Raw genomic sequence first — 108,346 nt, 5'->3', positions numbered from 1 at the left:
GATCCATATTCTGGATGCGTCGCTCAACCCGGTGCCCGTCGGAGTGGTCGGGCACCTGTATATCGCCGGCATCGGCCTGGCGCGCGGCTATATCAACCGGCCCGAGCTGACGGCGCGGACCTTTATCCCCAATCCGTTCAGTGCGACGCCGGGTGCGCGGATGTATCTGTCGGGCGATCTGGCGCGGTATCTGCCGGACGGCACGATCGAATACCTGGGCCGCAGCGACCACCAGGTGAAGATTCGCGGCCTGCGTATCGAGCTGGGTGAAATCGAAGCGACGCTGGCGGCACTCGAAGCGGTGCGTGACGCGGTGGTACTGGCGCGGGAGGACAGCGCCGGCAGCCAGCGGCTGGTGGCTTATCTGGTGGCGCATGACGGACAAGTATTGCCCGAAGCCGGGACCATGCGCAGCACGTTGCTGCAGGCGCTGCCGGACTACATGGTGCCCGAGTATTTCGTCGGGTTGGATGCCATGCCCTTGACCACCAACGGCAAGGTCGACCGCAAGGCGCTGCCGGCGCCGGACATGGTGCAGAGCGAAGCGGAGTATGTGGCGCCGCGGACGCCGACCGAACAGGTCATCGCGGAAATCTGGGCCGATTTGCTGCACATCGAAAAAGTCGGCGTACAAGACGAATTCTTTGCGCTGGGCGGCCACTCCTTGTTGGCAGTACAAATGGTCTCGCAGTTACGCAAGCGCGGCGCCATGGATATTGAACTGCGCGACTTGTTTTCCCACCCAACGTTGGGGGCATTGGCTGCCTTCGTCGATTCAAACAAGACGGCGCCCCGGCATCCGAATCTTGTGCCCATTCAAACCGACGGCGATTTGACGCCGCTGTTTCTGATTCACCCTATCGGTGGAGAAGTTCAGTATGCGTTTGACCTGGCCCGACACCTGGATGCCGATCAGCCGGTTTATGCATTGGCGGCCAGTGGCTTCGCGGTTGGCCAGGCGCCGCATACCAGCATCGCCGAGATGGCGGGCGCCTATCTGGATGCGATGCGGCAGGTTCAAGCATCCGGCCCGTACCTGATCGCAGGCTGGTCGCTGGGCGGCATGATCGCGTATGAAATCGCCTATCAATTGCTTGCGGCAGGCGAGGCAGTCGACTTCGTCGGGATGATCGATACCGGTAGCAGCCACTTCTTACAGGCGCAATGGCACGCGGACCATGCCGTCGAATTCGACGAATGCAGGGCGCTGTTGCATTGGATCGTCGATCAGAACCCGGATGTAGCCGATGCTCGGCAGCATCCTGCCTATGGCGAGTTGATGACGCTGGCGGACAGCAAAGACAGTGACGCCATGATTGCCGTGTGCCAACGCGAAGCGCTGCTGCCGGCACAACTCGATACGGCGTTAGTGAAACGAATATTGGCGCTCTATCAGGCCGGCGCCAAAGCGGCCGAAGCATACCGGGCACCTCCCGCAGCGATAGCGGTGACTTTTTTCGCCGCGGACCGTAATGCGGACGAAGACCTGTCGCTGGGTTGGGCTGCTTTGCTAGGGGAGCGCCTTGAAGTGACGAGTATTGGCGGCAGTCATTTTTCGATCGTGAAGCCGCCGCATATTAAAAAATTGGCACGTGAAATTTCAGGCAGGATCAAGCCCGACGCCCCCAGTGTCGAGCTGTTGTTTGCCAGTAAATAGCTGCAATGAAACTGTTCGGGAATGACACACTTAAACTCGGGAAACCATCATGGATTCAAATACGTTAGTCCCTGAATTGGATGTGGAAAGCACGGGCGAACTCAAATATTCGCGCACGATCGCGGATCTGCCCGGCCCTAAAGGCCAGCCGCTTATCGGCAACCTGTTGCAGATGGGGGGGCGTCAATTGCATCTGACGCTTGCGAAATGGATTCGCGAGTTCGGGCCGATTTTTCGCGTCACGGCTTTAGGCAATCCGCTCGTCATCGTTTCGGACCGCACCGCCGTCAATCATTTGCTGCGAGAACGCCCCGATGGTTTCAGGCGAGTGCGAAACCTCAAGACAGTCATGGGCGAGCTGAAGATCGGCGGTGTCTTTACTGCCGAGAGCGAAGATTGGCGCAAGCAGCGCAAGCTCGTCATGGGCGGGCTGAATGTCGAGGTGGTGCGAAACTTTTATCCCACGATGGTCTTCATGACGGAGCGTATGCTCCAGCGCTGGAAGACCGCGGTGGCCGATGGCAAGCCGGTCAATTTGCGCCGTGATCTGAAAGCCTTGGCGCTCGACATTATCGTCGGTATCGCGATGGGGCATGACATCGATGCGGTCAACGATGACAACAACCAGTTGCAGCGCAATATCGACAACCTGTTCCAACGCCTGGGCAGTCGCGCGACGGCACTGATCGATTACTGGCGCTATTTCAAGCTGCCGGTGGATCGTGCGGCCGATAAGTCGGCGACCGAGGTCGAGCAGGCGGTCGAGGAGTTCATCAGGAACACCCGCGAGCGCATGAAGCAACAGGCGCATCTGCAGCAAAAGCCGGCCAATATGCTGGAGGCGATGATTGTTGCGAGCGAAGACCCGGAATCTGACTTCACCGATCAAGAGCTCATCAGCAACGCCATCCTGAGCGTGATCGGCGGCGAAGATACGACGAGCAACTCCATCGCGTGGATGATTAATTTGCTGGCGGAAAATCCCGCCGCCGCCGCTGCGCTGACGGCCGAAGTGGACGCCGTGCTTGGCGATGCTCCGCTTGCGCACGATTGGGAGATGATGAAGCAGTTTCCCTACATTGAAGCCGCCCATAACGAGACCCAGCGACTACGATCCGTCGCACCCTTTATCGGACTCGCCAGCAATGCCGACTGTGTCGTCTCCGAGACTTTTATACCGAAGGATACGGGTATCTTCGTGGCGACCACGGGCGAGGGTCTGGACGAAGCGCAGTTTCCGCAGAATGAGCTATTTCAGCCGGAACGCTGGATCTTCGAACAAAAGCCGCAGCGGGACGACGACCCCACGCGCAAGATTTTTCCGTTCGGCGGCGGCGCACGGCTGTGTCCTGGCCGTTTCCTGGCCCTGACTGAAATCAAAGTGGTGGTGTCGATGATTATGCGTAATTTTGAGTTGGAGCTTGATACCAAGGCGCCGCCGGTCGAGCAAATAATGAACTTCTTCGTGGGCCCTAGTGCCGTACCCGTGCGGCTCAAGCTTCGTGCTTAGCCATGGACAACCTATGGACGGGTCGCACAACGACATGACCATCATCGCCTGTTTGTCCGATGGTGGTCTCAAGATGCTCGTGCCGCAACGATCGAGAGCTGGCAGTGAAGTCGCATTTCAAGGGGCATCGAATTGAATCTGAATAATGTTGGTTTTGATTTTCGAATAGCGAAGAGAATCTTGAGCGTCTCCATTCCATTGATGGGGTCGATGGTCGGTAATTTGCTCATGATGCTCGTCGATCGAATCTGCCTGGCGAGATATTCGAGCGACACGTTGGCCGCTTCCGGCCCGGCCATCTATACCTCGATGGCGATCGTCGGTTTCTTTACCGCGCTGGTCGGGTTTTCAAGGTCGTGCGTGGCGCAAGCGTTCGGGCGATCCGGGCACGGGGAGGCGGCCTATCAGGCTGCTGTCGGGATCTTTGTCGGCATTGTGCTCTCTGTCATCTTGATGCTGATGGCTCCGCTGATCGAGTTGATTCCCTTCATGAGTAATCGCCCCCCGGTCATTACCCATCTGGAATCCCAGTTCTTGTATTGGTCGGCTTATTTCGGCGGCGTCATGACATTGAACATGTCGCTTTCGTCTTACTTCAATGGCATCGGCAATACGCGCATCACCCTGGTTGCCGGGTTGATCGGCCAGGTGGTCGAAATTTTCATGACCATCGGGCTGGTATTCGGCAAGTTCGGTTTGCCCGAACTCGGCATGCGAGGCTCATGCATCAGCACGTTGATCGGCACGCTATCGATCCTGGCCTTTTATTTATTTTATATGCCGGGCGAAGTATGGGTAAGGTTGCGTGGGTTGGTATTCAAACACAGCGGCTTTAATCTGCATGACATGCTGTCGCGCGTTAAAAAGGGCTTCGCCCTGGGCATTTCCGCCGGTATCGACAATCTCGGCAATGCGGCATTTATATGGATTATTGCAGGACTCGGATCGATTGCGCTTGCCGCCAACAACGTCAACTTGACGGTGAACTACATCGGTATCGTCCCCCTTGTCGGTCTGGGCATTGGCTGCAGCGTGTTGTGCGGCAACGCTATCGGTGAGGACGACTATCCGCAGATACCCCGGATTATCTTTGTCACCTTGGCGATCGAGCTGATGTACGTCGTCGTCATCTCGTTTTTTCAAATTGCCACGCCTGAGCTACTGCTGAACCCGTTCGGCCTGCTGGACAAGCCAGTGGAAATTCAGCGGGCGTCCATTGCGACCTCCCGCGTACTGTGGACCTATTCGCTGGCATTTACATTTGCCATGACAGGATCGTCGGTGCTTGAGAGTTTTGGATTGACGAGATTTCTATTCGTCACCCGATTGGTCTTGATGTGGGTACTTAGCATTCCGACGATATACATGATGACATCGGGGCATGTTGGAGACGCCAGTTTCCTTCCAACTTGCTGGGTCATCGGTTCGATATTCGAAGGGATCATCGGCGTATTGTATTTTTGGCGAATCTGGTCTGCGGTAAGGAATCGCCAGAATGGCATCGTGCTGAGGCAGGTCGAGGGTTGAGGAGCTTCGGGTGAAGACCAGGTTCGAGGTATGCGCGTGCATTCGATAGAAAAGATGACGGCAGAAGTAAATATGCGAACGGATGCGAAGCAGCCTGGCCGCTGGTTCAGGTGTTTTGGTGCAAGCCCCAACGCCCGTCGCCGCTTAATCTGCTTTCATCATGCGGGTGGGGGCGCATCCCTGTTTCGGGAGTGGCATAGGCATTGCTCTCCAGATACGGAGGTCTGGGCGGTTGCGATTCCGGGACGGGAAACGCGCATCACCGAGAAACCGGTAGATCAATTGAGTGCGCTGGCGGGCCTGCTGGTGCAGGCTTTGCCGCAGGAGCTGCCCTTTGCGTTCTTTGGCCATAGTCTGGGTGCCGTGGTCAGTTTTGAACTGGCCCGGCAGTTGCACGAACGTCGGCTAGCCGTTCCACAGCACCTTTTTGTATCGGCATGTACCGCGCCACAACTGTGCCGCCGGGACAGATCGCGTGCTCATTTGAGCGACGCCGAGCTGCTGCGGCTACTGCAAGGTTTTGGCGGCACCCCGAAGGAAATTCTTGGGCATCCCGGCTATCTTGAGATGGTGCTGTCGGTACTTCGCGCGGATTTCAATCTCATCGACGAATACATCGTGCCTGAGGGTTGTGACGTTCGTTTTCCGATGACGGCATATGCCGGGTCCAGCGATGCCAATATTCGCCTGGACAAGATTCTGGCCTGGGATCGATGGGCAACACGCGACTTTGTCTGTCACCAGTTTGACGGCGATCATTTCTACCTTAATGAACACCGCGAAGCCCTCATCAAGGATGTACTCAGCAGGTGGGGCAAGAGCGTGGTCTCAAACGCCGCCGATGTTTATGCGTGAATCCACGATGTCCACGCCATGAGTGAACCCGACATTGCGCAGGTGAATTGCCCGGCCTTCAAGCTTTTCACCATCAATGCCACGCTCAGCGCGCTTTGGCAGGATGCCCGTCGGGCTTGCGACAAGGCGCTGGCGCAAGGGCTCGCCTTTGTGGTGATCCTGCGCGAGGCCGGTGCATTGGCCGAAGAGCACCTGCTGACTGATGAAGACCTTCAGCGTGCCCGTCGCTTCCGACGACTCGCGGATCGCTACAACTTTGTCCTGGGCCGCACGATGGTCCACCACCTCGTTCGTCCGCAGGGCGCTGCGGTGCCGTATGCCTTCTCCCTAGGCCGCCATGGCAAACCGTTCCTGCCCGATGGGCCGAGCTTCAATGTATCCCACTCGGATAATTGGGTCGCCTGCGCAATCGGCCGGGGCGAGTTGATCGGTGTCGACGTCGAAACCTTCGAGCACCTGCAGGATTATCGCGAATTGTTGGGCACGATCACCCACGTTGCCGAGCGCCAATGCATCGATCAGGCGCCGCCGGACAGGCAGCTTGCGCTATTCCAGCGCTGCTGGACGCGGAAGGAGGCCGTGCTGAAAGCAACCGGCATGGGGCTGAGCGACGATCTGTGCTCCATCGACGTTCGCTTGACCGAAGATGAGCCTGTGCTTGGCTACCCGGCTTCATTGCGCTTGGTCGACCTGTTGCTGGACGATGAGCGGCCGACCATCTCGCTGGCATTGGATACTTCAGTACCTGGCGTCGTCGTCATGTCTGTGCTATGACGCCGGTGCTGTGCAGCCACCGAGGGGCGGCTTTACCCTTTTATGGACGTCCAAAAAAACACGCACCGAAGTGCGTGTTTTTATGGGCGATACGGCGGTTCAGGAGCGGCCGTAGACGTCCTCGAAGCGGACAATATCGTCCTCGCCGAGGTAGCTGCCGGACTGCACCTCGATGATCTCCAGCGGCACCTTGCCCGGGTTGCGCAACCGATGCACGCTGCCCAGCGGGATATACGTGCTCTGATTTTCGCCAAGCAAAAACACTTTGTCGTCGCAGGTGACTTCGGCGGTGCCGGAAACCACGATCCAGTGCTCCGCGCGATGATGATGCTTCTGCAAACTCAGCGCGGCACCCGGCTTCACCACGATGCGCTTGACCTGGAAGCGATCGGCCGATTCGAGCGAGTCGTAGCTGCCCCAGGGGCGGCGTACCACGCGGTGCAATGAATGTTCGCTGCGGCCGGCGGCCTTCAGTTCATCGACCACGCGTTTGACGTCCTGGGCGGCATCACGATGTGCCACCAAGGTGGCATCAGGCGTGGTCACCACGATCAGATCGTCCACACCGACAGTCGCCAGCAGGTGGCGATCGTGTGAACGGAGCAGAGAGTTTTTTGTATTGACGGCAATCGTGTCGCCTTCACGCAGATTGCCTTGTGCATCACGAACGCCTGCTAACCACAAGGCAGCCCAAGAGCCGATATCGCTCCAATCGCAACTTACCGGAATCACCGCGGCGCGCTGGGTTTTTTCCATGACTGCGTAGTCAATGGAATTATCGGGCACTTTAGCGAAGGCATCCTGATCCAGACGAACGAAATCCAGGTCGGTCGTTGCCGAAGCGTGCGCTACGCGGACGGCCTCTAGCATGGCCGGTGCGTACTCGGCCAACTCTTCGAGGTAACGGGAAGCCTTGAACAGGAACATGCCGGAGTTCCAGTCATAGCTACCGTCGGCAAGGTATGACTTGGCCGTAGCCAGAACGGGTTTCTCGACAAATTGCTCGACTCGATACGCGCCTTCCCCGATGGCCTCGGCACGACGGATGTAGCCAAAGCCCGTCTCGGGGCGATCCGGGCGGATGCCGAAGGTGACCAGCCAGCCTTGCTGTGCCGCGGGCAGGGCGCGTTGCACCGCATCCGTAAAGCTTTCCGTATCACCGATCAAGTGATCGGCAGGAAGAACCAGTAGCAGTGCTTGCGGATCGCGCGCGATCGCCTGCAATGCGCCCAGCGCGATGGCCGGCGCGGTATTGCGCGCCACTGGCTCAAGCACGATGGCCGCGCCTTCGATGCCCGATTCAAGCAGTTGCTCGGCAGCGAGAAAGCGGTGATCTTCGCTGGCCACGACGATGGGTGCGCCCACACCGGGCAGCAGGCGCGTGCGTGCCACGGTTTGTTGGAACAAAGTCCCTTGGCCAGTCAGAGACAGAAACTGCTTGGGCAGATTCTTGCGCGATACCGGCCAGAGCCGTGTGCCGCTGCCGCCGCTGAGAATGAGGGGAATCAACATGGCTGGTTCAGGCTGCCTTGGTGGATAGTTCGTTGATGACTTCGCTCAGGCCTGCGCGCCAGTCGGGCAAGGTGAGGCCGAAGTGCTGCTTGAAGCCAGTGTTGTCCAATACCGAATAAGCGGGGCGCTTTGCGGGGGTTGGAAAATCAGCCGTGCCGATCGCCAGAACCCGAGGCTTTCGCTCAAGCAGACCACGGGTTAAAGCTTCATCGAAGATCGCCGTAGCGAAGCCATGCCAGGTCGTCGCGCCACTGGCGACCAGATGATGTGTGCCCACCATGTTGCGTTGCTGCTCTGCTGGTGCATGCAGCCAGCGATCGAGTGCGGCCAGGCTGGCGCGTACGATCAAGTTCGTGCTGGTGGGGGCGCCATGCTGGTCGGCGACTACACGCAGTTCATCACGCTCTGCGCCTAGGCGAAGCATGGTACGAAGAAAATTCTGCCCGTGAGAGGCATAAACCCAGGCGGTGCGAAAGTTGAGGTAGTTAACGCCGCTGGCTTTCAGCGCCAGCTCACCGGCGAGCTTGCTGCGGCCATAAGCGCCAAGCGGAGCCGTGGCCGCTTCGACGGCATAAGGCTGGGGGTTTTGTCCGTCGAAAACATAGTCGGTCGAATAATGCAGCACCAAGGCATCACGCTTGGCTGCCCATTCGGCGATGGCGCCAATCGCGGTGCCATTGACGAGCGTCGCCAGTGCCTCTTCCTGTTCGGCACGATCGACAGCCGTATAGGCGGCCGCATTGACGATGATGTCCGGCTCGATCCGATCGAGCAGCGCGACCAGATTATCTAGCGCAGTCAAGTCGCCGACCTCGCCATGGCCGCCATCGATGAGGCTGCCATCACGGCTGGCAGGTATCAGCGTGCCGTATTTCGCCAGGCCGCCGTCCTTCAAAAAGGTTCGGCCAAGCTGGCCATTGGCGCCTAACAGCAAGATCTTCAACGCTTAAGCTCCGGCAGGCGATGTGCGCTTACGTCTTTTAGCAGGGGGGCCTTTTCGTCTTTGTCCGAAAGCAGCGGATTGTTCAGCGGCCAGTCGATACCGATATCGGCGTCGTTCCATCGCACTCCGGCATCAGCCTCGCGGTCGTACAGCGCTGTGCATTGGTACGAGAAGGTGGCGAAATCGGAGAGCACGCAGAAGCCGTGAGCAAAGCCTTCGGGAATCCAGAAGTGTCGCTTGTTATCGGCAGTCAGCATCACGCCAGCCCACTGCCCGAAGGTTGGCGAGCCACGGCGGATGTCCACCGCCACGTCGTATACCTCGCCTTCCAGGACGCTGACCAACTTGCCCTGCGGATTTGGCCATTGATAGTGCAGGCCGCGTAGCACCCCCTTGGCTGAGCGCGATACGTTGGACTGGACGAAATCGGCGGTGATGCCGGCTTCGCGGTACTTGGCCTTGTTATAGCTCTCGTAGAAATAGCCACGCGCATCGCCGAATACCTGCGGCTCTATCACTACGGCGCCGGGCAGCGAGGTTTCAATGACTTTCATCGCACGTAACCCTGTTCGGTCAGATTGCGCAGGTATTGGCCATAGCCGGTCTTGGCCAACGGAGCCGCGAGACGTAATAGCTGTTCGGCATCAATCCAGCCACTTAAATAGGCAATCTCTTCGGGGCAGCAAATCTTCAGACCCTGGCGATGCTCAATGGTTTGAATGAAGTTGCCGGCTTCCATCAGCGACTCGTGCGTGCCGGTGTCAAGCCACGCATAGCCGCGCCCGAGTTGCTCCAGATGCAAAGAGTTGTCCTGCAGATAGCAGCGGTTAAGGTCGGTGATTTCCAGCTCGCCGCGAGCGGATGGTGTGAGCGACGCGGCATAGTCGCAAGCGCGCCCGTCGTAGAAGTACAGCCCGGTAACGGCATAGTTGGATTTGGGTTTGGCAGGCTTTTCTTCGAGCCCGATCACTTTGCCGTGAGTGTCGAATTCGGCCACGCCATAACGCTCAGGATCCCGCACCCAATAACCAAACACGGTCGCACCCTGTTCGCGTGCTACGGCACGTTTCATGCGCTCTGTCAGGCCAACGCCGTAGAAAATGTTGTCACCTAGCACAAGGCAACTGGGGTCGGTGCCGACAAAGTCGCGGCCGATTACAAAAGCTTGTGCCAGGCCGTCGGGTGACGGCTGCACGGCGTAGGTAATCTCGATGCCCCATTGCGAGCCGTCGCCAAGCAGGCGTTGAAATAGCGCCTGCTCATGCGGCGTATTGATCATCAATACCTGACGGATACCGGCCAGCATCAAGGTAGCCAGCGGGTAGTACACCATGGGCTTGTCGTACACGGGCAGCAGTTGCTTGCTGATCGCATGAGTGATCGGATAAAGGCGGGTGCCGGAGCCACCGGCGAGGATGATGCCCTTGTGTGCGCTCATGAGCCCAGGCGCTCCATACGGTAGCTGCCATCGAGTACGCGACCGGACCAGGCCTGATTGGCCAGATACCAGTCGATGGTTTGTTCCATGCCGGTTTCGAACGTTTGCGAGGGGCGCCAGCCGAGTTCGTTCTGCAGCTTGTCGGAGTCGATCGCGTAACGGCGGTCGTGGCCGGGGCGATCTTTGACGAAGGTGATCAACGACTCGCGCTTGCGGCCATTCGCCAAGGGGCGGCGGGCATCGAGCAGCGCGCAGATGGTTTTGACCACCACGATATTTTCACGCTCGGCATTGCCGCCGACGTTGTAGGTTTCCCCCACGCGGCCGGCTTCGAGTACGCGGCGGATCGCAGCGCAATGGTCACTCACATGGAGCCAGTCGCGGATGTTGAGGCCGTCGCCGTACACCGGTAGCGGCTCGCCGGATAGTGCTTTCTGGATAATCAGCGGAATCAGCTTTTCCGGGAATTGATACGGGCCGTAATTGTTCGAGCAATTGGTAGTGAGTACAGGCAAGCCGTAGGTGTGGTGGAACGCGCGCACCAGATGGTCGGAAGCGGCCTTGGAGGCGGAGTAGGGCGAGTTTGGTGCATACGGCGTTGATTCGGTGAATTTGCCTTCAGTACCGAGCGAGCCATAGACCTCGTCAGTCGAAACATGCAGGAATCGGAATGCCTTGGCGCGTTCCGGCTCCAGAGCGCGCCAAAAATCGCGGGCGCATTCGAGCAAGCCGAGTGTGCCCACGACATTGGTCTCAATGAATGCCGCCGGGCCGTCGATCGATCGATCGACATGTGATTCGGCGGCAAAATTGACGACGGCGTCGGGGCGATGTTCCTGCAGCAGCCTGGCAATCAATGCACGGTCGCCGATATCCCCCTGGACAAAGACATGGTTTTTGTTGTCTTGCAGCGAAGCAAGCGTGTCCAGATTGCCGGCATAGGTCAGCTTGTCCAGATTGATCACGCTCAGGCCGTCAGCTACCGCCTGTAGCACAAAGTTTGCGCCGATAAAGCCTGCGCCACCTGTCACTAGGAGTGTCTTCAACCCGGATTGGGTATTGATCATCAGAGTCTGTCCGTCATTTTGATGGGGGAACAAGGCAAAAAAACTATAAAAACCCAATAATAATGCCCGCTTTTGGTCTGCCGACCAAGTTGAGCAGGGCACCATGGGGAGCATGTTTCTTCCAAGGCTTAGGGTTTCATGAATCCGCCAAGTCAGTCATGCCGGCAAGGTGCTGGATTTAAAGCTAAGATAGCGTCCCTTAACAACAGACAAGGCAGCCCTCTTCGCAGGGTCTGAGCGGACTTGATGAAGACCAGTGCGAAGCAAGAGAAGCTGGGTCTCGGGACTTTGGCTATTCACGGGGGACAACACCCCGATCCGGCCACCGGCGCTGTGATGCCCCCGATTTACGCTACATCCACCTATGTTCAGAGCAGTCCGGGTGTGCATCAGGGGTTCGAATACTCCCGCAGCCACAACCCGACTCGTTTCGCCTATGAACGTTGTGTAGCCAGCCTTGAGGGCGGCACGGCTGGTTTCGCATTCGCCTCTGGCATGGCCGCGACCTCCACGATCCTGGAGTTGCTCGACAGCGGTAGCCATGTGATCGCCATGGACGACGTCTACGGTGGTACCTATCGCTTGTTCGAGCGTGTGCGTCGGCGTACTGCGAATCTGGATTTCAGTTGGGTCGACCTCAGCGATATCGCCGCTTTCGAGGCTGCAATCCGCCCTGAAACCAAGCTGGTGTGGATCGAAACCCCGACCAACCCGCTGCTGAAGCTGGTCGATATCGAGCAAATATCGGCCATTGCGCGCAAGCGGGGGCTGACCGTTGTCGTCGACAACACCTTCAGCTCGCCGATTCTGCAACGTCCGCTCGAACTGGGCGCACACATGGTCATGCACTCGGCGACCAAATACCTCAATGGCCATTCCGATATCGTCGGCGGTATCGCCGTCGTTGGCGACGACACCGCGTTGGCCGAGCAGATGACTTTCCTGCAGAACGCCATCGGCAGTGTGCAGGGGCCATTCGATAGCTTTCTTGCGTTGCGCGGACTCAAGACCCTGCATCTGCGCATGAAAGCGCACTGTGATAACGCGCAAGTACTGGCCGAGTGGCTGCAGTCGCATCCGTCGATCGAGAAGGTGGCCTACCCAGGTCTGAAATCGCATCCGCAGCACGAGTTGGCAAAGCGGCAGATGGATGGTTTTGGCGGCATGGTCACTATTTTCGTCAAGGGTGGCCTCGACGGTGCTCGCCGCATGATGGAGCGCTGCGAACTGTTTTCGATTGCCGAATCACTGGGTGGCGTCGAAAGCCTGATCAACCATCCGGCGACGATGACGCATGCGTCGATTCCGCCGGCACGCCGCGCCGCGCTGGGCATCACGGACAATCTGGTGCGCCTCAGCGTCGGTATCGAGAACGTAGAGGATTTGCGGACCGCACTAGAGGGTGCGTTGGCTTGAGGCGGCGTGGATCGAACCTGATCGGCCCGGTCGAGGCATCGGTGCCTTACTACGTTGGAGACTACGAGCAGCTATCGATAGAGGTGCAACGATGAATCCGCATTCCAGGCACCGTTCAAACCTCTCGGAGATGTTCGCCAGCCTGAGTCGCAATCATCAATTGATCGTACAGATGACTAAACGTGACGTGATCAGCCGCTATCGTGGCTCACTGATCGGCTTGGCGTGGTCGTTTTTTAATCCCTTGCTGATGCTGGCGATCTACACCTTTGTTTTCTCGACCATCTTCAAAGCGCGCTGGGGGGGCGCCGCAGATGCCACGCGCGCTAGTTTCGCCGCGATCTTGTTTGTTGGCGTGATCATCCACGGACTGCTGGCGGAGTGCATCATCAAGGCACCGGGACTCGTGCTCGGTAACGTCAGTTACGTCAAGCGCGTAGTTTTTCCGCTTGAGGTGTTGCCGTGGGTTGCGATTGGCTCGGCGCTGTTTCATGCCTTGATCAGCTTCATGGTGCTGTTGCTGGCGCAATTCGTTCTCGGCCACGAGGTTCCGTGGACCGCCGTGCTGTTCCCGGTGGTGATGCTGCCGCTGGTGTTCGTGGCGATGGGCTTCGGTTGGCTGCTGGCTGCAACTTCGGTGTATGTCCGCGATATCGGGATGATCACCGGCTTGTTCACCACTGCGCTGATGTTCCTGGCGCCAGTGTTCTACCCACTGTCTGCGCTGCCTGCTGATTTTCGCCGATTCATTCTGCTCAATCCGCTCACTTTCATCATCGAACAGGGGCGCGCGGTGCTTATCGCAGGTAACTTGCCCGATTGGTCTGGATTGGCAGTCTATTCGGCGTTGGCGGTGATTTTCGCGTGGCTGGGATTCTGGTGGTTTCAGCGAACACGTAATGGTTTCGCCGATGTCGTCTGAGAGCCGCAATGTGACTGTCTCCGAAAATAGTGCCGGCCAGGCACTTCTCGCCGACGACAACCTCAGCTCGGAGGTCGCGATTCGTGTGGACGCGGTCTCAAAATGCTACCAAGTCTATGCACGGCCTGAAGATCGCCTCAAGCAGTCAGTGTTCCCGCGCCTGCGGCGTCTGATCGGAAAGGCGCCCCGTGCGTATTTCAAGGAATTTTGGGCGCTCAAGAACGTATCGCTGGAAATTCGTAAGGGCGAGACGGTTGGCATTATCGGTCGCAATGGTTCGGGCAAGTCGACGTTGCTGCAGACCATCTGCGGAACGCTCACGCCGACCAGCGGAAGTGTCGATGTCAACGGCCGCGTTGCGGCGTTGCTGGAGTTGGGCGCTGGATTCAACCCCGAGTTCACCGGGCGCGAGAACGTCTATATGAGCGGCGTGGTGCTTGGTCTCACTCACGAGCAGGTTGAGCAGCGGTTTGACGACATCGTCGCTTTCGCCGACATCGGTGACTTTGTCGAGCAGCCCGTAAAGACTTATTCCAGTGGCATGTATGTCAGGCTGGCGTTTGCTGTCATCGCGCACGCCGACGCCGATATCTTGGTGATCGACGAGGCGTTGTCTGTTGGCGATGTGTTTTTCGGTCAGAAATGTATGCGCTTCCTGCGCAAGTTCAAAGAGACCGGCACGGTCATTTTCGTCAGCCACGACGCGACAGCCATAGTCAATTTATGCGAGCGTGCGGTTCTGCTCGAGTCGGGCCAGCTACGTATGGTCGGTGATGCCAAGAGCGTCTGCGAGGCCTATCACGCCAGTACTTACAACCAAGCAGTCAAGCCGGCCGTCAGCCAGCGCCTGGAAGCCGTCAATGAACCAGCTCGGCCGGACTTCCGTGCTGAGCGTATCAACGCCACGGCCTTGCGTAACGACATTGAGGTTTTTCGTTTCGATCCCGAACGTGCGGGTTTCGGTAATGGTGCCGCCACGATTACTTCGGCCAAGCTGACCGATACGAGCGGTAATCCCATGCCCTGGATCGTAGGGGGCGAAGTGGTGCGGCTGGTGGTCGATGTCAGCGTGCACCGTGCTCTGGAGCAACCTATCGTAGGCTTCTTCCTCAAGGACCGCCTTGGTCAGCCGCTGTTCGGCGACAATACCTATCTCAGCTATCAACACGAGCCAGTCAGTATCGGCGCTGGCGAGGTGCTGACGGCCAGTTTTGAGTTTGCGATGCCGATCTTGCCGCAGGGCCACTACTCCTTCGACATCGCCGTCGCGGATGGGACCTACCATGAGCACGAGCAAGCTGACTGGGTGCATGATGGGCTGGTGGTCGAGTCGCACACCTCAAGTGTGTCGACCGGGCTGGTCGGCATTCCATTTCGCGATATCAAGCTTGACGTCAGGCGAAGCGTGCCGTGAGCGGCGCTAACGCCCGATTTTCCCCGATTTTCCCCGGCAACTTATGCGGGCGCCGGAAGTGCCCTGTTATCTGGAGCGTTTAAGTGCACGTCAGTTCTTATCAACACATGCAGGATCTAGTCGCCCGCTACCTGGATACGCAACGGTCGCTATCGGTCGTCGACATCGGTTCCTATGACGTCAATGGCTCTTACCGTACTTTGTTCGGCAACGCCAAGTGGTCCTATCAGGGGATTGATCTGGAGGCGGGCCCCGGGGTGGATATTGTGCTGTCGTCGCCTTACCGGTTGCCGTTCGCCTCGGGCTCGGTCGATCTGGTGGTCTCCGGGCAAGCTTTCGAGCATGTCGAGTACTTCTGGATGAGCTGGCTGGAGATGGTCCGCGTGCTGAAACCAGGTGGCATGATCTTCCTGATCGCGCCTTCGCGCGGCCCTGAGCACCGTTACCCGCAAGATTGCTGGCGATTCTATCCTGACGGCTATCGTGCGCTTGCCAAGTTCGGCTCTTGTGAGCTGGTCGAGGTGACGACGGATTGGGAGCCGCATCCCGATCCAGGTAGCCGTGACTGGGGCGATACCGTAGGCGTGTTTCGCAAGTCGCGAGTCGGCCTGCGGGCTCGCGCGTTCCAAGCCGCGATGCGAATCGCGGGCCGTCTGCATACGAGTGCATAACCATGACGATGCTCGATCTCAATGCAAGCATGTGCATACGGCCGGCCAAATTGCCGCAAAGCGCATGGGTAGGCCACATTCCGTTCGCAGCATGGTTGGTCGAAGAGCTCAAACCGGGAATCCTGGTTGAGCTGGGCACGCACAATGGCGCTTCCTATCTGGCATTTTGTCAGGCGGTAAAGCAGAACGCATTGGCCACTGCCTGTTTCGCGGTCGACACATGGCAGGGCGACGATCATGCGGGACACTACGGTGAGGATGTATTCAATACGCTCTGGCAATATCACCAGAAGCATTACGCCGGTTTCTCGCAACTATTGCGCATGACTTTCGATGAGGCGCGTGCCTGCTTCGATGATGGTTCCGTTGACCTGCTGCATATCGATGGCTTGCATACCTACGAGGCGGTCAAGCACGACTTCGATAGCTGGCTTCCGAAGTTGTCCAAGCGCGGCGTCATCTTGTTCCACGACACGATGGTACGTGAGCGTAACTTCGGCGTATGGCGACTATGGGCCGAGATCTCTCAGCAGTATCCTTCGTTCGAGTTTCACCACACTCATGGCCTTGGTGTGCTGTTGGTCGGTAGCGATCTGCCCGAGTCAGTGCGCCGCTTGGTTGCGGTCGAGTCGGGTGAGCCTTCTACCGTGGTCAATCGGCTGTTTGAAAGTCTGGCCGATGGTATCCGCTACGCAGACGACGCGGAAATGCTATCTGCCGGCATCGTCGATCGGGATGGCCAGATCGCACATTACACGCAAGAGCTGCAGAAACACCAAGTACTCGTCGGCCATCTCAATCAAGGCATTGCCGACCGCGATGCCGAACTGGCCAATCACAATAGGCAAGCAGCCGGTCGCGAGGAGTTGATTGCTCACCTCAAAGATACTATCGCTGTTCGCGATGGTGTTTTTCCGGAGTTGCAGCCGCAGATCGCTACCCTCGTCGAGCACGTCACCTACCTCAAAGCGCTATCGGGACAGGGCTCAGAGTCGTTTACCGTGCTCGACCGTCTGCATGTCGAGCTAGATGCCGCACATCTGCACGAGGCTTCGTTGCAACAGGATCTGAAGCAACGAAAAGACGAGTTGGCTGAGGTGATGAATTCGCTGAGTTGGCGCATCACTAAGCCTTTGCGCTGGATATTCCGACGCAGGTTCGGGAGAGGTCATGGGTAAGGTGCGGTCATGGACTGGCCGAATGTTGCAAGCGTCCTATCGTCGAATGCCGTTCGGGTGGAAACATCGGCTGGCGATTAAAAACTGGTTGTTTCGCAACTGCCGGCCTATCTTCGAGAGAACCAATGCGTATCGGCGCTGGCGAGTTTTCGGCGCTGGCCAGGGCCTGACACTCGTTGATGACGAAAAGGGCACTACGACGCCAGCCGAGCAAACCGTGCTCGAGCGCTGCCTCGACGACTTGCGGGCGCAGTCACAGACCGCGCATGGCCCAGACTATGTGGCGCTACCTTCGCAGTTAACCGCGCCAACCCAGTTGGCGGTAAAGGCTATCGCTTTTTATCTGCCGCAGTTTCATCCGATCGCCGAGAACGACGAATGGTGGGGCCGCGGCTTCACCGAATGGACCAACGTATCCAGGGCGCTGCCGCAGTACGTCGGCCATCATCAGCCCCGTTTACCCGGTGAGCTGGGTTTCTATGATTTGCGTGTGGTCGATGTCATGCGTAGACAAGCGGAGCTGGCGAAGCTCTATGGCGTCCACGGCTTTTGCTTTCACCACTATTGGTTTTCCGGCCGACGGTTGCTCGAGCGTCCGCTTGATCAGTTGATCGCCAACCCGGATATCGAGCTGCCATTCTGTCTGTGCTGGGCGAATGAGAACTGGACGCGCCGGTGGGATGGGCTCGACGACGACGTTCTGCTGGGTCAGAACTACACGCACGACAACGATCTCAACTTCATCCGCGATGCGCTGCCTTATCTGCGCGATGCACGCTATATACGCATTGACGGCCGCCCTCTGTTGATTGTCTATCGGCCTTCATTGCTGCCCGATTGTCAGGGCACGCTTGAGACCTGGCGGGAGTACTGCCGAGAAGAGGGCGTGGGCGAGGTGTTTCTAGCGATGGTTCAGTTCGATGTCGATGATCCGCGCCCCTGGGGTTTCGACGCCGCACTCGAATTTCCGCCGCATAAGTTGGCCAGCGGGCTGCGCCCGATCAATCACACACTCGACATCATCAATCCCAGATATTCCGGCTACATCGTTGACTATGGCGATCTGGTCGAGAGTGGCAAGAGCTGGCCGGTGCCGGAGTACCCGTTGTTCAAAGGGGTCACGCCTCGCTGGGACAACGAAGCTCGCAAATTCGGTAAGGGCTATACCTTTGCCCACTCAACGCCGGCGCGTTATCGCGAATGGCTGGAACATTCCGTTGCCTATGCGCGTAGCCATCCGGTATCCGGCGAGAGCGTGGTTTTCATCAATGCGTGGAACGAGTGGGCTGAGGGCGCACATTTAGAGCCGGACCGCCGCTACGGCTATGCCTATCTGCAAGCCACGCGCGATGCGCTTAGTGGGGATACGGCTAAGCGCAAAGTATTGGTTGTTTCACATGATGCCCACCCTCATGGCGCGCAATATTTGGCGCTGAATCTGGTGCGTGAGTTGATTCAGGGTATTGGTGTCGAAGTCGAAGTGCTGCTGCTGGGTAGCGGCCCGCTCGAGGCCGATTTCGCCAAGCTGGCCAAGATCCATAAGCTTTATGAAACCGGCGAGAACATCTCAGGTCTCGCCAAGAGACTGCATAAGCAAGGGTTCGACCTGGTGATCGCCAACACGGCGGTAGCGGGTCGTATCGTGCCCCCCTTGCACGATGCGGGGCTGAGGATCATTTCCCTGGTGCACGAGCTGCCCGGTGTGATTCGCCAATATGGGCTGGAAGAGGCTGTACGTTCGATTGCGCAGAATGCCGGACATGTCGTTGTCGCGGCGGCGGCAGTAAAGCATGGTTTGAACGAATTCGTTAGCGAGCAAGATATGCGGGCGACGCTGGTGACGCGCCCGCAGGGTCTGTTTACACGTAGCCGTTATCGTGGGCTGACCGAATTGGGCGCGATACGCCGGCGTCTGCGCGAGCGGCTGGCTTTGCCGGAGCAGGCTAAGCTTGTGTTGTCGGTGGGCTATGCCGATCGTCGCAAGGGTGTCGACCTGTTGGCCAAGGCAGCAGCGCGATGCTGCGAACACAATCCCGATCTGCATTTTGTCTGGGTGGGTCATCGCGACGTTGGCGTCGAAGACGAAGTCGCAGCGATATTGCGTGCCGGCAAATGCGAATCGCACTTCCATTTCATGGGGCTTGATTTCGATACCGACGATTACTATGCCGGGGCTGACGTCTATGCACTGGCATCACGTGAAGATCCATTTCCGTCGGTGGTGCTGGAAAGTCTTTCAGTAGGTACGCCTGTGGTTGCCTTTAAAGGTACCGGTGGCGGCGCTGATCTGGTCGGCGAAACGGGCGGTCTGGTTGTTCCTGCGTTCGATGTCGAAGCTTTTGCGGATGCGCTTACGCGCATTGTGGGCGACGATGCTTTGCGTAAACGCCTCGGCAGCGCTGGCGCGATGTTGATCGATTCGTCATTCTCTTTCCGCTCTTACGTCATGGACTTGCTGCATCTTGGCGAGTTAGGTCTGCCACGCGTGTCCGTAGTCGTACCCAACTACAATTACGCGCACTATATGCAGGAGCGGCTTTCGTCGATTTCCGGGCAGAGTCTGCCGATCTACGAGATCATCGTGCTCGATGACGCATCTAGCGATGACAGCCTGGCGACGTTGCAGCAATTGCGCAGCAAGATCAGCCCCGAGCCGACGATCATCGCCAATGAGAGCAACAGCGGCTCCGTGTTCCGGCAGTGGCTGAAGGGTGTCGAATTGGCCCGCGGCGACTATGTATGGATTGCCGAGGCCGACGATCTCTCCAAACCCGAGTTTTTGGAGCGCCTGACCCGGTTGATGCAAACCAACCCTGATGCAGTGCTGGGCTATGCACAATCGGAGCAGATCGATGAATACGGGCAGGTGCTGGCTCCTGACTATCTGGCCTATACCGATGACCTCAACCGCACCCGCTGGCTGAAGAACTACGTTGCGGACGGTCATGCCGAGGTTACCGCCGGGCTCGCCGTAAAGAATACGCTGCCCAATGTCAGCGCGGTGTTGTTCCGGCGCCAACCGCTGCTGAAGGTATTGCGAGAGCATATTGATGAGATCGCCAATTACCGTATTGCGGGAGACTGGATTGTCTATCTGAGGCTGTTGCAGAAGGGTAAGTTGGCGTTCGAGGCCAGCTCCTGCAACCAGCATCGGCGCCATGCTGCCAGTGTTACGTTGGGCTCCGCTGCTCGGCAACACTATGATGAAGTGGTGCGGGCGCAACGTGCTGCGCAAGATATGTTCAAACTGGACACCTCAACGCGTTCGGCCGCCGCTGCCTATACGCGTTCGCTGAGGGTGCACCTGGGGCTGGCCGAACATGACGTGGAGGCTAGCTGAGGCATGAGCGTTCTGGTGATTGGCGGCAATGGTTTCCTGGGCTCCAGTCTTGTCGAAGGACTGCGTGAGTCCGGTTTCGCCGTACGTGTACTTGACCGTACGCCACCGCGTACCGATGTCGACTGGCACGATGTCGATTACCGTATCGGCGGACTCGATGAAGCCGATACCCTGGCTAATGCACTAGATGGCGTCGAGCGCGTTTACCACTTGGCCAGTTCGACCGTGCCGGGCACATCCAACCGCGATCCGGTACACGATGTCAGCAGCAATCTGGTGGGCAGCCTGAATCTGGTTGCGGCTATGGCAACGGCGGGCGTGCGGCGGATCGTGTTCTTCTCTTCCGGCGGTACCGTCTACGGCAATCCCGAGCGAGTCCCGGTGGATGAGGGCCATCCGTTGCGGCCTATTTCGTCTTATGGCGTGGTCAAGGTCGCGATCGAGAACTATCTGATGATGTACCAGCAGCTTGGCGTACTCGATCCGCTTATTCTGCGTCCATCGAATCCCTATGGGCCGCGTCAATCCACGTCCGGCATGCAGGGTGCGATCGGAGTCTTCCTCGGTAAGGCATTGGCCGATCAGGGCGTCAGTATCTGGGGCGATGGCGAAGTCGTTCGTGACTATTTATATATTGAGGACCTGGTTGCGCTGGCTATCAAGGCAGGCGCCAGCAACGAATGCGGCATATATAACGCAGGCAGCGGCATCGGGCAGTCCTTGAATGAGCTTTGTGCACTCGTGCGAGAGTTGACGGGACGACCTTTGCCGATTGAGTATCAGCAAAGCCGCGCCTTCGATGTGTCGAAGATCGTGCTCGACATTAGCGCAGCCCGTAAATGCTTCGACTGGTCCCCGAAAGTGTCGCTGCGTGAAGGTCTGGGCCGAACTTGGCGAGCGCTGCAATCCATTTAGCACAGAAGAGAAATTCCATGGATCAAATCAGTGGCAAAGCGAACAACCCTGGCGTGCTTGATGGCGCATGGTTAGATACCTTGATTCGGAGTCTGAACTCAGAACAGGCCAGTCCACTGGGCGAAAAGTTGCCTGATTTCCCACCTGAGGAGCTGCAGCGCAACACGACGGGACTTTCTTCGGAGGCGGCGATTCGCCAAGCCTATGCGTTTTATGAAAACGTCGTCGACGGAGCGAATAAGGTCGGCCTGGCGCTTAACCAAGAAACCAGGGCGTTGGACTTCGGTTTCGGTTGGGGTCGCATCTCGCGGGTCTTCATGGAGCACTTGAGTGCTCGCAACATCCATGGCGTCGATGTCGATCCTTCGTTCGTCGAAATTACTCGTGGCTTGTTCAAGTCGGACAATTTCCAGATCTGCACACCGTTTCCGCCGGCCGATTACGCAGATGCTTCCTTCGACCTGGTGTACGCCTATTCGGTGTTCTCACATCTGTCCGAGGTCGCTTGCCAGGCCTGGATGCAGGAGTTCGCGCGCATTCTAAGGCCGGGCGGTATCGTCGCCTTCACGACGCGCCACGAATCCTTTTTTGATTTTTGTGCCTGGGCCAAAACTCAGGATGCATCGGTGTCCCCGTATATCAGCGCATTGGGTCAGTTGTTTCCGGATCTGGGTGCTGTGCGGGCTCAATATCGCAAAGGCCAGATTGTGCATGGTTCGTCCAATGGCGTTGGTGGCGGTGGCCCGCGCGATGCGAGTTTCTACGGCGAAACCTGGATTCCCGAGCAGTACGCGCGGACTCAGTTCGGCGACAGTTTCGAATTCGTCTCCGGCTACTTTGATGGCACCAAGTACGACCAGGCCTGTTTTGTGTTGAAGCGTAAGGCCTAATCCCAACTGACTAAGGATCGTCTATGTATAACCTCGAATTAATTGGAAAGTTCGTCAGCGACTACAATTCGCATCCTGTGGATCAGGTGGTGTCTGCCAAAGACGCGATGAATAACCAGTGGTATTTCGAGGTTGGGCGAAGCGCAGTTGAAGTGATTCTCGCCGGCATCATGTCCAGCTACGTTCATCGAGTCGATAGCGTGCTGGACTTGCCATGCGGCCACGGCCGAGTCATGCGGCATTTGGTGCGGATGTTTCCACACGCCAAATTTCACGCTTGTGACCTTGATACTGACGGCGTTGACTATTGTGCAAAACGATTCAACGCGGTGCCGGTGGTTTCAAAGCCCGAGCTGACGGAAGTCGATTTCGGGACTCAGTTCGATTTGATTTGGGTGGGTTCGCTGTTTACCCATATTTCAGCGTCTCAGAGTGCCAAATGGCTGGCGCATCTAGCGCGCTTTCTGACCCCTAACGGCATCGTCGTGGCAACGATGCACGGGCGCTGGAGCGAGCACGTGAATCGCCGTGCACCCTACCTCGGCGCGGATCGTTGGGAGACCGTCATGGAGGGTTATCGTACGCATGGTTACGGCTATAGCGACTACGTGCAGGAAGAGTCCCACGATTACGTGCCGGGCAATTACGGCATTTCCATGGCGCGACCACACGCGATGATGCGTATGTTGGAAGCCATCGATGGCATTCGGGTGTTTTCCTACAGCGAGCGAGCATGGGCGGATCACCAGGATGTGATCGTCTACGGTAAGCCGGCTTACGATATGCCTTGGGCTTGAGTCCGGCCGCACTGGGCCTACACTGAAAACACTTTCATTGCCTGCTGGTGGGCACCTTGATCGCGGGTCTTCAATTCAGGCAGCGTCTGTAAAGCGTTGGGCTCGCGCCAACAGGCGAGAAATGCCTGGCGTTGAAAAATGAAGCCCGGTGCGCCCGCTTGGCTCATGGGTGGGTGAGTCTATGGCTGCTCGGCTATGCCCTTCCTTGTCGGTATTGCGTCGCATTACGCCTTTGCCTTTTCAACGGCCAGGGCGCAGAGATCTTTCAGGCTTAATGGCGATAGCCTTGCTGCAAGTGACTTCATGAGGATAGGCCAGCTAGGTCATTGCGCTTAATGGCCTAACATTAAATTCGCCAACGGCGCTATTTCGATATTCGGTGTCTGTATTACGCTTTGTATTCGCGCATTATGTATTTTTCGAATATATCAGCATGGCAGCATCTATTGCAGGCTATAATCCTTGCCGTGAAATAGGGGGCGCCATGAAATATAGTAAATTCCTAACGCCGGGATATTTATTCATGGCCTATGGATTGGTAGTGGCTGGATATCTGCTTGCTGCAAGCTGGTCGCAGCCGATCCTGGACTCGCATCATGGCTTTCGACAAACACAGACGGCCATATCGGCATATTGGCTGGCCAGGGAGGGGTCGACATTTGCTTATCAGACGCCTGTTCTTGGATACCCCTGGTCGATCCCATTCGAATTTCCCCTTTATCAATGGCTGATCGCCAAGATTGCCGGCAGCGCTCCGGTTGCCGTTATCGATCATGTAGGGCGTGTACTCAATCTTCTGTTCTTTTTAGGCTCCGCGGTGCTGGTTTATCTTATAGCCATGCTGGGTGGCCGCGATAAAAAACTGGCGTTAATCTGTGCGAGTACCTTGCTGATTTCACCGCTGATGCTCTTTTGGAGCAGAGGAGTGATGATCGAGTCGACGGCAGTGTTCTTCAGTCTGGCGTTCGTATGGGCGCTGGCAAAGTACGTGGAACGCCCACGTCTTATATGGCCACTGATTGCATTAGCGGCCGCATGCATCGCGGCCCTGGTCAAAATCACTACATTTTTTGGTTTTGCAATTTTTGCTTGCGGGGCATTGATTATTTATTTCGCTCAGGACACGCAGTTCGTCAGGCTGAAGCAAAATATGAAGCTTGCGGTGGTGTCCGGACTGATTGTGGCTGCTTCGTTGATTGTGTTGAAGTTGTGGTTGCTCCAGGCCGATGAGCTGAAGTCTCAGACCATTTGGGGTACCCACATAACGTCGCCATACTTAAATGCATTTAATTTCGGCACTACGGCCCAGCGCATGGATCCAGCATTCTGGACGGGTGTGGTTTTTGGCCGGTCGCTGCAGGATGGTCTTGGCTCGCCCTGGGTCATGCTAGCGGCGACCATTGTGGTCTTGGCAGATAGGCGTTCATATCAAGCGGGGTTGCTTTTAATGGTTGCGTACTTGGCGCCATTCCTGGTGTTCACCAACCTGCATCTCGTTCACGATTATTATCAATACGCGAACGTCGTATTCGCCACCTCGCTACTGGGCTTGGCGGTATGGGTCGTCATGGAGAAATCATCGCGATTCGGTCAATATTTCGCCCCAGTGCTGGCGTTGGCACTATGCATAATTTCATGGTCATGGGTGTCGGAGCATTATTTGCCGCTGATTCGTGAGGATATGGCGGCCGGGCGCGAGATGCAGCTCGCCAAATTCATTGATGGACACACCGGGGAGGGGAGTACGTTACTGATCTTCGGGATGGATTGGGCTTCGACTCTGCCCTATTACTCCTCGCGAAAGGCACTGATGATGCCCGATTGGCTGCCAGCCGAAGAATTCAAGCTCGTACTCGATTCCGGTCGAGCGTTTGGTGACGCCAAGTTTGGAGCTTTGATCGTATGCCCCAATCAGTCCGAAAAAGATCCAGCCAAGGTCGACATATACCGGGCACTCATTAGCCGCTACTCGCATGGATTGAGCAAGACGATAGTTTCTGGTTGCGATCTTTACAGTTGATCTATTTGCGGCATCCGACGAGAGTTCAGTACCTTATCGTTGAGGTCACTTGTAATAACCGGACTCTCATCGGAGTTCGATACGGCGTCACTGGCGTGACTTTCTTTGTCGCCATACATTGAAGATTTCAGCAGCGTAAAAGAGTGCGCCGGCAATCCGCGGGTCGGTGTCGCGCAGGTCAGTTGAACACTCAATGGCAGGCCCCTCCGTCGATTCATGGTCGACCGTAACTATGAGGGTTCCATCCATATTGACCTGAAAGATGCGCTTCGTATGAAAATCGAAGTCGATGAAGGAAATGGGGTGTTGTGGTGCGATTGGTTCAGTCTGGGCGTAATGAATGTACGCAAGAAATAGTTAGTATCTATGGTTCACGTACGGGCCCGCTATAAAGCGGGCCTCTGTAGATGCATCACTTGGTGCGAAACGTAAACTTCTTGTGCCCGATGTAGCTTGAGAATATCGGCACGACAATGCCAACGGCATGCGCGACCATTTCCGGATGAAAAGAAAAATTGATTGTCGGAAAGACCCATTTCGCCAATAGAAGACTGATCCCCAGAGTTTGAAGTACAGCTAATGCGTTGATTGCGACGAACCAGCCAACCTGCTTGTGAACGCTTTCGTTGCCCTCGGGAAATACAAAGGCGCGATTCAGAAGGAATGCGGTGACCATGCCAATCAGATAAGCAATAACGATTGACACGGGATACGTGAAGATCTGGCTCAGCGCTATTCGAGAAACAAAGTTGAATAGCGCTGCGATGCCTCCGGCTACCGCGAAATAAGCAAATTTTTTCAACGCAACGGCCCCAGTTCGGCTCTACGAGATGCAAGCAGCATTCGCACCCATACAGCGATGCATATCGTCAGCGACATGATGGCGACGTAGTCGAAGCGTGGAAAGTGATTGAGTGGCTCGAACCCCCAAACCACGAACCCATATAGCGCATTGAGGGCAAGCACTGCCCATCCAAGCCTTCCGGCTCCGAGCAGCGCGACGATCAGGCCCAAGTGAAGCGCGATGAGCGCTTGGTAGGACTGGTGATGATTGATGTAACAATCCCACGTGGTCACCAGGCTAAGCGCTATACCGACAAGAGCGAACAAGATCAGTTTGACGCAACTTTGGAGAATGTAGTCGTCAGGACGCCGGATCTTGCCAATAGCCACGGCACCAAAACCCAGCAGCAGGAAGTTCAGGGAAGGCATGACGCTGTAGAAATCGGACGCCCGCCAGCGATCAATGAATGAGTAGCTCGTACCCATTTCGTTGAGACCACAGGTGTTGCGAATGCCGAACAACAAGCTAAGCAGACCATCGCGCTTTTTGACTAACCATGCGTCAAGGCTTAGGCCGTGGTAGCTGCGGATGATGGTGTCGAGCACGCCCATTTTTTCTTCGCCGAAGCCAAATGTCCCTGCAAATGCGAACTTGACCAGAGCGTTGCCCGGAGGCTGGATATGAGATTGCCAGAGGCTCCAGGGGAGCATGATGGCGATAGCTACGACGGCGGCGGCAAATCCCCCTTTGAGCGAAGGCATCCCGCGGTAAAACGCCGTCAGGCCGATGACCGCGATAATTCCGAATGCACTGCCACCATGTGTCAGTAGACCCAGGGCGCAAAGGGCAGCGGCAGCACCCAGTCCACGATTGTCGTTCCGCAGAGGTGGCGCTGCGCGATCCATGCCGAGCAGCATCCATGCGGCCATCAGCGTGAATGTTCCACTGAGCAGCTTCGGCCAGATGAACAGGCTGTTGAAGATAAAGAACGGACATAGCGTGGCGACTGCTATAACCAGCAGCGATTTGAAACGGGACAGGCCGAGTCTTGGAATCAGTAGGCCGAAGAGGGCCACCCATGATGTGTTGAGTACGACGCCGGTCGCGAGTTGATAGAGGTAGAAGAAATGTTGGCCGTCGTTACCTTTGGTGAGGCGTTGCAATACCCCATGCAACGTCGCATGCCAGCCATAAGCGAGTGGCGGACGATCTGCAATGGTCCATTGCGAAAAGTCGCCGAGATCCTTGTGGTTACCCGAGACCAGTATTCGTGCGACGAAGCCGGGCAATTGATTGTCTGTAGACCAGCGAGCAGGCGTGAATCGCCCATTCAAAGCCCATGGCCCGGCACCGGTATCACCGATAAGCGCCAAAGCTAATAAAGCGATGGCCACGAGCAGCCACAGGCCTACCGCCGATCGAAGGCCCGGAGTGATTTGTGGCGACGACGATGAAAATACTCCACGGTTACTCAGGTATTGGCCCGTCCAAACGACGCCGAGCAATACCAGTAAGAATGACAATACGGCGCCGAGATGGGGAGAAAACCAATAGACAAAGAACTGTATATAGCCGATCAGCCCCAAACCGATCAGGCCGGCCGCTATCGGGTCGATTCCCCAGCGCTTGCTGGAGGCATATTGAGTCAATGCCAGGAACCAGCCTGAGATGACGGCCCAAGCCAGGACGAGGAACCAAAGAGTCGGCAGAGTGGATTGTTTGAATGCCGACAGCCTTGAGACTTCATAGGGCGTGCCGATCGCGACGTAGTTCTGCGTGCTGCTGGTTTCGGCGACGATACGCAGGTCTTTTGCGCAAAAATCCGCAGGCGGATTCAGGAACACCTCGGACCATTGCGTATTGGTGCGCCCCATTGCGAGATATATGCGATGCCCGCTGTCCACGCACTCCAGATAGGTACTGATCCCGGGCTCACCCGAGAAACCGTTGTAGGGAACGACGATGGTCCCTTTGGCAACGAAGGGTTTGGTCCGCAGCAGACCTGGCTGGCTGCCGGTGCCCGGACTCCACGACCGCCAATAGCGCGTTTGTGGATTGTTGACGACGCTGGGACGAAGGTCCCTGGCGTCGCCTTCGACAGGAAAGAATCCTCCTTGCACTTCCCAGGCATCGCTTGGAACGAGGATCTTGGCACCGGACTCTGGCCAGGCGATCAGTGCGCCGACCACTACGAACAAGACCATGGCGATGCGCATAGCCCATCGCGATATGGTTTCGCTGGGATGCCTCATGCCGCAATGCCTTCCATGATGGACGCTACCAACCGCTGTGCGGTGGCGATGCTTTCACTGATAGAGCGGTCTTCGGGGTAGTAGTACGAAGTGTCCGCCATATAAAAACCCGCTACCGGGGTTTTCATCGAAGGCAACATCGCCTGGAAATCAGGCGGGCAGATCGTCTGTGCGAATTCGTAGCGATGGCAATGTTTAGCCAGTACCCAGTCCTGCTTGAATGCGGGATTGACGCGCTTGAGGTACCCGAGTACTTCCTCGATCAGCGCATCGTTGGATTCGGACCACTTTGGATGGGTCTTGGGCATATAGAAGGGAGCGTAGAGAATATGCTCGCCTTCAAGAGTGCCCGGATTGAGATTGGAGTATTCGATAAGGCCGGGGATGGCTATATCGGTGTCGCTGATATTCATCCAGAAGTTTTCGGTCAGCGCGTGCTTGAGCTTCAAGATGACGCAAGCGACCGGGATGTTTTCGATCTTGCGAACGCGGTCGGCAAAATCGGTTGGAAGATCGGGCACCAACGCGGGCACGTACTGAATCGGCGCGGTAGATACGACGGCATCGACGGGTTGGTCTTCGCCGCCGACTCGGATTCCGATTACGCCACCGTCCTTGACCAGCACTCGATCGATGCCCGAGCGCAGGTGAATGCGTCCACCACGCTCGAGAATGTAGCGCTCCATCGCGTCCAGTAACGTCTCCGAGCCACCTTCGATATAACCCAGGCTTTCATTGAGCAGGTTGCGCCGCGACAGCGCGATGCGCTTGATGCGCGTGCCGATCCATGCTGCAGATAGATGCTCGGTGTACTCGAAAAATTTCAAATAGAACGTACGGCGCCACAGCACATCGTAGCCACGTTCGCCGAGCCACTTGCGCAGCCAAGTAGTGGCATTGACCTTATCCAGCGCTTTCCAATCCTTGACGCCCTTGGTGACCATGACGTGCAGGGCGTAGCGGAACTTGCTGATCAAACCCAGCTTCGGAAACGACAGTAGCGCGAAAGGAGTGCCCCACTTATAGAGCTTGCCTTCGTAGAAATAGCCCATCTTGGTATCGGTCCACTTCAAGCGGTCCGCCAGGCCAAGGGAATCCATCAGCTCGAACAGCGGATAGTCGGTCTTGCAGACGAAGTGGTAGTAGCGCTCGATTTTCAACCCGTCAAAGTCGAAACTGGCCGACATGCCGCCGATGCGGTCGTCGCGTTCGTAGATATCGACTTGGTGGCCTTGCTTGAGCAGTTCCATGGCGGCCATAAGGCCCATCGGGCCGGCACCGACGATCGCGAATTTCTTGCTAGGTTTATTCATGGTCTTTGGTCGTGTCGGTCAGCGCTTAAGCACGATATGGCTGTAGGTAGGGTCGCAGTAACTTTCAAGCACAGCCGCTTCGAAGGAGTGCTGGGTGACGCCAAATACTGCTTGCGTGTCGACGCCCTTGAAGTCGTCCCCTGCAGACAAAGCTTTCAGCTGGTCGGCAGTGAAGGGCGGTTTACGGCTGAACATCGAGTAGGTGCGCAGCAGGAAGGCGAAAAACCCCATCGGGATGTGCACGATCCACGTGCGCAGGCCTTTAGCACGCTTGATGGTGCGGATGATATCGACATAGTCGATCCGGGTATCGCCGACGATGTCGTATATATCGCCATCGGGCTCACGCTCGATGCAATTGACGATGCAGCGGCAGAAATCGCGTTCGTATAGAGGCTGGCGCATGAATTTGCCATCACCCGGGATCGGGAATAACGGCGTCTTGGCCATGAAGCGCGATAGCCAGCCCAAGTGCTTGGGATCGAACCAGCCGAACATCAGTGTCGGACGCAACACACAGTGGTGCAGCCCGCTCTGTACGACCATCGCTTCCTGGATGGCTTTGGTCCGGGTGTAGTCATCATCGGCCACCGAATTGACCACCGAGGAGCTGATATGGACGAGATAAGGCGTCCTGTGGCGCTTGCAGGCATCAAGGACAAGGCGGGTCGCATCCACATTGTTGCGCGTGAACGGTTCGGTGGTCTTGCCGGTGATTTGCGCATGCAGTTGCACGACGCAACGAGCGCCCTCGAGGGCCTGCTCCCACCCGCCAGGCTCGGCGAGATCGGCATGGATCACTTCGACGTCGGGGTGAAGCCCGCGAAGTATTTCGAGGTTGTGCGTGTGCTTGTCGATTGCAACGAGGCGGGTGTAACCCTGCGCCTTGAGTTCGACCACGAGATTCTGTCCGACCAGACCGGCGGCGCCGGTCAGGACGATCTTGGCGCTCTTGTCGTTCATGGGCATCAGAGCTTGATCCGGCGGAACACAAATTCGGGAATGTTCTTGATGACCTGCATGATTCCCCACCAGAACCAGGGCAAGTAGGCCACGGCGCGCCGCTTATCGATCGCAGTGACAATGCCGCGCGCGATCTGCTCCGGCTTTGCCCACAACGCGCCCTTCTTGAACGATTGCGTCATCGGCGTGTCGACGAAACCCGGCTTGATGGTGAGCACGTTGACACCGCTTGCGTAGAGGCTTTGGCGCAGGCCGCTGAGGAATACGGTAACGGCCCCTTTCGCGCTGCCGTAAAGATAATTACTGGCGCGGCCGCGGTCGCCGGCAACCGATGAAATCACGGCCAGCGTTGCCGGAGCCTTGAGGCGTGATGCGATCGCGATGGCGAGCATGATGGTCGAAGTGCCGTTGGTCGAGAATTCGCGTAGCGCGGTCTCTACCGAGGTTGCGCAGGCATTCTGGTCTGGCAAGGTGCCATGCGCGATAAGCACGATGTCGATATCGCCGAGCGCTGTCCACGCGGCGGAGATCATGGCGGCATGCTCGTTGTAGTTGTTGACATCCAAGGTGTGTGTTCCGGCGACGCTCGCGCCGCGCACACTGAGGTCGGCAGCCATCGTGCTCAGGCGCGGGGTATCGCGCCCGACGAGGAACAGGGCAGCGCCACGCGAGGCGTAAGCGCGCGCCGTGGCTTCGGCAATGGCCGAGGTGGCGCCGATAATGAGGACTCTCTGCATGCTTACTCCATCACTCGTCGCCAGAAGCCGGACGAGAATCGTGGGTCGATATGGGGCTGGAACTCTTGCCAGCGTGGGAAGGCTTTGCGGAAATGCGCGCCGGACATGCGTGCATCCTTGGCCGGGTAGACGGCGCCGCCTGCCTCGTCAACAACGGCGTCGAGTCGATCCAGCAGCGCGAAAACATTCGGCCCGGTATTGGGAAAATCGAGTGCGAGCGTGGTGCCTGGGCGGGGAAATGACAGCATGCCGCGCGACGGAAGATCGCCAAATTCCTTCAATACCGCCAGGAACGAGCCCATGCCGCTGCGTGCGATTTCATGCAGCAAGGCTGCGATGCCATCGCGTGCATGCGATGGCGGCAGTACGCATTGATGCTGGAGGAACCCGCGTGGACCGTACATGCGGTTCCAATCTCCAATGCCGTCTAGCGGGTAGAAGTAGGGGGCATAGTGCGTCATCGCGCGACGGCGAGGTACACGCTGGCGGTGGTAGTAGAGCCAGTTGAATGGGCGCAGGGTCAGACGATTGACCAGCGACCAGGGGGGCGTGAGCGGCATCCTCAGGGATGACGACGAAGCGACGGGTTTGGCGCCTGGTTCGCCAGGCGCGTGGTCGGCGCGCAGAAAGTGGCCGCGCCCCAGCGACTTTCCACTCGCCAGACAGTCGATCCAGGCGACGGTATATTCGTGGCTGGTTGACGATTCCGCGGATAGCGCGAAGAACTCGTCGAGTGCATTGAAACGAATGGATTCGGTTTCCATCCAGGGGCCGGGTACACGCCTGAGCTGCACCTCTGCCCAGGTAATGACCCCGGTGAGTCCCAGTCCGCCCACCGTGGCTTCGAACAAGCCGTTTGCATCGCCTGGCACGCAGATGATGCGCGAGCCGTCGCTGCGCAACAGCTCGAAGCGGATCACATGATGGCCGAAGGTGCCTAGGCGATGGTGATTCTTGCCGTGTACATCGTTGGCGATGGCACCGCCCACGGTGACATAGCGGGTACCCGGTGTCACCGGCAAGAACCAGCCTTGGGCTAGCGCCAAGTCCAATATCTCGGAGAAGGTAACGCCTGCTTCACAACACAGCAGGCCACTGGCCGGGTCAAACGCAAGATAGCGATCCAGGCCACGCGCATGCAGCAGCGTGCCATCCGGATTGAGGCAGCTATCGCCATAGCTGCGGCCGTTGCCATAGGGCAGTGCCCATCCGTTGAACGCCGGCAATTCGCGTTGCCGGTCGATCAGCGGCACGATCTTCTGCCGCGTTATCGGATAGCGCCCCCAGGACTGGCCGGCCAGGGTCATCAGATTGCGCCCAGCAGCATCAGTCCGCACAAGACGATCACGATCTGGCTGACCCGATCGGTGGCAGCAAACACAACCGGGTCATCGTCCATGCGGCCTCGATGGGCGACGATCCAGGCCCGGCTAATCCAATACAGCAGCAGCGGACAGATCAGCCACAGTACCTTCGGATGGCGGTACAGCGCCAAGCTTTCGGGGCTATTGATGTACAGCGCAAAAACGAGCACGGCTAGATAGCCGCTGGAGGTGCCTAGGGACTGGAGCAGTGGCAGGTCGTCTACCGCGTAGCCGCGGCCACTGGCCTTGGTCTGGCCGTTGGTGAGCATGTTGTCGAGCTCGGCGTAGCGTTTGAGCATCGCCAGGCTGAGAAAGATAAACATCGAAAACGCCAGCAGCCAAAATGACAGTGCCGAACCGATCGCTGCAGCCCCGCCAATGATGCGTACCGTATAGAGCGCCGCCAGCAAGATCACATCGATCATCACTACACGCTTCAGCCGTAAAGAGTAGGCCAGCGTTATGACGTAATAACCGATCAAGACAGCGGTGAAGTTGAGGCTGACCAGCATTGCCAAGGCGAAGCCGGCCAAAGTCAGCACTGGAGCGGCGAACAGGCCATGCAGCAGCGGCAGTCGTCCGGCAGCGAACGGCCGTAGCCGCTTGCGCGGATGCCGGCGATCCGACGGCAGGTCCAAGAGGTCGTTGAGTACGTAAACGCCTGACGCGCAAAGTCCGAAAGCCATGAAGGCGATCAGCGATGCGGTGACAGCCGGTACATCGAAGAAGCGGTGCGAAGCGAGCAGCGGAAGGAATACCAGTAGATTCTTCAGCCATTGATGGACGCGGATCGCCTTGATCCAGGCTTTCAGCGTGCCCTTGGAAGCTGGCAAATGTTCTGCCACTTTGCTTACTCGTGCGGCACGTGCCGCGAGTGCCTGCGATCCATTGACTACCCAGGCGTGTCGCGATCTGGACCAGACCTCCAGATCGATACTCTCGTTGCCGGCGTAATCGAAGCCTCGTTCGCCAAAGCGATCGACTAATGCCTGCGCCTTGCGGCCGCCGGAGAGGTTGAGGCCATCGTCGCTGGCGAGCACCAGGTCGAACACGCCTAAGTGCTCGGAAATATCGTGAGCGAACTTCGTATTGCTCGCGGTGCACAGCACGCGGGGTCTCGCGGTGGTGCCTTCGAGCATCGAGATCAGGCGCTCGTCGTATGGCAGCGTCGTGGGGTCCAGATTGACGCGTGCCGCGATCTCGTGCTTTAGAGCCGCTTTGCCTCTGAGCAGCCACAGCGGTAGCAGGAACAAGTAGAGCGGATTCTTGCTCAGTAGCGCGAGCAGAGACTCGTACAGGATGTCAGACTTCAACAAGGTCCCATCGAGATCGACGCACAGCGCGACGTTATTCGAGTCTGTACTCTCTTTGCGATCCATCACTACCTGTTCCCCTCGCGATCATCGAATGCCGGGCCATTACCGTGCCCAGTGCCCGAGACCTTCATATCGCAAAAGGTCCGGGCACCAACGTTAAGAATACTTCAGGGCGAGCGGGTTCGTAATTTCACGTCTACGAGTAGATGGCCTGAGCAGCGATTCTTGCTCAGGCCAGTGCCTTCTCGAGTTCAGGTAACAGGGCAAACAGATCCCCCACCAGGCCAATATCGGCAATCTCGAAAATCGGCGCCTCGCCGTCTTTGTTGATCGCCACGATGGTGCCGGCGTCTTTGATGCCGGTAAGGTGTTGGATCGCGCCGGAGATGCCGATCGCCATATACAGCTCTGGGGCGATGATCTTGCCGGTCTGGCCGACCTGCAGTTCGTTGGGGACATAGCCGGCATCGACAGCGGCGCGCGAGGCGCCGACCGCCGCGCCGATCTTGTCCGCGAATTTGTAGATGATCTCGAAGTTTTCCTTCGAACCCACACCACGGCCGCCAGAGACGACTTTGCTCGCGCTCTGCAGGTCCGGTCGATCGCTCTTGCCTTGCTGGAGGGCAACGAAGCGGGTGTGCGAAGGCAAGGCGACGTCGATGTCGAGTGCCTCGATCGCCGCGCTATTGGCGCCGCTGATCGCCGCCGGCCAGGAAGCCGTGCGGATCGTGGCGACAATGACGTGGCTGGCATCGGCCTCGACGGTGATGATGGCATTGCCGGCATAGATCGGCCGCTTGAAGCTGTGGCTCGACTCGACGCTCATCACATCGCTGACCTGGGCGACGCCAAGCAGGGCGGCGACGCGCGGAGCGATGTCCTTGCCGAAGGTGGTTGAAGGTGCGAACACGTGGCTGTAGCCGGCGGCCGCCTTAGCAATCTGCGGTGCAAGTACAGCGGCCAGCGGGTGCGCGTTCTCCGGCTTGGCAATGGTGAGGACGCGATTTACGCCATTGATCTTTGCGGCTTCAGCGGCGATGGCATCGACTGCATCGGCCAGTACCAGCACATCGATCGCTTCGGCCTTTACCGCGGCGGCGGCACTGATGGCGCGTGCGGTGGAAGGGTTGAGTTTGCCGCCCAGATGTTCGGCGATGACCAGAATTTTGCTCATGTATATCTCCTGGTGGGCTGCTTAAAGCAGCCCCTTCTGCTTCAGCGCCGCGACCAATTCGGCCGCATCCTTGACCATCACGCCTTTGCTGCGCTTGGCGGGCGCCGCGTAATGGGTGGTCTTGAGATGGTCGTTGGACTCAACGCCCAGTGATGCGAATTCGATGCTGTCGATCGGCTTGGACTTGGCTTTCATGATGTCCGGCAGCTTGATGAAGCGCGGTTCGTTGAGGCGTAGGTCGGAGGTGATGACGGCGGGCAGGTCTGCTTCGATGACTTCGAGGCCGGCGTCGACTTCACGGGTTACCGTCACCTTGCCATCCGCGATTTCGACCTTGCTGGCGAACGTAGCCTGTGGGCGGTCCCACAGCGCGGCGAGCATCTGGCCGGTCTGATTGGCATCGTCGTCAATGGCCTGCTTGCCGAGAATGACCAGGCCGGGCTGCTCTTTCTCGATCAGTTTCAGGAATACGCGAGCTGCGGTCAGCGGCTGCACCGTCTCGGCGGTCACCACGTGGATGGCACGGTTGGCGCCCATCGCCAGGCCGTTGCGTAGATGAGGGGTCAGATCGGCAGGGCCAATACCTACCAGCACTACTTCCTCGGCGACACCCTTCTCACGCAAGCGCAATGCTTCTTCGAGCGCAATGTCGTCGAACGGATTGGCGGAAAGCTTTACGCCGTCGGTCACCACGCCAGTACCGTCGGGCTTGACCTGAATACGGACGTTGTAGTCTACGACGCGCTTGTAGCCGACCAGAATCTTCATCTGCGGTTCCTTCTACCGGGCGCCAGTGGCGCGCGAGGGATTATGAGGCAAACGCCTATTCTAGCTGATGGCCCATCCGGGCACGAATGGTGTGGCTGGAATGGCTTAACGGGTCGTGGCAGCCGGCGCGACGGCGGTCAATCCAGCACACGCCGCAGGGTGGCTGTCGCGGCCGCCGAAGAGAAGTGCTTGCGCACATTGTCCAGGCCGTGATTAGAGAGCGCCCCCCATAGTGGTTCATCTTGATATAGACGAAGCACTGCCGCGACGAAGGCGCCGGCATCATCGGCCACCAAGACGCTGTCGCCGTCGTTCAGATGCATGCCTTCGACTGCGATGGAAGTGGCGATGACGGGTACGCCGTAGCTCATCGCCATATTGATTTTCCCCTTGACCCCCGCGCCAAAACGCAAGGGCGCTACCGAAGCCAGGCAACCATCCAGCCAGGGCGCCAGATCAGCTACGCGCCCGTGAAGTTGCAAGCCGGGGGTGACCAGGCTTGGTCGAACCGTGTCGGGCAGGTCGCCCAATATATGTAGCTGAATATCCGGTATGGCTTCACGCAGGCGCGGCAGGATGTCCGAAGCTATCCAGCGGATTGCGTCAGCGTTCGGCGGATGGCCGTAGCCACCGATGAAGACAAGATCCTTGCGCCCGCTATAGGGACGTCCACGACCATGAATGTCGTGAATATTGGACAGCAGCTCCACCCGCGAATGCGGTAGCTCGGCAACGAGCAAGGCCTGCTCGTGCGGACTGACCACGAAGGTGACGTCGCATTGCTCGATTAACGCCAATTCACTACGCCGCGAGGCTTGCGCCTGTCGAGCCATGGCTGCGTTGTCATTCAGTTCGGCGGCACGCTGCTCGCGCAGAAAGTGCAGGTCGACCGTATCGAACAGTAATTTCGCTTGTGGTGCGTATCGACGCACAACCCTGGTGTACTGGCCGGCCACGGTGTGCCGGCTCAGGATCACTGCCTGAAGCTCGTGTCCGTGTTCGCGCAGCCATTCGGGGAGATCCGATACCCAGGGGCGGCATAACACTTCGATGCCAAGTGCGCCGAGCGAGCGGATTTCAGCATCGCTGGCACGACCATCATCCGGCAGGAAGCATGTGTTCCAACCCTCTTCGACAAGCAAATGCAGGATGGTGCACAGGCGCAGCGAGCCGGAGTCGCGTGTGGGGTCGGGTGTCATGCTGTCGACGACCAATACACGCCCGCGCGATCGCCAGCGCAAGGCGCGGTCAATCATTGTTCCCGTGGGGGGCTGCGTGTGCAAAACGGTCGCCCATTTTTCGGCGAACTTCTGTTGATTGATCGCCTGATGGCGCTTGACGCCGCGAGTCAGATCCGTGCCGGAGCTGATGCCTTCGCAGTGAATCACCGTACTGGCGGGTTCGTAATAAACGCGGTGTCCCGCCTGGCGTACGGCAAAGGCGAGGTCGGTGTCCTCGTAATAGGCCGGCATGTAAAGGGTATCGAAGCCGCCGATTTGCCGGAACAGCTCACGCCGTATCATTAACGCGGCGCCGCTGACGTAATCGACCTCGCGCCGATAGCGGTAAGCAGGCTTATCGCGGTGTTCAAAACGTCCGGTGTTCCAACAGTTGCCGTCGGCAAATACCAGGCCACCGGCCTCTTGCAGGCGACCGTCGGGATAGATCAGGCGGCTGCCGGCGATGCCGCAGTCAGGGCGTTCGGCAAAGCACTGCAGCAGGCCGTCCAACCAGTTTGGGGTGACTTGCGTATCGTTATTGAGAAACAGCAGATATTCGCCTCGCGCCGCATCGGCGCCGGCATTGCAACTGCCGATAAAGCCGAGATTGTGTTCGTTGCGAAGCAGTTGCAGGCCATCGATCTGCGCGAGTACGTCGGCGCTGTTGTCCGGCGAGGCATCGTCCACCACCAGGACTTCAAATGCGGCTTGGGCGCCGTGACGTTGCAGCGAGCGCAGGCAAGCGACGGTGTACTCAAGCTTGCCGTAAACCGGGATGATTACCGAGACCAGTGGCCGATCGGCAGTTGGCAGGGCAAACGGCGAAAACGGAAGATCCAGGGCTTCTAAGGTTAGTGTGTCATCGACCGCCGGGCGGTGCTCGAATTCTTGTTTTACCCGGGCCATCGTGCCTTGCCAGCCGCGCAAGGCGATGCTGCCGCGCAGGCGTTGCAGCAAATAGTTAAGGCGCTTCCACCGCCACTGGAGTTTCGCGATCAGCGGGGGATCCTCATGCGATTACAAGTTCTGATAATTCGGCCCCGAGCCGCCTTCCGGGGTGACCCAGTCGATGATCTGGTAGGGATCTTTGATGTCGCAGGTTTTGCAGTGAACGCAGTTGGCGGCATTGATTTGCAGGCGTTTGCCGGCCGCATCGTCGACTATTTCGTAGACGCTGGCGGGGCAGAAGCGGGTGCAGGGGTTGCCGTACTCTTCGGCGCATTGGGTGACGCAAATGGTGGTGTCGGCTACGCGCAGATGAACGGGTTGGTCTTCATCGTGCTCGGTGGCGGCGAAGTACACACCGGCGAGGCGGTCGCGCGGTGCCAGGTCGCGCTGTACGTAATCGCGTTTGGGTTCTTCGGATTCACCGAGCTTGTGCAGCGATGACCAGTCGGCTTTGTTCTTCAGCGTCCACGGTGAGGCGCCGTTGGTGACGGTTTCCCAGGCGGCATTGAGCATGCCGAACCACAAGCCTTTTTTGAACGCCGGTTTGATGTTGCGTACTTTCTTTAGCTCGGCCATGACATCGGAGCTGCGCAGTTTTGCGTCGAAGCCAGCCGGATCGAGATTCACGGCGAGGTGTTCGGCCGCGAGCATGCCGCTCTTGATCGCCTGGTGGGTGCCTTTGATCTTTGGCACGTTGAGCAGGCCGGCGGTGTCGCCGATCAGCAAGGCGCCAGGCATCTCCACGTTGGGCAGCGACTGGTAGCCGCCGGTGACAATCGCTCGGGCGCCGGCCGAGAGCACGGTGCCGCCCTCAAGCAGCGATTTGACCATGGGGTGGTTCTTCCATTGTTGGAAGGCCTCCCATGGCTGGTAGTTGGGGTCGCTGTAGTCCAGTCCGCTGACGTAGCCGAGCGCAATGCGGTCCTTATCCAGGTGATAGAGGAAGCTGCCGCCATAGGTATGGTTGTCGGCCGGCCAGCCGAAGCTATGCACGATCTTGCCTGGCGTTACGCGGCCGGCCGGTACTTGCCACAGCTCTTTAATGCCGATCGAGTAGCCCTGCGGGTCGCTGTCTCTGTCCAGCTCAAAGCGTTTGATTAGCTGCTTGCTGAGGTGGCCGCGTGCACCTTCGGCAAGCACGGTGACCTTGGCCTTGATATCGATGCCCTGGGTGTAACCGGGCTTATGCGTGCCGTCTTTCGCTACGCCCATGTCGCCAATGCGTACACCGGCAACGGAGCCGTCTTCGTTGAAGATGCTCTCGGCGGCGGCGAAGCCGGGAAATACGTCCACGCCAAGGGCCTCGGCCTGTGGGGCCAGCCAGGCGCACATCGCACCCAGCGAAACAATGAAGTTGCCACGGTTGTGCATGCCCGGCGGCACCGGCAATTTGCGTCCGCCGGTTTTGCTGAGCAGCCAGAACTCGTCCTCGCCAGCGGCAATGCAGATGGGCGGCGGGTTGTCGCGCCAGCCGGGCAGCAGGGCATCCAGCGGCTGCGGCTCGATTACCGCGCCGGAGAGAATCTGCGCACCGATGGTCGAGGCTTTCTCGATCACGCAGACGGTGACGGCGGGCTTGAGCTGCTTGAGGCGGATCGCGAACGACAGGCCGGCCGGGCCGGCGCCGACGACGATCACGTCATATTCCATCGTTTCGCGTTCGCTCATGGCGGGCTTTATCTCGGCTGGCAGTGGCGGGGCGCATCGACCGCTTTGGGTGCGGTGGATATTCGGATCAGGCGGGCATTGTCCGGTTTCGCGCGCCGTGCGGCAACGCGTGTTGCGTCACGGCTTGCAATCGCTTTGCGCCAGCCGGCGATAATCGGGCCAAGTCCGCAGGGAAGTCGCTATGAATTTTACGCCGCCGATGGCCGATCTCGATCTTCGCCGCGCCACGCTATGCCAGCTACTGCACTGGCTGGCGATCGGTCGAGTGCAGCCGCAACCCTTGGCCGAGGCCTACCAAAACGCGATCGAGCGCATCAATCCGCGACTCAATGCTTATGTGAGCCTGACCCCCGCATTGATGCAGGAACAGGCCGCCGCTGCCCAACACCGACGCCGTGATGGCGTGATCGGTCGTCTCGACGGTATTCCGCTGGCCTTGAAGGACAATTTCGATGTCGCCGGCTGGGCGACCCGTACCGGCTTGCCTGGCCGCAAGCCGCCGGCGCAAGAAGACGCGCATGTGGTGGCGAGGCTTCGTGCTTCCGGCGCGGTGTTGATCGGTAAGACGCAGATGGACGAGGGCGCGCTCGGCGCGGCCACCGATAATCCGCATTATGGGCCGACGCATAACCCGCACCGCCATGGCTATAGCGCAGGCGGCTCTTCCGGCGGTGCGGCTGCGGCCGTGGCGGCAGGGTTGGCCGTGGTCGCGGTGGGCTCCGATAGCCTGGGTTCGATCCGAATTCCGGCCAGTTACTCCGGGGTGTATGCGCTCAAGCCTACGCATGGCGAGATTTCCGCCCGTGGCATGACCCCGGCGGCGCGCCGGCTGGATGCGGTGGGGCTGCTTGCACGCAGCGTGGACGACCTGACAGTACTGCTGCAGGTACTGGCGGGCTATGACGCCGACGACGCGCGCTCGCGCCGGCGCCGTGTTGCGTTATCGCCACCGGATTGGGAGCCGGGCCATTTGCGTGCTGGTCTGTTGCCTGACCTGGCTGCCGTGGGGGTGGAGCCTGAAGTCATCGAGGTGTTCGAGGCTGCGCTGGCCAAGTTGCCGCGTGAGCTGGGTGAGCGGCGCACGGTAGATTTCTCTGACTGGAACTTTGCGCGTACCCGTCGTGCCGGTTTGCTTTTGATGGAGTCGGAGATGCTCAGTACCTTCGCCGAAGACCTGGCCGATACCGAACACCCCGTTTCGGCCCATTTCCGGGAGATGCTGAACTACGCCGCCCGCAAGAGCGCGGCGGACTACGCCGTGGCCGATCGCGTGCTCGACGCGGCAACCTTGAAGATGCGCCGGCTATTCGCCCAGGTCGATGTGCTGGTCATGCCAACGACCCCGCAGGGGGCCTTCCCGCTGGGCGGCAATGCCCCCGATTCACAGGCGGACCTGACCAGTTTTGCCAGCCTGGCCGGTTGCCCGGCAGTGAGCATTCCCATGGGTACGCTGCGCAATGGCATGCCGATAGGTCTGCAGTTGGTGGGTGCGCGTGGCTCGGACCTGCGCTTGCTGGAGCTGGCTGCGGTTTGCGCGGCGACGCTGGATGCCGAACCAGCGTATCCGGTGATCGCCTGATGGCGGGTGAGGTGTGAGCCTGTTTGGCGACATGCAAGGGCAGGTGTTGCAGGTCATTGCTCTGCCGGGTGCTGAATTGCAGTTGGCCGCGCATTGGCTGGACGGGGCCGAAGCGGATGCGTTGCTGGCAGAGCTGCAAGGATCGATCCCGTGGGAAATCCATCGCATTCGCATGTTTGGCCGCGAGGTCGATTCGCCGCGATTGAGCTGTTGGATCGGTGACCCTGGCACGGGCTATACCTATTCGCGCACGCGCTTCGAACCGAATCCCTGGCCGCCGCTGATGGCATCGCTGCGGGCGCGTGTGGAGACCGCCTGCGCAGCACGCTTTAATAGTGTGTTGGCTAATCTCTATCGTGACGGCCGCGATTCGATGGGCTGGCATAGCGACAATGAGCCTGAGTTGGGTGCCCGACCGGTGATCGCCTCACTGAGTCTCGGCGCGGTGCGTACTTTTCGTTTGCGTCCGCGTGCTGCTGTGGCGGGTCGACGCGAGGTGCGTGCGCTGGAACTGCCGCACGGCAGCTTGCTATGCATGGGCGGCGATACCCAGCGGCTCTATCAGCACGACTTGCCAAAGGTTCACGCGGCGATCGGTGCGCGAATCAACCTGACCTTTCGTTACGTGCACTCAACGGAACAGGCTCTCAGCTAGCGGCGAACCTCAGCGGTAGCGGTCTCGCGCTGCTGGATCGTCCATTGCACTATTTGCGCCGTCAATGTGTCGCAGGCTTTGCCAAAGGCGCTGACCACTTGCGGCACGGCGCGGTTGCCGACCGGTTCGCTGATCTCAAAGCTACGCGCGGCGAGGATACGCATGCCGTTAGTACGCACCAGTCGCGCGTCATAGCGAATGACGATCACCGGCTGACCGTCGCGGTACTCGGATTGGAAAGCGCGCAGGTCGCCGGTGAGGGTGTAGTCCGCCTGCAGGTTGGCGTCATCGCTGCTGAGCGCGGCGATGCGGCCGTCATCATGGAATGCATCGAGCAGGCGGTTGCGCAGCAATGTAGGTGCCCGGTCGCTCCAGCGCGCGCCTTGATAGACGCTTATCACGTCACCCTGCGGCAGCACGGCGATGCGTGGGCTATCGAGCATGTGCTCCGCTTGGGGGGTGTCGATGCGCAGCGACCAGGGCAGCGGCTTGGCCGGGTTTGGCGACAAATGCGTGACCGGCAATCGATAAATATCCGGCGATTCGGCCTTGGGTAGTACCGAGCAAGCTGCGAGGGCGGCGACGGCGGCGATCGCGGCCATGCGCGACAGTGCGCAAATGACAAACTTCATGGCACGAACTCCTTGCTGCGGTCACGGCCAAGCAGAAAGCCGGCCGGGTTATCGTCAAAGCGGCGTGAAATGCCGCGCAGCGAGCCGGCCGCGTCACGCAGCTCACGCACCGCCGGGCCGATTTCGCCCAATCCCTGCATGCCGCCGTTGATCGCATCGCGGTTGTCGTTGAGCAAGTGATCGATGCTGGCGGTAGCTCGCTCCAGCGAGGCCATTGCATTCTTGGCGCTGTCCAGCGTGCTGCGCGCTTGATTGTTGATAAGGCCGTTGGCACTGCCGGCGAGCTGCTCGGTTTGCGCGAGAGTGGCATTCGCCTGCTTGCTGGCCTGAGCTAGCTGTTGCAGCAGTTGGCGCATGTCCTCGCGCTGGTCGGCAATGACGCCGGTGGCTTTGTCCAGGTGATCGAGCGTGCGGTCGATGCGGCTTACATTTTCCGGCGACAGCAACTGGCTGGCGCGCGCCACGACTTCATTGATGTTGGTCATCAGGTCCTCGCCGTTGGCGAGCAGGCGATTCAATGGCGATGGATCGGCAACAATCACCGGGATGCCTCCATCGGGAGCGGTGAGCGGTGCGCTGCCCGGTGAGCCGCCGCTGAGTTGGATGATCGCCATGCCGGTGACGCCGGTCAGCGCGAGCTTGGCATGCGTGTCCTGGCGCACGGGGGTATCGCCACCCAGGCGAATACGGGCCAGGACGCGCCGAGGATCTTTGGGGTCGAGCTTGAGCTGAGTCACGTCACCGACCTTGATGCCGTTGTATTGCACCGTGCCACCCTGTGAGAGGCCGGTGACGGCCTCGTTAAAGATGATGTCGTATTCGCTGAATTGACGGTCCGCGCTGGATTTGGCCAGCCATAGGCCGAACAACAGGGCCGCAGCCACCACGATCACCGTGAACAGGCCGATCAGCACGTAATGGGCGCGTGTTTCCATGTCACTTCACCTCGGGCGGTATTTGGTCCGCCGGTTGCTTGGATGCCGGTTGCTTATATGTCTGCTGATGATCGGCCTGGTCTTGATGGGCTTGCTCGGCTGCACGGCCGCGGGGGCCGTGGAAATAAGACTGTACCCACGGATCGTCGGTTTGCGCGACGACATCAAGCCGGTCCACGACCAGTACCTTTTTTTGCGATAGCACCGCGACCCGGTCACAGGCGGTATAGATAGTGTCCAGATCGTGGGTAACCAGAAATACGGTAAGCCCAAGTGCGTCGCGCAGGGTCAGAATCAACTGGTCGAATGCCGCCGCGCTGATCGGATCGAGTCCGGCGGTCGGTTCATCGAGAAACAAAATCTCCGGGTCCAGCGCCAATGCACGCGCCAGTGCCGCGCGCTTGACCATGCCGCCGGAAAGCTGCGACGGGTATTTGCGCTCGGTGCCCATCGGCAACCCGGCCAGCGCCAGCTTCACGCCGGCAAGTCGTTCCGCATCCGCCCGCTTGAGGCCGGCGTGTTCGATCAGCGGCATGGCAATGTTCTCGGCGACGTTTTGCGAGGAGAACAACGCACCGTTCTGGAACAGCACGCCAAAGCGCCGCTCGACGCGTGAGCGCTGCGCCTGCGACAGGCTGAGCAAATCCTCGCCAAATACGTGAACGCGCCCTGCGGTGGGGCGCTGCAGGCCGACGATCGTGCGCAGCAAAACCGATTTGCCGGTACCCGAGCCGCCGACCACGCCGAGGATCTCGCCGCGCCGCACATCAAGGTCCAGATGCTCGTGCACGGCTTGTGAACCGAAGCGATTGGTCAGGTCGCGTACCTGGATCACGGCTTCGGGTGCTTGAGCGGCGACGGCGTTCACCAGCCTATCTCCATAAAGAACAATGCGGCGAGCGCATCGATCAGGATCACCACAAAGATCGACTGCACGACGCTAGAGGTGGTGTGTTCGCCGACCGATTGCGCACTGCCGCCGACCTTGAAGCCTTCCAGGCAGCCGATGACCGCGATCAGAAAAGCGAAGATCGGCGCCTTGACCAGGCCCACCAGGAAATGACGCACGCCGATATCGGACTTCAGCAGGTTGAGGAACATCGCCGGGGAGATATCCAGCACCAGCGCGCAAACCATGCCGCCACCGACGATGCCGGCGATCATGGCGATAAAGGTCAGCATTGGCAGCGACACCAATAAGGCCAGCACGCGGGGTAACACCAGCAATTCGATCGGGTCCAGGCCGAGCGTGCGGATCGCGTCGATTTCTTCGTTCGCCTTCATCGAGCCGATCTGTGCGGTAAATGCGCTGGCGGTGCGACCAGCCATCAGGATCGCCGTCAGGAGTACGCCGAACTCGCGCAGAAAGGAGAACGCGACCAGATCGACGGTATACACCGTGGCGCCGAAGTCGGATAACACCGTCGAGCCAAGAAAGGCCACCACCGCACCGACCATAAAGGTCAGCAAGGCGACGATCGGTACCGCATCAAGGCCGGTTTGTTCGATATGAGAGACCAGTGAGGTGATGCGCCAGCGACGTGGGCGCAGCACGCTTCGTGCCAGTGTTTCCAGGGTCAGGCCGATGAAGCCAAGCAATTGGAGCTGCTGCTTCCACACGCTCTCGACGGTTCGCCCGATGCGAGCCAGCAATACCGTCACGCTGGATGGCCGGACGGGCTTGGGCGGGAGGCAGTAAGTGTCTAGTGCGAGACCGACGGTTTGCAGCAAGGCACGTTGCGCGGCCGGCAGGTCGGGCGCTGCACCTGCCAGGGCGCTCAATCGCTTGGCGCCGAGCAGACGCACTAATAAGGAGGCGCCGGCGGTATCCAATGCACCGAGTCGGGCGAGATCGATGCTGACGTCACTACCGAGTGAGGCAGCCAATGAGGCGATCGAGTGTTCGAGTTCGATGTAATGCGCCAGCGTCCAGTCGCCCGCGATACGCAAGCATGGCGGCTGGGTGTGGGCATCGAGTTGTGCACTTCCTGCCACCATCGATGTGCTCATGCGAGGGATCTTAATGTACTTGTGGGTTCTGTAGCGCGGCACGGCTTGGATTGCGTGATGCGGCCGGTGATAATCAAGAACTTTCCCCAAGGTCCGCCGCGATGACTGAGAAGACCGTACTCAATGCCACCCACCGTGCGCTCGGCGCACGCATGGTTGATTTCGGCGGCTGGGACATGCCGATCAACTATGGCTCGCAGATCGAAGAGCATCATGCGGTGCGCCGCGATGCAGGCATGTTCGATGTCTCGCATATGACCGTGATCGACCTGCATGGGGCGCGTACGCGTGAGTTTCTGCGTCATCTGCTGGCCAACAGCGTCGACAAGCTGAAGGTACAGGGCAAGGCGCTGTACTCATGCATGCTCAACGAAAACGGCGGGGTGATCGACGATCTGATCGTGTACCTCTTCGACGAGCAGCATTTCCGTCTGGTGGTAAATGCCGGTACCCGCGCCAAAGATTTGGCGTGGATCGAACGACAGGCCAAGACCTTTGATGTTGAGGTCAAAGAGCGTCCCGAATTCGCGATGATCGCGGTGCAAGGCCCGAATGCGCGCGCCAAGGTGCTTGGTCTGCTGCATGAGGTGGATCGCGCCCGCATCGAGAAGCTTGGCAAGTTCGCCGCCGCCGCCGCGCAGGGGCCGCACGGCATGCCGCTATTCATTGCGCGCACGGGTTACACCGGTGAAGACGGCTTCGAGATCATCCTGCCGGCCGAGCATGCAGTGGCATGGTGGGAGGCATTGGCCGCCGCCGGTGTCGCGCCGGCTGGCTTGGGCGCGCGCGACACCTTGCGTCTGGAGGCCGGCATGAACCTCTATGGTCAGGATATGGACGAGACCGTCTCGCCGTGGGAGGCCAATCTCGGCTGGACCATCGCATTGGACGAAGGCCGCAACTTCATCGGTCGCGCCGCGCTGGAAAAGCAGAAGGCCGAAGGCGTGAAGCGTGTCATGGTCGGCTTGGTGCTGGACGAGAAAGGTGTGCTTCGCCACGAGCAGAAGGTGCTTACCGCGAACGGCGAGGGCGAGATCTTGTCTGGAAGCTTTGCCCCCACGCTGAATAAGGCGGTAGCGTTCGCACGCATTCCGGCCGGCGAGCCGGGCGATGTGCGGGTGGACATCCGTGGCCGTGAGGTGCCGGTGCGGGTGGTGAAGTACCCGTTCGTGCGCGACGGCAAGCCGCAAGAAGGTATCTAACCGGCCGCGGCGGCCGGGATGGCGCCGTCAGCCTACTCAAGTACAATTTGCCGTCACTTATCGGCATCCCTCGAACGTCTACCCCCAGGAGCCCTAGCATGAGCGAGATCCCCGGCGATCTGAAATTCAACAAATCCCACGAATGGGCCCGTGTCGAAGACGACGGCAACATTCGTGTAGGTATCTCCGATCACGCACAGAGTGCTCTGGGTGATCTGGTTTACGTCGAGCTGCCGGAGATCGGCGCCAACGTGCAGGCTGGCCATGGCGTGGCCGTGGTGGAGTCGGTCAAGGCGGCTTCCGACATCTACTCGCCGATCTCCGGTGAGGTCCTGGCGGTCAACGAGCTGCTCAACGACAGCCCCGAGACCATCAATGAGGACGCCTACGAGGCTGGCTGGATCTTCCTGGTCAAGCCAAGCAACAAGGCTGAGATGGACGAGCTGCTCGATGCAGATGCTTATGCCGAATTGATCGAAAACGAAGATCACTAAGCGTCCCGATAAGACGCTGATGCTCGTCAACGGCCGCTTTTGCGGCCGTTGACGTTTCCGAGGAACGGCGCGACTCAGCGCATGCACACCCTGGCGACGGCACGCCGAGATAACACCGTCGAGGCGGTTCGATAGTGTGATGCGCATCCATCGTTGGTTCGATGGTCTGCCATGGCAGACGTGGCGAAACGCTTCGGGACGTCGCCGATTACGAAGTCATTCGCCTATGCGCGACGTCTCTGTGAGGCTGACGAAGTGGAAGATTCTTGCCATGTTTGTGCCCGGCGAGGACCGCTCCGAGTGCGAGGCGCTTTGCTCGATGATGTCGTCGAAGGACTCGTTGAGTTGAGCTTGGAGCACTTTTTGCTCGCCTTGAGGCGCTCGCCAGGCAGATTCCAGTTGAGTTCTGTTCATCCGCCAAAAGTCGTGCAAGGCCTTGGTTTTTCGCCATTCGTTCGATGATGCGCGGCGCGAAGTTCGGTGTTGCTTTTGTTTTGCATGGATTGCATTAAAAGCCTTTTTTTAAGTGCTTTTAATGAAGTTATTACTTTTGACGCAAGAATTTATTTGGTGGTATAGCCGTCCAGACTAAAGCTGCGGTGAGGGCTTGTGGTCCAGTGGTCCGGCGACCTCGCCGACATCAAGGATGGTGAAACTTACTGATTTCATGGCTAAAATCAATTGACAGTAGAATTCTTCAGGAATAGCTTTCGCTTCAGATCACGGGGAACGGGTGTTATGGCGTCATCTAAATTCATCAAACCTTACGTTGAGCACGGTGAAAAAGCCGGCGCGGTACGCAAGGTCACAGTATCAATTCCGCTGCATGTACTGCGGCTTCTTTCTGACGAGCGCACCCGCCGTCAAGTGAATAATCTTCGGCACGCCACCAACAGCGATCTGCTGGTTGAGGCGTTCCTGCACGCTTTTACTGGGCAACCACTGCCAACTGATGAGGAGCTGAGACGAACTATGGCCACTGCCAAGAAAGCCACTGCCAAGAAACCGGCCGCCAAAAAGGCCGCCAAGAAAACTGTTGCGAAGAAGGCTGCTGCGAAGCGGTCGGTCGCCAAAAAGCCAGTCGCCAAGAAGCCGGCGGCTAAAAAGGCTGTCAAGAAAGCAGCCGTAAAGAAGGTTGCTGCCAAGAAGAAGCCTGCTGCCGCGAAGAAAGCCGCGGTCAAGAAGGTTGCAGTCAAGAAAGTAACTGCGAAGAAAGCCGTCAAAAAGGTGGCGAAGAAAGCCGCTGCTGCCAAAGTGGTCAAGGCCACCAAGGCTTCCAAGAAGTAAGCTCGACTTACTACTTAAAACGATTAGATGTACCGATTTCTCTCCCTGCGGTGCCCAGCGCAGGGAGGGCACTTCGAAAGCGATTCGTCCCGGCTTGCCGGGACGCTTCGTTTCTGGAGGCAGGTCACCAGTGAATTTGAGCCTGAGTGCGCCGTCTCGCCTGACCCGATACCTACTCCAGCCCGGCATCCCATATTGTGAAGTTACGTGCGATTTGCCGTAGTGCCCCTTTGCGGGTACCTTTTGCACATCCGCGCCGCGAGAGCCTGGGGAGGTTCTCGCTCCTGGATTTACAGGGGGAAAAAGCGCGGGTATCTGGCGCCACTCAGCGAGAGACCATGGATACCCGAAACATCCGTCATGCGCGTAGTTACGCGCGGGGGGCCGTACGGCCCGTTGCCATCGCCATCGTCGCGGTTATAGGTTTGCTTGCCGCCGCGGCATGGTTTCTTATCATCAAACCACACCAAGACCTGGTCATGACTGATGCCGGTGGACACCCGTCCACGCCGGTAACGGCCGACCGGGTAGCGGCGCCAGCGCCGGCTAACGTCGCGGCGATGAGTCTCAATCAGTTGCTTGCCGAAGCCCGTAAGGCGATGAACGAGCAGCGTCTGCTGGCCCCGGCCGGGAACAACGCGTTCGAGTTCTATCTGAAAGCCCTGGAGAAGCAGCCGGGCAATCAAGTAGCCGCGGATGCTTTGCGTGAGACCTTTCCTTTCGGCGCCAACTCGGCCGAGCAGGCGGTCAACCAGCGCGATTTTGCCGAGGCACAGCGGCAGATCGATTTGCTCGCCAAGGCCGATCCGGCGAACTACACGTTGACCATTCTGCGTTCCAAGCTGGACGCGCAGCGCAAGCTGCTGGATCGCGAGCAGCAACTGGCCTCCGACAAGGAAAAGCAACAGCAGTTGGCTGCGCAGAAGGCTGTTACGGACAAGGCAGCTTCCGACAAACAGGCAGCGGAACAGCAGAAGACCCTGCTGGCGGAGCAGCAACAGAAAGCTCAGCAAGCGCGTGCCGCTCAACAGCAGCAGGCCGAGGCGCGTCAACCGACGAGTACCGCGGCGGCTACCGACGAGGCCGCCGCCGGGGGCGCACAGACTCGTGCGGCCGTGCTGGTGAAGAACTCTCCGCCGCGTTATCCGACGTCAGCCATGCGCTCTAGCCAGGAGGGCTGGGTGGAGGTCAATTTCACCATCTCCGCTGATGGCAATGTCGGTGACGTGAAGGTGATTGATGCGCAGCCGCGCCACGTGTTTGATCGCGCTGCGATCGATGCCGTCAGCCGCTGGAAGTATCAGCCGGCGCTGCAAAATGGCACGCCGATTTCATCAGAGCGGCATCAGCGCATCGAGTTCAAGCTCAATTGACGGGTGATGCGCGGGAGCGCCCCGGACTCAGTCCGGGGCTAGCTCAGCGTAGAAGGAAGCCGACGATGCGCGGGTGCCATGACGTCAAGGCACGCGGGTCGGTTCTGGTGTATCGATAGGTCTTAGCGCCGCCCTTATCGGCGGCGTTTTCCTTTGTTCTTTGCCTTGCTTTTGCCCTTGCCCTTCGTCTTGACGGGGGCGGCCTTGGCAACCGGTTCGCTTTCAAGCTCTGCCCAATCGACATGCGGCAGCCCCAGCAGGCTGTCGAACACCATCGGCATCAAGCCCGAAGGTACCGGGCCTGCCGAATTCCACATCGTCACTACGCCAGCGTGGTATTTGGGAAAGAAGCCGATCATGGTGCGGTAGCCATCGACGGCGCCGGCATGAAAGATCAGTGTTTCGCCGCCGTATTCGAATACGCGCCAGCCCAGCGCATAGTGTGCATCGCTGAGGCGCTCGCGCCGCCAGGGTGTGGAGCGCAGCTCGACCGGGGTGGCTACCTCCGATGTATGCAAGGTATCGAGCAGGGTCTGCGGCAGCACATCAGGGCGTCCACCCATTTGGGCGACCAGCCATTGCTCCATGTCACGCAGGCTGGCATTGACGCCGGCGGCGGGGGCGACGCGGTAGTAGCTTTCATTCGGCTCGAACGGTGTCCAGTTGCCTGCGCCGGCGGCGCGGTGCGGTCGTGCCCAGCTCTTGCTCGACTCCAGCGCATCGCGGCCGTAGCTGGCGGTCTTCATGCCCAGCGGAAAGAAAATACGCTTGTCGACCAGGCGGTAAAAGAAATCGCCGGTCTGTGCATAAACCACATCGCCGATCAGGCTGAAGGCGATGTTCTGATAGCCGTAGCACTGACCTACGCCGCAGGTCATATTGACCTCGTCGAGCTTACGTACCAGCTCCTCGTAGGAAATATTGCCTTCGAGCATGTTGTCGTAGGTGTTGCGTGGCAGACCCAGGCGCTGCCCAAGGATGTCGCGAACGGTGGCCTGATTGGCCGCCTGCTCATCTTTGAGTTTGAAAAACGGCAGTACGTCGGTCAGCTTGGTATCCCAGCCAAATTTGCCGTCGCTTATCAGGACACCGGTCAGCGCCGTGGCGAACGCCTTGGACAAGGAGGCGAGGCGAAACACCGTGTCTGGTGTCACCGGTTCACGTGTCGCGGCGTTGGCATAGCCCAGCGTGTGCTCAAAGACGATTTTGTCGTCGATCACCACGGCCGTAGCAAGACCGGCAACAGCATGGCGCTGTTCAAGCCGATCAAGCCATTGCTGGTAGGCCTCTAGAGTAGCTTTCACGCGCTCCGGCGGCAGCTTCTGGCTGGCGGTGGCGGCGTGCTGTGCGGCGGGTTCGACGGTGGTTGGCGCATGAGCGAACGCCGGGGCACTGGACAGGCCAAGTGCGCCAGCGATCAACAGAAAAAAAGTGCGAAACGGCATGAGGCTCTGAATATGCTTTGGCGTGGCAACGCGCTATGGGCTAAGTGCTTGGATAGACTCGAACACGCGGGAATGGTTCGGCTTGATTGTCTTGTACTTCGCGCCCCGCTACAACGAAAGGATGACGCCAGCCGCATGCTAGTCTTGCCGCGCCCTACGCAGGGTATACGCGGATACGACTGGTGAGCAGCCCCCGAGATGCCGTAGCGGATCAAAAAACTGCCCCGATCCTGTCTGCGCTGGCTTTTTTCTTTGTGATGACGGCCTATTACATCATTCGGCCGGTACGCGATCAGCTCAGCGGCGCGGTCGGCTCGCAGTCGCTGCCGTTGTTCTACGCCGCCGTGTTCGGGGTGATGCTATTGCTGACACCGGTGTTTGGCATGCTGGTGGCGCGCTTCCAGCGCAAACGGCTGCTCGGCTGGAGCTATAGCTTCTTTGTTTTGTGCCTGATCGCCTTTGTGCCGGCCTTCATGGCGCAGGAGCGTATTGGGCCACGCGCGCTGGGTGTGGTGTTTTATGTCTGGGTCAGCGTGTTCAATCTGTTTGTCGTGTCGCTGTTCTGGAGCTTCATGGCGGACATCTTCAACAGTGTGCAGGCGAGGCGGGTATTTCCACTGATTGCGCTAGGCGGCGCGGCCGGAGCCATCTTCGGTCCGGCGATGGCCAGGCTGCTGGTGGGGATCATTGGCGTGGCGCCGTTGCTGGTGCTGTCGGCGACAGCCTTGCTGCTGGCGCTTGGATTGCTATTACGACTATCGGAGCGGCACGATCATATAGCGGGTAGTGGCGAGCCTGTAGGAGGCTCGCTATGGGCGGGTGTCAAGGAGCTCTGGTCGCGCCCGTTTTTACGTTACATGGCGATCTTGATGTTGCTTGGCGATGGCATCGGTACGTTGGCCTATGTCTTGGTAGCCGACTATGCCAAAGCGCATTTCATCGATGGCGTCGCGCGGACGGCGTTCTTCAGCGATCTGGATTTGGTCACCAACATTCTCGTTGCAGCGCTGCAATTAAGTCTGACGCGCTGGCTGTTGATACGTCACGGCGCGGTTTGGGGGCTGGTGGTGCCGACTTTGGTTAACGTGGCCTTGCTGCTGGTCGTGGCTTGGCTCGGTACTGGTCAAGTGGCTTTGTTCGGAGTCGCCGTGCCTATGCTGGCAGTGATGCTGGTGGGGTCGCGTGGCTTTGCCTACGGTATGACCAAGCCAGCGATAGATTCGCTGTATACGCGGGTGCCGCGCGAAGCACGTTACAAAGGCAAGAATTTCATCGAGACCGCCGTCTGGCGCTTCGGCGATGTGGTGGTGACCAGTGGGGTGAGCTTGCTCGGCAAGCTGGGCGTAGCGGCCGCCAGTATCGCGCTGATCGGTGCTGGAATTTCCGCAGTGGCCGTGTGGGTGTCACGGTGTGCAGGTAGATCGCCCGATCTGCTACCCGAGCCGGTCAATGCCCAAAGCGACGAGCGGCGAGAGCGCTAGGCCGAGCTATGACTCGCTTGCCTGCCGCGCGACGTGTCCAGGGCTCCATCCCCGGCGCTTAGCTGGCGATATAGCGCTGCAAATGCTCGATTTCTTCAGCTTGGGCATCGATTACCGCTTTCACCAGGTCACCGATCGAGATCACGCCAATAACCGCCTCTCCCCGTACCACCGGCAAATGGCGGACGCGGCTGTTCGTACATAGCCGCATGCAGTCGAATACGTCAGTGTCCGGGGTGACCGTCAGTGGCGGGCTGCTCATGATCTCCGAGACCGTGGTCTGTGCTGAAGAGCGGCCCTGCAAGATGACTTTACGCGCGTAGTCGCGTTCGGAAACGATGCCTACCAGCCGTTCTCCGCGCATGACGAGCAGTGCGCCGACGCGATGTTCGGCCATGTGCTTGATAGCCTCCAGCACCGGCGCTTCCGGTGCGATGGCATAGATCTGGCTTCCCTTGCTTTCTAGTAGATGCTTGACCTGGCGCATGCTTAGCCTCCCTATCGGCCGCGAGCCGGCCGCGTAAAGCCGAGTTTAGCGCCGCTGAGTCTGCCCGGTGTAGCAAGGATGTGAAGTCTGTCCCGATGCCGATGCGGCGGTTTAGTTTTGGCGCTGCGGCGAATGCTGCTTATCCACGAAGTACAGCGGCCGCTGCTTGCTTTCGGTGTAGTTGCGGCCGAGATACTCGCCAATGACGCCCAGTGCCAGTAGCTGCACGCCGCCAAGAAACAAAATCACCAGCATCAGGGTGGGGTAGCCACGCACGGCGTCGCCGTAGAGCAATGACTTGGCCAGAACCCACATGCCGTACAGAAAGGCCAGCCCGGCTGAGAGCAGGCCTATCCAGGTGGCCAGTCGCAGTGGTGCGCTGGAGAAGGAGGTGATTCCTTCGATGGCCAACTGAGTCAGCCGCCAATAATTCCATTTTGTAACCCCGGCCTTGCGCGGGTCACGTTGATAGTGCACGGCGGTTTGCCGGTAGCCGATCCAGGTAAACAGGCCTTTCATAAAACGTTGGCGTTCTCGTAGCTGGCCAAGTGCATCGAGTGCGCGCCGCGAGAGCAGGCGGAAGTCGCCGGTATCGCGCGGTATCGCGGTGTCCGACAGTCGCTCCATGCTGCGGTAGAACATCGCCGCGGTGAAACGTTTGAAGCCGGTTTCGCCTTCGCGGACGGTTCGCGTGGCGTAGACCACGTCGTAGCCTGCTTGCCATTGCTCAATCAGTTTGGGGATCAGCTCGGGCGGGTCTTGTAGATCGGCGTCGATTACGACGGCGGCTCCGGCGACGATCTGGTCCAGGCCGGCAGTCAGTGCGGCCTCCTTGCCGAAATTACGTGAAAGTTTGAGCGCGCCTGTGCGGGAATCGCCGGCAACCAATGACTCGATAATCGCCCAAGTGGCATCACTGCTGCCATCGTCGACGTAGAGCACGTGGCACTCTATCGATATGCCGTCCAGCACGGCGGCCAATCGCTGATGGAAGGTCTCCAGCACGGCAGCTTCGTTGTAAGCGGGGACGACGACCGTGAGTTGTGGCATGAGCGCTATCTGGAAAAGGGTCGCAAGATCCTAGTGCATCAGACCTACGCGTACATGACGAAGCGATGGTCGTGTTTAACGCTACCGCTGCAGACGTGGCGCCTGATGGATCTGCAGATAGCCGGGGCCGCCTAGTTGCTGCATCTGCTGCTGAATCCAGTTGGCGCGACTGAGCACATAAGCGCTGGGCCGATCGGCGCGAAAGCGCCGTGGGCTCGGCAAGACGGCGGCGAGCCGGGCTGCCTGGCTCGGACTAAGGCGGGCAGGGGGTGTGTCCAGATAAGCATCGCTGGCGGCGCCCACGCCATAAACGCCATCGCCCAGCTCGGCGATGTTCATGTACACCTCAAGAATGCGTTGCTTGGGCCAAGTCAGTTCGAGCAGCACGGTGAAATACGCTTCCAGACCCTTGCGTACAAAGCTGCGGCCGTTCCATAAAAATAGGTTTTTCGCTGTTTGCTGGCTGATCGTGCTGGCGCCGCGCAGGCGCTTGCCATCATCGGCGGCGTCGAGCGCATCCTGGATCGCATCGACGTCGAAACCATGGTGGAACGGAAATTTCTGATCTTCGCCGGCCACCATCGCCAACGGCACATAAGGCGAAACCTGCGCCCACGGCACCCAGCGATGGCGTAGCCGGAAATTCGGCTCGTTTCGCAGCCAGGCACTCACCTGACGCTCTACGATCACCGCCGAAGTCCATGGCGGGACAAAGCGCAGCACCAGCACGAGCAGCCAACTTAACGCTAGCCAGGACAAGGCCAGGATGGCGAATGATCGCAGTAGACGAGTAAGCAGTGAGCGTCGTTGGGACATAACTGAACGTGGCTGGAGATCACGGGAGTATATAGGTCCGTTCGCATGGGCCTGATCGGGTCATGGCGCGGCCAAACGGTCATGCGGTGCCGACAGCGGAGCCAACTGCCAGATTGGTTGGCTCGCCGTGCCCGGCCGTACGCCGACATGCGCTCCCTCGATCTTTCCTGGCCCAGGTGCATACAATTCCCGGCGCGTGGGCTGCTTAGAGATCTGAGCAGGCTCTAAGGTTGCATGGGGGCTAAGGCGGCCCCATTTTGTGCGCCTGGTTCAGATGAGGTCTAAACGTGGAAACCGTGTTTGTCGAAGACGTGCTGCATCGATTCTTGCTGGAGCGCGCCGGTGTGCGCGGTGTTCTGGTTCGGCTGGGGGCGGCATGGCGTGAAATTGCCGGCCGCGCGGACTACCCAGCAGCGCTGCGCGCGATGCTGGGTCAAAGTCTGGCTGCCAGTGCCTTGCTTACCGGCAACATCAAACTTGATGGCGCGTTGTCGGTGGAGCTGAAAAGCACGGGCGCCTTGCGCCTGCTGTTTACCGAATGCACCGATCAAGGTCGGTTGCGTGGCTTGGCCCGTTGGAACGATCCGCTGCCGGAGTCCCTCTCATTGAGCGCTCTGCCACAGGCGGTCATGGCGATTACGATCGGTCAGATCGAGCGCGGTCAACGTTATCAGGGCCTGGTCGATCTGCAGCATGCGGATATCGCCAGTGCGCTGGAAAATTATTTCAGCCAATCGGAGCAGTTGCCGGCCAAAATTCTGCTTGCCGCCGATGGCGAGCACGCCGTCGGTTTAATCTTGCAGAAGCTGCCAAGCGAGGGTGGTCATGATGCCGTGGAGGACGAGGATGCCTGGACGCGTATCCAGTACCTCACGGCCACGCTAGGCACGGAAGAGCTACTGGCTACCGCGCCCGAGCAGTTGCTGTACCGGCTCTATCACGAGGAATCGATACGCCTGTTCGAGCCGCGATCGCTGGCTTTCGGCTGCAGTTGCTCGCGCGAACGGGTGGAGTCGATGTTGCGATCGCTGGGGCGCGACGAAGTAGAGGCTACTTTGCTGGCCCGTGACGGTGAAATCGAAGTGATCTGCGAGTTTTGTGCGCAGCGTTATACCTTTGACCGTATCGATGCCGAGCACCTGCTGAGCAGTAGCCACAAGGCAGATACACCGACGACGGCACAGTAAATAACGCTGCCGGGCCGTCAAGGCATGGTGTGTTGCTGACCCTGCAGCCAGGCGTCAGCAGCCTTTGGCACGGCAAACAGAAAACCTTGACCGTAGCGGCAGCCCACTTGCAGTAGAGCCTGCCGTTGCGTTTCCTCTTCGATGCCTTCGGCGATCACTTGCATCTCCAGCGAGTCAGCCAGTACCTGGATAGCCCGCACGACGGCCATGCCCTGGCCGCTTTCGCGCTGAAGCTCGGTAATGAACGAGCGGTCGATTTTCAGCGTACCGATCGGGTATTGATGCAGGTAGCTGAGCGAGGAGTAGCCGGTACCGAAGTCGTCCAGTGCGATGCCGACTCCGTTTTCGCGTAGATGGCTGAGTATTCGTTTGACCTGGTTGGGATTCTCCAGCAATGCGCGCTCGGTTACTTCGATACGCAAGCGTTGCGGCGGCAAGTTATGCGCGCGCAGTAGATCGAGCAGGCGCTTGTCCAAGTCAGGCGAGCGGAAGTGGCGGCCTGAGACGTTGATGCTGACGAAGCCGTCCGTGCCGGCCAAGGCCGCGGCTTGTGCGCACACCTGCTCAAAGATCTGCCAGTCAATATTTTCAGCGCAGCCGTTCTCCTCGGCGACCACCAGGAATTCGCTCGGGGTGAGCAGGCCTCGCTCAGGGTGGCGCCAGCGCAGCAGGGCTTCGTAACCGACGGTGCGGCCGTCCTCCAGCGCTACGATCGGTTGATAAAACGGCACGAACTCGTTGCGGCCGAGCGCGCGGCGTAAGTCGCCCTCCATTTCCAGCAGCGACAGCGCTTCTCGACGCAGGCGATCATCAAATACCGCGGCGCGATGGCGACCTTCGTCTTTGGCGCGATACATGGCCGCGTCGGCATCGCGCAGCAGCTCTTCGGGGCGCTGATAGTGCAGGCCGGGCAAGGCGATGCCGATCGAGGCCGACGTGAAAATTTCTTTGGCGCCGAGCCGGAACGGGGCTTGCAGTTCGTGGATGATGCGTTCGGCGATCAGCATGGCCATCCGCGCATCGGTAACGCCCTCGGCAAGCACGGCGAATTCATCGCCGCCGAGCCGGGCAACCACGTCACGGGTTTTCAGGCAGGCGCGAATGCGGCCACCGACCTGGAATAACAGATCGTCGCCAACCAGATGACCCACCGAATCGTTGATGACCTTGAAGCGATCCAGGTCGATGAACAGTACGGCGAACAACTCATGCGCGCTGCTGTGAAAGCGCTGCAAGGCCTGCTCAAGCCGTTGCAATAACAGCGTGCGGTTGGGCAGGCCGGTGAGCGAGTCATGCAGTGTTTCGTATTTCAGCCGGCGCTCGACACGTTCGCGTTCGGCAATCTGTTCACGCAAATCGCGATTGGCTAAAGCCAGCGCCCGAGTGCGCTCAGTGACCCGGCGTTCGAGGTTGGCATAGGCCTGCTTCAACGACTCGGCGGTGTGCTTGCGTTGCAGCGCGTTGGCGACGTGGTAGCCGACGAAGGTCAGCAGCTCCTGATCGCGCTGGTCGTAGGTGTGTTCGGGGGAATAGCTTTGCACGGCCAGCACGCCCATAGCGCGCTCGTTCCAGATCAGAGGTACGCCCAGCCAGCAGACCGAGCGGGCGCCGAATTGGCCGATTTCGCCGATTTTGCACAGCCGCTCGATTTCATGTGGATCGGCCAGTAGTGGCTTGGCATGCCGCAGTACGTACTCGCTGGCGCCCCGGCCGTGCGTGCGTGGAGGCCGTGCGGCCTCCTGCTCATCCACCGAGTAGGGAAAGGTCAGTTGCTTGCGCTCGTCGTCGAGCAAGGCGATGAAGAAGTTGCGCGCATACAGCAGGCCACCGATCACCCGGTGCACGGCGGCGTAGAAGTTGTCCAGGCTTTCCGTCGCATTGGCCAGCTCGGCAATACGAAACAGTGCCGCCTGCAGTCGTTCGCCGCGTTGGCGTTGCAGCACCTGTTGGCGCAATACCCGATTGGCTTCGCGCAGCGCGGCGGTGCGGTTGGCGACGCGGCGTTCGAGTTCCGCATGTGCTTCGCGTCGCTCCAGCGCGGTTTGAACGTGCTGCGCAACGTAACTGAGCAGCTCGCGGTCATGCTGGGTGTAGTGGGTGTCCGCGCGATAGCTTTGAATCGCCAGGCCGCCGACTACACGGCCTTCGCGCAACAACGGCACCCCCAACCAGTGCTCGCAACTGGGGCCGACCGGCGCGAGGCGGTTGCCTAGCTGCTGTTTCAACTCGTCCACCGAGCCCATGATCGCCTGGCCGCCGCGCACCAGATGCCAGGTCAGGCTGTTTCGCATCTGCTGCAAGGGAAAGCTCTGCTCGGGCGATGGCGGATCCTTATCCATCGTGTCGACGTAATACGGAAAACGTACGCAGTCACCGGCCACGTCGTACAGCGCGATATAGAAATTCTCGGCGTACATGAGGCTGCCCAAGATCGTATGCAGCGAAGGCATCATCTCGGTCATGTTGTGCTCGCCACCGGCCTGCTCGGCGATGGCATACAGCGCGCGCTGCAGTCGTTCAGCCAGGGCCAGGCGCGAGATCGCCTCGTACAGCCGCGATGTTTCCGCTAGCTGGCGCAATCGGGTGTTGGCCAACCGGCCCAGCCAGATCAGTCGCTCCTGCAGCATGGGGGGCAGCGGATCGTTCGATAGCTCCAGCACCAGCATCCGCGGCCCGAGCGGATCTTCGGCCAGATCGAGTCGGTTCGGGCTGCCGATATCGGTCACTTCATCGCTGGACCAGTGCCACTGGAGCTTTCCATGGATGCCGAAGCCTGTCAGCAAGGCCTCACAGATTTCGAGCACCGTGGTGGCGTCGGTGGCCCGAAACAGCCGTTCTACGGCAGCATGAAGCGCCGCTGGGTCGTTATCCACGGCAGTAGGTATCAGAGCGATGCCGCTGGGCACGGAACTCATCGGAAGCTGACCAGTCCATGCGTAGTCGATGAAGTGACCTTATATAGAGTCAAACCGGCCTTGTCGTTGACCTTACGCACGTAAAGCCGATGTTGTGATCGAGATATAAACATGCCCTTGTACTAGTTCCAGGGTGGCTGGTGAACCTTGTGCATACCCGTTGTTAGTAAAAAGTAAAATGTGCTAATATTTTGCACAGTCTCGACTCTGAGGGGAGCGAGACTAGAGCTATTACCAGCCGGAATCCATAACTGACGCCATGCGCCGATTGCTGCTTTCATTGCCGATCCTGTTTATGCCGCTCATTGCGGCAGGGCAGTCGTCGACCAATGATATGCACGGGGCTGCCAAGCGGTCGCTGAAACAGCAGGTAGATCAAGTTGTTCAGGTTGACGCGGGTGCCTTGCCGTTATGGCGTGGGGCCGATGGCAGCATGCTGACGCTCAAGGCCGAGAACGACACCTTGGCGGCGATCCAGCGCAGCGATGCGCCGATGGTTTTCCGCGCGGCGGATGCCGCCAAAACCAGGTCCACCGACCTGGAATACGGCTTGAGCCAAGGGCTCCGGGCCCATGCCGGGTTCAGCGAGCATAGCTGGATCAATAACCGGGTACCGCGTGTGATCGGCAGCGAAGTGGGTGCTACCTACAGTGGCAGCGGCTATAGCATCGGGCTTAGCGTCGGCGCCAATGGCACGCCCAATAGCGCCACTTTGCCGCGTCTGTTGCCGGGCATGGCGCCGAGCGTCAATGGTTTGTCCAGCTTCGATAGCAGTACCCAGCTCAATGCTCGTGGCCGGTTGGCATTGGACAGCAAGAGCGGCATCGATGTTGGCGCCAGTGTCGGTCGTATACGGCTGCTGTCGGGCAATGTGCTCGGTCTCAGTACGCTCGATCAAAAGGCCTTGAGCTTTGGTGTGGATCGCGGCCCTTTGCGGGGCACCATTGTGGGTCGCAGCATGCAGCCCGATGCGGGTAATCCCGGCGCCAGCTATAGCCCGGACAAGCGTTGGAGAAGTATCGATCTGGGTGTGACATGGCGCCTGCCATGGCAGGGCGAGCTAAGCATCGGTGCGCAGAACGTGTGGTCGTCCGGCACCGGAGTGAACACCCCGGCAGGCCCGGAGCCGGATCAATCCCGTACGCCTTACGTGCAGTACCACCAAGACCTTTGATGGGGCGGCGCGCTCCATGCGCGCTTAGACGGCTATTACAGCTCACCTATAAGGCGATGCCGCTTACAAAAAGCCGGCCTCTCATTCCCCTTTGCGTATACGTAGATCGCCGCTGAAGGTCTCGACGCTGATCTTGCCGTTGCCGCCGCCGGCGCTGGTCTCCAGTTCGGTGCCTGGGCCGTGTTCGAGCTTTTTCGGGGTGCCGAAGTCGCTGCGCAGATCGCCACTGAAGCTGTTGGCGTGAATCGCGGCCGAGAGACTGTCAGGCAACTGCAATTGCACATCGCCGCTCATGCTGTCGATACTGACGTTGCCGCTGGGAGCCAGGGCGCCGGTGAGTACGACATCACCCGATACCGTGCTGAGATTGACCCGCTTCCACGGCCCGCCATTCACTCGAATACGTCCCGATACCGTCTGCAATTCGGCATCGCTGCCCACGGTGGGCGCCAGAATGTCGCCACTGACGGTTTGCAGTGAAACGCGTTCGGCGCGGCCAGCCAGTTCCAGGTTGCCGCTGACGCTGTTTACGGTCAGCGATGGTGTGCGTGCGTTGATACGAACCTTGCCGCTGACTGAGCTCACCTTGATATCGCCACCGTCGATACCGTCGATACCCAGTGGCGCGCTGACCACTTCGACATCGAGCGAGGCTCCTTTGGGTACGCGAAGGTCCAGCGTGCTCGATGCCATGGCGGTGTCGTTGTTCCAATTAAACCAGCCCGATTTACTGCCCTGTGGCTGAACCTTGATGACCAGATTGCTGTTGCTGCCATCGATGGTCAGTGGCCTTGCGCCATCGCCAAGATGGCCGCTGACCTGCACCTGATTGCGATCCCAGGCGGTAACGCTCACGGTGCCTTTGATATTGGTGATGCTCACGCGCACGTTGGGTGCGGCGTCATGACTGAGATTGATCGGTGCGTCGGCCAGCGCCGAGCCGATGGACAGGCTGAGCAGGATGGGGCTAAGCAAAAGAGTGTGACGACGGGTGATTTTCATAATGAAGATTCCAAGGGCTTAGCCGGCCTGATGTTCCATATGGCGTAATTGCAATTGCTGTTGTTCGGTACGGGCGAGCAAGCGTTGCAGGGCAACCGAGTCCGGTGACTGTTGCATGGCTTGCTGCAATTCCATTTTTGCGGCGTCGAGTTGAATCGCTGCACCGGCCAGGCGGGGGTCGGTAGGTTTCCAGCGGGTGCTATCGAGGGTTGTGTCGGCTAGCGTCGCCGCCGTTTGCGCCGGCTGTTCGCGATAAAGCTGCCGGCTTATGCCGCCAACGAGTAGAACAAGGCCGGCGAAGCTGGCCGCGAGTAGCCAGACATGTCGCTGTGGCACACGGCGAGGTGTGCTTTGTACAGACGGGGTGTCATCCAGTTCGGCGTCGATCCGCGACCACAGGTCGCGCTTGGGGGAGACTGGCTCGCGCAAGGCGCGCATCTGGCGGTGCCATTCAAATTCGTTCATGAGCTTTCTCCCAATACCTTTCGCAGCAGGCCGCGCGCACGATGCAGTGCAGCCTTTGACGATCCCACCGCCATGCCTAGTTCTTTGCCGATCTCGTCGTGATGCCAGCCTTCGACGTCATGCAGCACGAGTACGGCGCGGGCACGAGGCGGCAAACGGCCGATCGCTTGTTCCAGCTCTTTTCGCTCGGCGGCGCAAAACGGTGTTTCAGCATGCTCGGGCAGGTCATCCTCATCCATCATGCGGACCGGGTCGGCGCCGCGCGCACGGATGTCCATCAGCGCGACGTTGACCGCGAGTCGGTACAGCCATGTGCTGAAGGCGCTTTCATGGCGAAAACCGGCAAGCTTTTGCCAGGCGCGTACAAATGCGTCCTGGGTCAGATCTTCGGCGCGTGCATGGTCGTAGCCGGACAAGCGGTAGACCGCGCCATAAATACGATCCACATGCAGTCGATAGAGCCGTTGGAACGCCTGCCGGTCACCGGCGGCGGCCGCCCGCACATCGTCCATATCGCTGGTATCTGCGGCGGGCGCAGGTGGCATTGCATTTCCAGTGGCGGGACTGAAGGCGATCATCTTGCCAGCTTGGATGCACCGATGCTGGACAAGGTTTAGTACGTATCTACATGTCGCCATTCGGAGCGGCCGGCATACACCGTGGCCGCTCCGAATGTCATCGACTTCAGGACGTGGCGGCAACCTGACGGCTTGCCGTGGCGGCCTGTGCAAGCGCGCTGGCTACGCGCTGTTGCTCGACATGCAACGATTTAGGCAGGCGCTTGCCGAAGCTGTGCAGATAGTCGCCGATAGCGGCAAGCTCGGTCTGCCAGCCGGCGTGGTCCACGTCGAGCAGCTCGCCGAGGGTCGCGGCATCGAGATTCAACCCGGTGGTGCGCAACTCGTTTGGCGCCGGGACAATGCCGATCGGTGTTTCCATGCCGGCCGCATCGCCCTTGATGCGCGCGATCATCCATTCCAGTACGCGCAGGTTGTCGCCAAAACCCGGCCATAGGAACTTGCCGTCGCGGCCTTTGCGGAACCAGTTGACGTGGAAGATCTTCGGCAAGTGGGCGCCGGCTTGATCGAACGACTGCCAATGCGCGAAGTAGTCGCCATAGTGGTAGCCGCAGAAGGGCTTCATGGCCATCGAATCGCGACGCAGTACGCCGACTTCGCCGGTGGCGGCAGCGGTGGTTTCCGAGCCCATCGCGGCGCCTAGCAGCACGCCGTGCGTCCAGTCGCGGGCTTCGAGTACCAGCGGCACCAGCGAGGGGCGGCGACCGCCGAAAACGATGGCGCTGATCGGCACGCCTTGGGCGTCTTCCGCCTTGGGCGACCAGGTGGGGCATTGTTTGGCGCTCACCGTGAAACGCGAATTAGGGTGGGCGGCCGGACCGTTCGCTGGATCGTACGGACGTCCCCGCCAGTCAGTGACCGGAGTGCCGGGCAGGCCTTCCCACCAGGGTTGGTTGTCGGCAGTTACCGCGACATTGGTAAAGATGGTGTCGCGGGACACACTGGCCAACGCGTTGGCATTCGTCGCGGCGCTGGTGCCTGGAGCTACGCCGAAGAAACCGGCCTCCGGGTTGATGGCGTAAAGACGGCCGTCGCTGCCCGGACGCATCCAGCAAATGTCGTCGCCAATCGTCCATACCTTCCAGCCGTCCTGGCGATACCCTTCCGGCGGAATCAGCATGGCCAGATTGGTTTTGCCGCAGGCAGAAGGGAAGGCGGCGGCGACGTAGTGCGTTTCGCCCTGTGGATTTTCGATACCGACAATCAGCATGTGCTCGGCCAGCCAGCCTTCGGATCTGGCCTGCCAGCTAGCGATGCGCAGGGCGTGGCACTTCTTGCCCAATAAGGCGTTGCCGCCATAGCCCGAACCGTAGGACTTGATCGAAAGCTCTTCCGGGAAATGCATGATGAAACGGCGTTCCGGGTCCAGCTCGCCGGTCGAGTGCAGGCCTTTCACGAAGCCGCCTTCGCGCTCGATACGTGTTTGTGCGGCGGCGCCCATGCGGGTCATCGTGCGCATATTGGCTACGACATAGGGGCTATCGGTGATTTCCACGCCGCAACGCGCCAATGGCGAGTCGATCGGACCCATGCAATAGGGGATCACGTACATCGTGCGGCCCTGCATACAGCCGTCGAAAAGTGCGTCGATCTTGCCGTGCGCTTCGTTGGGGGCCATCCAATGATTGTTCGGGCCGGCGTCTTCTTCGGTCTGGGTGCAGACGAAGGTGAGGTGCTCTACGCGGGCCACATCGGCGTGGTTCGAACGGTGCAGATAGCAGCCGGGGTGGGTCTGTTGATTCAGCTCGATCAGGTCGCCGGTCTGCAGCATCTGCTGCACCAGCGCTTGGTACTCGTCATCCGAGCCGTCGCACCAATGGATATGCGACGGGCGGGTGAGCTTGGCAACCTCGTCAACCCAGCGCTCAAGCGCCTCCAGCTTGCTCGCCATGTGTTTCCCTCTGGTCTTGTGTCAAAAAAGAACAGAAACGGTAGTTTACGAGCACTGGCATTGCAAGGAGGAATGCAACAGCTCGCCCTGTCAACAATGCCTTCAGACGGGCTGAGAGGCTGGAATCAGGGTGGCGATCATGTGCTCGACATATGCGTCAAACTCATCGTGGCTGATGCGAGGTAGGCCAAGTGTGAAATTCAATTGCAGAAAGCCGACGTAGGCGGCATAGGTCAATCGGGCGCGATTGAGCGCCTCGGGCGCGGGCAGGCCAGCCTGACAATAAGCCGTGTTGAGAAACTCCATGCGCCGCTGCGATACGCGGGCCATCACGGGGACCACTTGTGGATGATCCAGCGCCTTGAGCAGGGCAGCGTAGACGCGATGCGGCTGTAGCTCGTGAGCGACCCGGCGGAAGAGTTCAGGCAGGCGCTCGCGCGGGTCCGAAATCGCCTCGATCTGGCTGATGACTTCGCGCTCGCCGTACTGCTCCCAGCGTTCCAGCGCGGCTTGTATCAAAGCCTCGCGAGTGCGGAAATGCCAGTAGAAACTGCCTTTGGTGACGCCAAGCTGGCGCGCGAGGGCCTCCACCGCGACCGCACCCACACCTTGTTCGGCGATCAGGCGGAGGGCGGCGTCTTCCCAGTCTTCCGCGGATAGGCGGGTACGTTCCGGTTTGCTGCTTACATTCATTGGCGTATGGTAGCTGCAGTCCCTGCCGTCAATTCAACATGTTGAATTTATTGAATTGTGAGCGAGGTTGCGGCGCCTGGAGATGCCATATTGACGATACCTTTGGCGCGATCCATACTCGTCCGTATGTTTACCGCAACCTCTCCCGATAGCACGATCTCCCGCGCGACCACGGTCGATGGCCTGGGCCTCTCGGTAGAGGTCCGTCACGCCACTGGCAAATCGACCTTATTGTTTGCCCATGGCTTTGGCCAAACGCGCGGTGCGTGGAAAGGCGCAGCAGCGGCACTAGCCACCGAAGGTTGTCGTTGTGTCACCTTCGATGCCCGCGGACACGGCGAAAGCGATCGGGTACCGGGCGGCGAGTACCACATGGAGCAATTTGTCGATGACCTGCTGACGCTGGCGCGCGCGCAGCCTGAGCCGCCGGTGTTGGTAGGTGCCTCGATGGGCGGCTTGCTCGGTTTGGTCGTGGCAGGCGAAATCGACCCGTCGCCGTTTCGTGCGCTGGTACTGGTGGACATTACCCCGCGCTGGGAAACCGCTGGGGTTGAGCGCATTCTCGCCTTCATGCAGGCGCATCCCGAAGGTTTTGCCGACTATGCCGAGGCGGCCGAGCAGATCGCCATCTATCTGCCGCAGCGCCGCGAGCGCAAGAGCGAAGATCAGTTGCGTCCCTTGCTGCGTGAAGGCGTCGATGGCCGGCTGCGCTGGCACTGGGATCCGGCCATGCTCGATGGCGTAGTGCGCGAAAGTGAGCGCTATCAGCCGCGTTTGATGACGGCCGCGGCGAAGGTCAAGGTACCGTTGCTGCTGTTGTCCGGCGGCCGCAGCGATGTGGTGTCGCGCGATACCGTTGGCGAGTTTTTGCAACTCGTGCCGCATGCGCAACATGTCGAGTTGTCGCAAGCCACGCACATGCTGGCCGGCGATGCCAATGACGCGTTCACCCAGGAAATCGTCAAGTTTGTACAAAGCCTGGAGGGCGCATTCGGGCGTTCTTCGAAATTAGGCTAGAGCTGGCTGGCGCTGATGAAAGCGCCGGCGTCGTATAACTCGTAATGAGGTGTTGAGATGTCCGTGATACTGACCCTGCTGGCGGCGCTTATTGCTACTGGCGCCTGTGCCTACCATCGCAGCAATCTGCGCACCTGGGCGATCGTTACGGCGGCGACCACGCTGATCGTGGGTTTGCTCGCGCATGCGCCGTGGACGATGGTGATTCTGTTGATTATCGAGGCGGCGATTGCGCTGCCCTTGCTGCAGGCGGATTTCCGCCGCAAGAAAATCAGCGCGCCTTTGCTCAAGCTGTTCGCCAAGGTCACGCCCAAGCTATCCGAAACCGAGCAGACCGCGCTGGAGGCCGGTACGGTCGGCTTCGAAGGCGAGCTGTTCTCCGGCAAGCCCGATTGGCACGAGTTGCTCAAGCAGCCCAAGCCCGAGCTGAGCGTCGAGGAGCAAGCCTTCCTGGACGGCCCGGTGGAGCAGTTGTGCGGCATGATCGACGACTGGCAGATCACCCACGAGCTGGCCGACTTGCCGCCCGACGTCTGGGCTTTTATCAAGCAACACAAATTCTTCGGCATGATTATTCCGAAGTCGTACGGCGGTCTTGGCTTCTCCGCGCTGGCGCATTCGGCGGTGCTGCAGAAACTGGCGACGATGTCGGCCACCGTGGCTTCGACCGTGGCGGTACCGAACTCGCTCGGCCCGGCCGAGCTGTTGCTGCACTACGGCAGCGATGAGCAGAAGAACCATTACCTGCCGCGACTGGCCGTCGGTGAAGAAATCCCCTGTTTTGCGCTGACCGGTCCATATGCCGGCTCCGATGCCACCTCGATCACCGACTTCGGCATCGTTTGCAAACAGACCGTCGATGGCGTCGATACGCTGGGCATGCGACTCACCTTCGACAAGCGTTACATCACGCTGGCGCCAATCGCTACGGTGGTCGGCCTGGCCTTCCGCATGTACGACCCGGACAAATTGCTCGGCGACAAGGAAGACCTCGGTATTACCTTGGCACTACTGCCGCGCTCGACCCCCGGTTTGCAGATCGGTCGTCGCCACTTCCCGTTGAATGTGCCGTTCCAGAATGGCCCGGTACACGGCAAGGACATCTTCGTACCGCTGACCACGCTGATCGGCGGCGCGCATATGGCCGGCCATGGCTGGCGCATGCTGGTGGAGTGTCTTTCGGTGGGGCGCGCGATTTCGCTGCCGTCCAACGCCACTGGCGGCGTGCGCGCGGCGGTGGCCTCCACCGGCGCCTATGCGCGCATGCGCAAACAGTTTGGGTTGGCTATCGCGCGCTTTGAAGGTGTGGAAGAGGCGCTGGCCCGCATCGGCGGCCTCACTTACGCCACCGCTGCGTTATCGCGCGCGACGGCTGCCGCGGTGGACCGTGGCGAGAAGCCGGCGGTGCCGTCGGCGATTGCGAAATACCACGCCACCGAATGGGGTCGCATCATCGCCGGCGACGCGATGGACGTGCATGGCGGCAAGGCCGTACAGCTTGGTCCGAAAAATTACGCCGGTCGCGCCTGGCAGGGCGTGCCGATCGCGATCACCGTGGAGGGCGCGAACATCATGACGCGCAGCCTGATGATCTTCGGTCAGGGTGCGATCCGCTGCCATCCCTATGTGCTGAAGGAGATGCAGGCGCTATCCATCGCCGACTACAGCGAGCGGCTTAAAACTTTCGATCGTGCGCTGTTTGGCCATATCGGCTTTGGTATTTCCAATGCGATCCGCAGCTTCACCCTGGGCCTCACTGCTTCGCGTATCGGCGAGAGTGCGGGCGATGCCTATACCCGTCGTTACTACCGCAAGCTCAATCGTTATTCGGCCGCGCTGGCGTTGTGCTCGGACGTGTTCATGGGCGTGCTCGGCGGCAAGTTGAAGTTCAAAGAGAAGCTTTCCGCGCGTCTAGGCGATGTGCTGAGCTATCTCTACATCGCCAGCGCCATGCTTAAGCGCTATGAAGACACCGGCCGGCCGGAAGCGGATCGCCCGCTGCTGGCATGGGCATTCCACGAGTGCATGTGGCGTACGCAGATGGCACTGGACGGCGCGATTCGCAATTTCCCGCTACGCCCGGTGTCATGGTTGCTGCGCGCACTGGTGTTTCCGTGGGGGCGCCGCGAAGTACCGCCGTCCGATCGTCTCGGTCGTCGCGTTGCGGCGATCATCACTGCGCCGGGTGAGGCACGCGATCGTCTGATGGAATGGGTCTATCTCACCCCGACCGCGAACAACACGATCGGTCGCATGAATGCCTTGTTGCCGGACGTGATCGCCGCCGAGCCGGTCGAGCGTAAGTTCGCCAAAGCGCAGAAGGCAGGTCAGTTCCAGTCGCACGATTACCTCGGGCAGCTTGCCGAGGCGCAGCAGGCCGGTGTCATCAATGCGGCGGAGTTCGATTTGCTCAAGCGCGTGCGCGAAGGCGTGTTCGAGTTCATTTCGGTCGACGATTTCGATCCGTCCGAATTGCGCGCGGCGGTGACTCGTTCGGGCGTAAAGAAACTCGCCGACGCGGCGTAATCAGCAGCATCCAATACCACCAGCGAAGACGGCAGCATGCGCTGCCGTCTTCGGGAGACGCCATGAGTGCGCCGTTACTGTCGTTATACCGCCGCATCACACGCTGGCCGGGCGGGGATTGGCTGTTCTCGCGCGCGGTGTGTTTCAGGGCGCCTTATTTCGCCACCATCGCGCCGCGCTTTGTGGCGCTGGAGCCGGGGCGCTGCGAGGTTCGCATGCGCGATCGCCGGCGCGTACACAACCATATCGGTACAGTGCACGCCATCGCACTATGTAATCTTGCCGAACTCAGTGCCGGTGTCATGGCCGAGGCGACCATGCCGGCCGGCATGCGCTGGATTCCCAAGGGCATGACGGTCGAATACCTGCACAAGGCCACGGGCGCCATGCATGCGGTTGCCACACCCGAAGCGCCGCTGCTTGTATCCGATAGCGGTCAGGAATGGCCGGTCGTGGTGCAGGTCGCCGATAAGGCAGGCAACACGGTATTTCGTGCACGCATTGCGATGTGGGTGTCGCCGCGCCAGCGTGTCGCCGAGCCCGCCGCAGAATCGGCCGTCAACGCGTAGCGATGGTGTTGTTTGCTTCTTGCAAGGTCGCCCGCCGACGCACCCAGGCTGGCGCCACGATGCTCTTGCGACGAAACGCGACGATCAACAGCGCCAGCGTGACGATGGAGCAGGTAAGCAGCGCGACGACCGAAGCTTCCGCGCCGAAGAGACCGCCGCTAAGCCAGTCGGGACCGGTGCGGTTGGAGATAAGCCAGCCTTCGGCGGCGCCGCCCGAAACCGGGATGCCGTAAACCGTGCCTTGCATGATGTTCCAGGCCGCGTGCAGGCCGATGCAGGCCCATAGCGAACGGGTCACGTGATAGATCAGCGCGAGCAGCAAGCCGGCCTCGATCGCTATCGCCACCGAACTCCACACCGTGGCGCCTGGATTGAAGATATGCATGGCGCCGAAAAACACCGCGGAGATCGCCAGCGCCGACCATGTGCCCAGCCCTTCTTCGGTGATGCGAAAAAGTACGCCGCGAGTAACCACCTCCTCGCCGATGCCGGCGCCGATACCCGCTACCAGGACAGCCGGCAGCCATGCGACATCCGCACGCGTGCCGGTGACGTGATAGCTGCCGAGCAACCACAACACCGCGACGACGACGCTGAACAGCACGGCGCCGCTGACCAGTCCGGCGATACCGAAGGTAGGTATCGAACGTAAAGCCAATTCGCACATAGGGCGGCGCTCGATCAAGCGCACCAGGACCAGATAAGCAATCAACACAGGCACCAGTTGCAGGCTCAATGTGCCTAGCGCGTGCTGTACGGGTGTGCCTGCTTTAGTCCAGCCCAGCCCGGCGACGATCATATGCGTCGGAAAGCTGAGGGCAATCATCATCGCGGTAAAGGTAATGATGCGCGCGAGCGGCGAAAACACGAGCCAGCGTTGCCGGGTAGTGGCGTCAGCCGGGGTCGCGAAAGCAAGGTTTTTGTCGTGCATCGGCGGTGTGGTCGCTTTATAAGGTGAATGCAGGCTAGCAGCGCTGTTTTATAGAGCCCATTGATATTGGTCCGCGCTCCCTTGCTTGTCCCGAAAAGGAGGCTCCCTTCGGTCGCAGGGGAGCGCAGCTCAGGCTATCAGACCTCGACCGAAGTGGCGTGCTCGCGGGTAGCGGCAAAACGCACTCCAGGCCAACGCTCCTGCGCAAGCTGAAGATTGACGCGCGACGGCGCCAGATAAACCAGTTCGCCTGCCGCGTCGATGCCGAGGTTCATCGCGTTCTTTTCGCGAAACTCCTCCAGTTTCTTCGGATCATCGCAGTGAATCCAGCGCGTGGTGACCACGCCTACCGTCTCGAAGCTGGCATCCACGTTGTATTCGTCTTTCAGGCGATACGCGACCACATCGAACTGCAGCACGCCGACCGCGCCGAGGATCAGGTCATTACTCATCAGTGGGCGGAAGAACTGCGTGGCGCCTTCTTCGGATAATTGCGCCAAGCCCTTCTGCAGCGCCTTCATTTTCATCGGGTCGCGCAGGCGTGCGCGGCGAAACAGCTCCGGGGCAAAGTTGGGAATGCCGGTGAAGCTAATCAGCTCGCCCTCGGTAAACGTATCGCCGATGCCGATGGTGCCGTGGTTGTGCAAACCGATCACGTCGCCGGGGTAGGCGCTTTCGACAATCTCGCGATCGCTGGCCATAAAGGTCAGTGCATTGGCGATGCGCACCTCTTTATTGGTGCGGGTCTGAATCATCTTCATGCCGGCGGTATAGGTACCCGAGCACACGCGCATAAAGGCGATCCGATCGCGATGGGCCGGGTCCATGTTCGCCTGGATCTTGAACACGAAGCCGGTGAGCTTTTCTTCAACCGGCTCCACCTCGCGACTTAACGTGGCGCGCGGCTTGGGTGAGGGGGCGTGTTCAACAAAGAAATCCAGCAGCAACTGTACGCCGAAGTTGTTTACCGCCGAACCGAAAAAGACCGGAGTCTGCTTGCCGGCCAGGTATTGATCGAGATCGAACGGGTGCGAGGCGCCTTGTACAAGCTCCAGTTCTTCGCGCAATTCGTTCAGCGCCTCGGTGCCGATTTTCTCGGCCAGGCCTGGCGCATTCAGGCCTTTGAAGATGGTCGAATCCTGGCGGGTGAAATTCTTGCCCTGCTCGAACACGTGCACTTCGTCCAGCAGCAAGTGGTACACGCCCTTCAATCGCTTGCCCATGCCGATCGGCCAGGTAAGCGGCGCGCAGGCAATGCCCAATACCGATTCCACTTCGTCGAGTAATTCGATTGGCGAGCGGCCTTCGCGATCGAGCTTGTTGATAAAGGTCATGATCGGCGTGTCGCGCAGGCGGCACACCTCCATCAGCTTGATCGTGCGCTCCTCCACGCCCTTGGCGCAGTCGATCACCATCAGCGCCGAATCCACCGCGGTAAGTACCCGGTAGGTGTCCTCGGAGAAGTCGGCGTGGCCTGGGGTGTCGAGCAGGTTGACGATGCGTTCCTCGTAAGGAAACTGCATCACCGACGAGGTCACCGAAATGCCGCGCTCTTTTTCCAGCGCCATCCAGTCCGAGGTGGCATGCCGGGCCGCCTTGCGTCCCTTCACCGAGCCGGCCATTTGGATCGCACCGCCGAACAACAGCAACTTCTCGGTCAAGGTGGTTTTGCCGGCATCGGGATGGCTGACGATGGCGAAGGTGCGGCGGCGGCGGGTTTCGGTAAGGTGCGTAGACATGGGGGTGCTGGCAGGAGACAAGCCGGCAATGATACCAGGGGCCCATCGGGTGGCTGGTCTGGCTATCGGGACGGTGCACCAGGCCGCTTGGCCGAGGAAACCGCCGGTCGGGCGGTTTGTCGTTCAGTTTTGCAGTAACGGCTCGGCGGTGAGGATGGGCGAGGTTGCCGCGGCCGGCATGCCCATCTGTCGCAGAAACCGATAATGCGAGGCGATGCCGGCGCTGAATGAGCCGTGGGCATGGTAGGCCACACCGTATTCGCGGCAGGTACTTTCGATCACCCGCGCTATCGCCGGATAGTGAATATGCGAGATGCGCACGAACAGGTGATGCGCCACCTGGAAATTCAAGCCGCCGACCAGCCAGCTCAGCACGCGGTTGTCGCGGGCAAAGTCGACCGTGGTTTCCAGTTGATGGATGGCCCAGGGCGTGTCGATCTGCTGGCTCTGCTCGCCCGGTAGCGGAAACTCCGCCTGTTCCACGACGTGCGCCAACTGAAATACCAGCGCCAGCAGCAGTCCGGCTACACCCGCGACAGCCGTGTAGCACATCAGCACCATGCCCACCGAATGGAAGAGCAGCGGCAGGCCGAAAGCGAGGGTGAAGAACACCAGCTTGCCAAGCACAAACACCGCCAGATCCCAGCCGCGCGGCCGCGTAAACGGGCGTTCGCCGATGGTGCCGGTAATCATGTCGCGAAAATCGCCGTACAAATGCCAGCGTATCGCGGTGACGCTATACAGCACCCAGAGATAGATATGCTGCCAGCGGTGCCATGGGCGCCGCTTCTGCGTCGGCGACAGCCGCGCCAGGACGCCTAGGTCGATGTCGCTGTCGTGGCCGGCGATATTGGTATAGGTGTGGTGGAAGCGTGCGTGCTTCCAGTGCCAGATGTACGAGCTGCCGCCGACCAGATCCAGCGTCATCGCCATGGCTTTATTGATGCCACGGCGATCCGAATACGCCTGATGGCCGCCATCATGCTGAATATTGAAGCCGATCCCGGCGGTGGCCACGCCAAGCACGAGGCTGAGCAGCAAGCCTTGCCACCACGTGGCCGCAAAGAACACCAGAAGCACGTAAGAGGCGATGAAAACGGCAAGAATGACGGCCGTCTTCAGATACATCGGCGCGTTATCGCGCTGCTTGCGGCCACTCTGCTTGAAGTAGTCCTCTACTCGACGCCTAAGCTCGCGTTGAAACCTGTTGTCACCGCTGAAACGGAGTCTGTCTTCGGAAACATTCAAAGCAGGTGGGCAAGCAACATCCGCATGGTGCTGCGGTGAATCGAACGACATCGACTTGCCCTACCGAAGAATATGACCTGCATGGTAATCGAATGCCATGCCGTGCGTATGGATATGCATGGTACGGCTAGGCCAGTAGCAAGATCAGGCCCAGTAGCGCAGGCAGCGCTTGAACCAGCAGGATTTTCCGGCTTGCGGTCAGCCCGCCATAGATGCCGGCGATCAGCACGCAGCCGAGAAAGAAGATCTTCACGCAAGCGCCGTTGCTGCCAAGACTCAGTCCCCAGATCAGTCCGGCAGCAAGAAAGCCGTTATACAGCCCCTGATTGGCGGCCAGTACCTTCGATGCGGTGGCGAATTCCGCGGTGAGGCCGAAGGTGCGTCGGCCGATCGGCTTGTCCCACAAGAACATTTCCAGCACCAGAAACCACAGGTGCAGCAACGCGACTAACGCAATAACGATGTTGGCAACAGTGGACATGGCGCCTCCCCGCAGGCTCTAGGACGATCATGCTCTTTGGAGCATGTGCGGCAGTGTTGCAGAGTGTCCGGCTTACGGCCATCAGATGGCGAGCAAATCCTCGTAGAAGGCGCCGTAAGGCTCGGTCGGATGGGCAATCTGGATCTCCAATATCCACAGCCCGCTCGACGGAGCGGCCTCCAGCGTGCCGAGGTCGCCGGCGCGGTGCACAGCATGCGGAAAGTCGCTGACCCGGTGCCCTTTGATGGCATGGTTCAGGCGCCAGCCCATGGCTTGCGCTCGCTGCTCGGCAAATGCATACAGCGCCTGGCCGCTGAACGATTGGTTGCGCCACGCCTCGGCCACCATGCCGAACAACTCACGTGCGGCATCGGCACAGGCCTGCTGCTGCGGCGCATGGCCGACGACAAAAGTATCGCCGACGTCGCCCTCGTGACCTTCGAAGACCAGGCCGAGATCGATGAAATAAAGGTCGTTCTCGCCCAGGCGGATATCCGGATCGGATGCCTCTCGAAACGTCTTCAGCGTATTGGCGCCGATACGGATCACGATCGGATGCCATAGCCGCTCGACACCAAGCTCACCGAACACCGCCTCGGCTTCGGCGCGGGCTTCGCTCTCGCTGATGCCGGGATGCATACGGTCGCGAATGCCCTGCAAGGCGACCCAGGAGCGCTCGCGGGCGTGCTGCATCAGCGCCAGATCGAAGTGCGGACCGACCGCTTCGCGGTCAGGTGGGGTCGGGGGCGAGTTCATGGCGGTGGTGCTCTCTTAAGTCGATGGTCAAGACAAGGCTTTGCCATGTTATCCGAAGGCCTCGTGCGAGACGACCAAGGCTTATGCGGCGCGGTGTGGCGGTGTGGTTTAGGTTCGCATGGCCGGGTGTCACAAAAGTATCAAATGAAATTGAACGCATAGACGTTTAGACGTCTGTTGACACGACTTAATGTCGCCTGTAGAGTCCGCTCCACTCATCAAGACCGGCTGAGGGATAGGCCCTTTGAAGCCGGGGCAACCAGCGGGATTATTTTCCCGTCACGGTGCCAACTCCTGCGGAAGTGCCTACGGGCACTGCCGAGAGATGGGCGAGCTTCGTGTTGCCGTGCCATTGTGGCCGTGCGAAGTGACCTCTCTCGACCCGCAGGCCCTGCCGTCCGGAGAGAGAAAATGCCCAGCCAATCCGTCCCTGTTCCGCCAGTCGCTTCCGCACCGTTGGTGCCGGCGATTTCTCTGCGGTCGGACCTGACCACCCAGCGCAGCACCCGTCGCGTGCAACTCACCCCCAAGTACGGCAGCCGCGCATGTGCGGTCGATGTGCGCTACCTGTGGTGCGGTGCGCCGGATGCGCCGACGGTGATCGTGCAAGGCGGCATCTCGGCCAGCCGCGATGTACTGGCCCTCGATGGCGAGGCCGCGCCGGGCTGGTGGCAAACGTTGGTCGGCGCGGGGCAGGCGATCGATCTGGACCGTTACCGGGTGCTGGCAATCGACTGGCTGACCCCGGCGGATTTGTCCGAGGGTGACGCCGCCGTGGTATCCAGTGAAGATCAGGCTGACGCCTTGGCGGCCTTGGTCGATGCGCTGGGCATCGGTCGCGTGCATGCCTTCGTTGGCTACTCCTACGGCGCCATGGCGGCCCTGGCCTTTGCCGCGCGTCATCCTTATGCCTTGGATCGATTGGTCTTACTGGCCGGCGCGCATCGGGCGCACCCGCTGGCGACGGCTCAGCGCGCCGTGCAGCGAAGCATCGTGCGGTTGGGCCAGGATTGCGGCCAGCCCGAGCAGGCACTCGCGCTGGCGCGTCAATTGGCCATGACCACCTATCGCGGCAGCGATGAATTCGCCCGGCGCTTCACCGCCGCGCCGGAGTTTCGTGACGGCCGCTTTCACTTTCCAGTCGAGGATTACCTGGAGCAAGCCGGCCGTCGTTTCGTCGAGCGCTTTGACGTCGAGCGTTTCCTGGCGTTGTCCGAGTCGATCGACCTGCATGACATCACCCCCGAGCAAGTGCCGACGCCGGCGACGCTGATTGGCTTTCCATCCGACCGGCTGGTGCCGTTGGCCGACCTGTGTGAGCTGCAGCGCCGCTTGCTCGGCCCGGCCACGCTGGAGGTCGTCGAGTCGCCTTATGGGCACGACGCCGCACTCAAAGAAAGCGACCGCCTCGCGCCGTTGCTGCGCGAAGCGTTGATGTAGGCGCCCGCGCTGCGGGCGAAACCGACGAAGCCATAGGGCCGCAGCTTTAGCCGTAATTCCATTCGTACCCTGCCGGATAAACGCACAGGGTGTGCACCTACAAAAAAATCGCAAAGCATTTCTGGAGACTGACATGAGCGACATTTCGGCCCCTTGTACCCGCGCCGTGCGCGCCGGCATTGAATCGGATACGCAGCACGGCGCCGTCGTGCCGCCATTGCATTTGTCCACCAATTACAGCTTCACCGGTTTGGGCGGCAAGCGCGCTTACGATTACTCGCGCAGCGGCAATCCAACGCGTGATCTGCTGGGCAATGCATTGGCCGAGTTGGAGCAGGGGGCCGGTGCGGTAGTCACCGCCAGCGGCATGGCGGCGGTAGCGCTGGCGCTGGAATTGGTGCCCGCAGGGGCCAAAGTTCTGGCCGCGCATGATTGCTATGGCGGCACTTGGCGCTTGCTCGATGCCTGGGCAAAGAAAGGTCGTTTCAGCGTCGAATTCGTCGATCTCACCGACAGCCATGCCCTGGCGCTCGGCCTTGCCGGCAAGCCGGCGCTGGTCTGGGTGGAAACCCCGTCCAATCCCTTGTTGCGCATTACCGATGTGCGGCACGTGGCGCAGGCCGCGCACGCCGTGGGTGCATTGGTCGTGGTCGATAACACCTTTCTCTCGCCAGCCTTGCAGCAGCCGCTAGTGCTGGGTGCGGACGTGGTCGTGCATTCGACCACCAAGTACATCAATGGTCACAGCGACGTCGTCGGCGGCGCCGTGGTGGCGCGCGATGCCGCTGTTGCCGAGCAGTTGAAGTGGTGGGGAAACTGCAATGGCCTCACCGGTGCGCCGTTCGACAGTTTTCTCACCTTGCGCGGCTTGCGCACGCTCAGCGTGCGCTTGCGTCAACATCAAGAGAACGCCGAGCGTATCGCGACACGTTTGGACGCCCATCCAGCGGTGCGTAAAGTGTATTACCCCGGTCTGGAAAGCCACGTCGGCCATGCGCTGGCGGCACGTCAGCAGCAGGGCTTCGGCGCCATGCTGAGTGTCGAACTGGAAGGCGGCGTACCGCAGATCGCAGCTTTCGTCGATGGCCTGGACTATTTCACGCTGGCCGAATCGCTGGGCGGCGTGGAAAGCCTGATCGCCCATCCCGCCTCGATGACTCATGCCGCGATGGCGCCCGAGGCGCGCCAGGCAGCCGGTATCGCCGATACCTTGCTGCGGCTGTCGGTCGGTATCGAAGACGGCGACGATTTGCTGCGTGACCTCGATGCCGCTTTGCTGCGCGCACAATCGGTGACCGACGCCTCATCCAAACGCAAGGTGAGCGCATGAGCGCGGTCCTGATCGACGAAGCACCCGCGCTTGCCCGCGCCCCCGCATCCGCATCCGCATCCGCATCCGCAAATGGTGCGGCCCTGGTGCTGCTGGGCACCGGCGTCGTCGGTGGCGCTTTTCTCAAGCTGCTGTGTACGCCGGTGGCCAGCAAGCTCCGGCTGGTCGGCGCGGCCAATTCGCGCAAACAACAAACCGATCCTGCCCGGCTCGCTGCCCGCGACCTGCGCGAGCAGCTCAAACAGCACGGCGCATCACGTGACGACACCGCTTTGCTCGCCGCGCTGGATGCCAGCGATGCGGCCCTGAAAGTGGTGGTGGACGCCACGGCCTCTACCGATCTGGCATCGCGCCATGCCGACTGGTTGGCGCGCGGCTATCACGTCGTTACGGCGAACAAATCGCTGGCTGGCGGTGCATTACCCGGCTGGCGTGCGCTACAGGCCGCCATCGCCGAGGGCGGTTGCTACGGTGACGCGGCAACGGTCGGTGCCGGTCTGCCGGTACTCTCCACCTTGCGCCGGCTACGTAGCTGCGGTGATGCGCTGCTCACCCTGGAGGGTGTGTTCTCCGGTTCATTGTCCTACTTGTTCAACCAGTACGATGGCAGTCAGCCGTTCTCCGCCTTGCTGCGTGAGGCGCGCAAGCTCGGCTACACCGAGCCTGATCCGCGCTCGGATCTATCCGGTGAAGACGTCGCGCGCAAACTGCTTATTCTCGCCCGTCATGCCGGCTTCGCTCTGGGCAGCGAAGAAGTGATCGTGGAAAGCCTGGTACCCGAGGCCCTGCGGCATATTTCCACCGACGAATTTCTTGCTCGTCTCGATGAACTCGATACCCCGCTGGCTGCGCGCCATGAAGAGGCGAAGTCGCGCGGGCAGGTGCTGCGCTATCTCGCACGCCTCAATCAGCGTGGCCGCGCTCGCGTCGGCCTGGTTGAAGTGGCGGCCAATCATCCGGCCGCCCGCCTCTACGGCACCGACAACCAATTTGCCCTCACTACTACCCGTTACCACACCCAGCCGCTGGTGATTCAAGGGCCGGGCGCAGGGCCGGAAGTTACCGCCCAGGCACTGCTCGGCGATGTGCTCGCGTTAGGTTGAGTGCGTGGAGTTGAGCAGCTCAGCCAAGGCGACGTAAAAACAAAAAACGCGCGGCTCATCACCGCGCGTTTTTTCATGTCGATAAAGAGGCCGGCCTCAATGCGACACGGGGTTGGCCTGTGCATCCAACTGCGCCTGTTCCACCGACGGCGTGCGCCAGCCCGACTTCACGCCCCACAGGTAGAACACCACGCCAACGATCGCGACTACCGCCAGGTCGATGCCGTAAGGCAGGTAGTTGTGTCCGCCAAACGTGGTGCTGCCGGCCCATGAAACCAGGGCAATCGTCGGCAAGTAAACAATCAGCCACCAGGCACCTTTGAGCTGGCGGGCAAAGTCGTGCCAGCCGACCTTGGCCTGGTAGTAGAGGTATACCGGCAACGCGACGACCATCAGCAAGATGATTTCGCCGGTGAGCGGCCAGCGTGCCCAGAACAGCAGCTCCGTGGCGAGTACAAAGGCGAAACCGGCCAGGATGGGCAGGCCGGCAATGCGCAGCGGGCGATGCATATCCGGCGCGGTGCGGCGCAAGGTCATCGCGCTGACCGGGCCGGTGAGGTAAGAGATGATGGTGGCTACCGAGATCACTGCCGCCAACGTGCCCCAACCGCGAAAGAAGAACAGAAACAGAAACGACACCGCCAGGTTCAACCACATGGCCGGACGCGGGATACCGTACTTGGGGTGCAACTGACCGAGAATTTTCGGCAGGGTGCCATTGCGCTCCATGCCGTAGATCATGCGCGAGGTGGTCGCGGTGTACGTGATGCCGGTGCCGCTGGGGCTGATAAAGGCGTCGATATAAAGCAGCATCGCCAGCCAATGCAGATTGACGATAATCGCCAACTCGGCGAAGGGCGAGCGGAAATCGATACCGTGCCAGCCGGCCTTGGCCAACAGATCCGGCGGCACCGCGCCGATATAGGCCACCTGCAAAATCACATAGACGATAGTGGCCAGCATGATCGACCCGATCACCGCGAAGGGGATGCTCTTGCCCGGATTGCGTGCTTCGCCGGCCAGATTCACCGGGCTCTGGAAACCGTTAAAGCTGAACACGATGCCGGCCGTCGCCACCGCAGTAAGCACGGCGGCGAAGTCGATCGTGTGCGCTTCGCCATGGATGCCCACCGAAAAGTTTCCGCTATGAAAGCCACTGGCGATCAAGGCCAGGCCGGTGGCGGCCGGCACCACCAGTTTGAATACGGTGATGGCGGTGTTGGAGCGCGCGAACAACTTCACGCTCCAGAAGTTGAGCAAGAAGTAGATGATGACCAGTACAGCGGCAATCGCCAGGCCGGGTGCGGACAGCTCGCCCTGACCGCCAGGCTGGTGCATGTACAAATCATGTGCCCACTGCCACGGCCACGAGGCCATGTACTGCACCGAGGCTTCGGCTTCGACCGGGATCACCGAGACAATCGCGATCCAGTTGGCCCAGGCGCCGATAAAGCCAACCAGCGAGCCATGCGAGTAGTGGCTGTAGCGCACCATGCCGCCGGATTCAGGAAACATCGCGCCGAGTTCGGCATAGGTCAGGGCGATCGTCATGATGATCGCCGCACCCAGCACCCAGGCCCATACCGCGCCGGGGCCGGCCAGGCCAGCCGCGCGCCAGGCTCCGAATAGCCAGCCGGAGCCGATGATGGAGCCCAAGCCGGTAAGCATCAGGGCGAAAGGGCCGACGTCGCGGCGCATGGGGCTGGAAGAAGACATGCAGATTCCTGTAACTATGGCTCGACGCGCCATCCCCCCGGACGGCACAAGACGCGGATGATGACAGACCGGCGGCTGGGGTGTCAGCCATGCCCCCCGCCTGGCCGGCTATTCGTGGCTGAACGTGTACATGCCGCGCTCGGCAGGGTTGATGGCGCAGCGGCGAGCTGACCGGATCGGCCGCCTGCAAGGGGGTATGAAGCTTTTAGCGACACCGGGGTGATGCCGCGACTCGGCCGCTCCCTTGCTCGGCAAGGGAGCGGCCGAACTCAGCACTCGATCACGTTGACCGCAAGGCCGCCGCGCGAGGTTTCCTTGTACTTGTCCTTCATGTCGCGGCCAGTGTCGCGCATGGTGGCGATCACCTTGTCCAGCGAAACATGGTGCTTGCCGTCGCTCTTCAGTGCCAGGCGGCTGGCATTGATCGCCTTGACCGAGCCCATCGCATTGCGTTCGATGCACGGAATCTGCACCAGGCCGCCGATGGGGTCGCAGGTGAGGCCAAGATTGTGCTCCATGCCGATCTCGGCAGCGTTTTCCACTTGCATCAAGCTGCCGCCGAGGGCAGCGGTGAGGCCACCGGCAGCCATCGAGCAGGCTACGCCGACCTCACCCTGGCAGCCCACTTCGGCACCGGAGATCGAGGCGTTTTCCTTATACAGAATGCCGATAGCCGCTGCGGTAAGCAGAAAATCGACAATGCCGTTCTCGTCCGATTTCGGGCAGAAGCGGTAGTAATAGTGCAATACCGCCGGCACGATGCCGGCCGCACCATTGGTGGGGGCGGTCACCACCCGGCCACCCGCGGCGTTTTCTTCGTTCACGGCCAGTGCGTACAGGTTGACCCAATCGAGGATAGTCAGCGGATCACGCAGCGCGGCCTCGGGCTGGCTGCGCAATTCTTCGGCCATCGCCGGTGCGCGGCGCGCTACCTTGAGGCCACCGGGCAACACGCCGGGCGAGCGCAGGCCGCGGTTGACGCAATCCTGCATGGCCTTCCAGATGGTTAGCAGTCCAGTGCGGGTTTCAGCCTCGCTGCGCCAGACCTTTTCGTTTTCCAGCATGAGCTGGGCGATGGTGAGATGGTGTTGCGCGCAGAGCTTGAGCAACTCGTCGCCGGTGGTGAAGGGGTAGGGGCGCTCGGTGGTGTCGGCGACGATGCGGTCTTCGGCCGCTTCATCGGGGTTGACCACAAAGCCGCCACCCACCGAGTAGTAGTCGCGCGTGGCCAGCTCGCGGCCCTCGGCGTCATAGGCCGAGAAGCGCATGCCGTTGGTGTGGAATGGCAGCTTCTGGCGCTTGTTGAACACCAGGTCGCGTTTCTCGTCGAAGCCGATCTCGCGCTTGCCCAGCAGGTTCAGGCTGCCGCTGCTGCGAATGCGCTGGAGAATGCCGGGGATCTGATCGGGGTCGACCTTATCCGGCCATTGGCCTTCAAAGCCAAGCAATACGGCCTTGTCGGTGCCATGGCCGCGACCGGTCATCGCCAGTGATCCGTACAGCTCCACACGCACGCGGGCGACCCGGTCAAGTACGCCTTTTTCCTCCAGCCAATGCTCGCCGAAGCGTGCGGCGGCGCGCATCGGGCCCACGGTGTGCGAGGAAGACGGCCCAATGCCGATCTTGAACAAGTCGAATACGCTGACGGCCATGGCGGTGCTGCTGGTGGCTGGGGGAAGCCGGTATTCTACGCGCGCCCTACACGGTTGATAGTCATGCCAGGCCTGATTTTGTACCAACGCGATTATTGCCATCTATGCGACCAGGCCCTGGCCGTGATGGCCGAGGCGCGCACACCGGATTTCGACAGCATCTGGGTCGATGACAGCGACGAACTGGAAGCGCGCTACGGCACCCGCGTGCCGGTGCTGCGCGACGAGCGGGATGGTCGCGAGCTGGATTGGCCGTTTGATGCGGAGGCGGTGCGGGCTTTTCTGGTCGAAAAGTCAGCGTGACTTCAATCGCTTGAGAATTTCCTCACGCGCTTCACGCAGGATCGAATCGCGATCCAGGCTGGCGACAATCTCGGCCACCGCGCGTTTGGCGCCGAGTTCGCCCCAGGATTTGCCGGCCACCAGGTAACGCTCGGCGGCGCGGCCGATCAGCACCGTGGCGTACCAGCCTAGCGCGCCTTGCGCCGCCGCCGTGACCACCACGGACAATCCCGCGCTGACGCCTTTCAAGGTGGAGGCGAGCAATTGCACGCCCCAGATCGCACCCATCAGCGCGGCGAGCTGGGCCGAAATGACGGCAACCAGCCGGCCGGATTCGGCGCGCGTCAGCGGCAAGCCGTAGACGCGCGAGAGTTGCAGCACCATCGCTGCATCGAGTCCCGCGGCGGCGAGCAGGTCGGCGATGGGAATCGGGTTGAGCGCCACCGCTACGCCCTTGGCCAGGCAGTAATGGCGGATCAGTCGACTGGCCAGTGCGCGCCGACTTTCAGCGATGCGCGCGCTGACCTGATCGGTAAGGCGTCCGGCATAAAGGCCGGCATTGAGCGCGGACAGGGTTTTGCCTTCGCGCCGGGCGATCGCCAGCAATCGTTCGCGTAGCGCGGCGACCTCAGGGAGGCGTGTCTGTGCGTGGGTTCGTTCGCGGCCGTGTGCATCCGTGTCGATCACCGATCGTGGCGATGGTTGCGCGGCAACGGCGATCACGTCTTCGTCACGCACCAGGCCTTGCACTCGTTGGCGCAGATGCGTCAACAGCGACTCTCGCTCGTCGTTGCCGTAACGATCGGCCTTGTTCAACGCAAGCAACAGTGGACGTTGCGTGGCCGCGAGGGTTTTCAGCGCATCGAGTTCGTCACGAGTGAGATCGCCATCGGCGACAAAGATCACCAAGTCGCTGACTTCGGCCACCTCGAAGGCCAGGCGTTCGCGCGCCTCGCCATCGAGTTCGTTGATGCCTGGCGTGTCGATCAGCACCAGGCCGCCTTCGATGGCCTCGTCCAGTGGCGCTTGCTCGGCCATGGTGGTCGTGCCGTGCAGAACGCCTACGGTGAATGCATCGCGACCGAGCAAGGCATTGCCCAGCGCCGACTTGCCGGCGGAGACGCGGCCGAATACGGCAACATGCAATTCATCGCGTTCCAGCCGCGCAAGCATGGTATCGATGCGGCCGAAATCCGCGGCGAGTTCGCTGCGGATGCTGGGCGGAATCGTCGGGTCATCGAGTAGTTGCCGCAGGCTTTCGGCGACCTTGGCGTGCGCGCCGTCGGCGCGGATATGAGCTGGCGCCGTGGTGTTGCCGCCGGCATCGGCTGGCATAAGCCAGCCGCGCAGGCGCTGCCACAACGTATCAGCCACCTTACTTGGGGCTGAGTACGAGGTGAGCGGTGACCTTGATGTCGGCGCCGATCACCGAGGTATCGGCGTAGTCGCCACCGCCAACGCCGAAATCGAGACGCTTTACCGTGCCGGTCACATCCAGCGTGGCACCGGTGCCCTGGGGCTTGAAGGTGACGTTGATGCTGACCGGCTTGGTCACGCCACGCAGGGTCAGGTTGCCGTCGGCAACCACCTGCGCGCCGTTTTGACGGAATCCGGTGGTGACGAAATGGGCTTTCGGAAATTTCGCCACGTTGAAGAAATCCGAACCCGGCAGCGCGTTGTCTCGATCATGGTCGCCGGTCTTGGCGCTGGCCAGATCCACCTCGACATCGAACTTCGATGTCGTCAGCTTGGCGGCGTCGTAGCTGATCGCCGCGGTCCATTTTTCAAAGCTGCCATCGAAGGCGGTGCCCTGGAAATTGCCGCCGAAACCGAGCTTGCTCGATGTCGCCTGCACGGTGTAATCGGCGGCGCTGGCCAAGCTGGCGCCGAGCGCGAGAGCGAGCGGGAGCAGATATTTCATCGTTTGAAGCTTCATGGTTTGTCTCCTTGGGAGGTAGTCGACGCGTCGCGGATTTTGCCGAACGGAAGCATGCGGCGCAGCACGTTATCTTTATCCAGCACATGGTGTTTCAAGGCGGCACCCGCATGGGCGACCAGCACCAGGATCAGCAGCCAGAACAGGTACTCGTGAACGGTACCGGCCAAATGCTCCACTGCCTCGTTCTTCTCGGCCAGCGCCGGCATATTGAATTGCTTGAACCATTGCAGCGGATAGCCATGCACTGAATTGAACCACCAGCCGCTGAGCGGAATCGCCGCAATCAGCACATACAACACGCCATGGGTGACATGCGCGGCAAGGTGTTGCCAGCGCGGCGCCGGTTCGTCCGGTGGGCGGCGATCGATAAGACGCCATAGCAGGCGCAGCAGAAATAAGGCGAGGATGGTCAGGCCGGCCGACTTGTGCAGTGCATAGACATTGATCTTGTTCATCGACGGGGCCATGTCGGTCATCAACAGGCCGACGATGCCGACACCAAGAATGCCCAAGGCCATCAGCCAGTGAAAGAACTTGGCGACGGACCCCCATTGGCGATCATTACTACGCAGGCTCATGGTTGCTCCTTTTTGCTGGGGTCAGTCTTGATCGGATCGGTTTGCGCGGCATCATCGCGAATCGCCTCCAGCTCCAGCCAAACTGACACGCTACGCCCGATCGAGCCGGCATTGGCCGTGATGCCGAAGTCGGTACGGTCCAGCGTGGCGGTGGCCGAAAAACCCGCGACGGTGTGCAGGCCATAAATGGTCTTGGCGACCCGGTTGAGCGTGAACGGCAGGCTCAGCGGACGCGTTACGCCGCGCAGGGTCAATTGACCGTGCAGCACGCCATGCTGGTCGTCTTTGCGCTCCGCCGATGTGCTGGTGAAGTGTGCATAACGGGCGCGGCCGCTATCGAGAAAATCCGGTTTGCCCACCGCACTGTTCCAGGCGGCATCGCCCATATCGAGGCTGGCCAGATCGATGTCTAGCTCGGTGGCCGCACTGCTCCAATCATCCGTATCCAGGCGTAGCCAGCCGCTGGCGATATGCAGCCGTCCGAACGGGCGTGAATAGCCGTTGTGGTCGATGCTGAAAAGAATCTGGCTATGCACCGTGTCATAACGGTAAGTCGCTGCGGCGGCGTGTGCCGCGGTGAGCGGCAACAGCACCAGGGCAGCGAGCAGCGGGAGCTTGCATGTCAGTCTAGGCGGCAACATGAGCTGCAGTCTGGCCGATCGGATACGGCGATGCCAGCATCGGCGCCGGAACAGATTGTTTCTGCCGCTAGGGCGCACGGCAGTCCCCTTCGAGGTTCAGTAACCGGCCTGGTGAAAATTCCAGCACCCGCCTAGATTGTCCAGCACCTGATGGCTGGCCCTGTTACCTAGCCATGCGGCGGTTACCATAAGTACATCACTGGACATACACGGCTTCAAAGGACTGCATTGATGAACATAAGAATCATGCCTACAGCGCGTGCGCTTCTAACCTGGATGTCCTTGACTGCAGCGTTATCAAGCCATGCCATGGCCGGCGATAACGTAGCCGTGGCTACGCCCACCCAGCCGATATGGTTAGTCGAGCAACCGTATGCCGGACAACCCCTGCTGACCGCGCGAACCTATGGGGACAGCACGTACGGCGACTATCACGTCCATGCCACGCTGCAACTGAGTTGCCGTGCCGGCAACCCGAGTGCCGGCCTTGAGTTTCAGATTGCGCCGCAGCCGCTGGGCTTCGACAGCGACCCCTACGAAGGCCCTGATGCCAGCGCGCATGGGCCGCTGCTTATCGGTATTGGAACGCAACCGGCGGTCAGCCATGGCGTATCGGGCAGGTGGGCCGACGCAGGGGTTTTTCAGGTAGGCAACGTCTTTATCTTCGATACGGAGGTACGGCGCAGCGAGCTGGCTTACTGGGTTTCGGATGCATCGCGCGGCCAAACCGTTCGGCTTAGCCTGACGGCAGCCAAGGCCGGCGGCAAACTACTCACGGCGCAATTCACGCTGCCGCGAGACAACACCGGATTGAAAAAGGCCGTTGCCGCCTGCCTTGATGCCAAGCCGGCTCCGCACTGAGCGGAGCCTTGGTTATCAGGGCACTCCGCCGGCACGAATCAAGCTCAGCACCTCATGACAGGCGCCCATGGTGTGGTAGTCGGTTTTACCCGCCGGGCTTTTCTCGTCGTCGTACTTGTTATTGTCCTGGGTCAGGATGCGGTACCAGGCGCCATAGCGGTGATCGACGAAGTGCTGCCAAGAGTAATTCCATAGTTTGATGTACCACTCGTCGTATACGGCTTGACCCGTGCGCGCATGCAGGAGCGCGGCGGCTGCCAGCGATTCGGCCTGAACCCAGAAGTATTTATCGCCGTCGCAGATGCTGCCGTCGGGTGCGAAGCCATAGCAGATGCCGCCGTTGGTGTTGTCCCAGGCGTGCGCCAGCGCGGTGTCGAACAGGTGCTTGGCGGTAGGTAGTAGCCAGCGTTCTTCGCGATTGCGCTCAAGCAGCAGCGGTTCAAGGATGAGCAGCAGCTTGGCCCATTCGGTTTGGTGGCCGGGCTGGTAGCCCCACGGGCGGAACAAGTGTTTGGGGTCGTCGCGGTGGTAGTCCCAGTCGATGTTCCACTGCGTGTCGTAGTGCTCCCACACCAGGCCATGGGTCTTGGCGGTTTGGCGTCGGGTCATGTGATCGGCGAGCAGCAGTGCGCGGTCGAGATAGCGCACTTCGTCGCTGGCCTGATAAGCCGCCAGCATGGCTTCGCACATATGCATATTGGCGTTCTGGCCGCGATAGCCGCTGAAATTCCATTCTGGGTCGGCTTCGTCGCGATAGAGGCCGGCGGCGGCATCCCAATAGCGCAGTTCCAGCAATTGCCAGGTTTCGTCCATCCAGGCGGCGGCCTCGGCGACACCTGCTTTTAGTGCGCATGAGTAAGCGAGCAGCACGAAGGCAACACCATAAGCGTGATTGGTGCGGTCTTCTGGCTTGCCGTCGCGAATCGTCCAGGCATAGCCGCCGGTGGCCGGGTCGCGATGCACGCTGCGCAAGTAATCCAGGCCATGACGTACCTGGTCGAGGTATTCGGGTTTCTCGAATTCGATCGCCGCCATCGCGTAGTTGAAAACGAAGCGTGTGCTGCTGACCAAATGGCGATGGCTACGGTCGTAAATCGTGCCGTCGTCTTTGAAGTAGTGAAAGAAGCCGCCCGAGCGGTCGATCGCATGCGGGTGATAGAAGGCCATGCTGTGCGCGATGTGATTGCGCAGAAAGGTCTCGCTGCGAAAGTCGGGGGCGGTGTCGGGAGCGGTAGGAGCGTTCATGCGTAAGCGTCCATAAAAGCGAGCGCGTCGGTTTCGCTGGGCATCGCCGCGAACGAGCCTTGGCGGGTTACCGTGAGTGCACCGCAGGCGGCGGCAAAGCGCAGCGTGGCGTGCAGGCGCGGCAGTTCGCCGATAAGTTGATCGAGGCGTTCGCTGCTTGATGTGCCGGGGGCTGCTTCGAGCGTGGACAGGCGGTGCAGCAGGCCGCCGACAAAGGCGTCGCCCGCCGCCGTGCTATCCACCGCCGGCACGGAGTAAATCGGCATCTCGCCGTCGGCGTCGGGGTGAAACCAGCGCAGCGGTTTGGCGCCGTCGGTCACCACCAGCAGGCGCGCCTGGCCCTTCCATAATTGCTCCAACGCAGCCTCTTCGCCGTCGATGGCGAGATAAGCGAATTCCTCGGCGCTGAGTTTGACCAGATCGGCTAAGTGCAGTGCCGGCCAGAGCAAGGGGCGTGGGTCGATGTCGTGCGGCCACAGTGCCGGGCGCAGGTTGAGATCGAAGCTGACCAGCGCGCCCGCCGTGCGTGCGCGGCGCATGCCTTCGCGGGTGGCTTCGGCCAGATCGGGATCGGTCATGCTGTTGGAGCAGACATGGAACACAGCCGCTCTGCGGAAGCTTTCGTCCTGAAAGTGCACCGGTCGAAAGAGCAGGTCCGCCGACGGCGGCCGATAAAAGCTGAAGCTGCGTTCGCCATGTGCATCGAGCGTGACGAAGGCCAGCGCCGTATGTGCCTTGTCGGTACGCGTTACCGCGCTGCAGTCCACCCCGGCCTCGGTCAGGCTATCGAGCAGAAAGTCGCCGAACAGGTCTTGCCCAAGCATGCCGGCAAAAGCGGCAGCGCCGCCCAGCCGTGCCACCGCGACCGCGACATTCGCCGGCGCACCGCCGGCGAAGGGGACGAAACTGCGTGGAAAACCTCGTGAATCTTGTCCCTCATTGTGAAAGTCGATCAGTGCTTCGCCGAAGCAGAGGATGTTCCGTGGCATCAAACAGCTCTCAATGAGTTAAGTGTGGCGGTGTCGTGAATCCGCGAGCCGCGCAGGCCGTAGAACACGATGTAGGCGTAACAGAACAGGGGCAGGAAGAACGCGTGCTGCACACCGATGTGATCGGCCACCATGCCCTGCACATAAGGCACGATGGCGCCGCCGACGATCGCCATGATGAGCAGGCTCGATGCCTTGCCGGTCAGCGGGCCGAGGCGTTCGATGCCCAGCGCGAAGATGGTCGGAAACATGATCGAGTTGAACAGGCCGATCGCGACCACGCTGTACACCGCGACCATGCCGTGAGTAAGCATGGTGGTCATCACCAGCAACATGTTGATCGTGGCGAATGCGCCCAGCAGCTTGCGCGGCGACAGTCGCACCATCAGCGCCGAACCGACCAGTCGGCCAACCATCGCGCCGCCCCAGTACAGCGACACATAGTGGGTGGCGGTCTGTTCGCTCATCTGGCCGATGTTGGGCAGCGAGAGGTAATTGACCATGAAACTGCCGATGGACACTTCGGCACCGACATAGAAAAAGATCGCCAGCACGCCAAACAGCACATGTGGGTGGCTTAGTGCGTCGGCCAGGGTGTGATGCGAGGTGTCGGCTTTTTCGGTGGTCTCGGTCAGTGCCGGCATATTGAATAGCCACACGCCGGCAGCAAGCAGCAGCAATACGATGCCGAGCCCCACGTATGGCAGTTTGACCACCTCGGACTGATGCTCGCGATAGGCTTTCAGCCGATCGCTAACGGTCGCCGGCAAGCCATCGCGAAACTGTTTGAGCTGGGTGGTCTGGGCATCGTCGAGATGGGACCCGGTCAGGCTGTCCAACGCTTTGGCCAGCGGCTCGGACGGCAGCGCGGCGAGCCGTTCGGCCGATTGTGATTTCAGTATCGCTAGCAGTTTGTCGCTCGGCAGCTTGTCCAGTACGGCGCCGAGCACGGCGGGCGTAAAGCGTTCGCTTTGGGCGACCAGCGCATCGGTCGGGAGCTTGTCCAGCGTCGGCCCGGCGATACCGCCCAAGGCGGCGGCAAGGCGTTCCGCGGGCGCCTGCTGCATGGTTTGCACGGCCTGAGCCGCCGGCTGCTCATTCAAGCTGCTGATGAGCTGTTGGGTCTCTGGTGCATCCTGTACGTTTTTCGGAATGGCCGAGGACACCGCGGCCAAAATCAGCAGGCCGCCGAGATAGGGTGCCAGCGTGGTGCCGAGCGAGTTCAGTGCCTGCGCCAAGGTCAGTCGGCTGGAGCTGGTGCGTTCGGGGCCGAGCAGGGCGACATAAGGATTGGCCGCGACCTGCAACACGGTAATGCCGGTAGCCAGCACGAACAACGCGCCGAGAAAGGCGCCATAGGAATGCAGCGTGGCGGCAGGCCAAAAACCGAAGGCGCCCACCGCCGCGATGGCCAGGCCCGAAACAATACCTCGCTTGTAGCCCAGCGCGGCGACCAGTCGCCCCGCCGGCAACGACATCAAAAAGTACGCACCGAAAAAAGTGAACTGCACCAGCATCACGCGGGCGTAATTCAATTCGAACACGGCTTTCAGGTGCGGAATCAGAATGTCGTTAAGGCAGGTGAGAAAGCCCCACATGAAGAAGATCGTGGTTATCACTCCCATCGCCAGCGGGTAATCGGTATAGCGCGCGTTGTCCGTGCCGTTCGCGATAGAAGCGGCGGGCGACGAAGGGGGCGGGGCATTAAAGGCCATAAGCGTTCCTGGTGCGAATCAAAGCGAACGAGGAGGGGCGCTGCTTTCACGCACGACTAATTGCGCTGGGGCGACGATGAAGTTGGTATCGGCCTGCGGATCACGCAGCCGCGCGAGAATGGTCTGCGCCGCCTGGCGTCCACGTTCGCGCGGACCCGTAGCCAATGTGGTCAAGGCCGGGGTGCTGAAGGCGGCCTCGGCCACATCGTCGAAGCCGGTAACGGCAAAGTCGCGACCCGGCTGCAAGCCGCGTTGATTCAAGCCCAGCATCAGGCCGAGCGCGACCGCGTCGTTGTAACAAACCGCGGCGGTCGGTGCAGGCTCGTGGGTAAACAGCTCGCCGCAGCGATGGGCGGCATCCAGTCGCGTCGGTGCGGTTTCGACTCGCCAGTGCGGCAGCATCGATAAGCCCGCAGCCGTCATCGCCTCGACATAGCCGGCATGGCGCTGGCGGCACGAGCTGGAATCGCGATGGCCGCCGAAGAATGCGATGCGCTTGTGACCTTGCGCAATCAGATGCTCGGTAGCGAGGCGGGCGCCGCGCTGGTTGTCCAGCATCAGTCGATCCCAGTGCGCGAACTCCGGCAGGCTGCCGCCGAGTTCGCGGTTGAACAGCAGTAACGGGGTCTGCGCGCCGACCGTGGCCAGCACTTGTTGGGCATCGCTGCCCTCGGCCGGCGACAAGATGATGCCGCCCGGACCATGCTCGATCAGCGAAGCAAGCACGGCTTGCTCACGTTCGATCGATTCGCCGGTGCTGCCGAGCAAGGTGACAAAGCCGGCCTCGCCCAGGGTCTCGTCGACGCCAGCGGCAAATTCGGCGAAGAACGGGTTGGCCAATTCGTTAAGCACCAAGGCGATGCTCGATGACGTGCGCCGTCGCAGATTGGCGGCAGCCCGGTTGTAGACATAACCTTGCCGGCGCAGCTCAGCCTCGACTTTGGCCCGAGTGAGTTTGTTGACCAGTGGGCTGCCGCGCAGGACCAGAGACACGGTCGCACGCGACACCCCGGTGCTGGCGGCAATGTCGGTCAAGGTGACCTTACGGCGTATGGGTGTGTTGCTTTCCATCGTGATTGTCTCGATTGGAACGATCTAAATGTAGCTACAGTTAGGTATTCGGTCTATCGCGCAGCGCAACATGACCTTGCTGCGCAGCCGATGCTAGCGTGCGACGCTTGTAACGATCTAAATCCAGGTAAGAGTCAGCTTGAAGGCTGGATCGGGGCGCCGGCACGGATACGCCGGGCAAGCCTGCGGCGCCACGGGCGCTCGGGACGCTGCCACGGGTAAGCCGCAAGCCCGTTTCGCCCATAGGTCGATTTTTGTTGGAATTCAGTGCCCCCACTGCCTACCCCCTGATACCGCTCCTTTTCCCTTCCAGCGTAAAGGTAACCTGTATGGCTATCCGATCACCGTCCCCCTGGCTAATTAGCGTACTGGTCGCTGCGATGAGTTTGTCACCTCAACAGGTCGGCGCGGTGACGTCCGGCCATGCCGGCGAGGTGGATCCGCGCATCGGCACCGGCGGCGATGGGCATACTTTTCCGGGCGCCACGGTGCCATTTGGCATGATTCAGCTCTCGCCCGATACGGCCATGCCGGATTTCAAGCATGGCTATAAATGGGCCGCCGGCTATCAGTATGGCGATAGCAGCATCATGGGTTTCTCGCATACGCATTTCTCAGGCTCGGGCCATTCGGATCTCGGCGATGTCTTGCTCATGCCTATCAGCGGCGCGGTACGGCTGGAGCCCGGTGACCCGGCCCGGCCGGGCAGCGGTTACCGTTCTCGCTTCAGTCACGACAGCGAAACCGTCGAGGCTGGCTATTACGCCGTCACCTTGAGTGATTACAACGTGCGCGCCGAACTTACCGCCGGCCGCCGCATTGGCTGGCATCGCTACAGCTTCCCCGCCGGCCAACCGGCGCATCTGCTGCTTGACCTGCGCCCGAGCATTTACGACTACCCCGGCAAGGTGCTGTGGAGCAGTCTGCGTGTGCATGAAGACGGCAGCGTGACCGGCTGCCGCCAAACGCGCGGCTGGGCACCGGGGCGTGAGCTGTGTTTTGCCATGCGTTTCTCGCAGCCGATAACGTCGCGCACGCTATACAACCGTGAGGCCGAGTTGCCCTACAAAGGCTTCAAAGGGCCCGGCGAACAGGCGCAAGACCGCGATGCGCAGAGCGGCCGCGCTCTGGTCGGTGTGTTCGATTTCGCCGAATTGAAACAGCCGCTGGGGGTAAAGGTAGCGATCTCGCCGGTGAGCGAGGCCAATGCGCTCGACAACCTCGACAGCGACGGCAACGGCTGGGATTTCGATGCCCGCCGCGCCGAGGCGCGTGCCGCCTGGGACAAAGCGCTAGCCGTGATCGATGTCGAAGCATCGGCCCCCATGCGCAGCAACTTCTATACCTCGCTGTATCACGCGATGTTGTCGCCGACCCTGTCGATGGACGTCAATGGCGACTATCGCGGGCCGGACCACCAGGTACACCACGCCGACGGATTCGATTTTTACTCCACCTGGTCGCTATGGGATGTCTATCGCGCGCAACAGCCCTTGATGGCGCTGTTGCAACCCGGCCGCAGCACCGATTTCATCCGCTCCTTGATCGCCGCACGCGAAGCCAGCCCGTTCGGTATCTTGCCGGTGTGGGCGTATCAGGGCTTGGAGACCTGGTGCATGATCGGCTATCACGCGGTACCGGTCATCGCCGATGCCTATATCAAAGGCGTGCGCGGTTTCGATGCGCAAAAGGCTTTGGATGCGATGGTCGCCAGCGCCACCTATGCCCCTTACGGCGGCCTGGGCGACTATATGAAACTCGGCTATGTGCCCATCGACAAAGAGCCCGAGGGCGCTTCCAAAACATTGGAGTACGCCTATGACGACTGGTCGCTGGGGCAGATGGCCAAGGCCATGGGCAAGCACGACATAGCCAAGACCTTCGAGCAACGCGCCACCAACTGGCGTCACGCCTACGATGCCAAAACCGGCTTCATGCGCGCGCGCAAGAGTGACGGCCATTTTCGCGAACCCTTCGATCCCGATGTCGCCGGCTACGGCAGCGACTACACCGAGGGCAATGCCTGGCAATATTCCTGGTACGTGCCGCAAGACGTCGCCGGCCTAGTTGCCGCGATGGGCGGCGATACGAACTTCGTCAGCAAGCTTGATCGTGTGTTCGACGCGAAAGTCGACCCCGCGCATTTCCAGCACGTTGAAGACATCACCGGTCTGATCGGCTGGTACGCGCACGGCAATGAGCCCAGCCACCATCTGGCCTATCTGTACGACTACGCCGGTGCGCCGTGGAAAACCCAGGCACGCCTCAAGCAAATCATGGACAGCCAATACGCGCCCAAGCCGGATGGTCTGGCCGGCAACGACGATCTGGGCCAGATGTCGGCGTGGTACATCTTTACCGCGCTGGGTTTCTATCCGGTGACACCGGCCAGTGACGAATACGCCATCGGCCGGCCGTTTGTGTCGCGCGCGACGCTGCATTTACCGAGCGGCAAAGATTTCACCGTGAGCGCCGCGCCGCTGGACGACGCCCATCCTTTTGTCGGACAAGTCACACTCAATGGCCAGCCGTTAGGCAGGGTGTTTTTGCGGCACGGCGAGATAGTCGCCGGCGGCGAGCTGCACTTCACCATGCAGGCGCAGCCGAATCGAGAGTGGGGGCAGGCGGCAACGGCTCGGCCGGCGGCCATGAGCAGCTATGCGCACTGAAGGCTTCGTCTGTGCCTTTTGGGGCCTAGCCTCCGCATAGGCATATCTGCAACCATGCGCGAGTGCATCGGAGGCATATGCCGGTGGTCCGCAGGGGAATGAACGATTCGGTGGTTTTGCGCTGGCGTGTAGGCGGATTACTGCTTGCAGTGTTGGTGATTGTCGCGTTGCCCTACGCGATGACACGTAGCGGTGTGCGCGATGCGCTGAAAGCCGGCGAGCAGGTGACGCGCTCGTCCGAGGTGAAGTCGCTCACCTACCAGATCGCCTACGAGACGCGCGACAGCGAAGCGGCGCTGTATCGAATGCTTGACGGCGATGCCGACGCGCAGATCAAAGTCCGCTCCGAGCAGGCCTACAAAGACGTGCCGGGCTTGCTTGGCAAGTTGCGCGGCATGACCCGCGATAACCCCGACCAGCAAGTGCTGATCGGCGCCCTTGGCGCCAGGGTGGATGTGCGGCTGGAGCGGATGCAACAGGCGATCTTGCAATATCGGCGCGGCGACATGCTGGCCGCCAAGCAGGCGATGCGCGACGCCGGTACCTTGTTCAAGATGGACGACGTGATCGAAGGCATTGTCCGCAACGAAGACGGCACCTTGCTCAATCGCCGTACCGAGGCGAGTCGGCAATCTTTCAATAGTGGCCTGGTCTTTGGGATCACCGCCGTCGCGCAGATCGTATTGCTGGCGATCGTGGTGATCGTGTCCGAGCGGCAGATCGGTCGGCGTCTGCGCGCCGAGGTGCGCGAGAGCCTGGCAGTGAAGCGCTCGCAACTGATTGTGCAGGCGGTGCGCGAACCGATTGCCTTGCTCGACGCCGAGCTGCAAACCCTGTTGGTAAATGCCGCCTTCGGCGAGTTATACGGCTTGTCGTACAACCAGGGCCACGCCCAGGCGCAGTCGCTACCCTTGGCCGAGCTGGGCTATGGCGCCTGGAGCGACAGCGCGTTGCTGCAGCGGCTCAATGACGTGCTGCTGCTCGATCGCGAACTGTGGGATTACGAACTGATCCAGCGCACCGTCGATGGCATCGACCGCCACGTCGTCATCAATGCGCGGCGTTTGGAGCAGGACGATGGCGGCGCCCCGGTGCTGTTGCTGACCGTCAGCGACATTACCGCGCGGGCTTTGGTCGAGCACCAGGTGAAAGAGCTTAATCGCCAGCTTGAGGGCAAAGTGCAGCAAGTCTCCGACGTCAATCGCGAGCTGGAGGCGTTCAGTTATTCGGTTTCGCACGACCTGCGTGCGCCGTTGCGGCATATCGCCGGTTTTACCGACAAATTGCAGCGGCATCTGAGCGAGCAGGCCGACGAGTCCTCGAAACATTATCTGCAGGTGATAAGCGACGCTGCGCATCGCATGGCATTGTTGATCGACGACTTATTGGTGTTTTCGCGACTGGGCCGTGGCGCACTACGGCTGCAGCCGGTGGATATGCGCGCACTGGTCGACGAGGCACGGGTGCTGGTCGAGCCAGAGACGCAGGGCCGGCAAGTCGTCTGGGCGGTCGAGCCGCTGCCTATCGTGATCGGCGACGAGAACATGTTGCGCACGGTATGGCAAAACATGCTCGGCAATGCCGTGAAGTACACCAGCCAATGCGAGGTTGCGCGCATCGAGGTCAGTACGCAGCGTGGTCCCAATGGCGATTACGAGTTCATCGTGGCGGATAACGGCGCCGGTTTCGACATGCAATACGCCGACAAGCTGTTCGGGGTATTCCAGCGACTGCATCGCGCCTCGCAATTTCCCGGCAACGGTATTGGTCTGGCCAATGTGCAGCGCATCATCACGCGGCATGGCGGGCGCATTTGGGCAAATGCCGAGTTAGGCAAAGGGGCGCATTTTCATTTCACTCTGCCCGCTTCCGACCTGGCCGAAACGTTCGCGCAGGAGCGCGCATGACTCATCGTCATCCGCGGACCATCTTATTGGTCGAAGATAGCCTGGCCGATGCCGAGCTGGTCGTTGACGCACTGCGCGAGGTGCATCTGGCGCATACGCTGATCCATGTGGAAGATGGCGTGGATTGCATGGATTATCTGCAGTGTCGCGGCGAGTGGGCCCGGCGTGAGCCGATCAATCCGGTGGTGGTGCTGCTGGACATAAAAATGCCGCGCATGGATGGCTTGGAGGTACTGACCCGGATGCGCAGCGACGATCGGCTGCGTCGGGTGCCGGTGGTGATCCTGTCCTCCTCACGCGAGGAGAGCGATCTGGCGCGCGGCTGGGATCTTGGCGTGAACGCCTATGTCATCAAGTCGGTCGATGTAAGCCAGTTTCTGGAATCTGTGCGAACTTCAGCGCAATTCTGGGCAGTGTTAAATCAAGGCCCGGAAGAGGAATGAGAGGGTTCTGCGGATATCGGCACCAGCGCATGGTAGATGCGCTGAGCGGTATCGCGCGCTATCGTCTCGCCTTCCCCGTCCCCGCAGGGTCCATGCATGCCTGACAAGCAAAGTCGAACATGGCTGCCTAGCGTACGCATACTGCAAGTCGAGGACAGCCGCCCCGACGCCGAGCTGGTGTTGTCGGAGCTCGATGCCGACGCGCTCGTATACACCGTGCAGGTGGTCGATGACGAGGCGGGCTACCTCGCCGCCCTGCGAGAGTTCAAGCCCGATATCGTGCTGTCGGACCTGAGCTTGCCCGGTTTTTCCGGCCGCCGCGCACTGGAGTTGCTGCGCGAACACGATCAAGAGCTGCCTTTTATATTCGTCTCGGCCAGGCTGGGCGAAGAGGCGGCGATCGAGGCGCTGCGCAACGGCGCTACCGATTACATCCTCAAGCAAAACATCGCGCGCCTGGCCAGCGCGGTACGGCGTGCCTTGCGCGAGGCCGAGGCAGCGCGTGCGCACCAACGCGCCGAAGCCGAATTGATTCGTGCGCAGCGCTTCGAGAGCCTGGCGATGCTTGCTGGCGGTCTCAGCCACGATCTGCGTAACTTGTTACAGCCGTTGCTGCTGGCCGGCGACAGTCTGCAGGACTATCAAGAAGATCCGCGTCTGGCTCGCCTCGGTGCCTTGGTGCGTGATTGCGGCAAGCGCGGTCTGGACATGGTGCAGTCGATGCTTTCGTTCGCACGCGGCGCGCATCGGGCCGAGCAGGTACGCATTGGCGGCTTGTTCGAAGCGCTTGGCCTGCTGATGCAGGGCAGTGTGCCCAAGACAGTGACCTTGCATATCGACGCCGAAGATCCCGAACTCAGCTTCGACGGCAATCACACCGAGTTGCAGCAGTGCCTGCTCAATCTGTGCCTCAACGCGATTCAGGCGATGCCTGCCGGCGGGGAGCTGCATGTCGGTGCCGCGCAGATCAATTTACCGGCCAGTTTCTTTCGGTTCGGTGAAGATGCGCAGCCTGGGCGCTACCTGTGCCTGACCGTTGCCGATACCGGTATCGGCATGGACCAAGAAGTATTGCGACGCTTATACGAGCCGTTTTTCACCACCAAGACCACCGGCACCGGACTGGGTTTGCTGTCATGCAAGCGCATTGTTGCCAGTCATAACGGCGTCATGCGGGTAGAGAGCGAGCCGGACCATGGCACCCATTTCTATTTGTATATACCGCTGGCCGAACACGTCGATGCAAGCGAGCAGGACGAGCAAGACAACCTGCAAGGCAATGGAGAGCGTGTGCTGGTGGTGGTCGAAGAGGCCGCCCAGTTGTCGCTTCTGGTCGACACCCTCGATGCCTGGGGTTACCAGGCGCATGCCAGCCAGAGCGGCACCGCCGCCCTGCAATGGATCGAAGCGCAAGGTGTACCTGACGTGGTCGTGGTTGACGCTGATATGAGCCTGTTCACCGGCGTGCGTACCCTGGCCGCGCTGATCGATCACGGCTATCGCGATAGCGCCATTTTGCTGACGCGCTCGGATACGCCGCCGGACTTGAGCGGATTGCCGGCGCTGGAGCACATCTATCAGATCGACAAGCCGGTCTCGGCGCGTACCTTGCTATTGACCTTGCGTGAAGTACTGCAAGGCCATTAACGGCAAGGCTTAGTCGATGCCCAGTTTTTTCAGCTTGTAGCGCAACGCCCGAAAAGTGATGCCGAGCTTCTTGGCGGCGGCGGTCTTGTTGTAGCGCGACTCTTCCAGCGCCTTGACGATCGCCGTGCGTTCGAGATTGCTGATGTAGTCGTCCAGTCCGCCATCGCCAGTCGCTGCCGCTGGCGGTGCGACTGCGTGTGGTGTTGCCGGCGCTTCCGAAGCAGCGCCTGCGCCGGCACGCTGGGTGCGTTGCGGCAGCATCAAGTCGATAGCATCGATGGTGTCGCCGTCGCACATCGCCATCGCGCGCTCAAGAATGTTCTCAAGCTCGCGCACATTGCCGGGGAAATCGTATTCCTCCAGCGCGCGCTGTGCCGCCGGCTGCAATTGACCCGCCGCCGCACCGCTCTTGGCAGCAAGCTGGCGCAGGATAAACGCGGCCAGTAACGGCACGTCCCCGCGTCGTTCGCGCAGCGGTGGCACGCATAGTTCGATCACGTTGATGCGATAGAACAAATCCTGGCGAAACTGCCCCAGCTCGACCAGCGCACCAAGATTTTTGTGGGTGGCCGAGAGAATGCGCACATCCACCGGGATCTCATCGCGCCCGCCAATCGCACGCACCGCTTTCTCCTGGATCGCACGCAGCAATTTCACCTGCATGTGCAGCGGCAGCTCCGCCACTTCGTCGAGAAACAGCGTGCCGCCGTGGGCCGCCTGAAACAGCCCTTCTTTATCGTTTACTGCGCCGGTGAAGCTGCCTTTACGGTGACCGAAAAACTCGCTTTCCATCAACTCCGAAGGGATCGCGCCGCAGTTCACCGGCACAAACGGCCCGCCGGCACGCGGTCCCTGCTCGTGGATCAGCCGCGCTACTAACTCCTTGCCCACGCCGGACTCGCCGGCGATATAGACCGGCGCCTGATTGCGCGCGAGCTTGGTGATGGTTGAGCGAACCTGCTGCATCGCCGGCGAATCGCCGACCAGCCGGTCGCCCGTGCCGCCGGACTTGGCGGCGACATGGTCACTGCGCTTTTCCTCGGCCAGCTTCAGCGCCGTGCGCACCAGTTGCCGCAGCATCTGGATATCGACCGGCTTGGAGACAAAGTCGAAAGCGCCGGCCTTGAGCGCATTCACTGCGGCATCAACATTGCCATAGGCGGTAATCATCGCCACCGGCGTATCGGGATGGCTGGTGGCGATCAGTTCGATCACCTCCTGGCCATTACCGTCGGGCAGGCGCATATCGGTAAAACATAGGTCGTAACTGTGTTCGGCCAGTGCGCGTCGAGCTTCGGTCACCGTTCCTACCGCATCCACGCGCAGATCCATGCGGCCCAGAGTGATAGTAAGCAGCTCGCGAATGTCGCGTTCGTCGTCGATGACCAGTACGGTCTGTTGGCTCATGCGCTTCAAGCTGAAATGTAATCTTCACAAGAATACCCGGCGCCCCTCCAGGGGGCAAAGGCTGTCGTGTCTCAATCGCCGGGGCGGGTGCTGGTGTCTGGCGGAGTCAGGTATTCCAGAATTTTCAATCTTGAAGTGTGATGTGCGTCAAGGACGGTGGCGATGAAATGCTTCCAGAGATGATGCGCGCCCTCTTTGTCCCTCCCCCTGCCTGCAGGGGGAGGCTGGGAGGGGGTACACCCTTGCCGCAAGATTCAACCCCTCCCCAACCCTCCCCTACAAGCAGGGGAGGGAGCCACGCTGCCCCACCACTTCATCCTTCGGCAACGGCTCGCGTAGGTTGGGCTGAACAAAGTGATGCCCAACGTTGCGTAACGTTGAGGCTCGCCGTGATACCCGAGGTGGCATGCTTTTGGGATCCGCCGTGATACCCAACATGCGTGCTTTTGGGACTCGCCGTAATACCCAGCATCGCGCAACGTTGGGGTTCGCATTCGCTCACCCCAACCTACGCACCGGGCAAACACATCCTCAGTGACCTAGGTGCCGTGCAAAGAACTTCACGATGACGTTGTAGGCGTCTTTCGACTCTGGTAGCTCGGGGTCGGAGAAGAACGAATGCCACATGCCGTCCCATACGTGCAGGTCGGCATCGACGCCGGCCTGGGTCAGCAGGGCATGGCTGCGAATCACTGAGCTCATGGAGAAGTCACGGGTGCCGCTTATCAATAAGGTCGGCGGAAACTTGGCTAGTAGTTGCGGCGAAACGCCGGGAAGCACTTGTGGGTCGGTGGGGCTGGCGCCTTTGAAATAGGGCAGGTCGGTGAGTTGTATAGGATGCTTGGGTACGGCGTCGCCATTGAGTGGTGGCGCGGTATAGACGGAGTCGCCGTCGAGGGCGACCAAGGAGGCGCAGAAGGTACCGATGGCGCCCGGTACCGGCAGGTGTTTGGAGATGAATCGGGCGACCGATTCGGCGGTGAGAAAGCCGCCGGCGGAGCAGCCGTAGATGCCGATGTTTTTAGCTTTGTAGTGTTTCAACAATGCGCGGTAGACCGCTTCCACATCGTCGCTGGCGGTGGGGAAAACGTACTCGGGGCCTTGCCGGTAGTCGACGCTGACGACCTTGATCTTGCCCAGGCTGGCGATGGGGATCGACTCCACCAGGCCGCCGCTATGGGCGCCCCATAGAAAGCCGCCGCCGTGCAGATTGATAAGCACTCGCTCATGGCTGTCCCCGCCGATTCCCGCCGCCGGCTCCACTACATCGGTGGGGACACCACCGATGGTTTGTGCGGCGATCTTTACGGGGTACAGTTTTTTCATGCGTTCGACGCGATCGGCGTTGATCCGCTCGTAGTAGGCGCGACTGACTTCAATCGGGCTACCCAGGCCGGGCGCGCTGCGGTTCTCGACGATCATTTGTTGAAAGCGTACGAGCGACTCGGGTGAGGCGAAGGCGGAGTAGGGCGCGCTGAAATCGGTTGCGGTCACGCCGCCGTTGCCGCTGACGCGCGCAGGCGGCGTATCGGCCCATGCCGCAACACTGAGCAAGCCTGCGCAAAACAAGGCGATTAGCTGTTGGGATCGAGGGCGGGGTATGCGCATGGCGATTTCTCCACAGATGGATAAAGCCGTAAACATCTCAACCGTGCGGTGCGAGGGCGCGCATCAGTCCAGGGCCTTGCGGGTCAGCACGGCTTTGCCGCTGGCGTTGCGCTCGATATGGATGTCGTAATGCTTGCCACGGAAGCTGATGTGCTTGAGGGTGAGCGCGCGCCATGCGGGTGGCAGCGCAGGCGCATAGGCCTCGGTCAGGCCTTGCTCGTCGATGCGCAGGCCGCTCAGGCCGTAGACGAAACTCTGCACGAAGCCGGCGGAGGTGGCCAGAATGTATCCGGCGTTGTTGGCCACCGTTTCGGTGCGCACATTGAACGGCGGTTTGAGAAAGCCGACCAAGTTGCGTTGTATCCAATCGCCGGCGGTTTTCGCATCGCCCAATTCCGCGGCGCCGACGGCAAGCATCACCATCATCATTTCGTTGGGGTCGTCGCCATGCACTTTCAGTTCGTTGAGCTGAAAGTCGAAGTCGTTCTTGCGCACTTGCGCCGACATCGGCAGGTCGAGATTGGGATACATCAACCAGGCCAGCGACGAACCCATCCAGGTGATTTTGTCGTGCGGCACCGAGGCGTCGAAATCGAGATGGCGCTGCTCCTGGTCCTGGAACGGGATATATATTTTCGAGGCGATCTCGGCCCACTGCGGGTCGGCTTTGGCGCCGACCAGTTTCGATGCCTGAATCGCAATGGTCAGTGCCTTGCGCGCGACGGCATTGGTAAACGAATCATTGGGCACGTCGTCGTAGGCTTCGTCCGGCGAGGTGACGTGATGAATCTCGTAGCGGTCTTTTTCTTTGTTGTAGGTAACGCGACTGGCCCAGAATTGCGCCACTTCGTCGATCACCGGCCAGCCGTATTGTTTGAGCCAGGCGGTGTCGCCGGTCGCGAGGTAGTACTGCCATTGGGCGATGGCGATATCCGCATTGACATGGATCTCGCGAAACACGCCATAGGCAAAATGCGGCGTGTGATCGACACCGGTTTCGGGGTCGGACTCCCACGGATACATGGTGCCTTTGGTGGCGTACTGCCGAGCGCGTTCGCGGGCGGGCTGCATAGTGCGATGGCGAAACATCACGATCGGTTTGGCGCGCTCTGGATGCAGCAAGAGCAGGGCGGGAAACACCCACGAGTCGCTGTCCCAAAAAGCATGGCCGGCGTAACCGGGGGTGAGTGCGCAGGCGCCCATCGGCCAGGCGGTGCCGGTGGTGGTGTTGGACAGCAGGTAATACAAGTCCGAGTGCAACGCCTGCTGCACCTTGGCGTCGCCTTCGACGACGATGTCGGCCTTCCATAGTTCATGCCATGCGGCCTGATGCTCGGCAAGCAGGGCGGCAAAGCCGGTCTCGCGCGCGGCTTTGGCCAGGGCTAGCGTCTCTTTCGCATCGCCGCCCCAGTTCTGCCGGGAGGCGGCGATGTATTTGGTGAAGGTGTAGGTTTTGCCTTGTTTTACTTTGGCGACGACGTTGAGCGACAGGCGGTGCGGGCCACGCTCCAGCTTGACGTCTTCGATGTCCAGGTCGGCCGGCAGGTTGATGGCGGCGGCCTCGGCCATGGTCAGGCCCTGTTCGGCACGGCCATCGAGGGACAGTGTCAACGCCTTGGCATCGCCATCGCTGGACACAATGCGAGTGACGCCGTGATACCACACGGCGGCGCGGTCGGGCGTGGGTACGGGTTTGTTATCCAGATTCTGCCCGCTGGCGATGACCGCGGCGATCATCTCATCGCCGCTCATCTTGCCGATGGGGAAGCGCGGCTGATGCTCCGACCACAGCCGCAGCGGAAATGTCAGTTGCACGCTGCCGTCAAATTGCGGGGTGATCGAAAGCTGGGTTGCGGCAAGATGATTCGCTGCCTGACTGACGAAGGTGGTGACTTTTACGTCGGTCGATTTGTTCGCATAGACGAAACGATAACGGGTGCTTAAGGTGCCGTCGCGCATGTTCAGTGTCTGCGCGTAGTCGGTAAAGATCTCTTTGCCCAGGCGGGTTGAATTGATCCAGCCGCCACCGGGGTTGTAGTCGATTTCACTCCAACCGGGAATCGCGGCGGGGCGGGCGATATCGTCCTTGGCGTAGTCCATAAAGGCGACCATATAGGCGAGATTGCCCTCGGTGCCGCGCGGCGATGTCATCGTCGAAAAATAGCCGTTGGCGAGATAGCTGGGAAAGTAGCTATCGAAATGCTTCGAGGTTGCCGTGAGCAGGAAGCTTGGGTCGGTCTGGCCGAATGCGGGTGCGGCCAAGGCGGCGATCAGGCACAGGCCAATACATTTCAAGTGACGGAACTTCACGATAACTCCATGTCTATACGTACTACTCAACGGCGCATTGCTCGCCGGGCTTCTTTCGCGGGCGGGAGCTATTTTGTCGTAAGGCCGCCGGCACGATCGGTTTCGCGCTTGAAGAAAAACAGTGCGATCAACACCAGCGACATCGGCACCAGCGAAAAATAAAAAGCGTGGATGCCGCCGAAATTGGCAAACACGATCGCGGTGATACGCGACCCTAGCGTGCCGCCGAGCGCGGAGAAAATAACGATCAGGCCGGTCATCGCCGCATGTGCGGGTTTGGGTAGCGAACTGAGCGCCACCGAGTTGATGACCGGATAAATCGGCGCCATCAACAAGCCGATCAGCGGAATCAGATAAGCGGCGGCCGGTGCGTTGAACCAGTTCACGTCGGCACGCGCGACGACATCGCGTGCCAGCGGCAAGGTCAGCACCACCAGCAAACCCATGCCGACGACGCAGAGGTTTAGCAGGATATGCCAGGGCACCCGCCGCAGCACTTGGCCTGCGCCGATGCGGCCCAGTGCGGTGGCGCCGGCGAGAATGCTGGCGAGCTGGATGCTCATCGCATTGGGCAGTTTGAGAATCTCGTTATTGAAGGTGGGCAGCCAGGTGCCGAAGCTTTGTTCGATCAGTACGTATAGAAAGGCCGAAATAAGAAACACGTAAACCAGCGGCCGTAGAAACAATTGCAGCATTTCGTTGAGCGAGCCGCGAATCGAGTTTTTGCCGCCGCTATGTGCTGCCGATTCGTCGAGGCGCGAGGTGGCGAGCAAAACAATGACCAGGCCGCACAGTGCTGCAAGCAGCCAGTAAACATTCAGCCAGGTGGGGTTGGTCGGTGCGTCATGATCGATGAAGGCGCTGAACAGCCAGCCGCTGATCATTACCCCGAGCATGAACAGCCCTTCGATGGTGTTGGTGAGCCGGCTGTGCTCGGTCTTGTCATGGGTCAGCAGGCCGATCGACGAGTACACGCCGACCTTGGCCAGCGCGAACGAAATACCGATACAAGTGAACAGCAGCTCGGCGGTATGAAAACCCGGATACAGCGGCATCAACATGCAGGCGCAACCGACGATTGCCAGCGCCAGCATCATGGCGCGTCGATAACCCAGCAAAGGCAGAAAGGATGCGACCAGAAACGAGGTGATCGCGATGGGCAGATCCTTGAACAATTCGAGCAAGCTGGCCTGCGGTTTGTCGATGTTGAAGGTGTGGATGGATTGCAGGATGACCGTGCCGACACTGTTAAGCAGTATCGCGAAGACCATATAGATCAGTGCCAGCGCGGCGATCATGCGGAATCGATTCACAGCCACCTCGATGCATAACAAAAAGGGTGGTCCAGGCCGTTATAGGGTAGCCGGCCTGGACCACTCGTCGGGGAGGGGCCCCGGTAACTTATAAACCCGTACTTATAAACGTGTACTCATGACTTGTACTTAGAACTTGTACTTGACCTGGAAATTGACCTCGCGACCTTCCAGCGGCCGAGCCAGGATGACACCGTCACTGCCGGAGGCGGAGCCGAAAATGCGCGAGTTGCTTTCGGTCAGGCCCAGCTCGTTGGTGATATTGGTGCCTTGCAAGCGCAGCTCCCAGTTCTGTTCGACATTGGCGACCACGCCGAAATCCCAGGTGTGATAGGTGCCCAGTTGCTGCAGGCCCGATTGATCCTGCGTATGCGAGCCGACATGCGTATAGGTTACGAAAGCGGTGACATCGCCCCAGGAGAACGGGATCTTGTAGCTCGGGGTAAACATGTAGCGAAACTTCGGCTGCCGCTGCAATTGCACGCCGTTGATCGGTGCGCAGCCGTTGCCGGCTACCGAATTCACATACGGGATGCAGCCGGTGTAGTGCGAGTAGTGGCCATCGAGATAGTTGGCGACCAGTTGCAGCCGCAGGTGATCGATAGGCATCACGGCACCACTGAGGTTGACGCCCTTGGAGTCCGATCCGTACAGCAGTTGCTTACCTACCGGCACGCCCTGGCCGTCGGTCGGTTGATAGGTCAGACCATTGAACTGTTTGTGATAAACGCTGATATCGGCGTAGATCAGGTCCGACTGATATTTGAAACCCGCCTCGAAGTTCTGCACCTTTTGCAGTGGCGCTGTATTGCCGGTGGTATTGCCGCGCAAGGCGTTGTCGAAATCGCCGAAGTGCACGCCCTTGTTCACGCGGGCGTACACGCTCATGTTGTCGGCCAGCTCGTAGTTGGCGCCGACTGTCCACGAGGTATGTGTCTTGTCGTAGTCGGTGGTGGAGAAGGTGCCGTTACACACGGGCACCGAATTGTTGTAGAGCGTGAGCGGGTTGTGATCGAGATCGACATTGCTCAGATTGCAGACGCGATTGGAGGCGTGCTGGTTTTCCAGGCGCGCGGAAGCGTCGAACAACCAGCGGTCGATGCGCCACGAATCGGACAGGTAAAACGCCTTGTTGGTGGCTACGCCGTGCTCGGTGATGTTGTAGCCGCCATTGTCGAGCAGGCCCTGATTGTCGGTGACGTAGTAGGTTTGCCCGCCCTTGTTGTAGGTCACCGTAATCGGCCGGGCATTGGGCGTATTGCTCATCAGCATCTGGTTGCCCAGCGCCCATTTGTCGTCGTCGGTGTAGTGCGCCAGATACAGGCCTGCGGTCAGCGTATTGCCTTCGAACAGCTCTTTGCTCAGGCGGAAATCGTTGTTGATGTTTTTCAGGTGTTTGTGGATATACCACCAACCCTGATGGATGACGCTTTGATTGGGATCCACCGCGCCGCCGTTGACGTAGTTGGCGGTTGCCGCGCCAGCGGGAAGGACCAGCCCGCCAAAACCGGCCGGGGTGTTGTAAAGCATGTCGTTCAACGAGGCCGGATTGGATCCCGAGAACAGCGCATTGGTATCGACGTCGCCGCCGTTGAGCAGAAACTTGTCGGAGATGGACCAGCCATCGCCCAGGTCGTAATCGAAGTTGCCGCCGAAAAAGGTCATTTTCGCGCCGCGACCGTTGGCCAGATTGGCATCGGTGCCGCCGCCGGGATAGCCGGCCAGATGCACGTGCTGGATGGCCTTGGAGTAATACGTGTCGGTCAGCGGATCGAAGCCTGGATAGGCGGAAAATTTATCGCTGCCGTGCTGGATCAAGGGGATCGGCGTGATGAATTGATTCTTGTCGTCGAGCAGGCGGGCGTACAGCATCAGCGAGCCGTTGGTGCCGATGTCGTGCGATACGGTGGCGGTGAACTGGCCGCCCTTGTCGGCTTTGAATTGCGGCGAGCGCACGCCATCGGAGGTGCGCCAGAAACCGCCGACGCTGCCATACCAGCCCTCAGCAAGCTTGAAGCCGTAGAAGCCATCGGCGCGCCACAAGCCCTCCGAACCATAAGTGATGCCGACGCTGCCGGTGGGTTTGGCGGAGCCTTGTTTGAGGATGAAGTTCGCGGTGGCGCCGATCTGGCCGTCGCCGAAGACGACCGAAGGGCCGCCCTGCAGAATTTCAGCGCGCTCGATCGTGTCGTCGAGGCGGAAAATCGTCGATTGCTCGAAGAACGATAAGGTCGGCATGCCATAGAGCGGCGAACCCATCATCTGCATGGTGAAGAACGGCGCGTCGCCGCCACCGGGGAAGCCGGCGATTTCAACGTTCGCACCGGTCTGGCCACCGGTGGATTCAGGCCACAGGCCGGGCGCGATTTTCAGCAGATCGGCCGTGCTCTTCGGGTTAGCTTGTTTGATCTGTTCGGCAGTAGCTGAGGTAATCGAGAAGCTGGCGTCGATTTTTCGTATGCCGCCTACGGTCGGGGTGCCGGTCACCACAACTTCTTGCAGCGTTTTGGTCGACTTGGCGTCAGCCGCTTGCGGCGCCCCCTTGTTGGCCGTCGAGGTGTTGCCTTGTGCTTGCGTGTTGTCTTGCGCAGATGCGTTTTGCGAGACCAGGACGCCAGACATCAAGCTGGCGGCAATGGCCGCCGATAGCGTCAATCGGGTCAGTGACTTGTTATGCATAAACCTTACTCCCCACCCAGTTTTTGTTATCGCGCCGCATGAAGCGAGGCGACTCCCCCGGTTCGATTGCCCGGTTCGATGACTTCGGTCTGATTACCCCAGTTCGCCGTTTGAATCGGTTTTGAAAATGCTGATGTCGAACGCGGCGACGCTCGGCAACAGCACATCTGCATCGGCTAGTGCTTCGTGCAAGCCAACACCTACCGCCGTCATCCCCGCGGCACGCAGGCTGGCAATACCTGCGGCAGCGTCCTCTACGCCCAGGCATGCGCTTGGCGCGATACCAAGGCCGCTGGCCGCTGCCAGAAAAATTTCCGGATCAGGTTTGGAGTGGACAATGCGGCTGGCATCGACCACGTAATCGAACAGTTCGGTGATGCCTAGCCGCTGCAGCAACATGGGCGCGTTGCGGCTGGCCGAGGCGAGACCGATCTTTAGACCTGCGCGGCGTGCTGACTCGATCGCGGCGCGCGCGCCCGGTAGTAGATCCTGCGGACCCATGTCGGCGATCCTGGCTTTGTAATAAGTATTCTTTCGTTCGGCCAGCGCGGTTTTTTCCGCGTCGCTGTAAGCGTGTTGACTGCGCTCAAGCAGCAGCGCCAGCGAGCCCATGCGGTCGACGCCTTTCAGCCGCTCGCCAAGGCTGTCATCGAATGGCACGCCGATCTCGGCGGCAAGCTGCCGCCATGCGGCATCGTGCGCCACGGCGGTGTCGGCAATGACGCCATCGAGGTCGAAGATCACCGCTTGCAATGGCTGCGTCAGGCGGTGGCGCGAGGGTGCGGGCATGCTGTGCGCTAGCCGCAGCGATTCGCCGCTGCGCAAATGCTTGGCCTGGCCGTGATGGCGGAAATTGAGTTCGATGCCGCGACTCAAGGTGTAAGTCACGCCATCGCGGTCGACCGCGACACGCAACTGCACATCGCGCCAACGCAGGCCGAAGCGATAGCCGCGCCATGCGTCAGGCAGGCGCGGGGCCAGTGACGGCAGGCCATCGATGACGCGCAGGCCACCGAAGCCCCAGGTCAGCGCCAGCCAGCTACCGGCCATGGCCGCCATATGTACGCCGTGCGCGGCATTGCCGTGCAAATCGTCCAGATCGACACGCAGGGTGTCTAGAAAATAGCGATAGGCTTTCGCCGCCTCACCGATTTCAGCGGCGATGACGCTGAAGGTCGACGCCGACAAAGTGGAGTCGTGCACGGTGACGCCTTCGTAGTAATCGAAGTTGCGTCGTTTGGCATCGCGATCGACCGTTTCGCCGGCCAGCATCAAGGCCAATAAGGTATCGGCCTGCTTGCATACCTGGTGACGATAAATGCTTAGCGGATGCAACTTCAGCAACAACGGGCGCTTGGCGTGAGCATCCTGGTGATCGACATCGACATCGACATCGACATCACCATCGGCATGGCGCAGACGCGGCTTATCGAGAAAGCCGTCGTCCTGCGGAAAAATGCCCAGTCGCGTGTCTACAGGCAAGTACATCGCTTCGGCAGCGCGACGCCATTTGGTGATTTCGCCCTCACCGAGTTCGATGCGTGCGCATAGCGCGGCGTAGGCGGCGGGGGCGCTGTTGAGCATCCAGAGCGCCGTTGCGGCGGCATCGCGCAGATGCCGTTGGGCCATCCGGTTGGTGTAGTGATTGTTGTCGACCAGGGCTGAGTATTCGTCCGGTCCGGTGACTTCGTGGATGCAGAAAGCGCCGCCGCGACGCGGATTGAAGTGGCCGATATCGAGCCAGATGCGCGCGGTCTCGAACAGCATCTCGGCGCCGTGCTTGAGCATGAATTCGTGATCGCCGCTGGCATCGACATACAGGCGCACGGC

At 60.2% G+C, this 108,346-nt stretch carries 87 protein-coding genes and 1 riboswitch (1 of these 88 running past the window's edge); of the genes, 36 read left to right on the top strand and 51 right to left on the bottom strand.

Going from position 1 to position 108,346, the window contains the following annotated elements; genetic code table 11:
• From DVJ77_RS17150 to DVJ77_RS17130, 5 genes are all read left to right on the top strand, one after another.
• Window positions 1–1,657: thioesterase domain-containing protein (locus tag DVJ77_RS17150; protein ID WP_114846726.1), on the top strand; the 1,657-nt coding region annotated here is incomplete at its 5' end.
• A gap of 49 nt (window positions 1,658–1,706) precedes the next feature.
• The gene (locus tag DVJ77_RS17145; RefSeq protein ID WP_114846725.1) at window positions 1,707–3,167 is read left to right on the top strand and encodes a cytochrome P450; all 1,461 of its coding nucleotides are present in this window, start codon (window positions 1,707–1,709) and stop codon (window positions 3,165–3,167) included.
• A 132-nt stretch (window positions 3,168–3,299) separates the two neighbouring features.
• Window positions 3,300–4,694 carry an MATE family efflux transporter gene (locus DVJ77_RS17140; RefSeq protein ID WP_225428054.1) on the top strand — a complete coding sequence of 465 codons (1,395 nt, stop codon included), beginning with the start codon at window positions 3,300–3,302 and terminating at the stop codon, window positions 4,692–4,694.
• Window positions 4,695–4,724: 30 nt separating this feature from the next.
• Window positions 4,725–5,549, top strand: a complete 825-nt coding sequence (locus DVJ77_RS17135) for a thioesterase II family protein (protein WP_114846723.1) — start codon at window positions 4,725–4,727, stop codon at window positions 5,547–5,549.
• 18 nt (window positions 5,550–5,567) lie between these two features.
• Window positions 5,568–6,323: a 4'-phosphopantetheinyl transferase family protein gene (locus DVJ77_RS17130; protein WP_114846722.1), complete on the top strand. Its 756-nt coding sequence runs from the start codon at window positions 5,568–5,570 to the stop codon at window positions 6,321–6,323.
• Between the two features lie 99 nt (window positions 6,324–6,422).
• Here the strand turns inward: DVJ77_RS17130 and DVJ77_RS17125 are convergent, their stop codons facing one another.
• Genes DVJ77_RS17125 through rfbB form a run of 5 tightly spaced genes read right to left on the bottom strand, consistent with a single transcriptional unit; the run spans window position 6,423 to window position 11,283 of the window.
• Window positions 6,423–7,835 carry a mannose-1-phosphate guanylyltransferase/mannose-6-phosphate isomerase gene (locus DVJ77_RS17125; RefSeq protein WP_114846721.1) on the bottom strand — a complete coding sequence of 471 codons (1,413 nt, stop codon included), beginning with the start codon at window positions 7,833–7,835 and terminating at the stop codon, window positions 6,423–6,425.
• 7 nt (window positions 7,836–7,842) lie between these two features.
• Entirely contained in the window at window positions 7,843–8,778 is a 936-nt protein-coding gene (gene rfbD / locus DVJ77_RS17120; RefSeq protein WP_114846720.1) for a dTDP-4-dehydrorhamnose reductase, read from the bottom strand.
• Window positions 8,775–9,332: a dTDP-4-dehydrorhamnose 3,5-epimerase gene (rfbC, locus tag DVJ77_RS17115; RefSeq protein ID WP_114846719.1), complete on the bottom strand. Its 558-nt coding sequence runs from the start codon at window positions 9,330–9,332 to the stop codon at window positions 8,775–8,777. The genes rfbD and rfbC overlap by 4 nt, the downstream gene beginning before the upstream one ends.
• Window positions 9,329–10,216, bottom strand: coding sequence for a glucose-1-phosphate thymidylyltransferase RfbA (gene rfbA, locus DVJ77_RS17110; protein ID WP_114846718.1), 888 nt, complete (start codon window positions 10,214–10,216; stop codon window positions 9,329–9,331). The genes rfbC and rfbA overlap by 4 nt, the downstream gene beginning before the upstream one ends.
• Window positions 10,213–11,283, bottom strand: a complete 1,071-nt coding sequence (gene rfbB, locus DVJ77_RS17105) for a dTDP-glucose 4,6-dehydratase (protein ID WP_191983717.1) — start codon at window positions 11,281–11,283, stop codon at window positions 10,213–10,215. Before rfbB ends, rfbA begins: the two co-directional genes overlap by 4 nt.
• Before the next feature lie 246 nt (window positions 11,284–11,529).
• On the opposite strand from rfbB, the gene DVJ77_RS17100 reads away from it, so the two are divergent.
• From DVJ77_RS17100 to DVJ77_RS17055, 10 genes are all read left to right on the top strand, one after another.
• Window positions 11,530–12,699 (top strand): cystathionine gamma-synthase, encoded by a 1,170-nt coding sequence (locus tag DVJ77_RS17100; RefSeq protein ID WP_114846717.1) that lies wholly within the window; start codon window positions 11,530–11,532, stop codon window positions 12,697–12,699.
• A gap of 91 nt (window positions 12,700–12,790) precedes the next feature.
• Window positions 12,791–13,621 (top strand): ABC transporter permease, encoded by an 831-nt coding sequence (locus DVJ77_RS17095; protein ID WP_114846716.1) that lies wholly within the window; start codon window positions 12,791–12,793, stop codon window positions 13,619–13,621.
• On the top strand, window positions 13,611–15,035 hold the full coding sequence (locus tag DVJ77_RS17090) for an ABC transporter ATP-binding protein (protein WP_114846753.1): 1,425 nt from the start codon (window positions 13,611–13,613) through the stop codon (window positions 15,033–15,035). Before DVJ77_RS17095 ends, DVJ77_RS17090 begins: the two co-directional genes overlap by 11 nt.
• Before the next feature lie 83 nt (window positions 15,036–15,118).
• Window positions 15,119–15,706, top strand: coding sequence for a methyltransferase domain-containing protein (locus tag DVJ77_RS17085; protein ID WP_114846715.1), 588 nt, complete (start codon window positions 15,119–15,121; stop codon window positions 15,704–15,706).
• 2 nt (window positions 15,707–15,708) lie between these two features.
• Window positions 15,709–16,884, top strand: a complete 1,176-nt coding sequence (locus DVJ77_RS17080; protein ID WP_114846714.1) for a class I SAM-dependent methyltransferase — start codon at window positions 15,709–15,711, stop codon at window positions 16,882–16,884.
• Window positions 16,885–16,906: 22 nt separating this feature from the next.
• On the top strand, window positions 16,907–20,224 hold the full coding sequence (locus DVJ77_RS17075) for a glycoside hydrolase family 99-like domain-containing protein (RefSeq protein WP_114846713.1): 3,318 nt from the start codon (window positions 16,907–16,909) through the stop codon (window positions 20,222–20,224).
• 3 nt (window positions 20,225–20,227) lie between these two features.
• On the top strand, window positions 20,228–21,139 hold the full coding sequence (locus tag DVJ77_RS17070) for an NAD-dependent epimerase/dehydratase family protein (RefSeq protein ID WP_114846712.1): 912 nt from the start codon (window positions 20,228–20,230) through the stop codon (window positions 21,137–21,139).
• A gap of 17 nt (window positions 21,140–21,156) precedes the next feature.
• A complete protein-coding gene (locus DVJ77_RS17065) occupies window positions 21,157–22,029 on the top strand; it encodes a class I SAM-dependent methyltransferase (protein ID WP_114846711.1) in 873 nt (290 codons plus the stop codon).
• A gap of 23 nt (window positions 22,030–22,052) precedes the next feature.
• On the top strand, window positions 22,053–22,826 hold the full coding sequence (locus DVJ77_RS17060) for a class I SAM-dependent methyltransferase (RefSeq protein WP_114846710.1): 774 nt from the start codon (window positions 22,053–22,055) through the stop codon (window positions 22,824–22,826).
• A gap of 379 nt (window positions 22,827–23,205) precedes the next feature.
• A complete protein-coding gene (locus DVJ77_RS17055) occupies window positions 23,206–24,846 on the top strand; it encodes a phospholipid carrier-dependent glycosyltransferase (protein WP_114846709.1) in 1,641 nt (546 codons plus the stop codon).
• 412 nt (window positions 24,847–25,258) lie between these two features.
• On the opposite strand, the gene DVJ77_RS17050 is transcribed toward DVJ77_RS17055, so the two are convergent.
• From DVJ77_RS17050 to DVJ77_RS17000, 11 genes are all read right to left on the bottom strand, one after another.
• Window positions 25,259–25,648, bottom strand: a complete 390-nt coding sequence (locus DVJ77_RS17050) for a GtrA family protein (RefSeq protein WP_114846708.1) — start codon at window positions 25,646–25,648, stop codon at window positions 25,259–25,261.
• Window positions 25,645–27,846, bottom strand: coding sequence for a hypothetical protein (locus DVJ77_RS17045; protein WP_114846707.1), 2,202 nt, complete (start codon window positions 27,844–27,846; stop codon window positions 25,645–25,647). Before DVJ77_RS17045 ends, DVJ77_RS17050 begins: the two co-directional genes overlap by 4 nt.
• Before the next feature lie 32 nt (window positions 27,847–27,878).
• Complete coding sequence (locus tag DVJ77_RS17040; RefSeq protein WP_114846706.1) at window positions 27,879–29,195, bottom strand: NAD(P)/FAD-dependent oxidoreductase; 1,317 nt, start codon at window positions 29,193–29,195, stop codon at window positions 27,879–27,881.
• Window positions 29,196–29,213: 18 nt separating this feature from the next.
• The gene (locus DVJ77_RS17035; protein ID WP_114846752.1) at window positions 29,214–30,158 is read right to left on the bottom strand and encodes an NAD-dependent epimerase/dehydratase family protein; all 945 of its coding nucleotides are present in this window, start codon (window positions 30,156–30,158) and stop codon (window positions 29,214–29,216) included.
• Window positions 30,159–30,163: 5 nt separating this feature from the next.
• Entirely contained in the window at window positions 30,164–30,895 is a 732-nt protein-coding gene (locus DVJ77_RS17030) for an SDR family oxidoreductase (RefSeq protein WP_114846705.1), read from the bottom strand.
• Window positions 30,896–30,897: 2 nt separating this feature from the next.
• Window positions 30,898–32,202 (bottom strand): FAD-binding oxidoreductase, encoded by a 1,305-nt coding sequence (locus DVJ77_RS17025; protein ID WP_114846704.1) that lies wholly within the window; start codon window positions 32,200–32,202, stop codon window positions 30,898–30,900.
• Window positions 32,202–33,638: a UbiA family prenyltransferase gene (locus DVJ77_RS17020; protein WP_114846703.1), complete on the bottom strand. Its 1,437-nt coding sequence runs from the start codon at window positions 33,636–33,638 to the stop codon at window positions 32,202–32,204. Before DVJ77_RS17020 ends, DVJ77_RS17025 begins: the two co-directional genes overlap by 1 nt.
• 166 nt (window positions 33,639–33,804) lie before the next feature.
• The gene (locus DVJ77_RS17015) at window positions 33,805–34,749 is read right to left on the bottom strand and encodes an electron transfer flavoprotein subunit alpha/FixB family protein (RefSeq protein ID WP_114846702.1); all 945 of its coding nucleotides are present in this window, start codon (window positions 34,747–34,749) and stop codon (window positions 33,805–33,807) included.
• 21 nt (window positions 34,750–34,770) lie between these two features.
• Entirely contained in the window at window positions 34,771–35,517 is a 747-nt protein-coding gene (locus DVJ77_RS17010; RefSeq protein ID WP_114846701.1) for an electron transfer flavoprotein subunit beta/FixA family protein, read from the bottom strand.
• Window positions 35,518–35,654: 137 nt separating this feature from the next.
• Window positions 35,655–37,694, bottom strand: coding sequence for a glycosyltransferase (locus tag DVJ77_RS17005; protein WP_225428053.1), 2,040 nt, complete (start codon window positions 37,692–37,694; stop codon window positions 35,655–35,657).
• Window positions 37,695–37,754: 60 nt separating this feature from the next.
• Window positions 37,755–39,353 carry an electron transfer flavoprotein-ubiquinone oxidoreductase gene (locus DVJ77_RS17000; RefSeq protein ID WP_114846700.1) on the bottom strand — a complete coding sequence of 533 codons (1,599 nt, stop codon included), beginning with the start codon at window positions 39,351–39,353 and terminating at the stop codon, window positions 37,755–37,757.
• A gap of 181 nt (window positions 39,354–39,534) precedes the next feature.
• Here DVJ77_RS17000 and DVJ77_RS16995 point away from each other — a divergent pair, with 181 nt between their 5' ends.
• Both DVJ77_RS16995 and DVJ77_RS16990 read left to right on the top strand, forming a co-directional pair.
• Window positions 39,535–40,932: an amidase gene (locus DVJ77_RS16995; RefSeq protein WP_114846699.1), complete on the top strand. Its 1,398-nt coding sequence runs from the start codon at window positions 39,535–39,537 to the stop codon at window positions 40,930–40,932.
• A gap of 31 nt (window positions 40,933–40,963) precedes the next feature.
• The gene (locus DVJ77_RS16990; RefSeq protein ID WP_114846750.1) at window positions 40,964–41,587 is read left to right on the top strand and encodes an alpha-ketoglutarate-dependent dioxygenase AlkB family protein; all 624 of its coding nucleotides are present in this window, start codon (window positions 40,964–40,966) and stop codon (window positions 41,585–41,587) included.
• Here DVJ77_RS16990 and DVJ77_RS16985 read toward each other — a convergent pair.
• From DVJ77_RS16985 to DVJ77_RS16970, 4 genes are read right to left on the bottom strand one after another with little or no spacing between them, the layout of a single operon-like run.
• Window positions 41,584–42,219: an ABC-type transport auxiliary lipoprotein family protein gene (locus DVJ77_RS16985; RefSeq protein WP_114846698.1), complete on the bottom strand. Its 636-nt coding sequence runs from the start codon at window positions 42,217–42,219 to the stop codon at window positions 41,584–41,586. The genes DVJ77_RS16990 and DVJ77_RS16985 overlap by 4 nt on opposite strands.
• Window positions 42,216–43,154: an MlaD family protein gene (locus DVJ77_RS16980; protein WP_114846697.1), complete on the bottom strand. Its 939-nt coding sequence runs from the start codon at window positions 43,152–43,154 to the stop codon at window positions 42,216–42,218. The genes DVJ77_RS16985 and DVJ77_RS16980 overlap by 4 nt, the downstream gene beginning before the upstream one ends.
• A 1-nt stretch (window position 43,155) precedes the next feature.
• On the bottom strand, window positions 43,156–44,022 hold the full coding sequence (locus DVJ77_RS16975; protein WP_114846696.1) for an ABC transporter ATP-binding protein: 867 nt from the start codon (window positions 44,020–44,022) through the stop codon (window positions 43,156–43,158).
• Window positions 44,019–45,164: an ABC transporter permease gene (locus tag DVJ77_RS16970; RefSeq protein ID WP_114846695.1), complete on the bottom strand. Its 1,146-nt coding sequence runs from the start codon at window positions 45,162–45,164 to the stop codon at window positions 44,019–44,021. Before DVJ77_RS16970 ends, DVJ77_RS16975 begins: the two co-directional genes overlap by 4 nt.
• A gap of 101 nt (window positions 45,165–45,265) precedes the next feature.
• Here DVJ77_RS16970 and gcvT point away from each other — a divergent pair, with 101 nt between their 5' ends.
• The 4 genes from gcvT to DVJ77_RS16945 all read left to right on the top strand — a co-directional run bounded on the left by gcvT (window position 45,266) and on the right by DVJ77_RS16945 (window position 49,520).
• Window positions 45,266–46,366 carry a glycine cleavage system aminomethyltransferase GcvT gene (gene gcvT / locus DVJ77_RS16965; protein WP_114846694.1) on the top strand — a complete coding sequence of 367 codons (1,101 nt, stop codon included), beginning with the start codon at window positions 45,266–45,268 and terminating at the stop codon, window positions 46,364–46,366.
• Window positions 46,367–46,464: 98 nt separating this feature from the next.
• Window positions 46,465–46,860 carry a glycine cleavage system protein GcvH gene (gcvH, locus tag DVJ77_RS16960; protein ID WP_114846693.1) on the top strand — a complete coding sequence of 132 codons (396 nt, stop codon included), beginning with the start codon at window positions 46,465–46,467 and terminating at the stop codon, window positions 46,858–46,860.
• 738 nt (window positions 46,861–47,598) lie between these two features.
• On the top strand, window positions 47,599–48,147 hold the full coding sequence (gene metJ, locus DVJ77_RS21710) for a met regulon transcriptional regulator MetJ (RefSeq protein WP_114846691.1): 549 nt from the start codon (window positions 47,599–47,601) through the stop codon (window positions 48,145–48,147).
• A 338-nt stretch (window positions 48,148–48,485) separates the two neighbouring features.
• Window positions 48,486–49,520 (top strand): energy transducer TonB, encoded by a 1,035-nt coding sequence (locus DVJ77_RS16945; protein WP_114846690.1) that lies wholly within the window; start codon window positions 48,486–48,488, stop codon window positions 49,518–49,520.
• Between the two features lie 134 nt (window positions 49,521–49,654).
• Here DVJ77_RS16945 and DVJ77_RS16940 read toward each other — a convergent pair whose 3' ends face one another.
• On the bottom strand, window positions 49,655–50,965 hold the full coding sequence (locus DVJ77_RS16940) for a serine hydrolase domain-containing protein (RefSeq protein ID WP_114846689.1): 1,311 nt from the start codon (window positions 50,963–50,965) through the stop codon (window positions 49,655–49,657).
• Window positions 50,966–51,192: 227 nt separating this feature from the next.
• On the opposite strand from DVJ77_RS16940, the gene DVJ77_RS16935 reads away from it, so the two are divergent.
• A complete protein-coding gene (locus DVJ77_RS16935; protein ID WP_114846749.1) occupies window positions 51,193–52,446 on the top strand; it encodes an NTP/NDP exchange transporter in 1,254 nt (417 codons plus the stop codon).
• Window positions 52,447–52,504: 58 nt separating this feature from the next.
• On the opposite strand, the gene DVJ77_RS16930 is transcribed toward DVJ77_RS16935, so the two are convergent.
• The 3 genes from DVJ77_RS16930 to mtgA all read right to left on the bottom strand — a co-directional run bounded on the left by DVJ77_RS16930 (window position 52,505) and on the right by mtgA (window position 54,799).
• Window positions 52,505–52,933, bottom strand: a complete 429-nt coding sequence (locus tag DVJ77_RS16930; protein ID WP_114846688.1) for a CBS domain-containing protein — start codon at window positions 52,931–52,933, stop codon at window positions 52,505–52,507.
• A gap of 111 nt (window positions 52,934–53,044) precedes the next feature.
• Complete coding sequence (locus DVJ77_RS16925; protein WP_114846687.1) at window positions 53,045–53,983, bottom strand: glycosyltransferase family 2 protein; 939 nt, start codon at window positions 53,981–53,983, stop codon at window positions 53,045–53,047.
• 81 nt (window positions 53,984–54,064) lie between these two features.
• Window positions 54,065–54,799 (bottom strand): monofunctional biosynthetic peptidoglycan transglycosylase, encoded by a 735-nt coding sequence (gene mtgA / locus DVJ77_RS16920; protein WP_114846686.1) that lies wholly within the window; start codon window positions 54,797–54,799, stop codon window positions 54,065–54,067.
• A 287-nt stretch (window positions 54,800–55,086) separates the two neighbouring features.
• Here mtgA and hslO point away from each other — a divergent pair, with 287 nt between their 5' ends.
• The gene (gene hslO, locus DVJ77_RS16915; RefSeq protein ID WP_114846685.1) at window positions 55,087–55,986 is read left to right on the top strand and encodes an Hsp33 family molecular chaperone HslO; all 900 of its coding nucleotides are present in this window, start codon (window positions 55,087–55,089) and stop codon (window positions 55,984–55,986) included.
• Between the two features lie 17 nt (window positions 55,987–56,003).
• On the opposite strand, the gene DVJ77_RS16910 is transcribed toward hslO, so the two are convergent.
• Window positions 56,004–58,901, bottom strand: coding sequence for a bifunctional diguanylate cyclase/phosphodiesterase (locus DVJ77_RS16910; RefSeq protein WP_114846684.1), 2,898 nt, complete (start codon window positions 58,899–58,901; stop codon window positions 56,004–56,006).
• Window positions 58,902–59,160: 259 nt separating this feature from the next.
• Between DVJ77_RS16910 and DVJ77_RS16905 the strand changes: the two genes are divergently transcribed.
• A complete protein-coding gene (locus DVJ77_RS16905; protein ID WP_114846683.1) occupies window positions 59,161–60,075 on the top strand; it encodes a hypothetical protein in 915 nt (304 codons plus the stop codon).
• Window positions 60,076–60,156: 81 nt separating this feature from the next.
• On the opposite strand, the gene DVJ77_RS16900 is transcribed toward DVJ77_RS16905, so the two are convergent.
• The 5 genes from DVJ77_RS16900 to DVJ77_RS16880 form a co-directional block, all read right to left on the bottom strand.
• A complete protein-coding gene (locus tag DVJ77_RS16900; RefSeq protein ID WP_114846682.1) occupies window positions 60,157–61,077 on the bottom strand; it encodes a DUF4097 family beta strand repeat-containing protein in 921 nt (306 codons plus the stop codon).
• An 18-nt stretch (window positions 61,078–61,095) separates the two neighbouring features.
• Window positions 61,096–61,542, bottom strand: coding sequence for a hypothetical protein (locus DVJ77_RS16895; RefSeq protein WP_114846681.1), 447 nt, complete (start codon window positions 61,540–61,542; stop codon window positions 61,096–61,098).
• Window positions 61,539–62,087, bottom strand: coding sequence for an RNA polymerase sigma factor (locus DVJ77_RS16890; protein WP_114846680.1), 549 nt, complete (start codon window positions 62,085–62,087; stop codon window positions 61,539–61,541). The genes DVJ77_RS16895 and DVJ77_RS16890 overlap by 4 nt, the downstream gene beginning before the upstream one ends.
• Window positions 62,088–62,226: 139 nt before the next feature.
• Window positions 62,227–64,011 carry a phosphoenolpyruvate carboxykinase (GTP) gene (locus DVJ77_RS16885; protein WP_114846679.1) on the bottom strand — a complete coding sequence of 595 codons (1,785 nt, stop codon included), beginning with the start codon at window positions 64,009–64,011 and terminating at the stop codon, window positions 62,227–62,229.
• 102 nt (window positions 64,012–64,113) lie between these two features.
• On the bottom strand, window positions 64,114–64,704 hold the full coding sequence (locus DVJ77_RS16880; protein WP_114846678.1) for a TetR/AcrR family transcriptional regulator: 591 nt from the start codon (window positions 64,702–64,704) through the stop codon (window positions 64,114–64,116).
• A 126-nt stretch (window positions 64,705–64,830) separates the two neighbouring features.
• Between DVJ77_RS16880 and DVJ77_RS16875 the strand changes: the two genes are divergently transcribed.
• The 3 genes from DVJ77_RS16875 to DVJ77_RS16865 all read left to right on the top strand — a co-directional run bounded on the left by DVJ77_RS16875 (window position 64,831) and on the right by DVJ77_RS16865 (window position 68,816).
• A complete protein-coding gene (locus tag DVJ77_RS16875; RefSeq protein WP_114846677.1) occupies window positions 64,831–65,721 on the top strand; it encodes an alpha/beta fold hydrolase in 891 nt (296 codons plus the stop codon).
• Window positions 65,722–65,778: 57 nt separating this feature from the next.
• On the top strand, window positions 65,779–68,247 hold the full coding sequence (locus DVJ77_RS16870) for an acyl-CoA dehydrogenase (protein WP_114846676.1): 2,469 nt from the start codon (window positions 65,779–65,781) through the stop codon (window positions 68,245–68,247).
• Between the two features lie 62 nt (window positions 68,248–68,309).
• Window positions 68,310–68,816, top strand: coding sequence for a hotdog fold domain-containing protein (locus DVJ77_RS16865; RefSeq protein ID WP_114846675.1), 507 nt, complete (start codon window positions 68,310–68,312; stop codon window positions 68,814–68,816).
• Here the strand turns inward: DVJ77_RS16865 and DVJ77_RS16860 are convergent.
• From DVJ77_RS16860 to DVJ77_RS16840, 5 genes are all read right to left on the bottom strand, one after another.
• Window positions 68,806–69,747 (bottom strand): CPBP family intramembrane glutamic endopeptidase, encoded by a 942-nt coding sequence (locus DVJ77_RS16860; RefSeq protein ID WP_114846674.1) that lies wholly within the window; start codon window positions 69,745–69,747, stop codon window positions 68,806–68,808. The two genes, DVJ77_RS16865 and DVJ77_RS16860, sit on opposite strands and share 11 nt — an antisense overlap.
• Before the next feature lie 137 nt (window positions 69,748–69,884).
• Entirely contained in the window at window positions 69,885–71,486 is a 1,602-nt protein-coding gene (locus tag DVJ77_RS16855; protein ID WP_114846673.1) for a peptide chain release factor 3, read from the bottom strand.
• 123 nt (window positions 71,487–71,609) lie between these two features.
• Entirely contained in the window at window positions 71,610–72,785 is a 1,176-nt protein-coding gene (locus tag DVJ77_RS16850) for a fatty acid desaturase family protein (RefSeq protein ID WP_191983716.1), read from the bottom strand.
• Between the two features lie 76 nt (window positions 72,786–72,861).
• Window positions 72,862–73,215, bottom strand: coding sequence for a DUF1304 domain-containing protein (locus DVJ77_RS16845; protein WP_114846672.1), 354 nt, complete (start codon window positions 73,213–73,215; stop codon window positions 72,862–72,864).
• An 81-nt stretch (window positions 73,216–73,296) separates the two neighbouring features.
• A complete protein-coding gene (locus tag DVJ77_RS16840) occupies window positions 73,297–73,971 on the bottom strand; it encodes a M24 family metallopeptidase (RefSeq protein WP_225428052.1) in 675 nt (224 codons plus the stop codon).
• Window positions 73,972–74,183: 212 nt separating this feature from the next.
• Window positions 74,184–74,303, top strand: a riboswitch (SAM riboswitch).
• Between the two features lie 79 nt (window positions 74,304–74,382).
• Here DVJ77_RS16840 and metX point away from each other — a divergent pair.
• From metX to DVJ77_RS16825, 3 genes are all read left to right on the top strand, one after another.
• On the top strand, window positions 74,383–75,411 hold the full coding sequence (gene metX / locus DVJ77_RS16835) for a homoserine O-succinyltransferase MetX (protein WP_114846671.1): 1,029 nt from the start codon (window positions 74,383–74,385) through the stop codon (window positions 75,409–75,411).
• A gap of 133 nt (window positions 75,412–75,544) precedes the next feature.
• Entirely contained in the window at window positions 75,545–76,741 is a 1,197-nt protein-coding gene (gene metB / locus DVJ77_RS16830; RefSeq protein WP_114846670.1) for a cystathionine gamma-synthase, read from the top strand.
• Window positions 76,738–77,844 (top strand): homoserine dehydrogenase family protein, encoded by a 1,107-nt coding sequence (locus DVJ77_RS16825; protein ID WP_114846669.1) that lies wholly within the window; start codon window positions 76,738–76,740, stop codon window positions 77,842–77,844. Before metB ends, DVJ77_RS16825 begins: the two co-directional genes overlap by 4 nt.
• A gap of 96 nt (window positions 77,845–77,940) precedes the next feature.
• Here the strand turns inward: DVJ77_RS16825 and DVJ77_RS16820 are convergent, their stop codons facing one another.
• Window positions 77,941–79,560, bottom strand: coding sequence for an APC family permease (locus DVJ77_RS16820; RefSeq protein WP_162791534.1), 1,620 nt, complete (start codon window positions 79,558–79,560; stop codon window positions 77,941–77,943).
• Between the two features lie 269 nt (window positions 79,561–79,829).
• Complete coding sequence (locus DVJ77_RS16815; RefSeq protein WP_114846667.1) at window positions 79,830–81,212, bottom strand: L-serine ammonia-lyase; 1,383 nt, start codon at window positions 81,210–81,212, stop codon at window positions 79,830–79,832.
• 63 nt (window positions 81,213–81,275) lie between these two features.
• Between DVJ77_RS16815 and DVJ77_RS16810 the strand changes: the two genes are divergently transcribed.
• A complete protein-coding gene (locus tag DVJ77_RS16810) occupies window positions 81,276–81,515 on the top strand; it encodes a glutaredoxin family protein (protein WP_114846666.1) in 240 nt (79 codons plus the stop codon).
• Here the strand turns inward: DVJ77_RS16810 and DVJ77_RS16805 are convergent.
• Genes DVJ77_RS16805 through DVJ77_RS16790 form a run of 4 tightly spaced genes read right to left on the bottom strand, consistent with a single transcriptional unit; the run spans window position 81,507 to window position 84,652 of the window.
• Window positions 81,507–82,829, bottom strand: a complete 1,323-nt coding sequence (locus DVJ77_RS16805) for a GTP-binding protein (RefSeq protein WP_114846746.1) — start codon at window positions 82,827–82,829, stop codon at window positions 81,507–81,509. The two genes, DVJ77_RS16810 and DVJ77_RS16805, sit on opposite strands and share 9 nt — an antisense overlap.
• A 40-nt stretch (window positions 82,830–82,869) precedes the next feature.
• A complete protein-coding gene (locus DVJ77_RS16800; protein ID WP_380039713.1) occupies window positions 82,870–83,430 on the bottom strand; it encodes a YceI family protein in 561 nt (186 codons plus the stop codon).
• Window positions 83,427–84,011 carry a cytochrome b gene (locus DVJ77_RS16795; RefSeq protein ID WP_114846665.1) on the bottom strand — a complete coding sequence of 195 codons (585 nt, stop codon included), beginning with the start codon at window positions 84,009–84,011 and terminating at the stop codon, window positions 83,427–83,429. Before DVJ77_RS16795 ends, DVJ77_RS16800 begins: the two co-directional genes overlap by 4 nt.
• A complete protein-coding gene (locus tag DVJ77_RS16790) occupies window positions 84,008–84,652 on the bottom strand; it encodes a YceI family protein (RefSeq protein WP_114846664.1) in 645 nt (214 codons plus the stop codon). Before DVJ77_RS16790 ends, DVJ77_RS16795 begins: the two co-directional genes overlap by 4 nt.
• Before the next feature lie 282 nt (window positions 84,653–84,934).
• On the opposite strand from DVJ77_RS16790, the gene DVJ77_RS16785 reads away from it, so the two are divergent.
• A complete protein-coding gene (locus tag DVJ77_RS16785; protein ID WP_162791533.1) occupies window positions 84,935–85,513 on the top strand; it encodes a hypothetical protein in 579 nt (192 codons plus the stop codon).
• Window positions 85,514–85,528: 15 nt separating this feature from the next.
• Here the strand turns inward: DVJ77_RS16785 and DVJ77_RS16780 are convergent, their stop codons facing one another.
• Genes DVJ77_RS16780 through DVJ77_RS16765 form a run of 4 tightly spaced genes read right to left on the bottom strand, consistent with a single transcriptional unit; the run spans window position 85,529 to window position 90,533 of the window.
• Entirely contained in the window at window positions 85,529–86,758 is a 1,230-nt protein-coding gene (locus tag DVJ77_RS16780; protein ID WP_114846662.1) for an AGE family epimerase/isomerase, read from the bottom strand.
• Complete coding sequence (locus tag DVJ77_RS16775) at window positions 86,755–87,747, bottom strand: carbohydrate kinase family protein (RefSeq protein ID WP_114846661.1); 993 nt, start codon at window positions 87,745–87,747, stop codon at window positions 86,755–86,757. The genes DVJ77_RS16780 and DVJ77_RS16775 overlap by 4 nt, the downstream gene beginning before the upstream one ends.
• Window positions 87,747–89,462: a sugar MFS transporter gene (locus DVJ77_RS21705; RefSeq protein WP_114846660.1), complete on the bottom strand. Its 1,716-nt coding sequence runs from the start codon at window positions 89,460–89,462 to the stop codon at window positions 87,747–87,749. Before DVJ77_RS21705 ends, DVJ77_RS16775 begins: the two co-directional genes overlap by 1 nt.
• Before the next feature lie 18 nt (window positions 89,463–89,480).
• Window positions 89,481–90,533 carry a LacI family DNA-binding transcriptional regulator gene (locus DVJ77_RS16765; RefSeq protein WP_114846659.1) on the bottom strand — a complete coding sequence of 351 codons (1,053 nt, stop codon included), beginning with the start codon at window positions 90,531–90,533 and terminating at the stop codon, window positions 89,481–89,483.
• Window positions 90,534–90,862: 329 nt separating this feature from the next.
• On the opposite strand from DVJ77_RS16765, the gene DVJ77_RS16755 reads away from it, so the two are divergent.
• From DVJ77_RS16755 to DVJ77_RS16740, 4 genes are all read left to right on the top strand, one after another.
• On the top strand, window positions 90,863–93,202 hold the full coding sequence (locus tag DVJ77_RS16755) for a GH92 family glycosyl hydrolase (RefSeq protein WP_114846657.1): 2,340 nt from the start codon (window positions 90,863–90,865) through the stop codon (window positions 93,200–93,202).
• Window positions 93,203–93,300: 98 nt separating this feature from the next.
• Window positions 93,301–95,109 (top strand): ATP-binding protein, encoded by a 1,809-nt coding sequence (locus DVJ77_RS16750; protein WP_114846656.1) that lies wholly within the window; start codon window positions 93,301–93,303, stop codon window positions 95,107–95,109.
• A complete protein-coding gene (locus tag DVJ77_RS16745; RefSeq protein ID WP_114846655.1) occupies window positions 95,106–95,552 on the top strand; it encodes a response regulator in 447 nt (148 codons plus the stop codon). Before DVJ77_RS16750 ends, DVJ77_RS16745 begins: the two co-directional genes overlap by 4 nt.
• Before the next feature lie 96 nt (window positions 95,553–95,648).
• A complete protein-coding gene (locus tag DVJ77_RS16740) occupies window positions 95,649–97,199 on the top strand; it encodes a response regulator (protein ID WP_191983715.1) in 1,551 nt (516 codons plus the stop codon).
• A gap of 9 nt (window positions 97,200–97,208) precedes the next feature.
• Here the strand turns inward: DVJ77_RS16740 and DVJ77_RS16735 are convergent, their stop codons facing one another.
• The 6 genes from DVJ77_RS16735 to pgmB all read right to left on the bottom strand — a co-directional run.
• Window positions 97,209–98,606, bottom strand: a complete 1,398-nt coding sequence (locus DVJ77_RS16735; RefSeq protein ID WP_114846654.1) for a sigma-54-dependent transcriptional regulator — start codon at window positions 98,604–98,606, stop codon at window positions 97,209–97,211.
• 531 nt (window positions 98,607–99,137) lie between these two features.
• Window positions 99,138–100,214, bottom strand: coding sequence for an alpha/beta hydrolase (locus DVJ77_RS16730; RefSeq protein WP_114846653.1), 1,077 nt, complete (start codon window positions 100,212–100,214; stop codon window positions 99,138–99,140).
• Window positions 100,215–100,277: 63 nt separating this feature from the next.
• A complete protein-coding gene (locus tag DVJ77_RS16725; protein WP_114846652.1) occupies window positions 100,278–102,524 on the bottom strand; it encodes a glycosyl hydrolase family 95 catalytic domain-containing protein in 2,247 nt (748 codons plus the stop codon).
• Between the two features lie 68 nt (window positions 102,525–102,592).
• A complete protein-coding gene (locus DVJ77_RS16720) occupies window positions 102,593–103,822 on the bottom strand; it encodes an MFS transporter (RefSeq protein WP_114846651.1) in 1,230 nt (409 codons plus the stop codon).
• Window positions 103,823–103,966: 144 nt separating this feature from the next.
• Window positions 103,967–106,516, bottom strand: a complete 2,550-nt coding sequence (locus DVJ77_RS16715) for a TonB-dependent receptor (RefSeq protein WP_114846650.1) — start codon at window positions 106,514–106,516, stop codon at window positions 103,967–103,969.
• Between the two features lie 93 nt (window positions 106,517–106,609).
• A protein-coding gene (gene pgmB, locus DVJ77_RS16710) for a beta-phosphoglucomutase (protein ID WP_225428051.1) crosses the window boundary here: on the bottom strand, window positions 106,610–108,346 show its 3' portion. Its footprint extends 1,416 nt past the window's final position; 1,737 of the gene's 3,153 nt are visible here — the last part of the coding sequence; its start codon lies off the right edge, out of view; the stop codon is at window positions 106,610–106,612.

The sequence above is a fragment of the Dyella tabacisoli genome (assembly GCF_003350925.1).
Classification (GTDB): Bacteria; Pseudomonadota; Gammaproteobacteria; order Xanthomonadales; family Rhodanobacteraceae; genus Dyella_C; species Dyella_C tabacisoli.
Note: the sequence above shows the minus strand (reverse complement) of the source record. Positions and strands in the feature narration are given on the sequence as shown.

Coding starts and splice junctions, on each gene's coding strand:
- DVJ77_RS17025 (WP_114846704.1), bottom strand. CDS start 32,202: ATGACCCTGGCCGGCCAGTCCTGGGGGCGCTATCCGATAACGCGGCAG.
- DVJ77_RS16745 (WP_114846655.1), top strand. CDS start 95,106: ATGACTCATCGTCATCCGCGGACCATCTTATTGGTCGAAGATAGCCTG.
- DVJ77_RS17010 (WP_114846701.1), bottom strand. CDS start 35,517: ATGAAGATTCTGGTCGGCTACAAGCGCGTCGTAGACTACAACGTCCGT.
- rfbB (WP_191983717.1), bottom strand. CDS start 11,283: ATGATCAATACCCAATCCGGGTTGAAGACACTCCTAGTGACAGGTGGC.
- DVJ77_RS16985 (WP_114846698.1), bottom strand. CDS start 42,219: ATGAAGTTTGTCATTTGCGCACTGTCGCGCATGGCCGCGATCGCCGCC.
- DVJ77_RS16995 (WP_114846699.1), top strand. CDS start 39,535: ATGAATTTTACGCCGCCGATGGCCGATCTCGATCTTCGCCGCGCCACG.
- DVJ77_RS17125 (WP_114846721.1), bottom strand. CDS start 7,835: ATGTTGATTCCCCTCATTCTCAGCGGCGGCAGCGGCACACGGCTCTGG.
- DVJ77_RS16870 (WP_114846676.1), top strand. CDS start 65,779: ATGTCCGTGATACTGACCCTGCTGGCGGCGCTTATTGCTACTGGCGCC.
- DVJ77_RS17015 (WP_114846702.1), bottom strand. CDS start 34,749: ATGAGCAAAATTCTGGTCATCGCCGAACATCTGGGCGGCAAACTCAAC.
- DVJ77_RS17075 (WP_114846713.1), top strand. CDS start 16,907: ATGTTGCAAGCGTCCTATCGTCGAATGCCGTTCGGGTGGAAACATCGG.
- DVJ77_RS16860 (WP_114846674.1), bottom strand. CDS start 69,747: ATGCACGACAAAAACCTTGCTTTCGCGACCCCGGCTGACGCCACTACC.
- DVJ77_RS16810 (WP_114846666.1), top strand. CDS start 81,276: ATGCCAGGCCTGATTTTGTACCAACGCGATTATTGCCATCTATGCGAC.
- DVJ77_RS16800 (WP_380039713.1), bottom strand. CDS start 83,430: ATGAAGCTTCAAACGATGAAATATCTGCTCCCGCTCGCTCTCGCGCTC.
- DVJ77_RS16855 (WP_114846673.1), bottom strand. CDS start 71,486: ATGTCTACGCACCTTACCGAAACCCGCCGCCGCCGCACCTTCGCCATC.
- DVJ77_RS16775 (WP_114846661.1), bottom strand. CDS start 87,747: ATGCCACGGAACATCCTCTGCTTCGGCGAAGCACTGATCGACTTTCAC.
- DVJ77_RS16750 (WP_114846656.1), top strand. CDS start 93,301: ATGAACGATTCGGTGGTTTTGCGCTGGCGTGTAGGCGGATTACTGCTT.
- DVJ77_RS17065 (WP_114846711.1), top strand. CDS start 21,157: ATGGATCAAATCAGTGGCAAAGCGAACAACCCTGGCGTGCTTGATGGC.
- DVJ77_RS17030 (WP_114846705.1), bottom strand. CDS start 30,895: ATGCAGAGAGTCCTCATTATCGGCGCCACCTCGGCCATTGCCGAAGCC.
- DVJ77_RS16930 (WP_114846688.1), bottom strand. CDS start 52,933: ATGCGCCAGGTCAAGCATCTACTAGAAAGCAAGGGAAGCCAGATCTAT.
- DVJ77_RS16740 (WP_191983715.1), top strand. CDS start 95,649: ATGCCTGACAAGCAAAGTCGAACATGGCTGCCTAGCGTACGCATACTG.
- DVJ77_RS16945 (WP_114846690.1), top strand. CDS start 48,486: ATGGATACCCGAAACATCCGTCATGCGCGTAGTTACGCGCGGGGGGCC.
- DVJ77_RS17145 (WP_114846725.1), top strand. CDS start 1,707: ATGGATTCAAATACGTTAGTCCCTGAATTGGATGTGGAAAGCACGGGC.
- DVJ77_RS17035 (WP_114846752.1), bottom strand. CDS start 30,158: ATGAACGACAAGAGCGCCAAGATCGTCCTGACCGGCGCCGCCGGTCTG.
- DVJ77_RS16715 (WP_114846650.1), bottom strand. CDS start 106,516: ATGCATAACAAGTCACTGACCCGATTGACGCTATCGGCGGCCATTGCC.
- DVJ77_RS17040 (WP_114846706.1), bottom strand. CDS start 29,195: ATGAATAAACCTAGCAAGAAATTCGCGATCGTCGGTGCCGGCCCGATG.
- DVJ77_RS16940 (WP_114846689.1), bottom strand. CDS start 50,965: ATGCCGTTTCGCACTTTTTTTCTGTTGATCGCTGGCGCACTTGGCCTG.
- DVJ77_RS16735 (WP_114846654.1), bottom strand. CDS start 98,606: ATGAGCCAACAGACCGTACTGGTCATCGACGACGAACGCGACATTCGC.
- DVJ77_RS17130 (WP_114846722.1), top strand. CDS start 5,568: ATGAGTGAACCCGACATTGCGCAGGTGAATTGCCCGGCCTTCAAGCTT.
- DVJ77_RS17090 (WP_114846753.1), top strand. CDS start 13,611: ATGTCGTCTGAGAGCCGCAATGTGACTGTCTCCGAAAATAGTGCCGGC.
- DVJ77_RS21705 (WP_114846660.1), bottom strand. CDS start 89,462: ATGGCCTTTAATGCCCCGCCCCCTTCGTCGCCCGCCGCTTCTATCGCG.
- DVJ77_RS16980 (WP_114846697.1), bottom strand. CDS start 43,154: ATGGAAACACGCGCCCATTACGTGCTGATCGGCCTGTTCACGGTGATC.
- DVJ77_RS16970 (WP_114846695.1), bottom strand. CDS start 45,164: ATGAGCACATCGATGGTGGCAGGAAGTGCACAACTCGATGCCCACACC.
- DVJ77_RS16825 (WP_114846669.1), top strand. CDS start 76,738: ATGAGCGCGGTCCTGATCGACGAAGCACCCGCGCTTGCCCGCGCCCCC.
- DVJ77_RS17095 (WP_114846716.1), top strand. CDS start 12,791: ATGAATCCGCATTCCAGGCACCGTTCAAACCTCTCGGAGATGTTCGCC.
- DVJ77_RS16820 (WP_162791534.1), bottom strand. CDS start 79,560: ATGTCTTCTTCCAGCCCCATGCGCCGCGACGTCGGCCCTTTCGCCCTG.
- metB (WP_114846670.1), top strand. CDS start 75,545: ATGAGCGACATTTCGGCCCCTTGTACCCGCGCCGTGCGCGCCGGCATT.
- DVJ77_RS16895 (WP_114846681.1), bottom strand. CDS start 61,542: ATGAACGAATTTGAATGGCACCGCCAGATGCGCGCCTTGCGCGAGCCA.
- DVJ77_RS17070 (WP_114846712.1), top strand. CDS start 20,228: ATGAGCGTTCTGGTGATTGGCGGCAATGGTTTCCTGGGCTCCAGTCTT.
- metX (WP_114846671.1), top strand. CDS start 74,383: ATGCCCAGCCAATCCGTCCCTGTTCCGCCAGTCGCTTCCGCACCGTTG.
- DVJ77_RS16780 (WP_114846662.1), bottom strand. CDS start 86,758: ATGAACGCTCCTACCGCTCCCGACACCGCCCCCGACTTTCGCAGCGAG.
- DVJ77_RS17000 (WP_114846700.1), bottom strand. CDS start 39,353: ATGAGCGAACGCGAAACGATGGAATATGACGTGATCGTCGTCGGCGCC.
- DVJ77_RS16805 (WP_114846746.1), bottom strand. CDS start 82,829: ATGCCAGCCGATGCCGGCGGCAACACCACGGCGCCAGCTCATATCCGC.
- DVJ77_RS16880 (WP_114846678.1), bottom strand. CDS start 64,704: ATGAATGTAAGCAGCAAACCGGAACGTACCCGCCTATCCGCGGAAGAC.
- DVJ77_RS16840 (WP_225428052.1), bottom strand. CDS start 73,971: ATGAACTCGCCCCCGACCCCACCTGACCGCGAAGCGGTCGGTCCGCAC.
- DVJ77_RS17100 (WP_114846717.1), top strand. CDS start 11,530: ATGAAGACCAGTGCGAAGCAAGAGAAGCTGGGTCTCGGGACTTTGGCT.
- DVJ77_RS16905 (WP_114846683.1), top strand. CDS start 59,161: ATGCGCCGATTGCTGCTTTCATTGCCGATCCTGTTTATGCCGCTCATT.
- DVJ77_RS16790 (WP_114846664.1), bottom strand. CDS start 84,652: ATGTTGCCGCCTAGACTGACATGCAAGCTCCCGCTGCTCGCTGCCCTG.
- DVJ77_RS16815 (WP_114846667.1), bottom strand. CDS start 81,212: ATGGCCGTCAGCGTATTCGACTTGTTCAAGATCGGCATTGGGCCGTCT.
- DVJ77_RS16925 (WP_114846687.1), bottom strand. CDS start 53,983: ATGCCACAACTCACGGTCGTCGTCCCCGCTTACAACGAAGCTGCCGTG.
- DVJ77_RS17045 (WP_114846707.1), bottom strand. CDS start 27,846: ATGCGCATCGCCATGGTCTTGTTCGTAGTGGTCGGCGCACTGATCGCC.
- DVJ77_RS16885 (WP_114846679.1), bottom strand. CDS start 64,011: ATGGCGAGCAAGCTGGAGGCGCTTGAGCGCTGGGTTGACGAGGTTGCC.
- DVJ77_RS16845 (WP_114846672.1), bottom strand. CDS start 73,215: ATGTCCACTGTTGCCAACATCGTTATTGCGTTAGTCGCGTTGCTGCAC.
- DVJ77_RS16755 (WP_114846657.1), top strand. CDS start 90,863: ATGGCTATCCGATCACCGTCCCCCTGGCTAATTAGCGTACTGGTCGCT.
- DVJ77_RS16910 (WP_114846684.1), bottom strand. CDS start 58,901: ATGAGTTCCGTGCCCAGCGGCATCGCTCTGATACCTACTGCCGTGGAT.
- rfbA (WP_114846718.1), bottom strand. CDS start 10,216: ATGAGCGCACACAAGGGCATCATCCTCGCCGGTGGCTCCGGCACCCGC.
- DVJ77_RS16730 (WP_114846653.1), bottom strand. CDS start 100,214: ATGCGCATACCCCGCCCTCGATCCCAACAGCTAATCGCCTTGTTTTGC.
- DVJ77_RS16795 (WP_114846665.1), bottom strand. CDS start 84,011: ATGAGCCTGCGTAGTAATGATCGCCAATGGGGGTCCGTCGCCAAGTTC.
- DVJ77_RS16850 (WP_191983716.1), bottom strand. CDS start 72,785: ATGTCGTTCGATTCACCGCAGCACCATGCGGATGTTGCTTGCCCACCT.
- DVJ77_RS16720 (WP_114846651.1), bottom strand. CDS start 103,822: ATGATCGCCGCGCTGGCACTGATCTATATGGTCTTCGCGATACTGCTT.
- mtgA (WP_114846686.1), bottom strand. CDS start 54,799: ATGTCCCAACGACGCTCACTGCTTACTCGTCTACTGCGATCATTCGCC.
- DVJ77_RS16890 (WP_114846680.1), bottom strand. CDS start 62,087: ATGCCACCTGCGCCCGCCGCAGATACCAGCGATATGGACGATGTGCGG.
- gcvT (WP_114846694.1), top strand. CDS start 45,266: ATGACTGAGAAGACCGTACTCAATGCCACCCACCGTGCGCTCGGCGCA.
- DVJ77_RS16990 (WP_114846750.1), top strand. CDS start 40,964: ATGCAAGGGCAGGTGTTGCAGGTCATTGCTCTGCCGGGTGCTGAATTG.
- gcvH (WP_114846693.1), top strand. CDS start 46,465: ATGAGCGAGATCCCCGGCGATCTGAAATTCAACAAATCCCACGAATGG.
- rfbC (WP_114846719.1), bottom strand. CDS start 9,332: ATGAAAGTCATTGAAACCTCGCTGCCCGGCGCCGTAGTGATAGAGCCG.
- DVJ77_RS16900 (WP_114846682.1), bottom strand. CDS start 61,077: ATGAAAATCACCCGTCGTCACACTCTTTTGCTTAGCCCCATCCTGCTC.
- DVJ77_RS16865 (WP_114846675.1), top strand. CDS start 68,310: ATGAGTGCGCCGTTACTGTCGTTATACCGCCGCATCACACGCTGGCCG.
- DVJ77_RS17020 (WP_114846703.1), bottom strand. CDS start 33,638: ATGGATCGCAAAGAGAGTACAGACTCGAATAACGTCGCGCTGTGCGTC.
- DVJ77_RS16875 (WP_114846677.1), top strand. CDS start 64,831: ATGTTTACCGCAACCTCTCCCGATAGCACGATCTCCCGCGCGACCACG.
- DVJ77_RS17135 (WP_114846723.1), top strand. CDS start 4,725: ATGCGCGTGCATTCGATAGAAAAGATGACGGCAGAAGTAAATATGCGA.
- DVJ77_RS17060 (WP_114846710.1), top strand. CDS start 22,053: ATGTATAACCTCGAATTAATTGGAAAGTTCGTCAGCGACTACAATTCG.
- DVJ77_RS16765 (WP_114846659.1), bottom strand. CDS start 90,533: ATGGAAAGCAACACACCCATACGCCGTAAGGTCACCTTGACCGACATT.
- DVJ77_RS17080 (WP_114846714.1), top strand. CDS start 15,709: ATGACGATGCTCGATCTCAATGCAAGCATGTGCATACGGCCGGCCAAA.
- metJ (WP_114846691.1), top strand. CDS start 47,599: ATGGCGTCATCTAAATTCATCAAACCTTACGTTGAGCACGGTGAAAAA.